This is a genomic window from Sphingobium sp. LF-16 (genome assembly GCF_003711185.1).
GTDB classification, from domain to species: Bacteria; Pseudomonadota; Alphaproteobacteria; order Sphingomonadales; family Sphingomonadaceae; genus Sphingobium; species Sphingobium yanoikuyae_A.
This window is the reverse complement of record NZ_CP029335.1, coordinates 2,438,753-2,550,028: the sequence shown is the minus strand read 5'-3', so window position 1 is coordinate 2,550,028 and position 111,276 is coordinate 2,438,753. Positions and strand designations below refer to the sequence as shown.

The 111,276-nt window shown below is 65.4% G+C and carries 110 protein-coding genes and 1 tRNA gene (2 of these 111 only partly in view); 73 read left to right on the top strand and 38 right to left on the bottom strand.

The genetic code is table 11. The features are described 5' to 3' along the window. The 6 genes from mdh to DIZ22_RS11900 form a co-directional block, all read left to right on the top strand. On the top strand, positions 1–802 hold the 3' portion of the coding sequence (gene mdh, locus DIZ22_RS11925; protein ID WP_010337480.1) for a malate dehydrogenase. 161 nt of this gene lie to the left of the window's left edge; 802 of the gene's 963 nt are visible here — the last part of the coding sequence; its start codon lies off the left edge, out of view; its stop codon occupies positions 800–802. 99 nt (positions 803–901) lie between these two features. Continuing rightward, positions 902–1,786 carry a succinate--CoA ligase subunit alpha gene (gene sucD / locus DIZ22_RS11920; RefSeq protein ID WP_004211155.1) on the top strand — a complete coding sequence of 295 codons (885 nt, stop codon included), beginning with the start codon at positions 902–904 and terminating at the stop codon, positions 1,784–1,786. Between the two features lie 98 nt (positions 1,787–1,884). Then, positions 1,885–4,680, top strand: a complete 2,796-nt coding sequence (locus DIZ22_RS11915; RefSeq protein WP_004211156.1) for a 2-oxoglutarate dehydrogenase E1 component — start codon at positions 1,885–1,887, stop codon at positions 4,678–4,680. 8 nt (positions 4,681–4,688) lie between these two features. Then, positions 4,689–5,933 carry a 2-oxoglutarate dehydrogenase complex dihydrolipoyllysine-residue succinyltransferase gene (odhB, locus tag DIZ22_RS11910; RefSeq protein ID WP_017501596.1) on the top strand — a complete coding sequence of 415 codons (1,245 nt, stop codon included), beginning with the start codon at positions 4,689–4,691 and terminating at the stop codon, positions 5,931–5,933. A 107-nt stretch (positions 5,934–6,040) separates the two neighbouring features. After that, positions 6,041–7,441 carry a dihydrolipoyl dehydrogenase gene (gene lpdA, locus DIZ22_RS11905; protein ID WP_010337479.1) on the top strand — a complete coding sequence of 467 codons (1,401 nt, stop codon included), beginning with the start codon at positions 6,041–6,043 and terminating at the stop codon, positions 7,439–7,441. Positions 7,442–7,535: 94 nt separating this feature from the next. After that, positions 7,536–7,811, top strand: a complete 276-nt coding sequence (locus tag DIZ22_RS11900; RefSeq protein ID WP_004211159.1) for a hypothetical protein — start codon at positions 7,536–7,538, stop codon at positions 7,809–7,811. Here DIZ22_RS11900 and DIZ22_RS11895 read toward each other — a convergent pair. From DIZ22_RS11895 to DIZ22_RS11885, 3 genes are all read right to left on the bottom strand, one after another. After that, entirely contained in the window at positions 7,787–8,938 is a 1,152-nt protein-coding gene (locus tag DIZ22_RS11895) for a GGDEF domain-containing protein (protein WP_048937831.1), read from the bottom strand. The two genes, DIZ22_RS11900 and DIZ22_RS11895, sit on opposite strands and share 25 nt — an antisense overlap. Positions 8,939–9,080: 142 nt before the next feature. Continuing rightward, positions 9,081–9,842, bottom strand: a complete 762-nt coding sequence (locus DIZ22_RS11890; RefSeq protein WP_048937832.1) for an enoyl-CoA hydratase-related protein — start codon at positions 9,840–9,842, stop codon at positions 9,081–9,083. A 7-nt stretch (positions 9,843–9,849) separates the two neighbouring features. Beyond that, positions 9,850–10,518, bottom strand: a complete 669-nt coding sequence (locus tag DIZ22_RS11885; protein WP_170978376.1) for an HAD family hydrolase — start codon at positions 10,516–10,518, stop codon at positions 9,850–9,852. 154 nt (positions 10,519–10,672) lie between these two features. Between DIZ22_RS11885 and glmU the strand changes: the two genes are divergently transcribed. From glmU to glmS, 3 genes are all read left to right on the top strand, one after another. Next, positions 10,673–11,965, top strand: a complete 1,293-nt coding sequence (gene glmU, locus DIZ22_RS11880) for a bifunctional UDP-N-acetylglucosamine diphosphorylase/glucosamine-1-phosphate N-acetyltransferase GlmU (RefSeq protein WP_048937834.1) — start codon at positions 10,673–10,675, stop codon at positions 11,963–11,965. After that, the gene (locus DIZ22_RS11875) at positions 11,962–12,825 is read left to right on the top strand and encodes a metallophosphoesterase (RefSeq protein WP_122928218.1); all 864 of its coding nucleotides are present in this window, start codon (positions 11,962–11,964) and stop codon (positions 12,823–12,825) included. Before glmU ends, DIZ22_RS11875 begins: the two co-directional genes overlap by 4 nt. A gap of 116 nt (positions 12,826–12,941) precedes the next feature. Beyond that, entirely contained in the window at positions 12,942–14,765 is a 1,824-nt protein-coding gene (gene glmS, locus DIZ22_RS11870) for a glutamine--fructose-6-phosphate transaminase (isomerizing) (protein ID WP_048937836.1), read from the top strand. A 54-nt stretch (positions 14,766–14,819) separates the two neighbouring features. Here the strand turns inward: glmS and DIZ22_RS11865 are convergent, their stop codons facing one another. After that, complete coding sequence (locus DIZ22_RS11865; protein ID WP_048937837.1) at positions 14,820–16,433, bottom strand: bifunctional GNAT family N-acetyltransferase/carbon-nitrogen hydrolase family protein; 1,614 nt, start codon at positions 16,431–16,433, stop codon at positions 14,820–14,822. 119 nt (positions 16,434–16,552) lie between these two features. Next, a complete protein-coding gene (locus DIZ22_RS11860; RefSeq protein WP_048937838.1) occupies positions 16,553–17,773 on the bottom strand; it encodes an NADP-dependent isocitrate dehydrogenase in 1,221 nt (406 codons plus the stop codon). 203 nt (positions 17,774–17,976) lie between these two features. Between DIZ22_RS11860 and DIZ22_RS11855 the strand changes: the two genes are divergently transcribed. Continuing rightward, positions 17,977–18,711: a phosphatidylserine decarboxylase gene (locus DIZ22_RS11855; RefSeq protein ID WP_029547694.1), complete on the top strand. Its 735-nt coding sequence runs from the start codon at positions 17,977–17,979 to the stop codon at positions 18,709–18,711. 50 nt (positions 18,712–18,761) lie between these two features. Beyond that, positions 18,762–19,475 (top strand): phosphatidylcholine/phosphatidylserine synthase, encoded by a 714-nt coding sequence (locus DIZ22_RS11850; protein WP_048937892.1) that lies wholly within the window; start codon positions 18,762–18,764, stop codon positions 19,473–19,475. Between the two features lie 14 nt (positions 19,476–19,489). Here DIZ22_RS11850 and DIZ22_RS11845 read toward each other — a convergent pair whose 3' ends face one another. After that, complete coding sequence (locus DIZ22_RS11845; RefSeq protein WP_048937839.1) at positions 19,490–19,726, bottom strand: hypothetical protein; 237 nt, start codon at positions 19,724–19,726, stop codon at positions 19,490–19,492. Between the two features lie 257 nt (positions 19,727–19,983). Between DIZ22_RS11845 and rpsB the strand changes: the two genes are divergently transcribed. The 12 genes from rpsB (at position 19,984) to rpmE (ending at position 31,356) form a co-directional block, all read left to right on the top strand. Further along, positions 19,984–20,742, top strand: coding sequence for a 30S ribosomal protein S2 (gene rpsB, locus DIZ22_RS11840; protein ID WP_010337471.1), 759 nt, complete (start codon positions 19,984–19,986; stop codon positions 20,740–20,742). A 105-nt stretch (positions 20,743–20,847) separates the two neighbouring features. Further along, positions 20,848–21,774 carry a translation elongation factor Ts gene (gene tsf / locus DIZ22_RS11835; protein ID WP_010337470.1) on the top strand — a complete coding sequence of 309 codons (927 nt, stop codon included), beginning with the start codon at positions 20,848–20,850 and terminating at the stop codon, positions 21,772–21,774. 227 nt (positions 21,775–22,001) lie between these two features. Then, complete coding sequence (gene pyrH, locus DIZ22_RS11830) at positions 22,002–22,727, top strand: UMP kinase (RefSeq protein ID WP_004211175.1); 726 nt, start codon at positions 22,002–22,004, stop codon at positions 22,725–22,727. 2 nt (positions 22,728–22,729) lie between these two features. Then, a complete protein-coding gene (frr, locus tag DIZ22_RS11825; protein ID WP_004211176.1) occupies positions 22,730–23,287 on the top strand; it encodes a ribosome recycling factor in 558 nt (185 codons plus the stop codon). 43 nt (positions 23,288–23,330) lie between these two features. After that, a complete protein-coding gene (locus tag DIZ22_RS11820; RefSeq protein WP_010337468.1) occupies positions 23,331–24,071 on the top strand; it encodes an isoprenyl transferase in 741 nt (246 codons plus the stop codon). 5 nt (positions 24,072–24,076) lie between these two features. Further along, the gene (locus tag DIZ22_RS11815) at positions 24,077–24,853 is read left to right on the top strand and encodes a phosphatidate cytidylyltransferase (protein WP_004211179.1); all 777 of its coding nucleotides are present in this window, start codon (positions 24,077–24,079) and stop codon (positions 24,851–24,853) included. Beyond that, entirely contained in the window at positions 24,853–26,010 is a 1,158-nt protein-coding gene (locus DIZ22_RS11810) for a 1-deoxy-D-xylulose-5-phosphate reductoisomerase (RefSeq protein WP_048937841.1), read from the top strand. The genes DIZ22_RS11815 and DIZ22_RS11810 overlap by 1 nt, the downstream gene beginning before the upstream one ends. Further along, positions 26,007–27,140, top strand: a complete 1,134-nt coding sequence (gene rseP, locus DIZ22_RS11805) for an RIP metalloprotease RseP (protein ID WP_048937842.1) — start codon at positions 26,007–26,009, stop codon at positions 27,138–27,140. The genes DIZ22_RS11810 and rseP overlap by 4 nt, the downstream gene beginning before the upstream one ends. Positions 27,141–27,228: 88 nt before the next feature. After that, positions 27,229–29,865 (top strand): outer membrane protein assembly factor BamA, encoded by a 2,637-nt coding sequence (gene bamA / locus DIZ22_RS11800; protein WP_048937843.1) that lies wholly within the window; start codon positions 27,229–27,231, stop codon positions 29,863–29,865. Beyond that, on the top strand, positions 29,865–30,533 hold the full coding sequence (locus DIZ22_RS11795; protein WP_004211184.1) for an OmpH family outer membrane protein: 669 nt from the start codon (positions 29,865–29,867) through the stop codon (positions 30,531–30,533). The genes bamA and DIZ22_RS11795 overlap by 1 nt, the downstream gene beginning before the upstream one ends. A gap of 4 nt (positions 30,534–30,537) precedes the next feature. After that, entirely contained in the window at positions 30,538–31,017 is a 480-nt protein-coding gene (gene fabZ / locus DIZ22_RS11790) for a 3-hydroxyacyl-ACP dehydratase FabZ (RefSeq protein ID WP_004211185.1), read from the top strand. Between the two features lie 114 nt (positions 31,018–31,131). Then, positions 31,132–31,356, top strand: coding sequence for a 50S ribosomal protein L31 (rpmE, locus tag DIZ22_RS11785; protein WP_004211187.1), 225 nt, complete (start codon positions 31,132–31,134; stop codon positions 31,354–31,356). A gap of 318 nt (positions 31,357–31,674) precedes the next feature. Here the strand turns inward: rpmE and aroB are convergent, their stop codons facing one another. Next, on the bottom strand, positions 31,675–32,784 hold the full coding sequence (gene aroB / locus DIZ22_RS11780; protein ID WP_048937844.1) for a 3-dehydroquinate synthase: 1,110 nt from the start codon (positions 32,782–32,784) through the stop codon (positions 31,675–31,677). After that, a complete protein-coding gene (locus tag DIZ22_RS11775; RefSeq protein ID WP_048937845.1) occupies positions 32,775–33,323 on the bottom strand; it encodes a shikimate kinase in 549 nt (182 codons plus the stop codon). The genes aroB and DIZ22_RS11775 overlap by 10 nt, the downstream gene beginning before the upstream one ends. 94 nt (positions 33,324–33,417) lie before the next feature. Between DIZ22_RS11775 and DIZ22_RS11770 the strand changes: the two genes are divergently transcribed. The 5 genes from DIZ22_RS11770 to DIZ22_RS11750 all read left to right on the top strand — a co-directional run bounded on the left by DIZ22_RS11770 (position 33,418) and on the right by DIZ22_RS11750 (position 38,898). Beyond that, positions 33,418–33,603: a hypothetical protein gene (locus DIZ22_RS11770; RefSeq protein WP_004211192.1), complete on the top strand. Its 186-nt coding sequence runs from the start codon at positions 33,418–33,420 to the stop codon at positions 33,601–33,603. Between the two features lie 5 nt (positions 33,604–33,608). Beyond that, a complete protein-coding gene (locus tag DIZ22_RS11765; protein WP_048937846.1) occupies positions 33,609–35,438 on the top strand; it encodes a hypothetical protein in 1,830 nt (609 codons plus the stop codon). 14 nt (positions 35,439–35,452) lie between these two features. Beyond that, on the top strand, positions 35,453–36,382 hold the full coding sequence (locus DIZ22_RS11760; RefSeq protein ID WP_122928217.1) for a tyrosine recombinase: 930 nt from the start codon (positions 35,453–35,455) through the stop codon (positions 36,380–36,382). Positions 36,383–36,393: 11 nt separating this feature from the next. Then, the gene (locus DIZ22_RS11755) at positions 36,394–37,338 is read left to right on the top strand and encodes an acetyl-CoA carboxylase carboxyltransferase subunit alpha (protein WP_010337461.1); all 945 of its coding nucleotides are present in this window, start codon (positions 36,394–36,396) and stop codon (positions 37,336–37,338) included. 81 nt (positions 37,339–37,419) lie between these two features. Further along, positions 37,420–38,898, top strand: a complete 1,479-nt coding sequence (locus DIZ22_RS11750) for a M48 family metalloprotease (protein ID WP_037510136.1) — start codon at positions 37,420–37,422, stop codon at positions 38,896–38,898. A gap of 76 nt (positions 38,899–38,974) precedes the next feature. Here the strand turns inward: DIZ22_RS11750 and DIZ22_RS11745 are convergent, their stop codons facing one another. Together DIZ22_RS11745 and DIZ22_RS11740 are read right to left on the bottom strand one after the other, a co-directional pair. Further along, entirely contained in the window at positions 38,975–39,136 is a 162-nt protein-coding gene (locus DIZ22_RS11745) for a Flp family type IVb pilin (RefSeq protein WP_004211201.1), read from the bottom strand. A gap of 133 nt (positions 39,137–39,269) precedes the next feature. Continuing rightward, positions 39,270–39,455: a Flp family type IVb pilin gene (locus tag DIZ22_RS11740; protein WP_048937848.1), complete on the bottom strand. Its 186-nt coding sequence runs from the start codon at positions 39,453–39,455 to the stop codon at positions 39,270–39,272. An 80-nt stretch (positions 39,456–39,535) separates the two neighbouring features. Here DIZ22_RS11740 and DIZ22_RS11735 point away from each other — a divergent pair, with 80 nt between their 5' ends. Then, positions 39,536–39,943, top strand: a complete 408-nt coding sequence (locus DIZ22_RS11735; RefSeq protein ID WP_048937849.1) for a (deoxy)nucleoside triphosphate pyrophosphohydrolase — start codon at positions 39,536–39,538, stop codon at positions 39,941–39,943. 130 nt (positions 39,944–40,073) lie between these two features. On the opposite strand, the gene bfr is transcribed toward DIZ22_RS11735, so the two are convergent. The 3 genes from bfr to DIZ22_RS11720 form a co-directional block, all read right to left on the bottom strand. Beyond that, positions 40,074–40,553, bottom strand: a complete 480-nt coding sequence (gene bfr, locus DIZ22_RS11730; protein ID WP_004211204.1) for a bacterioferritin — start codon at positions 40,551–40,553, stop codon at positions 40,074–40,076. Between the two features lie 160 nt (positions 40,554–40,713). Beyond that, positions 40,714–40,884: a (2Fe-2S)-binding protein gene (locus DIZ22_RS11725; protein ID WP_048937850.1), complete on the bottom strand. Its 171-nt coding sequence runs from the start codon at positions 40,882–40,884 to the stop codon at positions 40,714–40,716. Between the two features lie 52 nt (positions 40,885–40,936). After that, positions 40,937–42,184 (bottom strand): DUF418 domain-containing protein, encoded by a 1,248-nt coding sequence (locus DIZ22_RS11720; RefSeq protein WP_048937851.1) that lies wholly within the window; start codon positions 42,182–42,184, stop codon positions 40,937–40,939. A gap of 57 nt (positions 42,185–42,241) precedes the next feature. Between DIZ22_RS11720 and DIZ22_RS11715 the strand changes: the two genes are divergently transcribed. Next, entirely contained in the window at positions 42,242–43,015 is a 774-nt protein-coding gene (locus DIZ22_RS11715) for a methyltransferase domain-containing protein (RefSeq protein ID WP_048937852.1), read from the top strand. On the opposite strand, the gene DIZ22_RS11710 is transcribed toward DIZ22_RS11715, so the two are convergent. From DIZ22_RS11710 to DIZ22_RS11690, 5 genes are all read right to left on the bottom strand, one after another. Continuing rightward, positions 42,973–44,643 carry a glycoside hydrolase family 43 protein gene (locus DIZ22_RS11710; RefSeq protein ID WP_048937853.1) on the bottom strand — a complete coding sequence of 557 codons (1,671 nt, stop codon included), beginning with the start codon at positions 44,641–44,643 and terminating at the stop codon, positions 42,973–42,975. The genes DIZ22_RS11715 and DIZ22_RS11710 overlap by 43 nt on opposite strands. A 112-nt stretch (positions 44,644–44,755) precedes the next feature. Further along, a complete protein-coding gene (locus DIZ22_RS11705) occupies positions 44,756–45,229 on the bottom strand; it encodes a hypothetical protein (RefSeq protein WP_048937854.1) in 474 nt (157 codons plus the stop codon). A gap of 90 nt (positions 45,230–45,319) precedes the next feature. Beyond that, positions 45,320–47,497, bottom strand: a complete 2,178-nt coding sequence (gene purL, locus DIZ22_RS11700) for a phosphoribosylformylglycinamidine synthase subunit PurL (protein WP_048937855.1) — start codon at positions 47,495–47,497, stop codon at positions 45,320–45,322. A gap of 79 nt (positions 47,498–47,576) precedes the next feature. Further along, positions 47,577–47,912 (bottom strand): glycine zipper 2TM domain-containing protein, encoded by a 336-nt coding sequence (locus DIZ22_RS11695; RefSeq protein ID WP_004211212.1) that lies wholly within the window; start codon positions 47,910–47,912, stop codon positions 47,577–47,579. 178 nt (positions 47,913–48,090) lie between these two features. Then, positions 48,091–48,474 (bottom strand): hypothetical protein, encoded by a 384-nt coding sequence (locus DIZ22_RS11690; RefSeq protein ID WP_004211213.1) that lies wholly within the window; start codon positions 48,472–48,474, stop codon positions 48,091–48,093. A 190-nt stretch (positions 48,475–48,664) separates the two neighbouring features. Between DIZ22_RS11690 and DIZ22_RS11685 the strand changes: the two genes are divergently transcribed. The 5 genes from DIZ22_RS11685 (at position 48,665) to queA (ending at position 52,300) form a co-directional block, all read left to right on the top strand. Beyond that, entirely contained in the window at positions 48,665–48,922 is a 258-nt protein-coding gene (locus DIZ22_RS11685; RefSeq protein WP_004211214.1) for an exodeoxyribonuclease VII small subunit, read from the top strand. An 8-nt stretch (positions 48,923–48,930) separates the two neighbouring features. Further along, complete coding sequence (locus tag DIZ22_RS11680) at positions 48,931–49,836, top strand: farnesyl diphosphate synthase (protein WP_048937857.1); 906 nt, start codon at positions 48,931–48,933, stop codon at positions 49,834–49,836. 3 nt (positions 49,837–49,839) lie between these two features. After that, positions 49,840–50,352: a pantetheine-phosphate adenylyltransferase gene (coaD, locus tag DIZ22_RS11675; RefSeq protein WP_010337450.1), complete on the top strand. Its 513-nt coding sequence runs from the start codon at positions 49,840–49,842 to the stop codon at positions 50,350–50,352. 120 nt (positions 50,353–50,472) lie between these two features. Further along, the gene (locus DIZ22_RS11670) at positions 50,473–51,246 is read left to right on the top strand and encodes a peptidylprolyl isomerase (RefSeq protein ID WP_004211219.1); all 774 of its coding nucleotides are present in this window, start codon (positions 50,473–50,475) and stop codon (positions 51,244–51,246) included. Between the two features lie 25 nt (positions 51,247–51,271). Further along, a complete protein-coding gene (queA, locus tag DIZ22_RS11665) occupies positions 51,272–52,300 on the top strand; it encodes a tRNA preQ1(34) S-adenosylmethionine ribosyltransferase-isomerase QueA (protein WP_004211220.1) in 1,029 nt (342 codons plus the stop codon). A 13-nt stretch (positions 52,301–52,313) separates the two neighbouring features. On the opposite strand, the gene DIZ22_RS11660 is transcribed toward queA, so the two are convergent. Both DIZ22_RS11660 and DIZ22_RS11655 read right to left on the bottom strand, forming a co-directional pair. Continuing rightward, positions 52,314–53,810 (bottom strand): glycosyltransferase family 39 protein, encoded by a 1,497-nt coding sequence (locus DIZ22_RS11660; RefSeq protein WP_164488890.1) that lies wholly within the window; start codon positions 53,808–53,810, stop codon positions 52,314–52,316. Positions 53,811–54,029: 219 nt separating this feature from the next. Further along, positions 54,030–55,175, bottom strand: a complete 1,146-nt coding sequence (locus tag DIZ22_RS11655) for a BamA/TamA family outer membrane protein (RefSeq protein ID WP_048937859.1) — start codon at positions 55,173–55,175, stop codon at positions 54,030–54,032. A gap of 374 nt (positions 55,176–55,549) precedes the next feature. Here DIZ22_RS11655 and DIZ22_RS11650 point away from each other — a divergent pair, with 374 nt between their 5' ends. Further along, entirely contained in the window at positions 55,550–56,395 is an 846-nt protein-coding gene (locus DIZ22_RS11650; RefSeq protein WP_048937860.1) for a DUF4239 domain-containing protein, read from the top strand. Positions 56,396–56,547: 152 nt separating this feature from the next. Here the strand turns inward: DIZ22_RS11650 and DIZ22_RS11645 are convergent, their stop codons facing one another. Continuing rightward, positions 56,548–57,420 (bottom strand): LysR family transcriptional regulator, encoded by an 873-nt coding sequence (locus tag DIZ22_RS11645; protein WP_048937861.1) that lies wholly within the window; start codon positions 57,418–57,420, stop codon positions 56,548–56,550. 85 nt (positions 57,421–57,505) lie between these two features. On the opposite strand from DIZ22_RS11645, the gene DIZ22_RS11640 reads away from it, so the two are divergent. Further along, positions 57,506–58,651, top strand: coding sequence for an isovaleryl-CoA dehydrogenase (locus DIZ22_RS11640; protein ID WP_048937862.1), 1,146 nt, complete (start codon positions 57,506–57,508; stop codon positions 58,649–58,651). 154 nt (positions 58,652–58,805) lie between these two features. On the opposite strand, the gene DIZ22_RS11635 is transcribed toward DIZ22_RS11640, so the two are convergent. Continuing rightward, positions 58,806–59,144: a DMT family protein gene (locus DIZ22_RS11635; RefSeq protein WP_048937863.1), complete on the bottom strand. Its 339-nt coding sequence runs from the start codon at positions 59,142–59,144 to the stop codon at positions 58,806–58,808. 39 nt (positions 59,145–59,183) lie between these two features. On the opposite strand from DIZ22_RS11635, the gene DIZ22_RS11630 reads away from it, so the two are divergent. Then, on the top strand, positions 59,184–60,785 hold the full coding sequence (locus tag DIZ22_RS11630) for a carboxyl transferase domain-containing protein (RefSeq protein ID WP_048937893.1): 1,602 nt from the start codon (positions 59,184–59,186) through the stop codon (positions 60,783–60,785). Here the strand turns inward: DIZ22_RS11630 and DIZ22_RS11625 are convergent, their stop codons facing one another. Then, positions 60,786–61,142 (bottom strand): endonuclease domain-containing protein, encoded by a 357-nt coding sequence (locus DIZ22_RS11625; protein ID WP_313737313.1) that lies wholly within the window; start codon positions 61,140–61,142, stop codon positions 60,786–60,788. A 116-nt stretch (positions 61,143–61,258) separates the two neighbouring features. Between DIZ22_RS11625 and DIZ22_RS11620 the strand changes: the two genes are divergently transcribed. The 3 genes from DIZ22_RS11620 to DIZ22_RS11610 all read left to right on the top strand — a co-directional run bounded on the left by DIZ22_RS11620 (position 61,259) and on the right by DIZ22_RS11610 (position 64,445). Next, positions 61,259–63,100, top strand: coding sequence for an acetyl/propionyl/methylcrotonyl-CoA carboxylase subunit alpha (locus DIZ22_RS11620; RefSeq protein ID WP_048937865.1), 1,842 nt, complete (start codon positions 61,259–61,261; stop codon positions 63,098–63,100). Between the two features lie 62 nt (positions 63,101–63,162). Beyond that, positions 63,163–63,615, top strand: coding sequence for a MaoC family dehydratase (locus DIZ22_RS11615; protein WP_048937866.1), 453 nt, complete (start codon positions 63,163–63,165; stop codon positions 63,613–63,615). After that, on the top strand, positions 63,612–64,445 hold the full coding sequence (locus DIZ22_RS11610) for a CoA ester lyase (RefSeq protein ID WP_048937867.1): 834 nt from the start codon (positions 63,612–63,614) through the stop codon (positions 64,443–64,445). Before DIZ22_RS11615 ends, DIZ22_RS11610 begins: the two co-directional genes overlap by 4 nt. Positions 64,446–64,491: 46 nt before the next feature. On the opposite strand, the gene DIZ22_RS11605 is transcribed toward DIZ22_RS11610, so the two are convergent. Beyond that, complete coding sequence (locus tag DIZ22_RS11605) at positions 64,492–65,415, bottom strand: DUF2171 domain-containing protein (RefSeq protein ID WP_037517711.1); 924 nt, start codon at positions 65,413–65,415, stop codon at positions 64,492–64,494. Between the two features lie 257 nt (positions 65,416–65,672). Between DIZ22_RS11605 and DIZ22_RS11600 the strand changes: the two genes are divergently transcribed. Beyond that, positions 65,673–65,748: transfer RNA gene (locus DIZ22_RS11600), tRNA-Ala, on the top strand. 121 nt (positions 65,749–65,869) lie between these two features. Here DIZ22_RS11600 and DIZ22_RS11595 read toward each other — a convergent pair. The 6 genes from DIZ22_RS11595 to DIZ22_RS11570 form a co-directional block, all read right to left on the bottom strand. Then, on the bottom strand, positions 65,870–66,766 hold the full coding sequence (locus DIZ22_RS11595; RefSeq protein ID WP_048937869.1) for an aldo/keto reductase: 897 nt from the start codon (positions 66,764–66,766) through the stop codon (positions 65,870–65,872). Between the two features lie 93 nt (positions 66,767–66,859). After that, positions 66,860–67,414, bottom strand: a complete 555-nt coding sequence (locus DIZ22_RS11590) for a zinc/iron-chelating domain-containing protein (RefSeq protein WP_080993587.1) — start codon at positions 67,412–67,414, stop codon at positions 66,860–66,862. Between the two features lie 84 nt (positions 67,415–67,498). Continuing rightward, positions 67,499–68,251: a peroxide stress protein YaaA gene (yaaA, locus tag DIZ22_RS11585; RefSeq protein ID WP_048937871.1), complete on the bottom strand. Its 753-nt coding sequence runs from the start codon at positions 68,249–68,251 to the stop codon at positions 67,499–67,501. Positions 68,252–68,330: 79 nt separating this feature from the next. Further along, entirely contained in the window at positions 68,331–69,920 is a 1,590-nt protein-coding gene (locus DIZ22_RS11580; RefSeq protein ID WP_080993588.1) for an alpha/beta hydrolase-fold protein, read from the bottom strand. Beyond that, complete coding sequence (locus DIZ22_RS11575) at positions 69,920–70,405, bottom strand: hypothetical protein (protein ID WP_122928214.1); 486 nt, start codon at positions 70,403–70,405, stop codon at positions 69,920–69,922. Before DIZ22_RS11575 ends, DIZ22_RS11580 begins: the two co-directional genes overlap by 1 nt. A gap of 36 nt (positions 70,406–70,441) precedes the next feature. After that, the gene (locus DIZ22_RS11570; protein WP_048937873.1) at positions 70,442–71,287 is read right to left on the bottom strand and encodes an oxidoreductase; all 846 of its coding nucleotides are present in this window, start codon (positions 71,285–71,287) and stop codon (positions 70,442–70,444) included. 50 nt (positions 71,288–71,337) lie between these two features. Here DIZ22_RS11570 and DIZ22_RS11565 point away from each other — a divergent pair, with 50 nt between their 5' ends. Next, the gene (locus DIZ22_RS11565; RefSeq protein ID WP_048937874.1) at positions 71,338–71,931 is read left to right on the top strand and encodes a TetR/AcrR family transcriptional regulator; all 594 of its coding nucleotides are present in this window, start codon (positions 71,338–71,340) and stop codon (positions 71,929–71,931) included. Positions 71,932–71,959: 28 nt separating this feature from the next. On the opposite strand, the gene DIZ22_RS11560 is transcribed toward DIZ22_RS11565, so the two are convergent. Beyond that, entirely contained in the window at positions 71,960–72,841 is an 882-nt protein-coding gene (locus tag DIZ22_RS11560) for a helix-turn-helix domain-containing protein (RefSeq protein ID WP_048937875.1), read from the bottom strand. 151 nt (positions 72,842–72,992) lie between these two features. On the opposite strand from DIZ22_RS11560, the gene pobA reads away from it, so the two are divergent. Genes pobA through DIZ22_RS11545 form a run of 3 tightly spaced genes read left to right on the top strand, consistent with a single transcriptional unit; the run spans position 72,993 to position 75,733 of the window. Further along, entirely contained in the window at positions 72,993–74,174 is a 1,182-nt protein-coding gene (pobA, locus tag DIZ22_RS11555) for a 4-hydroxybenzoate 3-monooxygenase (RefSeq protein ID WP_048937876.1), read from the top strand. Between the two features lie 56 nt (positions 74,175–74,230). Continuing rightward, on the top strand, positions 74,231–75,001 hold the full coding sequence (locus DIZ22_RS11550) for an NUDIX domain-containing protein (RefSeq protein ID WP_048937877.1): 771 nt from the start codon (positions 74,231–74,233) through the stop codon (positions 74,999–75,001). Between the two features lie 3 nt (positions 75,002–75,004). Next, a complete protein-coding gene (locus DIZ22_RS11545) occupies positions 75,005–75,733 on the top strand; it encodes an extensin family protein (protein ID WP_048937878.1) in 729 nt (242 codons plus the stop codon). A 6-nt stretch (positions 75,734–75,739) separates the two neighbouring features. Here the strand turns inward: DIZ22_RS11545 and trpE are convergent, their stop codons facing one another. Both trpE and DIZ22_RS11535 read right to left on the bottom strand, forming a co-directional pair. Continuing rightward, on the bottom strand, positions 75,740–77,263 hold the full coding sequence (trpE, locus tag DIZ22_RS11540) for an anthranilate synthase component I (protein WP_080993589.1): 1,524 nt from the start codon (positions 77,261–77,263) through the stop codon (positions 75,740–75,742). Between the two features lies 1 nt (position 77,264). Beyond that, entirely contained in the window at positions 77,265–79,214 is a 1,950-nt protein-coding gene (locus tag DIZ22_RS11535) for a peptidylprolyl isomerase (RefSeq protein ID WP_037517726.1), read from the bottom strand. 211 nt (positions 79,215–79,425) lie between these two features. On the opposite strand from DIZ22_RS11535, the gene tpiA reads away from it, so the two are divergent. The 3 genes from tpiA (at position 79,426) to DIZ22_RS11520 (ending at position 82,645) form a co-directional block, all read left to right on the top strand. Continuing rightward, a complete protein-coding gene (gene tpiA / locus DIZ22_RS11530; RefSeq protein WP_048937879.1) occupies positions 79,426–80,169 on the top strand; it encodes a triose-phosphate isomerase in 744 nt (247 codons plus the stop codon). Positions 80,170–80,545: 376 nt separating this feature from the next. Next, positions 80,546–80,923: a preprotein translocase subunit SecG gene (gene secG, locus DIZ22_RS11525; RefSeq protein WP_004211256.1), complete on the top strand. Its 378-nt coding sequence runs from the start codon at positions 80,546–80,548 to the stop codon at positions 80,921–80,923. A gap of 90 nt (positions 80,924–81,013) precedes the next feature. After that, entirely contained in the window at positions 81,014–82,645 is a 1,632-nt protein-coding gene (locus DIZ22_RS11520; protein WP_048937880.1) for a CTP synthase, read from the top strand. Positions 82,646–82,776: 131 nt separating this feature from the next. On the opposite strand, the gene DIZ22_RS11515 is transcribed toward DIZ22_RS11520, so the two are convergent. After that, positions 82,777–83,889, bottom strand: a complete 1,113-nt coding sequence (locus DIZ22_RS11515) for an NADH:flavin oxidoreductase/NADH oxidase (RefSeq protein ID WP_048937881.1) — start codon at positions 83,887–83,889, stop codon at positions 82,777–82,779. A gap of 201 nt (positions 83,890–84,090) precedes the next feature. Between DIZ22_RS11515 and DIZ22_RS11510 the strand changes: the two genes are divergently transcribed. Both DIZ22_RS11510 and DIZ22_RS11505 read left to right on the top strand, forming a co-directional pair. After that, entirely contained in the window at positions 84,091–86,631 is a 2,541-nt protein-coding gene (locus tag DIZ22_RS11510) for a TonB-dependent receptor (protein ID WP_122928213.1), read from the top strand. Beyond that, entirely contained in the window at positions 86,625–87,446 is an 822-nt protein-coding gene (locus tag DIZ22_RS11505) for a hypothetical protein (RefSeq protein WP_048937883.1), read from the top strand. The genes DIZ22_RS11510 and DIZ22_RS11505 overlap by 7 nt, the downstream gene beginning before the upstream one ends. A gap of 6 nt (positions 87,447–87,452) precedes the next feature. On the opposite strand, the gene DIZ22_RS11500 is transcribed toward DIZ22_RS11505, so the two are convergent. Then, entirely contained in the window at positions 87,453–88,139 is a 687-nt protein-coding gene (locus DIZ22_RS11500) for a pentapeptide repeat-containing protein (RefSeq protein WP_122928212.1), read from the bottom strand. A gap of 8 nt (positions 88,140–88,147) precedes the next feature. After that, a complete protein-coding gene (locus DIZ22_RS11495) occupies positions 88,148–89,296 on the bottom strand; it encodes a PQQ-dependent sugar dehydrogenase (RefSeq protein ID WP_048937885.1) in 1,149 nt (382 codons plus the stop codon). A gap of 164 nt (positions 89,297–89,460) precedes the next feature. Here DIZ22_RS11495 and DIZ22_RS11490 point away from each other — a divergent pair, with 164 nt between their 5' ends. The 10 genes from DIZ22_RS11490 (at position 89,461) to rbfA (ending at position 98,449) form a co-directional block, all read left to right on the top strand. Further along, positions 89,461–90,576 carry a GNAT family N-acetyltransferase gene (locus DIZ22_RS11490; protein WP_048937886.1) on the top strand — a complete coding sequence of 372 codons (1,116 nt, stop codon included), beginning with the start codon at positions 89,461–89,463 and terminating at the stop codon, positions 90,574–90,576. Then, positions 90,573–91,418 carry a proline dehydrogenase family protein gene (locus DIZ22_RS11485; protein WP_122928811.1) on the top strand — a complete coding sequence of 282 codons (846 nt, stop codon included), beginning with the start codon at positions 90,573–90,575 and terminating at the stop codon, positions 91,416–91,418. Before DIZ22_RS11490 ends, DIZ22_RS11485 begins: the two co-directional genes overlap by 4 nt. Before the next feature lie 158 nt (positions 91,419–91,576). Further along, the gene (gene rimP, locus DIZ22_RS11480) at positions 91,577–92,101 is read left to right on the top strand and encodes a ribosome maturation protein RimP (protein ID WP_048937897.1); all 525 of its coding nucleotides are present in this window, start codon (positions 91,577–91,579) and stop codon (positions 92,099–92,101) included. Between the two features lie 13 nt (positions 92,102–92,114). Continuing rightward, positions 92,115–93,689: a transcription termination factor NusA gene (gene nusA, locus DIZ22_RS11475; RefSeq protein ID WP_048937887.1), complete on the top strand. Its 1,575-nt coding sequence runs from the start codon at positions 92,115–92,117 to the stop codon at positions 93,687–93,689. Positions 93,690–93,695: 6 nt separating this feature from the next. Continuing rightward, the gene (locus DIZ22_RS11470) at positions 93,696–93,929 is read left to right on the top strand and encodes a 4-oxalocrotonate tautomerase family protein (RefSeq protein ID WP_017499897.1); all 234 of its coding nucleotides are present in this window, start codon (positions 93,696–93,698) and stop codon (positions 93,927–93,929) included. A gap of 63 nt (positions 93,930–93,992) precedes the next feature. After that, the gene (locus DIZ22_RS11465) at positions 93,993–94,706 is read left to right on the top strand and encodes a DUF448 domain-containing protein (RefSeq protein ID WP_122928211.1); all 714 of its coding nucleotides are present in this window, start codon (positions 93,993–93,995) and stop codon (positions 94,704–94,706) included. Between the two features lie 9 nt (positions 94,707–94,715). After that, complete coding sequence (infB, locus tag DIZ22_RS11460; protein ID WP_107917572.1) at positions 94,716–97,343, top strand: translation initiation factor IF-2; 2,628 nt, start codon at positions 94,716–94,718, stop codon at positions 97,341–97,343. 79 nt (positions 97,344–97,422) lie between these two features. Beyond that, positions 97,423–97,674: a type II toxin-antitoxin system RelE/ParE family toxin gene (locus tag DIZ22_RS11455; protein WP_048939456.1), complete on the top strand. Its 252-nt coding sequence runs from the start codon at positions 97,423–97,425 to the stop codon at positions 97,672–97,674. Continuing rightward, complete coding sequence (locus tag DIZ22_RS11450) at positions 97,671–98,045, top strand: helix-turn-helix transcriptional regulator (protein WP_048939455.1); 375 nt, start codon at positions 97,671–97,673, stop codon at positions 98,043–98,045. Before DIZ22_RS11455 ends, DIZ22_RS11450 begins: the two co-directional genes overlap by 4 nt. A 2-nt stretch (positions 98,046–98,047) precedes the next feature. Then, positions 98,048–98,449 carry a 30S ribosome-binding factor RbfA gene (gene rbfA, locus DIZ22_RS11445; protein WP_048939454.1) on the top strand — a complete coding sequence of 134 codons (402 nt, stop codon included), beginning with the start codon at positions 98,048–98,050 and terminating at the stop codon, positions 98,447–98,449. A gap of 35 nt (positions 98,450–98,484) precedes the next feature. Here the strand turns inward: rbfA and DIZ22_RS11440 are convergent, their stop codons facing one another. Continuing rightward, entirely contained in the window at positions 98,485–98,772 is a 288-nt protein-coding gene (locus tag DIZ22_RS11440; protein WP_048939453.1) for a hypothetical protein, read from the bottom strand. A gap of 135 nt (positions 98,773–98,907) precedes the next feature. On the opposite strand from DIZ22_RS11440, the gene DIZ22_RS11435 reads away from it, so the two are divergent. From DIZ22_RS11435 to DIZ22_RS11425, 3 genes are read left to right on the top strand one after another with little or no spacing between them, the layout of a single operon-like run. Then, positions 98,908–99,804, top strand: a complete 897-nt coding sequence (locus tag DIZ22_RS11435; RefSeq protein ID WP_048939452.1) for an alpha/beta hydrolase — start codon at positions 98,908–98,910, stop codon at positions 99,802–99,804. Positions 99,805–99,813: 9 nt separating this feature from the next. Continuing rightward, positions 99,814–100,392: a thymidine kinase gene (locus tag DIZ22_RS11430; protein WP_048939451.1), complete on the top strand. Its 579-nt coding sequence runs from the start codon at positions 99,814–99,816 to the stop codon at positions 100,390–100,392. A gap of 5 nt (positions 100,393–100,397) precedes the next feature. After that, the gene (locus DIZ22_RS11425) at positions 100,398–100,940 is read left to right on the top strand and encodes a GNAT family protein (RefSeq protein ID WP_048939459.1); all 543 of its coding nucleotides are present in this window, start codon (positions 100,398–100,400) and stop codon (positions 100,938–100,940) included. Positions 100,941–100,943: 3 nt separating this feature from the next. Here DIZ22_RS11425 and DIZ22_RS11420 read toward each other — a convergent pair whose 3' ends face one another. After that, entirely contained in the window at positions 100,944–101,639 is a 696-nt protein-coding gene (locus tag DIZ22_RS11420; RefSeq protein WP_048939450.1) for an HAD family hydrolase, read from the bottom strand. A gap of 163 nt (positions 101,640–101,802) precedes the next feature. On the opposite strand from DIZ22_RS11420, the gene truB reads away from it, so the two are divergent. From truB to ligA, 9 genes are all read left to right on the top strand, one after another. Beyond that, positions 101,803–102,711: a tRNA pseudouridine(55) synthase TruB gene (gene truB, locus DIZ22_RS11415; protein WP_048939449.1), complete on the top strand. Its 909-nt coding sequence runs from the start codon at positions 101,803–101,805 to the stop codon at positions 102,709–102,711. A gap of 17 nt (positions 102,712–102,728) precedes the next feature. Next, a complete protein-coding gene (gene rpsO / locus DIZ22_RS11410) occupies positions 102,729–102,998 on the top strand; it encodes a 30S ribosomal protein S15 (protein WP_010337408.1) in 270 nt (89 codons plus the stop codon). A gap of 202 nt (positions 102,999–103,200) precedes the next feature. Continuing rightward, positions 103,201–105,516, top strand: a complete 2,316-nt coding sequence (pnp, locus tag DIZ22_RS11405; protein WP_004211287.1) for a polyribonucleotide nucleotidyltransferase — start codon at positions 103,201–103,203, stop codon at positions 105,514–105,516. A 146-nt stretch (positions 105,517–105,662) separates the two neighbouring features. After that, positions 105,663–106,682: a histidine kinase dimerization/phosphoacceptor domain -containing protein gene (locus tag DIZ22_RS11400; protein ID WP_048939458.1), complete on the top strand. Its 1,020-nt coding sequence runs from the start codon at positions 105,663–105,665 to the stop codon at positions 106,680–106,682. A gap of 67 nt (positions 106,683–106,749) precedes the next feature. After that, a complete protein-coding gene (locus tag DIZ22_RS11395; protein WP_037492082.1) occupies positions 106,750–107,538 on the top strand; it encodes an outer membrane protein assembly factor BamD in 789 nt (262 codons plus the stop codon). A 52-nt stretch (positions 107,539–107,590) separates the two neighbouring features. Beyond that, on the top strand, positions 107,591–109,252 hold the full coding sequence (recN, locus tag DIZ22_RS11390) for a DNA repair protein RecN (RefSeq protein ID WP_048939448.1): 1,662 nt from the start codon (positions 107,591–107,593) through the stop codon (positions 109,250–109,252). 141 nt (positions 109,253–109,393) lie between these two features. Continuing rightward, on the top strand, positions 109,394–109,768 hold the full coding sequence (locus DIZ22_RS11385; protein ID WP_037511323.1) for a putative quinol monooxygenase: 375 nt from the start codon (positions 109,394–109,396) through the stop codon (positions 109,766–109,768). 66 nt (positions 109,769–109,834) lie between these two features. After that, positions 109,835–110,026: a hypothetical protein gene (locus DIZ22_RS11380; protein ID WP_048939447.1), complete on the top strand. Its 192-nt coding sequence runs from the start codon at positions 109,835–109,837 to the stop codon at positions 110,024–110,026. Further along, positions 110,023–111,276, top strand: partial view of an NAD-dependent DNA ligase LigA gene (gene ligA, locus DIZ22_RS11375; protein WP_048939446.1) — the 5' portion only. The gene runs 858 nt beyond the window's last position; the window shows 1,254 of its 2,112 coding nt (coding positions 1–1,254); the start codon lies at positions 110,023–110,025; its stop codon lies beyond the right edge, outside the window. The genes DIZ22_RS11380 and ligA overlap by 4 nt, the downstream gene beginning before the upstream one ends.

The following is a 111,276-nucleotide window of genomic DNA, read 5'->3' as shown; positions in this document are numbered from 1 at the left end:
AGGCTTCGATGCGAAGATCACCGGTTCCAACGACTATGCCGATATCGCGGGCGCGGACGTCATCATCGTCACCGCCGGTGTCGCCCGCAAGCCGGGCATGAGCCGCGACGACCTGCTGGGCATCAACCTCAAGGTCATGAAGGCCGTGGGCGAGGGCATCGCCGCCAACGCCCCCGACGCCTTCGTCATCTGCATCACCAACCCCTTGGATGCCATGGTCTGGGCGCTGCGCGAATTTTCGGGCCTGCCCGCAAACAAGGTCGTCGGCATGGCCGGCGTTCTGGACAGCTCGCGCTTCAACCACTTCCTGGCGGAAGAATTCAACGTCTCGGCCAAGGACGTCACCAGCTTCGTGCTCGGCGGCCATGGCGACACCATGGTTCCGGTGATCGAATATTCGACCGTCGCCGGCATCCCGGTTCCCGACCTGATCAAGCAGGGCCGTTCGACCCAGGAGCGCATCGACGCCATCGTCAAGCGCACCCGTTCGGGCGGCGGCGAGATCGTCGCGCTGCTCAAGACCGGTTCGGCCTTCTATGCGCCCGCCACCAGCGCGATCGCCATGGCTGAAGCCTATCTGGGCGACAAGAAGCGCCTGCTGCCCTGTGCCGCGAACCTGACCGGCCAGTATGGCGTCGACAATCTCTATGTCGGCGTGCCGGTCATCATCGGCAAGGATGGCGTCGAGCAGGTCATCGAGATCGAGCTGAACGACGAAGCCAAGGCCAACCTCCAGGTGTCGGTCGACGCCGTCAAGGAACTGCTGGAAGCCTGCAAGGGTATCGATCCCTCGCTCGCCTGAGCCAACCAGCTTGCACCGTCCCGTTCCAGGTAAGTGCGCAGCCTGGGACGGGTCGCTTTAGACCCAAGTGCCACGTCCACAGAGAATAAAGGGACACATATGTCCATTCTGGTGAACAAGAACACCAAGGTCATCACCCAGGGTATGACCGGTGCCACCGGCACCTTCCACACCGAAACCGCTCTTGCCTATGGCACGCAGATGGTTGGCGGCGTGACCCCCGGCAAGGGCGGCACGACCCACATCGGTCTGCCGATGTTCGACACCGTTGCCGAAGCCAAGTCGAAGACCGGCGCCGACGCATCGGTCATCTATGTTCCGCCGCCGTTCGCGGCCGACTCGATCCTGGAAGCGATCGATGCCGAAATCCCGCTGATCGTCGCGATCACCGAAGGCATCCCGGTTCTGGACATGGTCAAGGTGAAGCGCGCCCTGTCGGGTTCGAAATCGCGCCTGATCGGCCCGAATTGCCCCGGCCTGCTGACGCCCGGCGAGTGCAAGATCGGCATCATGCCCGGCAACATCTTCTCGAAGGGTTCGGTCGGCGTCGTGTCGCGTTCGGGCACGCTGACCTATGAAGCCGTGTTCCAGACCACCAATGCGGGCCTGGGCCAGACCACGGCCGTCGGCATCGGCGGTGACCCGGTCAACGGCACCAACTTCATCGACGTGCTGGAACTGTTCCTGGCCGACGACGCCACCGAATCGATCATCATGATCGGTGAAATCGGCGGCGACGCGGAAGAGCAGGCTGCCCAGTTCCTGATCGACGAAGCCAAGAAGGGCCGCAAGAAGCCGATGGCCGGCTTCATCGCTGGTCGCACGGCGCCTCCGGGCCGTCGCATGGGCCACGCCGGCGCGATCGTGTCGGGCGGCAAGGGCGACGCGGAAAGCAAGATCGCGGCGATGGAAGCGGCCGGCATCAAGGTCGCTGCCAGCCCGAGCCTGCTGGGCGAGACCCTGCTGGAAGTGCTGAAGGGCTGATCCGCCTTTAAAATATGATATGGAAACGCGGCCGGGCTGCACCCCGGCCGCACTTTCCCGCTCCGCGACTGCACGCGGCATGCATGGGACACAAGACGATGGGTTACGAGAACCAGGATTTCGAGATCGAACAGGGGCCGAGCTGGGCACGCCCCAACTGGCCGTTGGCGGACACCGACGACCTGACCGGGGCGATGGACCCGACGCAGATGCAGGTGGCCGTGAAGGCTGCTGCAAAGGCGCAGGGTGCTGCTGTTTCCGAGGCCGATATCGCATCGGCTGCCGAGGACGCAATCCGCGCGCAGATGCTGATCCGCACATATCGCGTGCGCGGTCATCTGGCCGCCAATCTCGATCCGCTGGGCCTGGCCAAGCGTGACCTGCCGGCGGACCTGACCCCGGAATATCATGGCCTGACCGACGCGTCGAAGAAGGTCTTCCTGGGCGGCACGCTGGGCCTGCAGTACGCGACCGTCGCGGAGATCGTGACGATCCTGCGCCAGAATTACTGCGGTAATGTCGGCCTTGAATATATGCATATCGCGGACGTCGAAGAGCGCCGCTTCCTGCAGGAACGCCTGGAAGGCAAGGACAAGGAAATCCACTTCACGCCCGAGGGCAAGAAGGCGATCCTGGCCAAGGTCATCCAGGGCGAGCAGTATGAGAAGTTCCTGGGCCGCAAATATGTCGGCACCAAGCGCTTCGGCCTCGACGGTGGCGAGTCCATGATCCCCGCGCTCGAAGCGGTCATCAAATATGGTGGCGCATCGGGCGTGCGCGAGATCGTGTTCGGCATGGCCCATCGCGGCCGCCTGAACGTCCTTGCCAACGTCATGGCCAAGGGCTTCCGCGTCATTTTCCACGAATTCTCGGGCGGCACTGCCAACCCCGAAGACGTGGGTGGTTCGGGCGACGTGAAATATCACCTCGGCACCTCGACCGACCGTGAGTTCGACGGCGTCAAGGTCCACATGTCGCTGGTCCCCAACCCGTCGCACCTTGAAACCGTCGATCCGGTGGTGCTGGGCAAGGTCCGCGCGCAGCAGACCTTCCGCGATGACCTCACCAAGCATGAGCAGGTTCTGCCCGTGCTGATCCACGGCGACGCGGCCTTTGCCGGCCAGGGCATCGTCTGGGAATGCCTCGGCTTCTCGGGCGTCAGCGGCTACAACACCGGCGGCTGCGTCCACTTCATCATCAACAACCAGATCGGCTTCACCACCAGCCCGCAATTCTCGCGCGGCTCGCCCTATCCGTCGGACGTGGCGAAGGGTGTCCAGGCGCCGATCCTGCACGTCAATGGCGACGATCCCGAAGCCGTGACCTTCGCGACCAAGCTGGCCATGGAATATCGCCAGAAATTCCATCGCGACGTCGTCGTCGACATGTGGTGCTATCGCCGCTTCGGTCATAACGAAGGCGACGAGCCGGGCTTCACCCAGCCGCTGATGTACAAGGAAATCCGTCAGCATCCGCCGGTCAGCGACATTTATGCCGCGCGCCTGAAGGCGGAAGGCGTGGTGGACGACGCGTTCGTCTCCGGTTCGACCGACGAGTTCGTCGCCCATCTGGAAGACGAGTTCGAAGCTGCCAAGAGCTACAAGGCCAACAAGGCCGACTGGTTCGCCGGTCGCTGGTCGGGCCTGCACAAGCCGGCTGATGCCGAAACCGCGCGCCAGAGCGTGGAATCGGCGATCAACCAGAAGCTGTTCGACAGCCTGGGCCGCACGCTGACCACCGTTCCCGAAGGCCATAATGTCCACAAGACGCTGAAGCGCGTGCTGGATGCCAAGGCCGAGATGTTCAAGTCGGGTGCCAATTTCGACTGGGCAACCGGCGAGGCGCTGGCCTTCGGTTCGCTGCTGTCGGAAGGCTATGGCGTTCGCCTGTCGGGTCAGGACTCGGGTCGCGGCACCTTCAGCCAGCGTCACGCGGTCTGGACCGACCAGGACACCGAGGCCAAGTATATCCCGCTCTCGACCGTGCCACATGGCCGTTTCGAAGTGCTGGACTCGCCTTTGTCCGAATATGGCGTGCTGGGCTTTGAGTATGGTTTCGCCCTGGCGGACCCGAAGAGCCTGGTGATCTGGGAAGCGCAGTTCGGCGATTTCGCCAATGGTGCGCAGATCATCTTCGACCAGTATATCGCGTCGTCGGAAACCAAGTGGCTGCGGTCCAACGGCCTCGTCTGCCTGCTGCCGCACGGCTATGAAGGCCAGGGCCCCGAGCATAGCTCGGCGCGTCTGGAACGCTATCTGCAGCTCTGCGCCGAAGGCAATATCCAGGTCGCGAATATCACGACCCCGGCCAATTACTTCCACGCGCTGCGTCGCCAGATGCTGCGGCCCTTCCGCAAGCCGCTCATCATCATGGCGCCCAAGTCGCTGTTGCGTCACAAGGCCGCCGTCAGCAAGGCCGAGGACTTCCTGGGCGAAACGCACTTTAAGCGCATCCTGTCGGACCCCAATGGGTCGGCCGACAAGGATACCAAGCGCCTGGTGCTCTGCTCGGGCAAGGTCTTCTACGACCTGATGGAAGCCCGCGACGCCGCCGGCGACGCCAACACCCAGATCGTCCGTATCGAACAGATTTATCCGTTCGCCACCGACGCACTGGCCACGCGCATCGAGCGCATGACCAATCTGGAAGACGTCGTCTGGTGTCAGGAAGAACCGCGCAACAACGGCGCCTGGTCCTTCGTCGAACCCTACATCGAGGAAGCGCTGGCCAAGGCCGGCAAGGCGCCCAAGCGCGCTCGCTATGCCGGCCGCAAGGCATCGGCATCGCCTGCCACGGGCCTGGCCTCGCGCCATGTGTCCGAACAGGGCGCCCTCGTCGCCGATGCGCTGGGTCACAGCGTTCGTGAAGAAATCCGTCGCCAGAAGAAAGGCTGAGAAAGCACATGGCAACCGAAGTCAAAGTCCCCACGCTGGGCGAATCCGTTACCGAAGCAACCGTCGGTCAGTGGCTCAAGAAGCCGGGTGAAGCGGTCAAGGCCGACGAGCCGATCGTCAGCCTGGAAACCGACAAGGTCGCGGTCGACGTGCCCTCGCCGGTCGCCGGTGTCATGGGTGATCTGGTCGCCAAGGAAGGCGACACGGTCGAGGTCGGCGCGCTGCTGGCCTATGTGAACGAAGGCGGAGCCGCTGCTGCCGCTCCTGCTGCCGCTGCTCCCGCCGCCAAGGCGGAAGCCGCTGCGCCCGCGCCGGCCGCTTCGGCCCCGGCTGCATCGGACGACGAAGAGGGCGGCAGCCTGACCCTGTCGCCGGCGGTCCGCCGCCTGGTGCTGGAGCATGGTCTTGACCCGAGCAAGATCAAGGGCACCGGCAAGGACGGCCGTCTGACCAAGGACGACGTCATGGCCGCCGTCGCTGCCGGCACTGCCAAGGCTGCTGCTGCGACCCCTGCTTCGGCGCCTGCCGCCGATGCGCCGGCCGCTGGCCCCAGCCGCAAGCAGGAACGCGTCAAGATGACCCGCCTGCGCCAGACCGTCGCCAAGCGTCTGAAGGAAGCGCAGAACAACGCTGCCCTGCTGACCACGTACAACGACGTCGACATGACCAACGTCATCGAGGCGCGCGCCAAGTACAAGGATCTGTTCGAGAAGAAGCATGGCGTCCGTCTGGGCTTCATGGGCTTCTTCACCAAGGCCGTCTGCATGGCGCTGAAGGACATTCCGGGCGTCAACGCGCAGATCGAAGGCGACGAGATCGTCTATAACGACTTCGCCGACATCTCGGTCGCCGTCTCGGCCCCGACCGGCCTGGTCGTTCCGGTCATCCGCAATGCGGAAAGCCTGAGCGTCGCTGCCATTGAAAAGACCATCGGCGGCTTCGGCAAGAAGGCCAAGGAAGGCAAGCTGACGATGGAAGATATGAAGGGCGGCACCTTCACCATCTCCAACGGCGGCGTGTTCGGTTCGCTGCTGTCCAGCCCGATCATCAACCCGCCCCAGTCGGCGGTTCTGGGCCTGCACCGCATCGAGGACCGCCCGGTCGTCCGTAACGGTCAGATCGTGATCCGCCCGATGATGTATCTGGCGCTCAGCTATGACCATCGTCTGATCGACGGTCGTGAAGCGGTGACCTTCCTTGTCGCGGTCAAGAACGCGATCGAGGATCCGACCCGTCTGCTGATCGACCTGTAATAATCACCATTTATTGTTGCCCCGGCTTCGGCCGGGGCGCCTCTTGCCCTTGATTTGGGGCAGAGCGATGCCAGTTAGGCTGGCATGACTGGAGAAGGGAAAACCCCATGTCCGATTTCGATTATGACGTCCTGGTTATCGGTGCTGGCCCGGGTGGCTATGTCGCCGCGATCCGCGCTGCGCAGCTGGGCCTGAAGACCGCCTGCGCTGAAAGCCGCGAGACGCTTGGCGGCACCTGCCTCAATGTCGGCTGCATCCCGTCGAAGGCGCTGCTGCACGCCTCGGAACTTTATGACGAGGCCGCCAATGGCGCGCTCGCCAAGCTGGGCGTCAAGATCGACAAGATGAGCCTGGACCTGCCCACCATGCAGGGCCAGCGCGTCGATGCCATCAAGGGCCTGACCGGCGGCATCGAATATCTGTTCAAGAAGAACAAGGTGACCTGGCTCAAGGGCCTGGCCAGCTTCACCGGCGCCAACACCGTCGAAGTGAATGGCGAGAAGGTGACGGCGAAGAACATCGTCATCGCCACCGGTTCGTCGGTCGCCCCGCTGCCCGGCGTGGCCGTGGACAATGCAGGCGGCAAGATCGTCGATTCGACCGGCGCGCTGGAACTGGACAAGGTTCCGGGCCATCTGGTCGTCGTCGGCGGTGGCGTCATCGGTCTGGAACTGGGTTCGGTGTGGAAGCGCCTGGGCGCCAAGGTGACCGTGGTCGAATATCTCGACCAGATCCTGCCCGGCATGGACGGCGAAGTCCGCAAGGAAGCCAACAAGATCTTCAAGAAGCAGGGCTTCGAATATAAGCTCGGCACCAAGGTGACCGGCGCCGAAGTCGGCAAGTCGGGCGTGACCCTGACCGTCGAACCGGCCGCCGGTGGCGAAGCCGAAAAGATCGAGGCCGACGTTGTCCTGGTGTCGATCGGTCGTCGTCCCAACACCGAGGGCCTGGGCCTCGACAAGATCGGCCTGGAGCTGAACGCGCGCGGTCAGATCGAGACCGATCATGAGTTCGGCACCAAGGTTCCGGGCGTCTGGGCGATCGGCGACGTCATCCCCGGCCCGATGCTGGCGCACAAGGCCGAGGACGAGGGCATTGCCGTCGCCGAGAATATCGCGGGCCTGACCGGCATCGTGAACCATGACGTGATCCCCTCGGTGGTCTACACCAAGCCGGAAATCGCGGGCGTGGGCCTGACCGAGGAAGCCGCCAAGGAACGTGGCGCCGTCAAGGTCGGCAAGTTCCCGATGATGGCGAACAGCCGTGCCAAGACCAATCACGAGCCCGACGGCTTCGTGAAGATCATCGCCGACGCCGAAACCGATAAGGTGCTGGGCGTGTGGATCATCGCGACCGTCGCCGGCACGATGATCGCGCAGGCGGCGCAGGCCATGGAATTCGGCGCGTCGAGCGAAGACATCGCCTATACCTGTCATGCGCACCCGACGCACAGCGAAGCGATCAAGGAAGCGGCGATGGCCGTGACCGGCAAGCCGATCCACATGTGATCGACTGCGCTATCGCAGGATAAGGGAAGGGGCCTCCGCCAAGCGGGGGCCTTTTTCTTTTGGGGAAGGACGCGCGCTGTTCTATCGGACGCGCATGAACCAGTTCCCCTCCAGCCAGTCGGTGCCGTCGGCCAATCCTGAGCGGTTGTTCTTTGCGCTATGGATCATCTTTTCGGTGCTGACCGCGCTGGCCGACATCATCGCGATCGTTCGCCATCCCGAAATGACGCTGCAGATATTACCGCAGACGGCTCTGGGACTGGCGGTGTGCCTGCCCTTCGGCGCGGTCGCGATCCTGCTGCGACGCCGGCGGCTCAAGCGCCAGGCGGCGCGCGACGCCTTTCTTCAGGCGATGGCGCGGCTCGACTGAGCATCGCCGGCGGGCGCCAGCGCGGGCCGAATGGCGACGCGGTTGCGGCCCTTTTCCTTCGCTTCATAGAGCGCGCTGTCGGCGCGGGCGATCGCGTCATGGATCGAGCGGTCGGCGCGGTGCAGGCTGGTGAGGCCGAAGCTGGCGGTGAGCGGGCCGGGCAGGCCAAGCCGGCTTGCCGCCTGTTCGGCAAAGCGCAGCCGGATCGCGTCGGCTATGCCGGTCGCCATGGCGGGGTCTGCGCCGGGCAGGAAGAGGATGAACTCCTCGCCGCCGAAGCGGGCGATGACGGCATCGGCCGGGGCCAGCGCCCGCAGGGCATCGGCCAGCGCGACGATCACCCGGTCGCCCAGCCCATGGCCATGGGCGTCGTTGACCCGCTTGAAATGATCGATGTCGCAGGCGATCAGGCTGCCGCTGGCATCATGGCGCGCCACCGCTTCCTCGAACCCGCGGCGGTTGAGCAGGCCCGACAGCGGATCGACATGGGCATCATGGCGATAGCGGGTGAGCACGTCCTGCATGGCCGTCGCGAGTGCGGAGAGGGCCAGGAACAGGCCGAACATGCAGGCCAGCGCCTGCATCAGGAAGGCATATTGGCTGTCGCGGAACGCGACGCCGCCGGGCAGGGTGAAGGACACGCTGCTGCCGCGCAGCAGATTGTCGAGCGCGACCAGAGTGACGGCGGCATAGAGGGCGCGATCGGGCCAGCCGCGAAGCTGGCCGCGCCCGGCGATCAGCGGAATGGAAATCAGCAGGAAGCAGCCGAAGTCGGACGACACCAGTTCCAGCGGGACGATGTCCCGCATCACCGCAAAGCTGCAGATCAGGATCGATATCGCCCAGATGGCGATGCGCAGCCCCAGCACCCAATTGGGGCGCCAGCGCGTCAGCAGTGCCTGGCTGAACAGCAGGAAGCCGGTGGCAAAGGCGGTGTCGGCGACGATGCCCCACAGGTCGGTCGGCAGGAAGTCGAACGCGACCGGCACGGCAAAGCCCATGGCGACGCTGAAGAAGGCGCCGCTCCACCAGCCCGCTTCGCGCGCGCCCCAGCCCCAGACGATGAGGAAGGCGACGCCGAAGCTGGCCATCATGATGGGCAGGAAGAAGGCGAAATTCTCACCCACGAGGCGCGACCGATCCTTTGTGCAGCATGACGGCATGACGTCGCGTCATGCAGGAGCGCCATCCTGCATTTTCCGGTAAATGTCGATGGTTAAGAGAGCGTAACGGTTGCGGCGGGCCGAGCGGGAAACTGCCTAACCTGGATCAGAAACGCGGTTTCCGCTTCTCGCGGAACGCCGCGACGCCTTCGGCAAAGTCGGGATAGGTGAAGGCGTCGCGGAACATCTCCAGCGTCACCATATCGTCATCCGCCTGTCCGTCGAGGATGCGGCGGACCATCGCCTTCGACGCGCGCACGCTATGCTGGGCATTGGCGGCGATCTCGCCGGCCAGCCTTTCAGCGGCGGCCAGCGGATCGGCCGCGACCTCATCGATCAGACCGATGGCAAGGGCCGCGTCGGCATCGTGCAGCGCGCCGGTGAAGAGGATGCGCTTGGCCCGTGCCGCCCCGACCAGATCGACCAGCAGGCGGGTGTCGAACAGCGAATAGACGATGCCCAGCTTGGCGGGCGTGATGCCCATGCGCGCGGTGGGGGCCGCGATGCGCAGGTCGCAGGCGATCGCCAGGCCGCATCCGCCGCCAACGCAATCGCCGTCGATCGCCGCGATCACCGGCTTTTCGGCATGGGCCAGCGCATATTGGGTGGAGCGGATCGCGGCCTGATTGGCGGCACGCCAGCCGGCATCGCCCGAACAGGCGGCAAATTCATGGATGTCGGCGCCCGCGCAGAACAGGCCGGGCGTCGCCGAGGCCAGGATCAGCACGCGGATGTCCGCGTCGGCCATGGCATCGGCTACCAGATGGGGCAGCGCTTCCCACATCGCCTGGGTCATGGCGTTGCGGCGATCGGCTCGGTCGATCAGCAGCCGGGCGATCGCGCCGTCGCGCTCCAGCCGCAGGGTCATGGCCGCGTCATGCCGGCCAGGCTTCCAGCATCGGCACCAATTCGTCGAAATGGTGGATCACGCCGTCGGCCTCCAGATTTTCGACCGGGCCGTCGAGGAAGCCGAAGCTGACCGCGATGCTGGGAATGCCGGCATTGCGGGCGCCGGCAATGTCGTTGATCGTGTCGCCCAGGAAGATGGTGCGGCCGCCGCCGGCCCGCTCGATCATCGCATGGATCGGCGCCGGATCGGGCTTGGCAATGCCGACCGTGTCACCGGCCACGACCGAGGCGAAGCGGTCGAACAGGCCCAATTGGTGCAGCAAGGGAATCGTGAAGCGTTCCGCCTTGTTGGTGCAGATGGCGAGCCGCACGCCGCGCTCCGCCAGCGCATCCAGCATCGCCATCATGCCGGGATAGGGCAGGGAGTAGAGCGCCAGATTCTGCTCATAATAATCGAGCAGGATCGGCAGCGTCTGGTCGAGGATCGCTTCGTCATAGCCGCCCGACGCGTCGAGCGCGCGCTGCAGCATCACCTTGGCACCCTTGCCCACGAAGGGCCGGATGGAATCGACCGGGAAGGGGGCTCGGCCGATCGTGCCGATCGCATAATTGACCGCCGCGGCCAGATCGCCGCTGGTGTCGAGCAGGGTGCCGTCGAGGTCGAAGCCGACAATGTCGAAGGATAAGCGTGCCATGGCATCGCCATGCCGCGTCGGCGGTGGCAATGGCAAGGCAAACATGGCAGAGAGCCGTGATATTCCAGACCACTTGAACGAAAAGGACGCGCTCGCCGTGACCGCACCTCGCCCCCTAGCAGTCGTCATCCTTGCCGCCGGGCAGGGCACAAGGATGAAGTCCGGCACGCACAAGGTGCTGCACCCGATCGCCGGGCGGCCGATGCTGCTGCACCTGCTTGCCAGCGTCGCGGACCTGCTGCCCGAGCGGCAAGTGGTCGTGGTCGGCGCCGGCCGCGAGCAGGTGGAAAAGGCGGTCGAGGGCAGCGGCGTCGCCATCGCCGTGCAGGACCAGCAGCTTGGCACCGGTCATGCCGTGGCGCAGGCGCATGATGCGCTGGCGGGGTTCGCCGGTGACGTGCTGATCCTCTATGGCGACGTGCCGCTGGTCAGCGGCGCGACGATGAAGGCGATGCTCGATCGGTTGAGCCGGGGCGACGAGCCGCGCGCGGTGGTGCTGGGCTTCCGCCCGGATGATGCCGCCGCCTATGGCCGGATCATCGCCGATGGCCAGGGCATCATCGAGAAGATGGTCGAGTTTAAGGATGCGAGCGAGGCCGAGCGCGCCGTCACCTTGTGCAACAGCGGCCTGATGGCGGTGCGGGCGAGCGACCTGTTCGTGCTGCTCGACCAGATCGGCAACAACAATGCGGCCGGCGAATATTATCTGCCCGACATCATCATGCTGCCCGGTGCGAACAGCGCCGTGATCGAGACCGAAGCGTGGGAAGTGGCCGGCGTGAACAGCCGCGCCGAACTGGCCGGCGTCGAAGCCGTGTGGCAGGACCGCCGCCGGGCCGAGGCGATGCGCGAGGGCGTGACCCTGGTCGCGCCGCAGACCGTCTTCTTCTCGCACGACACGGTGCTGGGTCGCGACGTGACGGTCGAACCCAATGTCGTCTTCGGTCCGGGTGTCACCGTCGCTGACAATGTCGTCATCCACGCCTTCTCCCATCTGGAGGGCGCGACCGTGGCCAGCGGTGCCGATATCGGCCCCTATGCCCGGCTGCGTCCGGGCGCTGACATCGGCCCCAAGGCAAAGGTCGGCAATTTCGTCGAGATCAAGAAGGCGCGCCTCGACGAAGGGGCGAAGGTCAATCACCTCTCCTATATCGGCGACGCCAGCGTCGGCGCGGCCGCCAATATCGGCGCGGGCACCATCACCTGCAATTATGACGGCTTCTTCAAGTACAAGACGCAGATCGGTGCGGGCGCCTTCATCGGCTCCAACAGCGCGCTGGTCGCGCCGGCGACGATCGGCGATGGCGCGATCGTTGCGGCGGGCAGCGTCGTGACCAAGCCGGTTCCGGCCGACGCGCTGTGCCTCGTCCGCCCGCAACAGGAAAGCAAGCCGGGCTGGGCGGCGGCGTTCCGCACCCGCATGCGCGAGCGGAAGGCGAAGGCTTGAATTTCATCCGGCGCCGGCCGTTTCTGTCCGCCCTGCTGTTCCTGCTGCTGATCGCAGTGGCAGGGCCGCTCTGGCTGTTGATGAATGCGCGCGCCATGCCGGTCGTGCGGCGCGCCGATGTCGTGCTGCCTTTCCCGGCGGGCGCGTCGCAGCAGCCGATCCGGGTCGCGCTGCTGACCGACACCCATCTGTCTGGGCCGGACAACAGCCCGGCGCGGATGGCGCGGATCGTGGCCCGGATCAACGGCCTCAAGCCGGACCTGATCCTGCTGGGCGGCGACTATATCGGCGACAATAAATGGGGCGCGACCTATGATGCGCGCCACGCGATCGCGCCCTTCGCCGGGCTGCGCGCGCCGATGGGCGTGGTCGCGGTGCTGGGCAATCATGACAGCCGCAGCAGGAAGAACCGGGTGGCACTGAGCGCCGACGACTGGCAGCGCGCCTTTGCCGATCTGGGCATCACCCTGGTACAGGATGGCGCGGTGCGGCGCGGGCCGCTGGCGATCTGCGGGCTCAAGGATATCTATACCCGCAAGCCCGACATACCCGATACGCTGAAGGCGATGCAGGACATCGGTGGCGCGCCGGTGATCCTGTCGCACGGGCCCGATGTCTTTCCGCTGCTGCCCGATGCACCGTCGCTGACCCTGGTCGGCCATACCCATTGCGGTCAGGTGGCACTGCCCTTTGCCGGGATCGTCTATGTCCCCTCCCGCTATGGTACCCGCTATGCCTGCGGCCGCTATCAGGATGGGCGGAAGGCGATGATCGTGTCCGGAGGCGTGGGGACCAGCGGCCTGCCTTTCCGCATGCTGGCGCCGCCCGACATCTGGCTGATCACCATCCGGCCACGATGACATTCTTTTCATGGCTCGGCCATGGCGCTGTCGCCCGACCGGCATTAATGGCATGGCGACAAAGCTGTCCTATATGGACGCTATCTGACTAATCTGGTTCGGCGGGGCTTTCCACCATGTGCGGTATCATCGGAATTATTGGTAAGGATCAGGTCGCGGAACGACTGGTCGATGGCCTCAAGCGGCTGGAATATCGCGGCTATGACAGCGCCGGTGTCGCCACCGTGCATGACGGCCGGATCGATCGCCGCCGGGCCGAGGGCAAGCTCAACAATCTGGTCAAGGAACTTGGCCAGTCGCCGCTGGCCGGCACCACCGGCATCGCCCATACCCGCTGGGCCACCCATGGCGCGCCGACCACCAGCAATGCGCACCCCCATGCGACCGGCGAAGTGGCGCTGGTCCACAATGGCATCATCGAGAATTTCAAGCCTCTGCGCGATGAGCTGATTGCCCGCGGCCGCACCTTCGACAGCCAGACCGACACCGAAGTGGTCGCCCATCTGGTCAGCGAACTGGTGGAGCAGGGCGTGGCGCCGAAGGAGGCCGTGGCCCAGGTGCTGCCGCGCCTGCACGGCGCCTTCGCGCTCGCCATCCTGTTCAAGAGTCATCCCGACATGCTGATCGGTGCGCGTCTCGGTTCGCCGCTAGTCGTAGGCTATGGCGATGGCGAGACCTTCCTCGGCTCCGACGCGCTGGCGCTCGCCCCGCTGACCCAGCGCATCGCCTATCTGGACGAGGGCGACTGGGTCGTCATCACCAAGGATGGCGCCGAGATTTTCGACAAGGACAACAACCCGGTCGAGCGTCCGGTCACCATTTCCGGCGTGTCCGGCGCGATGATCGACAAGGGCAATCATCGCCACTTCATGCAGAAGGAAATTTATGAGCAGCCGGTCGTCGTGGCCCAGACGCTCAAGGCCTATCTGCAGCGGATGGATGATCGCGTATCGCTGCCGATCCCGGATTTCGACTTGTCGACCATCCGCCGCGTCACCATCGTCGCCTGCGGCACCAGCTTCTATGCCGGCATGGTCGCGCGCTACTGGTTCGAACAGTTCGCCCGCGTCCCGGTCGATTTGGATTTCGCCTCCGAGTTCCGCTACCGCGAGCCGGTGATGGAGGAGGGCGGCCTCGCCCTGTTCATCAGCCAGTCCGGCGAAACCGCCGATACGCTGGCCGCGCTGCGCTATGCCCGCGCCCAGGGGCAGAAGATCGCCGTCGTCGTCAATGTGCCGACCAGTTCGATGGCGCGCGAGGCCGACCTGCTGCTGCCGACCCATGCCGGCCCGGAAATCGGCGTCGCCTCGACCAAGGCCTTCACCTGCCAACTCGCCGTGCTGGCAGCCTTGGCCGCCAATCTGGCGCGGGCCAAGGGCAAGCTCAGCGCCAAGGATGAAAAGGAAATCGTCCGCCATCTCGCCGAAGCGCCCGCCGCGATCAACGGCGCGCTCGCCTATGACGAGGCGATCGAGGCGATGGCCCATCATATCGTGCCGGCGCGCGATGTCCTGTATCTCGGCCGCGGCACCGACTATCCGCTGGCGCTGGAAGGCGCTCTGAAGCTCAAGGAAATCAGCTATATCCATGCCGAGGGCTATGCCGCCGGCGAGATGAAGCACGGCCCGATCGCGCTGATCGACGAACTGGTGCCGGTGATCTGCATCGCGCCCAGCGGCCCCTTGTTCGAAAAGACCGTCAGCAACATGCAGGAAGTGCAGGCGCGCGGCGGCAAGGTGGTCCTGATTTCCGACTATGACGGGGTGCAGGCGGCAGGCGAAGGCTGCCTCGCCACCATCACCATGCCCAAAGTCCACCCGCTGATCGCGCCGATGGTCTATGCCGTGCCGGTGCAACTGCTCGCCTATCATGTCGCCGTACTCAAGGGCACCGACGTCGATCAGCCGCGCAACCTGGCAAAGAGCGTCACGGTGGAGTGAGCCGGGCCGCCCCTGCCATCATGATGGCAGGGGTCTTGGCTGCTCGCGCTTCGATCAGCCACCGCCCGGCGAATTATGGCCACCGGCCGGCACCGGGCCGCCGCTTGGCGCGTGGCTGTGGTCGGGATTGCTGTCCCAGTCGATATGATAAAGGTCGAAGCGGCGGTCGCGCAGGTTGCGGACCGTGCCTTCGGCCCGCGCCCAGCTGAGGTCGGCCAGGTTCACGTCCGCCATGGTCAGCGTTTCGACATTCTCGCTCGCCTCGGCTGCGATGCCGTCCCGCGCGAAGGGCAGGTCGCACGGCGTCAGGATCGCGCTCTGGGCATATTGGATGTCCATATTGTCGACGTTCGGCAGATTGCCGACATTGCCCGACATCACGACATAGCATTGATTCTCGATCGCGCGGGCCTGCGCGCAATAGCGCACGCGCATATAGCCCAGGCGCGAGTCGGTGCAGAAGGGGACGAAGATGATGCGCGCCCCCTGATCGACCAGGCGGCGGGCCAGTTCGGGAAATTCGCTGTCATAGCAGATCAGCACGCCGATCGGGCCGCAGTCGGTCTGGATCACGTCGAGCGCGTCGCCGCCCTTGATGTTCCACCAGAAGGCTTCGTTGGGGGTCGGGTGGATCTTTTCCTGGGTGTGGACCGATCCGTCGCGCAGCGCGACATAGGCGATATTCTGGATGTCGCCATCGTCGGCGCGGGTTGGGTGCGACCCGCCGATGATGTTGATATTATATTCCAGCGCCATCCGCGTCAGTTCCTTGGTCAGGCGCGGGGTATAGCCGGTCAGCCGGTCGATCGCTTCGATCGGCGACAGCTTCTTGGTCTCGAACGAGAGCAGGGGCAGGGTGAACAGCTCGGGGAAGACGATGAAGTCCGACCGGTAATCGGCCGCCACGTCGACGAAATATTCGATGTTACGGACGAACTCGTCGAAATCCTTCACCGCGCGCGCCTGGAGCTGGCAGGTGGCGAGGCGGACGCTTTCGACGCCGCGCGGCACCCGCATTTCCGGCGCCTCGTCCGGATCGACATAGGGGTTGCGCCAGACCAGATGCGCGGCATGTCCGTCCGACTGCTTGTCTTCGGGCAGGTAATTTTCCAGCACGCCCAGCGGCTCGAACTGGTTCTTCAACTGGAAGCTGATGACCTGGTCGCGCAGCTTGCCGCTGACCACCTTTTCCAGATAGTCGGCCGGGCTGCCGGCCCGGCGCTTGGCGCGGGCATAGCCGGGCATGCGGCCCGCAATGACGATGCCGTGCAGGTCGAGTTCCTCGGCCAGTTCCTTGCGCTCGTCATAGAGGCGCTGGCCGATGCGCAGTCCGCGCAGCTTGGGATCGACCGCCATTTCATAGCCATAGAGCCATTCGCCCGCGGCGCTGTGACGGGTGCCGAAACCGTTGGCGGTGATTTCCTCCCAGTCATGATGGGAAAAGGCCATCGCCTTGCTGACGCGCATGGTGGCGCAATAGCCCACCACCTTGCTGTCATAGAGGGCGACGAAGCAGCCATTGGGGAAGTTGTTGATCTGGCCGCGGATGGTGGCCAGCGAATAATTGGGCATGCCGGGATAGGCGCGGGCGATCAGCCGCTGGATGCCGCGCACATCGCCGGGCACCGCCGCCCGGACTTCCAGGCGCTTCTTGGCTGTCGTGGTCATTCTTTGCTCCCGTCGCATCAATCCGAAAAGGAAAAGGCGGCGCCGGGATGCGGCGCCGCCTCGTTCCGTTTCCGTATTGAAAGCTTCAGGAAGCGATCAGTTCCGGTAAAAAGCCTTTATCAGGCCCACTTGGCCATTTCGGCTTCCAGATTGACGCGGATCGCCTCGAAGAACTGCTCCGTGGTCATCCAGGCCTGATCCGGGCCGATCAGCAGGGCCAGATCCTTGGTCATCGCGCCGCCTTCGACGGTCTTGATGCAGACCCGCTCCAGCGTCTCGGCGAACTTCACGACGTCCGGCGTGTCGTCGAACTTGCCGCGGAACGACAGGCCCTGGGTCCAGGCGAAGATCGAGGCGATCGGGTTGGTCGAGGTCGCCTTGCCCTGCTGGTGCTGGCGATAGTGGCGGGTGACAGTGCCGTGCGCGGCTTCGGCTTCCACGGTCTTGCCGTCGGGCGACAGCAGGACGGAGGTCATCAGGCCGAGCGAGCCGAAGCCCTGGGCCACGGTGTCCGACTGGACGTCGCCGTCATAATTCTTGCAGGCCCAGACGAACTTGCCGCTCCACTTCAGCGCCGAAGCGACCATGTCGTCGATCAGGCGATGTTCGTAGACGATGCCGGCCGCCTTGAACTTGTCGGCGAATTCGGCGTCGAACACTTCCTGGAACAGATCCTTGAAGCGGCCGTCATAGGCCTTGAGGATGGTGTTCTTGGTCGACAGATAGACGGGCCAGCCGCGGTTCAGGCCATAGTTGAAGCTGGCCTTGGCGAAATCGCGGATCGATTCGTCGAGATTGTACATGCCCATGGCAACGCCGGCGCTGGGGAATTCGAACACTTCATATTCGAGTTCCTCGCCATTGGTGCCGACCCACTTCATGGTCAGCGTGCCGGCGCCGGGCACCTTGAAATCGGTGGCCTTATACTGGTCGCCAAAGGCGTGACGGCCGACGACGATCGGGTCGGTCCAGCCCGGAACCAGGCGGGGGACATTCTTGATGACGATCGGTTCGCGGAACACGACGCCGCCCAGGATGTTGCGGATGGTGCCGTTGGGCGACTTCCACATCTTCTTGAGGCCGAATTCCTCGACGCGCGCTTCGTCGGGGGTGATGGTGGCGCACTTCACGCCGACGCCATATTCCTTGATCGCGTTGGCCGCGTCGATCGTGATCTGGTCGCTGGTCTCGTCGCGCTTCTCGACCGACAGGTCATAATATTTCAGGTCGACGTCGAGATAGGGGAGAATGAGGCGCTCACGGATCCATTCCCAGATGATGCGGGTCATTTCGTCGCCGTCGATTTCCACGACGGGGTTTTTCACCTTGATCTTCGCCATAGCGCCTATTCGCCTTCTTCTCTTGGGTGGAATTATGGGGACGCCCTACGGCCTGCGCCGCCAATGTTCAACCGTCCAGCGCCGGATTTCCGGCCGATCATGCGATGCATGCGCAAGACTGTTGTGCGATGCGCGTTCATGCCGGCAGCCAAGGACGGGGATCGTCGTTGTCAGGATCAATGTCTCCCCCTAAAGACATGCCCATGGAAAATGACGAGATCACGATTGCCGCAGGCGGCAATGTCAAATGGCGCTTCCCCTCGGTCCATCCCGAAGGGGTGAAGTTCGGCGCGATCGCGGCTGCGATCACCGGCCTGTTCTTCGTGATGGGCTGGGAAATCATCGGCTGGCTGATGCTGATGGTCACCATCTGGGTGCTGGCCTTCTTCCGCGATCCGATCCGCGCCGTGCCGCAGGATGAGGGCGCGATCATCGCCCCGGCGGATGGCCTGGTGACCCTGATCCAGCGCGTGCCGCCGCCGCGCGAGATGGCTGGGCCCGATGGCCTGGGCGATCAGCCGCTGATCCGCGTGTCGATCTTCATGAGCGTGTTCGACGTCCATATCAACCGCACCCCGATCGGCGGCACGGTGAAGGCCGTCACCTATATTTCGGGCAAGTTCCTCAACGCCGATCTCGACAAGGCGAGCGAGGATAATGAGCGCCAGCATATCCTGGTCGAGCGTCATGACGGCCTGCGCGTCGGCTTCACCCAGATTGCCGGCCTTGTCGCGCGCCGCATCGTGCCCTTCGTCAAGCCGGGCGACATGGTCGCCGCCGGCCAGCGCATCGGCCTCATCCGCTTTGGCAGCCGTGTCGACGTCTATCTGCCCGCCGGCACCGCGCCGCGCGTGATCCTGGGCCAGCGCACCGTCGCGGGCGAGACGATCCTGGGCCAGATCGGCGATCGCCGCGTGATTGCGGGCATCCAGCAGTGAGGCGGCGTCGCGCCGTTCCGCGCGGGCTGCGGCGCGGCATCACGCTGCGCATGTTGGCGCCCAATGCGGTGACGGCGATGGCGCTGTGCTTCGGCCTCACCGGCGTGCGCTACGGCATTTCGGGCGAGTGGGAGCGGGCGGTATTGTCCATCCTGTTCGCCGGCGTGCTCGACGGACTGGACGGCCGGATCGCCCGGATGCTGCGGGGCGAGAGCCGTTTTGGCGCCGAACTGGATTCGCTTTCCGATTCGATTGCATTCGGCGTCGCGCCGGCGCTGATCCTCTATCTCTGGTCGCTGCATGCCATGCCGAAATTCGGCTGGATCTTCGCGCTTGCCCATGCGCTCTCCTGCGCACTGCGCCTGGCGCGCTTCAACGCCAATATCGATGTCGAGGAGCAGCCGCACAAATCGGCCGGCTTCCTGACCGGCGTGCCGGCGCCCGCGGGTGCTGGCCTCACCTTCGTGCCGCTCTATCTGTGGCTGGTGACGGGCGAAGAGATTTTCCGCGCCTGGTATGTGGTCGCGCCCTGGACCGCGTTCGTGGCCTTCCTGATGATCTCCAGCATCGCCACCTATAGCTGGTCGGCGCTGCGGTTGCGCAAGCGCATTCGGCTGGAACTCATCGCCTTTGTCGGCCTGCTGGCGGCGGCGCTGGCGACCCAACCCTGGTTCACTCTGCTGCTGATCTGCGGCGTCTATGTGCTGCTGATCCCGTTCGGCATCCTGTCCTACGCCAAAGTGCGCAAGCAGCCTGTCGGCTGAGCCGGATGTCCTGTTCAGGCAGCGAGCGCGCTGCCGGGCAAGGCGGGGGCGGACAGGGTAGTGGTGCGGCCCGGCTGGCGAACGCGGTTCCGCGTGATGCGGATATGATAGACGGGCGGGTTCTGGGGAATCGGCTCGAACAGCAAAGCTGCCGCCATCTTCTGATGATAGAGCGCAAACATCCAGGCAATGGTGCCGATCGCCAGCAGGAAGGCGGCGGAGAAAATGGTCGCTGCAACAATGGTGAACATGGCCGCTGACTTTCTATCTTGCCATTTGCACGCTTAGGCTCACTATGTCGGTGCAAACGGGCGTTTAGACTGTTTGTTCCATCTGTTCACTTTATGTTCTCATATTGAGAGCGAGTCAACCCCTTGCGCAACGGGGTTTTGGGCGTTAAAGGCGCGCCCATTCCACATGGGAATCGACATATCCGGTGCCGGACGGGTCTTTGAGACCATCCAAGGTTCCTGATTCCCAGAGGTAGCAACCGGAAGGAGAAATGATTATGGCGACCCCCGTCGTCACCATGCAGCAATTGATCGAGGCTGGCGCCCACTTCGGCCACCAGACCCACCGCTGGAACCCGCGGATGAAGCCGTACATCTTCGGCGACCGCAACGGCATCCACATCCTTGACCTGTCGCAGACCGTGCCGCTCTTCGCGCGCGCCCTCGACTTCGTGTCGGCCACCGTCGCCGGCGGCGGCAAGGTTCTGTTCGTCGGCACCAAGCGCCAGGCCCAGGATCCGATCGCCGAAGCCGCCCGCAAGTCGGGTCAGCACTTCGTCAACCATCGCTGGCTGGGCGGCATGCTCACCAACTGGAAGACCATCTCGGGCTCGATCAAGCGCCTGAAGACCCTCGAAGAGAAGCTGTCGGGCGATACCCACGGCTTCACCAAGAAGGAAGTCCTCCAGATGACCCGCGAGCGCGAGAAGCTGGAACTGTCGCTGGGCGGCATTCGCGACATGAACGGCATCCCCGATGTCATGTTCGTGATCGACGCCAACAAGGAAGAGCTGGCGATCAAGGAAGCCAACACCCTGGGTATCCCGGTTGTCGCCATCCTCGACTCGAACGTCTCGCCCGACGGCATCGCCTTCCCGGTTCCGGCGAACGATGACGCCAGCCGCGCCATCCGCCTCTACTGCGACGCCGTTGCCGCCGCCGCCACCAAGGGCAACCGTGGTGCGCAGCAGGCTTCGGGCATCGACCTGGGCGCTCTGGATGAGCCCGAGGCCGAAGAGGTCGTCGCGCAGGCCTGATCCGCGGTCTTCGAACTGCAAGAATGACAGGCTAGGGCGCGGTCCATTACGGAACGCGCCCTAGTGCTTATCTGATTAAACCCCTTTTGATTTAGGAGCCTCAACATGGCCGAGATTACCGCTGCCGCCGTCAAGGAACTGCGCGACCGTTCGGGCGCGGGCATGATGGATTGCAAGAAGGCCCTCACCGAAGCCAATGGCGACATCGAAGCGGCGACCGACTGGCTGCGCGCCAAGGGTCTGGCTGCTGCCCAGAAGAAGTCGAGCCGCACCGCTGCTGAAGGTCTGGTCGGCGTTGCCGTCGCCGGCACCAAGGGTGTTGCCGTCGAAGTGAACAGCGAAACCGACTTCGTTGCCAAGAACGACCAGTTCCAGGACTTCGTTCGCACCGTGTCGACCGTTGCGCTGGAATCGGGCGCGGCTGACGCCGAAGCCCTGTCGGCCCAGCCGCACCCCGCCGGCGGCACCATCGCCGAAAAGCTGGTCGCCAACATCGCCACCATCGGTGAAAACCAGAATCTGCGTCGCGTCGCCCATGTCGAAGTGACCGAAGGCGTCGTCGTGCCCTACGTGCACAACGCTGCTGCGCCGGGCCTCGGCAAGATCGGCGTGCTCGTCGCGCTCGAAGGCGATGCCCCCGCCGACGTTCTGGAGCCGCTGGGCAAGCAGCTGGCCATGCACATCGCCGCTGCCTTCCCGCTGGCCCTGTCGGCCGACGACATCGATCCGGCCCTGCTGGAGCGTGAGCGCGCGATCGCCGCTGAAAAGGCTGCCGAATCGGGCAAGCCCGCCGAAATCGTCGCCAAGATGGTCGACGGCGCGGTCGCCAAGTTCGCCAAGGAGCAGGCCCTGCTCTCGCAGCTGTTCGTGATGGACAACAAGACCCCGATCGCCGACGTCGTCGCCAAGGCGGCCAAGGATGCCGGCAAGTCGATCTCGCTCAAGTCCTATGTCCGCTTCCAGCTGGGCGAAGGCATCGAGAAGGAAGTCAGCGACTTCGCCGCCGAAGTGGCTGCTGCCGCCGGCGCCTGATCGCCGATCGAGCGACAAGCAAAGGGAAGAGGGCGTCCTGCGGGGCGCCCTTTTTCTATGAGAGCGTGGTGCGTTTGTCGGTCGGCGCCGGTCGGGCCGGGCGCCATCGGTGCCGCTTTCTCCATGAAGAGGCTGGAGCGCACGACAAACGCCCCTTGGCATCGCGCTTTACCGCCTCTAATGTCCCGGCCGCTTCCCCTGCCAACCATCAAGGATTCTTGCCCCACATGACCCGGCCAGCCTTCAAACGCATCCTGCTGAAATTGTCGGGCGAGGTGCTGATGGGGTCCGGCCAGTTCGGCATCGATCCCGAGACCGTCGATCGCGTTGCTGGCGAAATCGCCGCCGCGAAGGATGCGGGCTTCGAACTGTGCGTGGTCGTGGGTGGCGGCAACATTTTCCGCGGCCTTGCCGGCGCGGCCAAGGGCTTCGACCGCACCAGCGCCGACTATATGGGCATGCTGGCGACCGTGATGAACGCGCTGGCGGTGCAGAATGCGCTGGAAAAGATCGGCTGCGACACCCGCGTCCAGTCGGCCATTCCGATGGCGTCGGTGTGCGAACCCTATATCCGTCGCAAGGCCGTGCGCCATATGGAGAAGGGCCGGATCGTGATCTTCGCGGCGGGCACCGGCAATCCCTTCTTCACCACTGATACCACGGCGGCCCTGCGCGCAGCGGAAATGAACTGCGACGCGCTGTTCAAGGGCACCAGTGTCGATGGCATCTATGATGCCGATCCCAAGAAGGTGGCGGATGCCACCCGCTATGAGGCGATCAGCTTCGACCAGGTGCTGACCGACAATCTCAAGGTCATGGACGCCAGCGCGATCGCGCTGTGCCGTGAAAATCATATTCCCATCGTCGTCTTCAACATCCGCGAGGAAGGCAACCTGGCCAAGGTGCTGGCGGGTGAAGGCACCGCGACGATCGTGCAAAATCAGGAGCGCTAATAATGGCCCAGTATAACAAGTCCGACCTCGAACGCCGCATGGCCGGCGCAATCGAAGCGTTGAAGGGCGATCTCACCGGTCTGCGCACCGGCCGCGCCAATGTGCAACTGCTCGATCCCGTCATGGTCACCGTCTATGGCGCCAACATGCCACTGAACCAGGTCGCCACCGTGTCGGCGCCCGAGCCGCGCATGCTGTCGGTCCAGGTGTGGGACAAGGCCAATGTCGGCCCCTGCGACAAGGCGATCCGCTCGGCGGGCCTCGGCCTCAACCCGATCGTCGACGGCCAGACGCTGCGCCTGCCGATCCCGGACCTGACCGAGGAACGCCGCAAGGAACTGGCCAAGCTCGCCAGCAAATATGCCGAAGGCGCGCGCGTCGCCGTCCGCAACGTCCGTCGCGACGGTATGGACAGCCTGAAGACCGACGAGAAGAAGGGCGAGATCAGCGAAGACGAGCGCAAGCGTCTGGAAACCGAAGTCCAGAAGCTGACCGACGCCACCATCGTGGATATCGACGCGGCCGCTTCGGCCAAGGAAAAGGAAATCCTCGGCCAGTAAGCCGGGGCTTTTCTTTCGCGGCCAAAGCACGCATTCCTATCTGATGGCCACACAAGCCAAGCCCGATCTTACCAGCGCTGCGCCTGCCCATGGTGCGCGTCATGTCGCCATCATCATGGACGGCAATGGCCGCTGGGCGAAGAAGCGGCTGTTGCCGCGCATCGCCGGCCATCGCGCCGGGGTGGAGGCGGTGCGCCGCGTCGCCCGCGCGGCGCAGGATATGGGCCTTGAATGCCTGACGCTCTACGCTTTCTCCTCGGAGAACTGGAAGCGTCCGGCGACCGAGGTGTCCGACCTGATGGGCCTGCTGCGCCATTTCATCCAGTCGGATATCGACGAGTTTCATGCCAATGGCGTGCGGCTGCGGGTGATCGGCAACTACAAGGCGCTGGAGCCTGGCCTGGTCGAACTGATCGAAAGCGCGATGGCGCGCACCGCCGCCAATACTGGCCCGGTGATCGCGATCGCGCTCAACTATGGCGCGCAGGACGAGATGGTGCGCGCGGCGCAGCGTCTGGCGCAGCGGGTGGCGAGCGGTGAATTGTCGGCCGAGAATATCGGCATCGAGGCGATCGATGCCGAACTCTACACCGCCGATCTGCCGCCGCTCGACCTGCTGATCCGCACCTCGGGCGAACAGCGGCTCAGCAATTTCATGCTGTGGCAGGCGGCTTATGCCGAACTCTATTTTACCGATATGCTCTGGCCCGATTTCGATGGCCGGGCATTGGCGCAGGCGCTCGACGCCTTCCGCATGAGGGACCGCCGTTTCGGCGGACTGTGAGTAACATGTCGAGTGAATTGCGGACCCGCACGATCGTTGGCCTTGGCCTGATCGCCATGGCTGTGGGCGCGCTGGTCTTTGGCGGCTTCGTCTTCTGGATGCTGCTGTCGATCGCCGGTGTGCTGATGATGGGCGAATGGGGCATGCTGACCGGCGCCTCGTCCGATCAGCGCAAGATGGCGATGTATGCCGTCTCGGTGCCGCTGGCGATCCTTTGCCCGGTGGCGGCGGGCGTGTCCTGGCTCGGCTTCGGCCTGATGATGGCCTCCTTCTTCTTCGTGCTGATCACCAGCCGCGCGATCAAGCTGGCGCTCGGCATTCTCTATATCTGCCTGCCGGTGATGGCGCTGCTGTTCCTGCGCGGGCAGGCGCCCGACAGCCATGGCCTGCTGCTCGCCTTCTGGGCGCTGGGCCTTGTCTGGGCCACCGATATCGGCGCCTATTTTGCCGGCCGTTCGATCGGCGGGCCCAAGCTGGCGCCGCGGGTCAGCCCGTCCAAGACCTGGTCGGGCTTGGGTGGCGGCGTGCTGGCGGCCCTGCTCACCGGCTTCCTTCTCTATCGTTTTGCCGACCTGCCGATCCAGCTGGCGGCGGCAAGCGGCCTGCTCGCGGTTGCGGCACAGCTTGGCGATCTGCTCGAAAGCGCGATGAAGCGCCGCGCCGGCGTCAAGGACAGCAGCAATCTTCTGCCCGGTCATGGCGGGGTGATGGACCGGCTCGATGGCGTGGTGGCGGCCGCGCCGCTTGCCGCCTTGCTCTATCTGGTCCTGGCGGGCGCCTGATGCGGAGCGTTTCCGTCTTCGGCGCCACCGGATCGGTCGGCATGTCGACGCTGGACCTGATCCAGCGCGAGCCCGATGCCTATGAGGCCATTGCCCTGACCGCCAATCGCGATGTCGCTGGCCTCGCCGCCGCCGCGCGCGCGGTCGGTGCGAAGATCGCCGTGGTCGCGGACGAAGCCCAATATGGCGCGCTCAAGGATGCGCTCGCCGGATCGGGTGTCGAGGCGGCGGCGGGTGAGGGCGCGCTGGTCGATGCCGCGGCGGCGGGTGCCGACTGGACCATGGCCGCGATCGTCGGCTGCGCGGGCCTCAAGCCCACCATCGCTGCGCTGCAGGCTGGCGGCACGGTGGCGCTGGCCAACAAGGAGTCGCTGGTGTCGGCCGGCGCGCTGATGATGCAGGCGGCGACCGCTTCGGGCGCGACGCTGCTGCCGGTGGACAGCGAGCATAATGCGATTTTCCAGTGCCTGGCCGGCAGCAGCCTGGGCGATGTCGCCCGCATCATCCTGACCGCGAGCGGCGGGCCGTTCCGCGCCCTGGGTTATGAGGATATGCGCGCCATCACGCCGGCGCAGGCCGTGGCGCATCCCAACTGGTCGATGGGCGCGAAGATCAGCGTCGACAGCGCGACGATGATGAACAAGGGGCTGGAACTGATCGAGGCGGCCCATCTCTTCCCGGTCGGGCTCGACCGGATCGAGATATTGGTCCACCCGCAATCGGTCATCCATTCGATGGTCGAATATCGCGACCGGTCCACTTTGGCACAGCTCGGCTCGCCCGACATGCGCATCCCGATCGCCCATGCATTGGCCTGGCCGGCGCGGATCGCCACGCCTTGCCAGCCACTTGATCTGGCCCGGATCGGCCGTCTGGACTTTGAAGCGCCCGACGACCGGCGTTTCCCCGCGCTGCGCCTGGCGCGCGCGGCGGCGCAGGCCGGCGACGCATCGGCCGCCATCCTCAACGCCGCCAACGAGGTCGCCGTGGCGGCCTTTCTGGCCGGCCGCATCGGCTTCCTTGATATCGCCATGATTGTGGAGGATGTTCTCAACCGCTATAGCGCGCCGATGCCAGCCTGCATGGATGATGTCCTGCACGCCGACGCAACGGCACGGGTTATGGCGGGTGATGTGATGGAAAGATTGACGGTTTGATCCACAATCCCGGTTTCCTGTTGACCATCTTGGCTTTCGTGGCGGTCATCGGGCCGCTCGTCTTCGTGCATGAACTGGGTCATTATCTGGTCGGACGCTGGTGCGGGGTGAAGGCGGAGGCCTTCTCGATCGGCTTCGGCCCGGAAATCGCCGCCTGGGTGGACAGGCGCGGCACGCGCTGGCGGCTCGCGGCGCTGCCGCTGGGTGGCTATGTCCGCTTCAAGGGCGACATGAACGCGGCCAGCCAGATCGATCCCAAATGGCTGGAAATGTCGGCGCAGGATCGCGCCGAAAGCTTCCCGGCCAAGCCGTTGTGGCAACGCGCGGCGATCGTCGCCGCCGGCCCGGCGATCAATTTCCTCTTCGCCATCCTGATCCTGGCCGCCTTCGCCTTCCTGCACGGTGAAAGCCGGACCCCGGCGGTCGCCGGCATGGTCCAGCCCGGCAGCGCCGCTGCCATGGCCGGCATCCAGCCGGGCGATCGCATTGTCTCGCTCAACGGCCGGGCGATGAGCACCTTCGACGATATCCGCCTTTATGCCCAGATCCGTCCCGGCGAACCGGTGACGATCCTGCTCGACCGCAAGGGGCAGGTGATCGAGAAGCAGGGCCATGTCGGCGCGGTCAGCGAAGATGACGGCTTTGGCAACAAGTTCCGCATCGGACGTCTGGGCATCGCGCCGGGCGAACCGGTGATCGAACCGGTCAGCCTGCTGCGCGCCCCCGTGGTGGCGATCGAGCGCACCGGCCAGATCATCCGCACCATGGTGGAGACGCTGGGCCAGGTGATCGGCGGCGATCGTTCGGTCAAGGAACTGGGCGGGCCGCTCAAGATCGCGCAGGTATCGGGGCAGGCGGCGACGCTGGGGCTGGAGAGCTTCATCTTCTTCATCGCCCTCATCTCGATTAACTTGGGGTTCATCAACCTCTTGCCAATTCCCATACTGGATGGCGGTCATCTGCTTTTCTATGGGGTGGAGGCAGTGCAGCGGCGGCCGGTGAGCCCGCAGGTGCAGGATTGGGCCTATCGGTCGGGTCTGGCGCTGCTGATGACGGTCATGTTGCTGGTGACCTTCAACGATTTGTCGTCTTTCGGATTGTGGGAGCGGCTGTCCGGCTTGATCGGCTGAGCCGCATCGGGCAGGGAAGGCGCGGTTCGGCGCCGTCTATTTCTGGCGAAACAGTTTTTTACTTTTTTGAGGTGAGCGGGTGACAGCGATGAACAGCAGCAAGGGCCAGCGTCCGATCATCGCGGCCCTGTTGGCCACGACGATGATTGCGGGCCTGTCGGCCGTGCCGGCGATGGCCCAGAATGCGGCCCCGGCAGCACCGGCGGCTGCGCCGATCGCGGCGTCCACGGCCAATACGTCCGAAGGCACGATCCGCAGCATCACCGTGACCGGCACCCAGCGTCTGGAGCAGGACACGGTCATGTCCTACACCAAGCTGCGCGTGGGCCAGGCCTTCAGCCAGGAATCGCTCGATCAGGCGCTGCGCGACCTGTATGAGACCGAACTCTTCGCCGACGTCCAGATCCGCAACGATGGCGGCGCGCTGACCGTCGAGGTGAAGGAAAACCCCGTCATCAACCGTATCGTCCTTGAAGGTAATAAGCGCCTGAAGGACGACAAGATCCGTCCCGAAATAAAACTGGCGCCGCGCCAAATCTATACCCGCTCCAAGGTCCGCGCCGACGTCGCCCGCATCGTCGAGCTGTATCGCCGCCAGGGCCGCTTTGCCGCGACGATCGAGCCCAAGATGGTCCAGCTGGACCAGAACCGCGTCGACATCGTGTTCGAAATCTCGGAAGGGCCCAAGTCCAAGGTCCGCCAGATCAACATCATCGGCAACGAGAAGTTCAAGGACGGCGAACTGCGCGGCCAGATGGTGACCAAGCAGTCGCGTTGGTTCCGCATCTTCTCGTCGGGCACCAGCTATGACCCGGATCGCCTGGCCTATGACCAGCAGAAGCTGCGCCAATTCTACCTGACCGAAGGCTATGCCGATTTCCGCGTGATCTCGGCCGTCGCGGAACTGACGCCTGACAAGCAGGACTTCATCATCACTTATGTGGTCGAGGAAGGGGATCGCTACAAGTTCGGCGACGTGAAGGTCGAGAGCGACATTCGCGACCTGTCGGGCGATGCGCTGACCCGCCGCCTGCCGATGAAGAAGGGCGACTGGTACAACGCCAAGCAGGTCGAGGACACGGTCGACACGCTGAGCGAAACCGCCGGCCTGTTCGGCTATGCCTTCGCCCAGGTCGAACCCGACTTCAACCGGTCGAAGGACGACCTGACGATGGGGATCAATTTCCGCATCGCCAACGCCCCGCGCGTCTATGTCGAGCGCGTCGACATCAACGGCAACACGCTGACCCAGGACAAGGTCGTCCGCCGCGAGTTCCGCCTGGCCGAAGGCGACGCCTTCAACAGCTTCCTCGTCAAGCGCTCGAAGGACCGTATCAACTCGCTCGGCTTCTTCCAGGAGAAGCTGGACATCGAGCAGAAGCCCGGCTCGGCGCCCGACCGCATCGTGCTGGAAACCAACGTCCAGGAAAAGTCGACCGGCGAACTCTCGCTCTCGGCCGGCTACTCCTCGCTCGAACGCTTCATCATCTCGGCGTCGATCACCCAGCGCAACTTCCGCGGCAAGGGCCAGGAACTGCGCACCTCGGTCAATTATTCGGCTTATTCCAAGTCGGTCGAAGTGGGCTTCACCGAGCCTTACTTCATGGACAAGAATATCGCGCTGGGCGGCGACATCTATCGCCGCGACCTCAACAGCTTCCGTTATCTCAGCAATAACGACCGCGACACCACCTATGAACAGACCACGACCGGCTTCCAGCTGCGGGCCGGCGTGCCGATCACCGAATATGTGTCGCTGGCGCTGCGCTACACGCTGAACTTCGACGACGTGACGCTGGACAAGGACACCTATTATACCGACGGCGTCTGCGACCCGCTGCTGGCCGGCCGCTATCTCTGCGATGCCATCGGCAAGCGCACGACCTCGTCGATCGGCTACTCGCTGATCTATGATACCCGTGACAACCGCATCCGTCCGACCCGTGGCCAGACCGTCACGCTCAGCCAGGACTTTGCCGGCCTGGGCGGCGACGTCCGCTACATCCGCACCCGCGCCAATGCCGCCAAATATTGGGGCCTGGGCGGCGGCTTCATCTTCTCGCTGTCGGGCGAAGGCGGCTATATCCACAGCCTCCAGGGCACGCGCTATGACGCCACCGGCGCCGAAGTCGACCCGATCCGCCTGACCGACCGCTTCTTCCTGGGCGAACCGCAGATGCGCGGCTTCGACATTCGCGGCGTTGGTCCGCGCGTGAAGCGCTATTATCTGGTTTCGCAGACCAATGATGACGGTTCCACCAGCTATGTCCGCCAGACCGGCAACAATAATGTGTCGGATGACGCGCTGGGTGGCCGCGTCTATTATATGGCCCGCGCCGAAATGGAGATTCCGCTGGGTTCGGGTGCCCGTGAAATGGGCCTGCGTCCGTCGATCTTCGCGGATGTCGGCGCCGTTGCCGGCCTGAAGAATCCGGGCACCATCAACTTTGCGGGCTATTGCTCCGACTCCACCGGTTCGCTGAGCACCGTCCGTGCGACCGGCACGGCGGCCAGCCCGGTCTGCCCTGTTGGCTATGACACCAAGAGCGGCATGTTCGAGGAAGATTATCTGGGCGACACGCTGAAACCGCGTCTGTCCGTGGGCTTCGGTGTCAACTGGAACTCGCCCTTCGGGCCGTTCCGCATCGACATCGCCAAGGCCCTGCTCAAGGAACCAGGGGACGACAACAAACTCATCACCTTCAACGTAGGGACTCAATTCTGATGAAGACGTTTATCAAGGCTCTGGCGCTCGGTATCGCGCCTGTCACCGCCATCGCTCTGACCGCCGCGCCGGCCGCTGCCCAGTCGAAGCAGGGCATCGCCGTCGTCGATCTGCAGCGCGCGGTTGCCACCAGCGCGGCCTATTCGACCGCCCGCACCCAGATCCAGACGACCTACAAGGCGCAGATCGACAGCTTCACCGCGCGCAAGACCGCGATCGACACCGATCTCAAGACCAAGGGCGACGCCCTGCAGGCCGCGTTGAAGGCGGCCGGCGGCAAGCCGACCCCGGCGATCGAAACCCAGTATCAGCAGTTCCAGCAGTCGCAGCAGACCGCGCAGGCCGAACTGCAGCGCCTGGGTCAGCCGATCGCGCTCGCCAACGCCTATGTCGAGGAACAGATCACCGCGAAGCTGTCGGACGCGCTGAAGGCCGCCATGACCAAGGCGAAGGTCGACCTGGTCCTGTCGCCCGACGCGACCGTGTCCTATCAGCCGACCGTCGACATCACGGCCGCGGTCGTGACCGAACTCAACACGCTGGTGCCCAGCGTCGGCATCACCCCGCCCGCCGGCTGGCAGCCGGGCGGTCGTCAGGGCCAGGCTGCGGCCCCGGCCGCTGCCGCTCCGGCCCCCGCCAACCCGGCGCAGGCGCCCAAGTCGCGCTGATAAGATGACCGGAGAGGTTGATAACAAGGAAGCCCGTGGCCCGATGGATATCCGTCGGGTCATGGCTGCCCTGCCGCATCGCTACCCGATGCTGCTGGTTGACCGCGTGGCGTCGCTGGTGCCGAGCCAGTCGATCCACGCGATCAAGGCGGTGTCGATGAACGAGCCCTTCTTCCAGGGGCATTTCCCCGGCCGGCCGATCATGCCGGGCGTGCTGATCGTCGAGGCCATGGCCCAGGCGGCCGGCGTGCTGGTGGTCGATTCGCTGGGGCTCGCGGATTCGGGCAAGCTCGTCTATTTCATGAGCATCGACGGCGCGAAGTTCCGGACCCCTGTGGAGCCGGGCTGCCTGCTCGACCTGCATGTCGAAGTGACGCAGATGCGCGGCGCGGTCTGCAAGTTCGCCGGCCGTGCGCTGATCGACGGCAAGCTGGCGGCGGAAGCCAATTTCGTCGCGATGATCGCCGATCCGCCCAAGGACTGAGCGAAGGCACATCCTTTTCCTTGCTTTGGCGCGCCGAAAACGCTAACGGCGCGCCTTCGCATTTTATCGCATCCATAGCCGGTCGGAACCGGCACACACACGGAGCAAGACGCCATGAAGGCCGATACCCACCCCGATTACCACTTCATCACCGTCCAGATGACCGACGGCACCACCTTCCAGACCCGCTCGACCTGGGGCAAGGAAGGCGACACGATGGCGCTCGACATCGACCCCAAGTCGCACCCGGCCTGGACCGGTGGCAACCGCCAGCTGGACACCGGTGGCCAGGTTGCGCGCTTCAACAAGCGCTTTGGCGGCCTGACGCTGAAGAAGTAATCGGCCTTTCACAGGCACGATATCGAAAGGGCGCCCCACCGGGCGCCCTTTTTTTGTGCCTGGACGCGATGCGCACGGCACAAAAAAAGGGCCTCCAGCTAAAAGCTGGAGGCCGAGGTTCAGGGGAGGATCAGCGGCGACAGAGGGGGATCTGCAAGGGGATGCCGCTGACAAGGAATGATCTAGCCCGCAAATGCTGCGGGCGAATGTCCCAATTATTACCGAGGCCGATCGGTGCTGAAATGTCGGGGCAAGGCTATATTTCTCCCCTCCCTGGGAGGGCGGGGCGGTAATTGCCTGCTGTGTAATAGGCCCTCGTCAGGCGCCGGCGCGGTCCGCGTCGAGGAACGCCGCCACATCGTCCAGCACCACATCCTTCGACAGGAAGGTCTGGCCGATGCCGCGCGCCAGCAGGAAGGGCAGGGTGCCCGCCGCCATCTTCTTGTCGTGCAGCATATGCGCCACCAGCGCCGCGCCGTCGGCCTTTACATGGGCGCTGGCCAGGTCATGGGGCAGGCCGATCGCCTTCAGATGCGCGGTCACCCGTTCCGCATCCTGCGCACTGCACAGGCCAAGGCGCGCCGAATAGCGGAAGGCGAGCGCCATGCCGGCGGCCACACCCTCACCATGGAGCAGCGTGTCGGAAAAGCCGGTATCGGCCTCCAGTGCGTGGCCGAAAGTATGGCCAAGGTTCAGCAGTGCCCGGCGGCCGGTCGTCTCGCGCTCGTCATCGGCCACGATCGCCGCCTTTGCGCGCACGCTGCGCTCGATCGCATAGGTGCGGGCTTCCGCGTCGCCGGCCAGCAGCCGGTCGGCATTGGCCTCGCACCAGGTAAAGAAGTCGGAATCGTCGATCAGGCCATATTTGACCACCTCGGCATAGCCGGCGCGGGTTTCGCGCAGCGGCAGGCTGTCGAGCACCGACGGGTCGATCAGCACCAGGCTGGGCTGGTAGAAGCTGCCGATCAGATTCTTGCCGGCGCGCGCGTTGATCGCGGTCTTGCCGCCGACCGAGCTGTCGACCTGCGCCAGCAGGGTGGTGGGCAGCTGCACGAAATGGCAGCCGCGCTTCAGGATGGACGAGGCAAAGCCGACCAGGTCGCCGATCACGCCGCCGCCCAGCGCGATCACATGGTCGCCGCGCTCGATCTCCAGCGCCAGCAGCGCGTCGAGCAGTTCCTCCAGATGGCGCCAGCTCTTGGTCTGTTCGCCCGCCGGCAGGATGATCGGTTCGATGACGATATTGGCCCGGCGCAGGCTGGCGTCGAGCCGGGGGAGTTGTGCCGCGGCGACATGGGTGTCGGTGACCACGACCAGCCGCCCGCCACGGGCATAGCGCGCCAGATGGTCGGCCGCACGGTCGAGCGCGCCCTGTTCGATGACGATGTCATAGCTGCGTGTGCCCAGCGCGACGGGGACTAGTGCCATGCGGATAGCTGCTCCAGGATGCGGTCGACGGCGACCTCGTGCGGCGCGGCGATGCTCTTCACATGGATCGGCGCCAGCGCGTAGATGGGGTTGCGGACCGCCGCCAGCTCGGTCAGCACGATGCGCGGGTCGCGATCCTTCAGTAGCGGGCGCCCTTCACGGCGCGACACGCGATCGACCAGCACCTCGATATCGGCATCCAGCCAGATGGTGGTGGCATGGTCCAGGATCAGCGCACGGGTCTCGTCCTGCATGAAGGCGCCGCCGCCGGTCGCGATCACCTTGGGCACGCCGTCCATCAGCCGGGCGATCACCCGGCGCTCGCCATCGCGGAAATGGGCCTCGCCATAGCGGGCGAATATCTCGCTCACGCTCATGCCCGCAGCCCGCTCAATCTCTTCATCGGCATCGACGAAGCTCAGGCCCAGGCGCGCGGCAAGGCGCCGGCCGACGGTGGATTTGCCCACGCCCATCATGCCGATCAGCACGATCGGGCCGCGCTTGGCGTTGCTCTCCGGGAATTTGCTGTTTCGCTGCATGGCGAGGGGGGCTATACAGCCAGCCGTCGCTGAGGCAAACGCAACTTTCCCCTGTCGTCCGGCAAACATCGCCGGGCCAGCCGCAGAAGAGACCATGAAGAATAATCGTTCCCTGAGCAGTTTCGAAGGCGGTTCGCGCCGTCGCACCCGTCTGCCGATCCTTCCGATCGCGGCGGTGTTGGTTCTTGTCCTGCTGATCGGCGTGCTCTGGTCGCGCGGTGGCGAACAGCCGCAACAGCCCGTCGAGAAGGTCATCCCGGCCGAGAAACTGGGTCAGTAAGCCGCATGAGCCGCCTGCGGGGGAATGCGAAATGGGCGCTGGGCAGCTTTGCGCTCGCCCTGGCGCTGCCGGTCGTCGCGCAGCAGGCGCCCGAATCGCTGCTGCCGCCCGGCTTTGGTGATCCGGCCCCGGCGCCGACCCCCACGCCCGCGCAGCCGGCCCGTCCGGCATCGCCCGCACCGGTCGTCCCGACCGTGCCGGTCACGCCGTCGCCGTCTGGCGAAATCGTCCAGCCGCTCGACCTGTCGGTCGCCAATGCGGTGGACAATGCCGCCGAGGCGATGAGCGCGGACGAACTGGCCGCCGAAAAGGCCAAATATGACCTGCCGCAGAGCGCCCGCCGCTCACTCGACCGCATCGGCCCGCTGACGCCGGCCACGCGCGGCATGGAACCCGACGCCTTCGGCGCGGAATATGGCCCCTATCTCGCCACGCTGATGAAGCAGACCCATGCGCCGATCCTGTCGCGCTGGGCCTCCATCCTGCTGCGGCGCGCGCTGCTTAGCGCCACCGACACGCCGCGCGGCATCAATGGCGCCGACTGGGCGGCCGAGCGCGCCTGGCTGCTGCTGCGCATGGGCGAGGCGGACAGCGCCCGGCTGCTGGTGCAGAGCGTCGATCCCGACAAATATACGCCGCGTCTCTACGCGATCGCGATGCAGACCTATCTGGCGACTGCCGATCCGGCGGGCCTGTGCCCGCTGTCGGCGGGCGCGCTGCGCACCAGCAAGGAACCGGGCTGGGACATGACGCGGGCGATCTGCCCTGCGCTGTCGGGGGATCAGGGTTCGGCCAGCGCTGCACTCAATCAGGCCCAGCGCAAGGGCGTGGTGCGCGGCATCGATTATCGCTTGGCCGAAAAGATGGTCGGCGCGGGCTTCAATGCGCGTCGTTCGGTCAAGATCGAATGGGACGGCGTCGATGGCCTCACCGCTTGGCGCTATGGCCTGGCGACGGCGCTCAACGTGCCGATCCCCGACGACATGTTCGGTAGCGTCGGCCCGCACGTCCGCGCCTGGGAAGCCCGCGCGCCGGCCCTGACCGCCGTGCGTCGCCTGCCGGGCAGCGAAGTCGCGGCGCGACTGGGCGTCTTCTCCAGCGAGGCGCTGGTCAATTTCTATGCCGAGCTGGGTAGCGAAGGCGATCTTGCGTCCGATCTGGCCGATCGCGTCGATGCGCTGCGCAATGCCTATTCCGGCCCGACTGCGGGTGCCCGCATCCAGGCGATGCAGACGCTGTGGCGCGACAATGGCGCGCCCGACTATGTCGGCCTGATCGCCACGGCCCGCGCTGCCGCTGCGCTGCCCGTGTCGCAGGCCGATGCGCGCGATGCCGCCAATCTGGTCGCGGCGATGCTGACAGCCGGCTATGATCGCAATGCGGCCCGCTGGGCGCAGGCCATCGGCCAGATCGATGGCGATGGCGCGCAGGATTTCTGGGCCTTGCTCGCGGTCGGTGCCCCCAGCACGGTGGTCGACAGCGGCAGCAGCCGCATCTCCAGCTATGTCGGCGATGCCGGCCCTGAGAAGGGACGGATGCTGATCGCCGCACTGGCGGGCCTGTCGCGTCTGTCGGCCAATGATGCGGCCGCGCTGGCGCAGGATAATGGCTTCACCCTGGCCGCCAACAGCCGCTGGGCGCGGGCGATCGACGCCGCGTCGCAGCGGGGCGAGAAGGCGACCGTGGCGCTGCTCGCTGCCGTCGGCATGCAGGGGCGCGACTGGCATCGCCTGCCGGCCGGCCATCTCTATCATGTGGTGGCGGCGCTGCATCGCGTCGGGCTGGACCCGGAGGCGCGGATGATCGCGGCCGAGGCCCTGACCCGGCTGTCCTGACCCGGTCCGGGGCGATGAATGATGATGCCGTCCTGATCGACCGCTTCCTCGAAATGATGGCGGCGGAACGGGGCGCGTCGCGCAACACGCTGCTCGCCTATCGCACCGACCTTCAGGGCGCGGGCGAGATTGTCGGCGGGCTTGCCGCCGCCAACCAGGATGCGCTTGGCCGTCTTGCTGGCGAATGGGCGCCGCTCGCAGCCTCCACCGTGGCGCGCAAGGCATCCGCGATGCGTGCCTTCTACGCCTTTCTGGAGGAGGAGGGGCTGCGCGCCGACAATCCCGGTGCGGTGCTGCCGCGTCCGGTCACGCGAAGGCCACTGCCCAAGATCTTGTCGTCGCAGGAGGTCGATTCGCTCTTTGCCCTGATCGCGCAGCGGGTGGAGACGGACCATCCCGCGCCGCTCGACCTGCGGCTCTCGGCGCTGATCGAACTTCTCTATGGTTCGGGCCTGCGCGCGACCGAACTGGTCTCGCTGCCGCGCAAGGCACTGGCCGTCGATCGCCCCTTCCTCATCATCAGGGGCAAGGGTGCGCGCGAACGGCTGGTGCCGATCTCCGACCGCGCCCGTGCCGCCGTCGCGACCTGGCTCACCCATGTGCCGGCGGACAGCCCCTGGCTTTTCCCCTCGGGCAAGAGCCATGTCAGCCGCATCCGCCTCTATCAGCTGGTGAAGCAACTGGCCGCGGCGGCCGGCATCGCGCCCGAACGGGTCAGCCCCCATGTGCTGCGCCACGCCTTTGCCACCCATTTGCTGGAGGGCGGGGCGGATCTGCGCGCGCTGCAATCGATGCTGGGCCATGCCGATATCGGCACGACGCAAATCTACACCCATGTCGACAGCCGCCGGCTGGTCGAACTGGTCAACAGTCGGCACCCGCTGGCCGGCATGCAAGCCAGGATCGCGCATCCCCGCGTTGACGGCGACGCGTCCGCGCCTTAACGCCATCCGCCATGGTAAGCTTTCTCGAATTTGAAAAGCCGGTCGCAGAGCTGGAAGCCCGCATCATCGAACTGCGCCAGACGGCCTCCGTCGGCGACATCGACATCAGTGGCGAGATCAACACGCTGGAACAGCGTGCCGACAAGATGCTGTCGGACATCTATGCCAAGCTGACGCCCTGGCAGAAGACGCAGGTGGCCCGCCACCCGGAACGCCCGCACTTCAAGGATTATGTCGCGGGCATGTTCGACAATTTCATGCCGCTGGCCGGCGACCGCGCCTTTGCCGACGATCAGGCGATCATCGGCGGTTTCGCGACGCTGGGCGAGCGCAAGGTCATGGTCATCGGCCATGAAAAGGGCGACGACACCGCCAGCCGCGTCCGCCACAATTTCGGCATGGCCAAGCCCGAAGGCTATCGCAAGGCGATCCGCCTGATGGAACTGGCTGATCGTTTCGGCCTGCCGGTCGTCACGCTGGTCGACACCTCGGGCGCCTTTCCCGGCGTCCAGGCCGAAGAACGCGGCCAGGCCGAAGCCATTGCCCGTTCGACCGAAGCCTGTCTGGCGCTTGGCGTCCCCATGGTCGCGGCCGTGGTGGGTGAGGGTGGCTCGGGCGGCGCAGTGGCGCTGGCCGCGGCCAATCGCGTGCTGATGTTCGAACATGCCGTCTATTCGGTGATCTCGCCCGAAGGCTGCGCCTCGATCCTGTGGCGCACCGCCGACAAGGCCAGCGATGCGGCGACCGCGATGCAGGTCACGGCGCAGCATCTCAAGGGCCTTGGCGTGATCGACCGCATCGTGGCAGAGCCGGTGGGCGGGGCCCATCGCGAGCCGGTGCAGGCGATCGCCAACCTGGGCGCAGCCATTGGCGAGGAACTGGACGCGCTGTCCGGCCTCGAACCGCAGGCGCTGCGCACCGATCGCGCCGACAAGTTCCTGGCCATCGGTATCTGACGTCAATTTCCCGGAACAGCATCCTGTCCTCGCTCGTTACGGCACGGTAACAGGGGGCAGGGTGTCAAGGATGGGAATGGAATGAATCGGACATGGTTGTCGGCCGGCCTTGGCGTCGGCCTGATCGTCGCGGGCGTGGCGCCGGCGGTGCTGGGGCAGCAGCGGGCGATTCGCACCGTCTCCTCGATCAGCGCGCAGGACAAGGCATCGGGCGCCAAGCAGCATCCCGAACTGCTCAAGGAATTTGGCGGCGCCTATGTCGGGCCGCAGGCGCGCTATGTGGAAACGGTCGGACGCCGCATCGCGGTCCAGTCTGGCCTCTCCAATGCGCAGGGTGATTTCACCGTCACCCTGCTCAATTCTCCCGTCAACAACGCTTTCGCCATCCCCGGCGGCTATGTCTATGTCACGCGCCAGTTGATGGCGCTGATGAATGACGAGGCGCAACTGGCCGGCGTGCTGGGCCATGAAGTCGGCCATGTCGCCGCCCAGCATGGTCAGCGGCGCCAGCAGGCGGCGCAGCGCAACGCGATCGGCGGCGCGCTGCTGCAGGTGCTGACCGGCGCCTTGCTGGGCGATTCGGCGCTGGGCGGCGTGTTGCAGCAGGGGATCGGCACCGGCAGCCAGCTTCTGACCCTCAAATTCTCGCGCAGCCAGGAATATGAGGCGGATGACCTCGGCATCCGCTACCTCGCCTCGGCCGGCTATGATCCCCGTGCGCTGTCGGACATGCTCGCCTCGCTGGCGGCGCAGACCAGCCTGGACCAGCGTGTGTCGGGCGACGCGCGCTCCATGCCCGAATGGGCCAGCACCCATCCCGATCCGGGTGAGCGCGTCGATCGGGCGGCGCAGATGGCGTCACGCACCGGCGCGACCAGCACGTTGCGCAACCGCGATGCCTTCCTGACCGCGCTCAATGGCGTCCTCTATGGCGACGATCCCAAACAGGGCGTGATCGACGGCAGCCGTTTCCGCCATCCCGACCTGCGCCTGTCCTTCACTGCGCCCTCGGGCTTCGGCATGGAAAATGGCGCGGACGCGGTTAGCATCACCGGTTCGGGCGGTCAGGCGCAGTTCGGCGGCATGGCCTATAATGGCAATCTGTCGACTTATATCGATTCGGTGCTCAAGCGACTCGCGGGCAATGCCGGCGCCCCGCCTGCAGGCGAGGTGCAGCGCACGACGATCAACGGCCTGCCGGCCGCTTGGCGCACGGTGCGCGCCAACACCAAGTCGGGTCAGATCGACGCGACCGTCTTTGCCTATGATTTCGGCGGCGGAAAGGCCTATCATTTCCTGCTGCTGACCCCGGCGGGCAAGGGTATCGGTCCATTCGACTCGATGGTCCGTTCGGTCCAGCGCCTGTCGGCGCAGGAGGCGGCGGCGATCAAGCCGCGCCGGGTCAATCTGGTGACCGTCAAGGCGGGCGACACCGTCCAGTCGCTTGGCCGCCGCATGGCCTATAGCGATTATCCGCTGGAGCGCTTCCTGGTGCTGAACGCCCTCAACGAACGCTCCGTGTTGAAGCCAGGTGATCGGGTGAAGATCGTCACCTGGTAAGATTCGGCAGATTCCAGGCAAAGAAAAAGGGCGGCGGAATTGCTTCCGCCGCCCTTTTCTAACATCGGTTTCGAGCTTACTTCAGGTTGCCCGAAACGTTGTTGAAGGTGCTGCCCAGCTTCGAGCCCAGGCTGGTCATGGCGCCGATGGCGGCCACGGCGATCAGAGCGGCGATCAGGCCGTATTCGATGGCGGTCGCGCCCTTTTCGTTCTTCAGCATCTTGCGAATGAACTGCATGTGATGTCTCCTTGACAAACGTTACGTTAAACTACCCGGCCGCCCCGCTTTGGATTAGGTCAGCGAAGACCTGTCTAGTTTGGCTCGGTTGAGAAAAGTTTAATGCGGAAAGTGGCGTGTCAGAATTTGTTGGTTAATGCTTGGTAACTTCTTCGGCGACGTTGTTCCACATGCCGGTGGTTCGTGTCGCGACGTTGTTCAGTGCCGCGATCATGGCCAGCACGATCATCGCGATGATCAGGCCATATTCGACCGCGGTTGCCCCCCGCTCACATCGCGAAAGCGCGGATTTCGTGACGAATTCGATGATCGCGCGCATATGACCCCGCTTGGCTACAGACACTCCACGATCTGGGTGTAAAGCAGCCACGGTTAACAAAGCCCTTGCAAGGGAGCGTTATGCAGAGTTTTACCCCGTTTCTGGTCGTGGCCGTCGCCCTGATCGATGCCGATGGGCGCGTTTTGGTGCAGCAACGGCCGCCTGGAAAGCCGATGGCGGACCTGTGGGAATTTCCTGGTGGCAAGGTGGAGCCGGGCGAAACGCCCGAGGCGGCGCTTGTGCGCGAACTGGAGGAGGAACTGGGGATCCGCACCCATGAAAGCTGCCTCGCGCCCGCGACTTTCGCCAGCGCGCCGCTGGAGAACAAGCATCTGCTGTTGTTGCTCTATGTCTGCCGCAAATGGGAAGGGGGGCCTGAAGCGCGCCATGCCACCGCGCTGCAATGGGTGCGGCCCGCGCAAATGTATGCGCTCGACATGCCACCGGCCGACCTGCCGCTGATCGGCATTCTCGACGCGCTCATCTGATGGGAAATCCGGCTCTGCACCGATGGTGCAGGGGCAGGCCACAAAGGGCAGGGGAAGGGCGATGCGCACCTTCCCCTGCAGCCTGTAAGGATGGGGGCGACCGCCGGACAGCCGGCCCCGCGCGTCAGTCTCAGTCTTCCTTGGCCTTGCTCTGCAGCTGGACATAATTCTGGATGCCCATGCGCTCGATCATCTCGAACTGGGTCTCCAGCGTGTCGACATGCTCTTCCTCGCTTTCGAGGATGTACTGGAAAAGGTCGCGGCTGACGAAGTCCTTGATCGACTCGCAATAGGCGATGGCATCGCGCAGCACCGGCAGCGCCTCATATTCCAGCTCCAGATCCGCCTTGAGGATTTCCTCGACCGTCTCGCCGATCTTCAGGCGACCGAGCAGCTGGAAATTGGGCAGGCCGTCGAGGAACAGGATGCGCTCCGCCACCTTGTCGGCGTGCTTCATCTCGTCGATCGATTCCTCATATTCGAACTTGGCGAGCTTCTCGATGCCCCAGTGATTGAGGATGCGATAGTGGAGGAAATATTGGTTGATCGCGGTCAGCTCGTTCTTGAGGACCTCGTTCAGATAATCGATAACCTTCTGGTCGCCCTTCATGGCGCTATGCTCCGGCTGTTATTGGGAATGCCGGACATATAAAGGTTTCGCATCCGGTTGTTAAGCCGGAAAGGCGCAGAAAACCGCCGTTTTTCAGGCAGCTATTGCGTGGTGTTCGCTATTGTCAGGGGCATTTTACTGCGCCTGCTTCGCAATGATATCAGACCGTCGCGCGCTCCGCCGCGATGATCGTGCGGGCAAAGCCGACGCACTGGCCGCACTTGGGCCGGCGGCCGAAACGGGCATAGGCACTGCAAGGCGTATCGGCACCGTCACGCGCGGCTTCGCGCAGATCTTTTTCACGAATGGCATTACAAACACAGACGACCATCGGGCTCTCCTGAGCCCTTCAGATAGCCTAGATGCTAATAGGTCGCAATAGATCACTGTGTGCTTTTGCGAATCTTTTGCACTTTTCCGCGCTGCAGGCTGCGCCAGAGCCATTCGGCCGGGCCCATCGCGAATCGGTCGAGCCAGGGCTTGGACCATAGCAGCATGACCGCCCAGGCGCCCAGAATGAAGAGGGGAAAGGCCGCTGGGCGCACCTGCCCGAACAGCCCCAGGCCCCAGCCATAGAAGATCGCCGTCATGATGAGGCTGGTGCCGAGATAATTGCTCAGCGCGACTCGCCCCGCTGCCGCGATCCGACCGACCAGCCAGTGATCGCGATGCCGCGCCAGCAGCCACAGGATCAGCGCCGCCCAGCCGACCGCCAGCGGGATGCGGAAGGGGAAGGACCAGAGCAGCGCGGTGGAAAAGGCGGTCAGCGGCGCAAAGCCGCTCGCCACCACCCAGATGGTCAGGCCGATCATCGGCACCAGTCCGATCAGGAAGCAATGGCGCGCGGTCTGCCGATATTGCTCGGCGGGCCAGCGGCCGATCAGGAAGCCGCCCTTCAGCATCGCCATGCCCAGCAGCATGAAGCCCAGCGTGTCGAGCCCGGTGAAAAGGAAGGTCCACAGCCAGTCGCCGACAAAGCCGGTGAGATGATGGCGCACGATCCCGCTAAAGCTGCCGGTGTAGATGGCAATATCCTGCTGGATGATCGGGCTGCTGGGGTCGGTCAGGCCAGCGAGGAAGCTGTCCAGCCCCTCGCGCGTCGCGGCGGTGGCGCCGGGCGCGGCGGCGGCATGGGCCCAGCCATAGAGGCTGGCGATGAAGGCGCCACAGATCAGGAAATGAATGAGGAAGGCAAGGAACGCCCATTTGACCAGCGCCAGCGGCTCCTTCTGGGCAAAGAGCAGGGCGATGGTGCCGACCACAGCATAGGTCACCAATATGTCGCCCCACCACAGCAATATGTGATGCAGCAGGCCGATCGCCAGCAGCCAGCCGCCGCGCACCAGTTGCGCCCGTGTGCCGTCGCGCCCGGCCATTTCCTCCCGGTCGATCAGCAGCAGCATCGAGGCGCCGAACAGCAGCGAGAACAGGCCCCGCATCTTGCCATCGACCAGGATCAGGCTGCTCGCCCAGAAGGCGATATCACCCGCCGACATCGGCCCGGCCGCGACCGGATTGAAATAGGCGTTCTGCGGCAGCGCGAAGGCGGTGATGTTCATCCACAATATGCCCATCACCGCGCAGCCGCGCAGCACGTCCATGGCGGGGATACGGGTCGATGCGGCGGTCATGCGGGCAATCCTTGAAGATGCTGGCCAAGCGGCCATGGCTCTGCCATGCGCCTAGCCATGAATGATGGCCGCAAGCAACGGATAAGCGACTCCTTCGGCGCGGCGGCCGACCGGTATGACGAACATGCCGGGCCGCAGCGGACGGCCGCAGCCTTGGTCGCCGACATTGCCCAGCGGCAAAGCCCGGACGGCGTCGCGCGCATCCTGGAAATCGGTTGCGGCACCGGCCTGCTCACGCGCGATATCCAGGCCCGCTGGCCCGGTGCGGAACTGGTCGCCACGGACATCTCGCCAAAGATGCTCGACCGGGCGGCATCGGCCGGGCTGGTCGCCGGCACCTTCCTCGCGATGGATGGGGAGGCGCCCTCGTTCGAAGGCGAATGGTTCGACCTCATCCTCTCCAGCCTCGCCTTCCAATGGTTTGACGACCTGCCCGCCGCGATCGCGCGGCTGGTGGCGCTGCTCCGCCCCGGTGGCAGCCTCATCTTCTCGACCATGGGGCAGGGCAGCTTTGCCCAGTGGCGCACTGCCCATGCGGCCTGCGACCTGATGCCGGGCGTCCCCGCTTACCCCTCGCTCGACGCGCTGCGCGCAATGCTGGCGGCCTATGGCGACGCCTTCGCCTTTGACGAGACCGTCCTGCTCGAAGGGCAGGGCGCCCGTGCGCTGATCGGCCATCTCAAGGGCATCGGCGCGGTGGTGCCGGACGAAGGGCGCCGGCCGCTCTCCCCTGCTGCGCTGCGCCGGGTCATGACCGCCTATGACGAGGCAGGCGGCCGCGACGTCTATCAGTTGCTGATCGGCCGGGTAACGCGCGCGGACCAGGCATAGGGGCCGACCACCGTACCGACGAAGCCGCCAGCCTCATGGGTGCTGAGGAAGCGGATATCGACATCGCGCGCCAGCACTGTCTCTCGCCCATCGACGCCATAAGCGAAGCGCGCCGTGCCGCCATCAAGGGCGATGGTCAGGCGGAGGGGCTTGGCCGGATCGATCGGCGCGGCCGCGACCAGCCTGTCATGATCGCTGTCCTCGCGCACCATCAGGGCGAGCTGCGGTTTCCCGTCCTTCCGCGTCACGCCGAAGAACAGGAAGGATCGGTCGGACTGCACCGCCGCCAGCCCCGCACGATCCCCCTCCGTCTCCGGCCGATAGGTCAGGTCGGTGCTGATGGTCGCGACATGATGCTGTTGGCGCCGCCCGACAAAGGCCGGGGCGCCGCTGAGGTCACCCAGCGCCGTCGTGCCGTCCAGCACCAGCGCGCCCGCCTCCAGTCGGTAAAGCGGCGCCTTGGGCGTCCGCAGTCCGATCCAGTCCATGCTAAGGCGCGGTCCGTCGAACCGGTCGCGATAGGCAAAATCGCCGCTGGTCGGCGGCGCATCGATATCGCACACGGGCAGGGGCGGGCGTTTCGCCGCATAGGGAATGGTCTTGCCGGCCTCCAATATATGCGGCCAGCCATCTCGCCATGCGACCGGCAGCAGGAAGGTTTCGCGCCCGATATTGTAGAGATCGGGGCCATAGGGACGGGTGGCGAGGAAGGTCGCCCACCAGTCGCCCGCCTGCGTCTGCACCAGCTTGGCATGGCCGGCCGATGTCACCGGATGGGGGCGGGCCGGGTCCAGGCTGCGCTGGCTCAGGATCGGATTGCCGGCATAGGGAGTGAAGGGGCCGCGCAGGTCGCGGGCGCGGAACACCACTTCGCTATGCTGGTCGCCGGTGCCGCCCTCGGCCGCGATCAGATAATAGAAACCCTCGCGCTTCAGCAGATGCGGTCCCTCGATCCAGGCGGGCTTCTGGCGGATGTCGACGCCGCCATTGACGATCTGCGTGGACCCGCCGGTCATTGTGAGCGTGCGCCAGTCAAATTCCTGCACCCAGATCGCCCGATGCCCCTCATAGCGGGGCGGCTCGGCCGGCGCGCGATTATTGACGATGAAGGCGCGCTCGCCTTCCCAGTAGATCGACGGGTCGATCCCCTCGAATGGCAGCCAGTGCGGTTTGGACCACGGCCCGGCCGCGTCCTTTGCCGTCATCACGAAATTGCCGCCGCAATCGACGCAGGTGCCGACCAGGTAGAAGAGCTCGTCATGGAAGGAGATGTCGGGCGCGAACATGCCGCGCGAACTGCGCAGGCCGCTGAAATCAAACTGGTCGGGCCGGTCGATCGCATTGCCGATCTGGCGCCAATGGACCATGTCGCTCGACCGGAAGACCGGCAGCCCCGGATAATGGGCGAAGGAGGAGTTGACGAGATAATAGGTGTCGCCGACCCGCGTGATCGATGGGTCGGGATAATAGCCCGACAGGATCGGGTTGCGATAGTCGTCCGGGCCGGGCGTCACCTGTTCCTGGGCGCGGCCGTCATAGCGGAAATCGCTGAAGCGGGCGGGGCCTGCCAGGGCCGGGCCGGCAATGGCGGCCAGCAACAGCAAGGCGGCACGACGGGTCTTGCGCATATCCTCTCCTCCCATTTTTGCCGAGCATAGGAGAGAGAAATTGATAGCGCTATCAAAAATCCGGTACGGTGCATGCAAACCGGCCTGGATATGTCAATTTCGCTGTCACTATCTATCGTCGGCGCCCGGCGGCGATGAAGGCGATCGGCAGGCCGACCAGGATGCAGTGGGAGAAAAGCTGGTTGCCGATGTTCCAGGCGATCCGCCCGATCGGCAGCGCGCCATAGGCGGCGGGCAGCCACATGGCGGGCCAGCGCCACGGCCGCACGATCCAGTACATGATCGCCCAGAGCAGCAGGCCATAGAGCAGGCCGGCGACGACCGGATGGCGGCGCAGGGCAGGGCGCCGCTCCGCGATCAGCATATAGGCGCCCGCCATGCAGGCCATGATCGCGAAATGGACGGCCAGGCCGATGATTGCCCATAGCCAAACGGGATCGCCCCGCGCACGATCGCCCAGCGGGCCGCTCGCGACAAATTGCAGCACCGCATGCGGCGCCGTGCCTGCCATGCCGGCAAAGACGAAGGCGGAAAATATGTCGAGTGTGCCGGCAACCAAGGTTGCCCGGATGATCCTCTCGCGCATCGTGCGCTCCCCATTTTCTCGGGGCGGATCATGACAGATTGCGATGAACTTGTCCCGCCGGATGCGCTGCACCCGGCGGGACGGAAAGATTTAGAGTTCGCTGTCCATCAGCGCGGGGAAGAAGCCCTCATGCGCGGTGCACAGCGCGTCGATCGACACGCCCGCCACGCTGTCGCCGCCGACGGTGCCGATCTTGACCGCGCCAGCAATCTCGACGCCGGCCGGCGCCGTTACGACATAGCGGCTCTGGTCTTCGCCGAACGCCGAAGCGGTGGTCAGCGCCACGTCCAGCGTCGCGCCGATCTTGCCGGCCAGCGCCATTTCCGCGATCGTGACGATCAGGCCGCCGTCGGAAATATCATGCACGGCATTGACCGTGCCGGCCACCACCAGCGCGCGGACAGCGTCGCCATTGGCGCGCTCGACCACCAGGTCAACCTTGGGCGCATCACCCGCCTCGCGACCGGCAATCTCGCGCAGCCAGATCGACTGGCCCAGATGCGTGCCTTCGCCACCGACCAGCCAGATCGCGTCGCCTGCATTCTTGAACGCCACGGTCGCCATCGCATCGATATCGGCCAGCAGGCCGATGCCGCCGATCGCCGGGGTCGGCAGGATCGCCGAGCCACCGCCGGTCGCCTTGGATTCATTGTAGAGGCTGACATTGCCCGACACGATCGGGAAGTCGAACGCGCGGCAGGCGTCGCCCATGCCCTCCAGGCAGCCGGTCAGCTGCGCCATGATCTCGGGGCGCTGCGGATTGGCGAAGTTGAGGCAGTTGGTGACCGCCAGCGGGGTCGAGCCGACCGCGCTCAGGTTGCGATAGCATTCCGCGATCGCCTGCTTGCCGCCTTCATAGGGGTCGGCATAGCAATAGCGCGGGGTGCAGTCGGTGCTGATGGCGATGCCCTTGCTGCTGCCATGGACGCGCACCACCGCGGCGTCGCCGCCGGGACGCTGCACCGTGTCGGCGCCGACCATGTGATCATATTGCTCCCAGATCCAGCGACGGCTGGCGATGTCGGGGCTGCCCATCAGCGTGACGAGGTCCGCGCCGATATCGGCGCTCTCGGCGATCTCGCCCAGCGGTTCGACCTTCGACCAGATCTTATACTCATCCTTCGGCATCGAGGGACGGTCATAGAGCGGCGCATCGTCGGCCAGCGGCGCGAGCGGAATGTCGCAGACGATCTCGCCCTTATGCTCCAGCACCATGCGGCCGGTGTCGGTAACATGGCCGATGACGGCGAAGTCGAGTTCCCACTTCCGGAAGATCGCCTCGGCAAAGGCTTCGCGGCCGGGCTTGAGCACCATGAGCATGCGCTCCTGGCTTTCCGACAGCATCATCTCATAGGTGGTCATGCCGGTTTCGCGCTGCGGCACGTCATCCATCTTGAGGTGCAGGCCGACGCCGCCCTTCGACGCCATTTCGACGCTCGAGGAGGTGAGGCCGGCGGCGCCCATGTCCTGAATGGCGACGATCGCGTCCGATGCCATCAGTTCCAGGCACGCCTCGATCAGCAGCTTTTCGGTGAAGGGGTCGCCGACCTGGACGGTGGGGCGCTTCTCTTCGCTGTCCTCACCGAAATCGGCCGACGCCATGGTCGCGCCATGGATGCCGTCGCGGCCGGTCTTGGATCCGACATAGACGATCGGGTTGCCGACGCCGCTGGCGGCCGAATAGAAGATCTTGTCGGTGTCGGCGATGCCCACGGTCATCGCATTGACCAGGATATTGCCGTCATAGGCGGGGTGGAAGTTCACCTCGCCGCCCACGGTCGGCACGCCGACGCAATTGCCGTAGCCGCCAATGCCATGGACCACGCCGCTGATGAGATGCTTCATCTTGGGGTGGTCGGGGCGGCCGAAGCGGAGCGCGTTCATGTTGGCCACCGGGCGGGCGCCCATGGTGAACACGTCGCGCAGGATGCCGCCGACGCCGGTCGCGGCGCCCTGATAGGGTTCGATGTAGCTAGGGTGGTTATGGCTTTCCATCTTGAAGATGGCGGCCTGGCCATCACCGATGTCGACCACGCCGGCATTTTCGCCGGGGCCACAGATCACCTGCGGGCCCTTGGTGGGCAGCTTCATCAGGTGGATCTTGGAGGATTTGTAAGAGCAGTGCTCCGACCACATGACCGAAAAGATCCCGAGTTCCGTCAGGTTCGGCTCGCGGCCGATCGCCTTCAGGACGCGATCATATTCTTCGGGGGACAGACCGTGCTCGGCAACGATCTGCGGGGTGATCTGGGGGGCGCTGCTGGACATGAGCGCGCCTTTAGACGCGTGGCGCGGGATTCACAATGGGGAGGCGGCGGCCAAGTCATGGCCACCGCCCTTAAGTCGCTTAGCAGCTGCTGTTGCGGTCGATCGCGCGGCCAGCCAGGGCGCCGGCGCCAGCGCCGACGACGGTGCCGGTGGTGCGATCGCCGCGGGTGTCGACCGCGCGGCCCAGCAGGGCACCGGCAACGCCGCCCAGCAGCAGGCCGGTGGTGCCGCCCGACTTGCGGCAGCGATAATCACCGCGATAGCCGCGACGGTCGGAATAGCGACCATGGTCATAATGGCGGTCGCCACGGTGCCAGCCACGGTCATGGCCACGGGCGAAGGAGGTCGCCGGAACGGCGGTAGCGACGGTTGCGGTCGCCAGGGCCATGGCGATCAGGCTCTTCTTGAAGTTCATGGGTCATCTCCTCGACCTGTTTATCTCTGGTACGAGGCTGTTCTGCCACCGGCTGGCTGGCAACATCCTGAACCGGCACGTTATCTGTCGTTCAGGAAAAGCGCCGGGCATGAAAAAAGGGCCGGTTCCTAGGGAAGAACCGGCCCCTGTCAGAAAAAAGACTCAGGCAATGCTGCGATCAGACGTGGCAGGCCTGCGCCGACTTGCCGGGGACGGTGATCGTCACGTCATTGCCCGAGCCCTTGACCTCATAACCACCTTCGGCGGTGAAGGGCTGGCCGGCTTCGGCAGCCTTCAGCATGGTGGGTGCGCCATTCTTTTCGGTGCGCAGGATCGCGCTCTTGTCGTCGCTCATATAGTCGACGAAGAACAGGCTGTTGTCCTTGCAGCGGAACTGCTTGTTGGCCTTGACCGACGGCGGCAGCTCGACCGGCGCGGCGTTGGCAAGCTGGGCAGCCATCGGATCGGCGGGGCCGCCGACGACTTCGGGTTCGTCACTCTTGTTGCAGGCCGACAGCATGGTCAGGCCGGCAACGGCGATGAGGGGGAGATAATATTTCATAGCGATCCTTTTATGTGCGCTTGCAACATTGTGCGTCAACGCAAAACTGCCCGAATTCCGCCACGCCTGTGCAGCGACGTCATGACGTTTGCGTGACAGCGGCGCTATTGACCCACTATTGGGCGGCCTTGGGTCTGCTGCCATGTCATCCGCGCTTGACCCCGTGGACAGGGGCGGTCAATGCAGGCGCATGGCTGAGGAAAATACCCCGCAAAAGGATCTGTCCCAATTGTCGTTCGAGGATGCGCTGCGCGCGCTCGAATCGATCGTTCGCCGGCTGGAAAGCGGCGATGTCCCGCTCGATGAGTCGATCTCGCTCTATGCCCAGGGTGAAGAACTGCGCAAGCGCTGCACCGAGCGGTTGCAGGCGGCCGAGGCGCGCATCAGCAAGCTGACCGTCGATGCCGGCGGCGCCATCACCGGCGCCCAGCCGTTCGGCGCGGATTGACCCACTGCATGGAACGGAGCGCGGCAGGAGCGCTGGTCGCCGCCCGTGCGGCAACGGTCGCGGCCGATATCGACCGGGCGTTCGACGCGCTGCTGGCGATCCCCGACGATCCACGCCATCGCCTCTATGAAGCGATGCGCCATGCCGCGATCGGGGGCGGCAAGCGGCTGCGGCCGCTGCTGGTGCAGGCGACCTGCGACCTGTTCAACATTTCCCGCGAATCCGCGCTGCGCGTCGGTCTCGCGATCGAATGCATCCATGTCTATTCGCTGGTGCATGACGATCTGCCGGCGATGGACGATGACGATATGCGGCGCGGCAAGCCGACCGTCCACAAGGCGTTCGATGAAGCAACCGCGATCCTGGCCGGCGATTGCCTCCATGACCTTGCTTTCGAAATCCTCGCCGACGAACAGACCCATCCCGATGCCTTCGTGCGCATCGACCTCGTAAAGGCGCTCGCCGTCGCCAGCGGCCCGGCCGGGATGGCGGGCGGGCAGATGATGGACCTGGAGGCGGAAAAGACCCGTTTCGATCTCGCCACCGTCACCCGGCTGCAAAATCTCAAGACCGGCGCGCTGATCGGCTTCTGCGTCGATGCCGCTGCCATCATGGCGCGCATCCCGGTCGATGCGCGCACCGGCCTGCATGGCTATGCCCGCGACATCGGCCTCGCCTTCCAGATTGCCGACGACCTGCTCGATGTGGAGGGCGACGCGGCCGTGGCCGGCAAGGCGCTGGGCAAGGATGCCGCCGCCGGCAAGGAAACCTTCGTCTCGCTCCTGGGGGTAGACCGGGCGCGGGAACAGGGGCGTCTGCTCGTTGAACAGGCCAAGGCGCACCTGCACGGCCATGGCGCGGAGGCGGACCTGCTGCGCGCGATTGCCGACTATATTGTGGAGAGGGACCGCTAGATCATGAGCAAGTCGCGTATCGGTGTCTATCCCGGCACCTTCGACCCCATCACCCTTGGCCATATGGACATCATCCGCCGCGGCGCGAAGCTGGTCGACAAGCTGGTGATCGGCGTCACCACCAACATCAGCAAGTCGCCGATGTTTTCCGATGAGGAACGGCTGGACATGGTTCGCCGCGAATGTGCGGACATCGACACCGAAATCGTCGTCACCGGCTTCAATTCGCTGTTGATGGACTTTGCCGAATCGCAGGGGGCCAGCGTCATCATCCGGGGCCTGCGCGCCGTCGCCGATTTCGAATATGAATATCAGATGGCGGGCATGAACCAGCAGATCAACAGCCGGGTCGAAACCGTCTTCCTGATGGCCGACGTCTCGTTGCAGCCGATCGCGTCGCGTCTGGTCAAGGAAATCGCCCTCTATGGCGGGCCGATCCACAAGTTCGTCAGCCCCGCCGTGCGCGAGGAGGTGGAGGCGCGGGTTGCCGCGCTGGGCCTCAAGGGGCAGGGCTAGGAACGGGTTGCCTTCATTGTTGCCGTCTCGTTTCAGCCCGCGTTCAGTTGCCAATCCCGATCAGGGCGCTATCAGGACGGCTTGACCTTCCCGGGCAAGATCTAAGGAAAGCTTATTCGCATGCGTTTCACTTCCGCGCTCAAGACCGTGGCGATCGGTTTCGCCCTCACCGCGTCCAGCGTGGCCTTCGCCCAGGGCGGCGGTGGCGGCGGCGGCGGTGCCGAGGAAATGAAGAAGGCGGAGACCGCTGCGAAGGCGGAGCAGAATGCCAAGTCACTGGGCGCCCAGCTGACGCCGCAGCTGCCGCCGGCGACCATTCCGGCCGACCCGCAGAATATCTGGGATCTCGACCTGTCGAGCGGCGGCCGCGTGCGCATTCAGCTGCGCCCGGATATCGCCCCCAATCATGTCGAGCGGATCAAGGAACTGACCCGCCAGGGCTTCTACAATGGTCTGAAGTTCCACCGCGTCATCCCCGGCTTCATGGCCCAGGGCGGCGATCCCAAGGGGGACGGCACCGGCGGTTCGACGCTGCCCGACCTCAAGGCCGAGTTCAACCCGATGCCGCATCTGCGCGGCACCCTGTCCATGGCCCGCGCCCAGAGCGAGGACAGCGCCAACAGCCAGTTCTTCATCGTGCTGCTGCCGCGCATGCAGCTCGACAAGAAATATACCGTTTTCGGCCGCGTGATCGAAGGCATGCAATATGTCGACGCGATCCATGAGGGCGAGCCGCCGGCCGACCCGACCGTGATCCTGCAGGCCTCGATCGAGAGCGACGGCAAGCCGCCGGTGCTGGCACCGCCGCCCCCGCCGCCGGCGCCCGAACCCGCAGCGCTGCCGTCGAAGAAGCCGGCTGCCCCGGCCAAGAAGCCGGCCCCCAAGAAGAAGTGAGTTTGCGCCCGGAAGGGCCATCGTCATGCGTGTAGACCTGTTCGATTTCGATCTGCCGGCGGAGAATATCGCCCTCCGTCCGGCCAGCCCGCGCGATTCGGCGCGCCTCTTGCTCGTGCCCGGTGACGGCGCGATGGAGGATCGCATCGTGCGCGACCTGCCATCGCTGCTGCGCGCGGGCGATGTGCTGGTCTTCAACGACACCCGCGTCATTCCCGCCCAGCTGGAAGGGATGCGGGGCGAGGCGCGGATCGGCGCGACCCTGCACAAGCGGCTCGGCCTGCGCCAGTGGCAGGCCTTCCTGCGCAATGCCAAGCGGGTGCGTGATGGCGACCGGATCGATTTCGGCGCCGGTGTCACTGCGATCGCCGGCCCGCGCGACGAGGATGGCGGCGTCACCCTCGATTTCGAGGGCGAGGAACCAGTCGAGATCCTGCTGGAACGGGCCGGGCGCATGCCGCTGCCGCCCTATATCGCCAGCAAACGCGCCACCGACGAGCGTGACCGCAGCGATTACCAGACCATGTTCGCGCGCGAGGATGGCGCGGTCGCCGCCCCCACCGCCGCGCTGCACTTCACGCCCGACCTCACCGCTGCACTGGCGCAGGCCGGCGTGCTGACTGAAACGCTGACCCTGCATGTCGGCGCGGGCACCTTCCTGCCGGTCAAGGCGGACGATACCGACGACCATCGCATGCATGCCGAATGGGGGCGGATCGATCAGGACACGGCCGATCGCCTGAATGCCGCGCGCGCGGCCGGCGGCCGGATCATCGCGGTCGGCACCACCTCGCTTCGCCTGCTCGAAAGCGCGACGGGGGAGGATGGCGTGATCCGTCCCTTCGCCGACGAAACCCGCATCTTCATCACGCCCGGCTACCGCTTCCGCGCGATCGACGGGCTGATGACCAATTTTCACCTGCCCAAATCGACCCTGTTCATGCTGGTAAGCGCCTTGATGGGCCGCGATCGGATGCAACAGGTCTACGCCCATGCGATCGCCACCGGTTATCGCTTCTACAGCTATGGGGACTCTTCGCTGCTGCTGCCGTGACGGCGATCGGTCATTACTGCACTCGTTTGATGCAGGCGATGCTGCCGACGATGTCGGTACGGGTGCCGCGGTTGCAGTGCCAGGACGGGTCATCCTGCAATGTCGGCGGATGGTCCTTTGCGGCCGAACGATAATGGGCATTATATAGCCAGATCAGCGCGGGGCGGCCGCTTATGGCATGGGCGCGCAATATTGCGTTCGGGTCGGCCTTGCGGTCCACGACCAGCGGTTCCACGGGCACGTCCATTCCGGGCCGTGCCAGGAAATAGCCGCCGATGGCCGCAAGCGATGCGCGGTCCATGATCTTTGCCGAGGGGGAATCCCATAGGAACAGGACACGGTCGGGCCGTTCCGCGCGGATGAAGTCGCTGCCCTGTTCATAGCCGTAGATCGTTCGGTCGCCCAGTTCGGTTCGCATCAGCGCGGGGTTGAGGACCGGCGCCATGAAGGCGAAAGCCATGCCCAGTGCGGCATGATCGGGGCGCGGCGTGCGCTGGATCAACAGGGTCAGGCCCAGCATCGCGCTTGGCACCAGTGGCACCAGATAACGGTCGGTCAGGGACGGCTGGAACAGGCTGACCAGGATCGCAATGGCAAAGCCGATCACCGCCGTCAGTGCCGTCAGCGGCAACGGGTCGCTGCCGCTCGATAGGATATCGGATTGCTGGCGCCGCATATGGATCGTCGCGACGATGACAAGCGCGATGACCGCGAACAGGGCGACGATATTCTGCGCGCCCAGGACGAAGGCGAGGTTGAGCATCGCTCGGGACAGGCTGGTGGGATCATACCAGGCGACATCGTCGCGCGCATAGTCTGCCAGCCGGGGCAGATGATAGGCGAACCAGCCAAGGCCCGGTGTCGCCACGATCATCGCGGGCCACATCCGCGCCAGGTTCAGGCGATGTCGGTACAGCAGCACCAGTATCTGGCCCAGGATCAGGACGGCGGCATAATAATGGGTGAGGAACATCAGTGTTCCAAGCCCGACCCATAGCATCGCCCAGCGTAGCGTCAATCGCTCAAGCAGGTGCGCGACGGTCAGGCAGGATGCGGTCGACAGCAGCATCATCAGGCCATAGCCGCGTGCGTCCACCATGATGCTCAGATTGGGCGGCCACAGAAAGAGGAGGGCGGCCCATGTCCAGGCGCCGGTGCGACCGAGCGTGCGCGGGCGCCAGAGCAGCGGCAACAGGGCGGCGGCGAGGACGAACAGGATGGACGGGAGGCGCAGCATCAGATTGCTGTCGCCGAACAACGTCACCCAGCCTGTCAGCAGCAGATAATAGAGTGGCGGATTGCAATCGAGCCAGGCCTCGCGCCAGAAGGACGACCAGTCCGGCCGCGTCGCGATCATCCCGCTCCAGGTTTCATCGAGCCACAATGGGGTCGTGTCCGCCAAGCTTAAACGCATGCCGACCAGATAGAGGGCGCCAAGGAGGAAGAAACTGCCGGTCAGCAGGATGATCGGTGTCGCGGGCAACCGGCGCGCGGCGGGAGTCTCGGGCAAGATCGGATCCTTGGATGAATTGCGAGGACAGTGATTTGCCATGGTTAATATATGGATAAGTGAAGGCGGGCTTCGTGATTGGGTGCGGTGTCGCGGCCAGCGAGGCTGATGTGATCCGCCCTTTCGCCGAGGAAAGCCGCACATTGGTCGCGTGGCGCTATCGCTTCTACAGCTATGGGGATTCCTCGCTGCTGCTGCCGTGACGGCTGAACCTGGCGGCTAGAAGGCCTCCGCAATCCCGACATAGACGGCATGATCGTCTTTTCCTGCCGCAAGATCGACGCGCAACTGCACGTCATTGCTGCGGAAAGGACGATAGCGCAGGCCTATGCCGCCGGCCGGCAGCAGCTTGCCCTTGTCGATGATCGTGCCGGCCGATGGCGCGATGCCGCCCAGCCCGACAAAGGCGGTTGCGCCCCAGCGGCCGCTGACATGCTGGCGCCATTCGGCCTGCGCCGCCCAACTGGCCTTGTCGCGATAGCGACCGGTGACATAGCCGCGCAGATCGTTGTTCGCGCCGAACAGGCACAGATCATAATAAGGGGCGTTGCCCCCGGCGGCACATAGCGCGCCCCGCAGTGCGATCACCGTGCTAGAGCCGATCGGCAGATAGCTGTTGGCGGCCATCTGCAACTTGTCATGGCTATAGCTGTCGCCCAGGGCGCGCAGACCGAACAGCCAATTGGCGCTCAACATCATGCCGCGATGCGGTTGGGTCGCGCTGTCGCGCGTATCATAGGCAAAGCTGGGGCCGATCGCGGACAGGTTGCTGTTCATGGCGTCGAGCGGCGGCGCCGGCAAGGATTCTGCCTCCGCCTCTTTCAGCCGCGCGTCGGTGGTGCGCAGGCGATAGCGGATGCCGGCATAGCCGCGCGGGAAGACGCGCATCAACGCCTGGAGGTCGATGTTCAACTGCTTGCTGTCGATCTCGCGATGGATACCGTCATCGCCCGCAGCCGCGCCGATCCCATAATAGTCGTTGCGATCGTCGATATAGGAGAGGCTGGCGCTGAAGCGCAGCCGATCCTTGTCGAACGACATGGAATGAAAGGCGCCGACGCCCCTGGTCCCGCGCGAGGTGTAGATGACGCCGCCGGCACTGATCCACTGCTGGGGCGCGGCATTGGGATTGTAGAAGGCGATGGCACCTGCGGCGAGGCCTGTGCCGGTTGCCGGATTGGACAGCGGCACGGGCGCGAAGAGGATCTGAGGCTTGCGGGTAGGGGAGGCTGCGGTCCTGCCTTCGGCGGGCAGGGCGCGTGAGAGGCTGTTCGCGTCGGTCTCGCTCTGGGCTGTCGCCATGCCCGATGACAGGCAGGGGAAGGACACGAGCGCCAGCCACCCTAGACGATGGCGCCGGATCATGCGTGGGCCAGCAAAAAGGGCGGGGCGGATGGCCATATTCTCTCCATCCCCCATCGGCGACGGGGGAACCATCGGGACAAACACTGAAGCGTGGCGGGCGCCCCTGCGCGGCTCGATGGCGCGGCCGTCCAGATGCGCCATGATGTTCGGGGGACTATGCCCGGTCGGGCTGCGGAGCAGGGCAGGCGCAAGCGGTTGAAAGGGCGACGCCCTTGCGCGTGGGGCGCCTTGCTCGCGCGTCGGGCTATCGTCATGGAAACCCGGCGTCGACCGGTCACCACAAGGGGTAATCCCTGAGCCATGCCGGTGTTTCGCCCGATGGCTCCCGGCCCCGGAAACGGGACATGCTGCCTCCGATAGACTGAGGGGGTCATATGGCCAATCTGGCGGAATTTCTGGACAAGCTACCCATCCTGCTGGTCGGGCTGCTGATGCTGGCGACCATGACGCTGACGGCGACGGCCGGCTATGTCCTGCGGCAGCGGGTGCGCCGGCTGTTGACGCACAAGGGCGCCACGGAAGAAGGTGGGGCGGAAGGCTATATCGTCTCTGCCGTGATCGGTCTGGTTGCGCTGTTGCTGGGCTTCACCTTTGCGCTGGCGGTCGGCCGGTTCGAAACGCGCCGGGCGCTGGTGCTGCAGGAAGCCAACGCCATCGGCACCAGCTATTTGCGGGTCCAGGGCCTGCCCGAACCGCATCGCACGCGGATGTCGCAGATATTGGTCAACTACACCAATAATCGCGTCGAACTCGGCACGGCCAGCCCCGACAAGATGGCGCCCTTGATCGTCGCCAGCGATCGACTGCTGGTCGAGCTATGGGCCGGCACGCTGGCGGCGACCGACACGATCGGCAATTCCGCGCTGGCCTCCTCGCTCCATTCGACCGTCAACGAAGTGATCGACATGGACAGCGCGCGCAAGGCGGCGCGCAAGGTGCGGGTGCCGGGCGAGGTGTTCCTGGCGCTATGGGTCTATATCGCGGTGACTGCGGGGATGCTGGGCTATGCCCGGTCGGAAACGCAGGGGCGGATGCTGGCGGGCATATTGTTCCTGCTCTTCACCATGTCCTACATGCTGATCATCGACATCGACCGGCCGGCGGGCGGCAATATCGTCGAAAGCCAGGGGCCGATGATCGAACTGCGCGAGACGCTGAAGCAGCAGCCGCCCGGCACCTTCGACATCTGGCGCAAGCCGGTCGTGGCGCCAGCGCCTTAGAGTCTGTTTGAGAATGCGCCATCCGGCGCATTCCGGCACCAGCCCGCTCCCCCACCCGGCCACCCATAGAATACTGCCGTTGGGTGGCCGGGAGGGGGAGCGGGCTGGCACCGTATCGGAAATCGCGCTTTCGCGATGTCTCAACCACTCTCTTAGATGTTGCCAAACGCCATTGCCAACGCGCGCAGCATCGGCGGTGGCGTCTCGCGCAGGGTGGCGGCGCGCGGGCCATGGAGCAGGCCGATCGTCCGCCGTTCGCCAAAATCGCGTAATTTGGCGCGCGCCATGCCGGGCCATTGATAGCCCAGCGGCATCACCGTGACGCCCAGGCCGGCCGCCACCATCTGCATCACCCGCTCGTCATGGGTCGACCGATAGGCGAAATGCGGGCGGATGCCGCGATCGACGAAATAGCGGCTGGTCGCCGACAGCGCCTCGCAATGGCGGCGCACGATCATCGTCTCGCCCGCCAGTTCCTCCGCCGCGATCGTTTCGCGTCCGGCGAGGCGATGGTCGGCGGGCAGGGCCAGGCCATAGCCCTCCTCGGCCAATATCTGTGCGACATAGCGATCCTCGGCGCCCGGCCGCACCAGGGTCAGCGCCACGTCGATCCGCTCGGCATCCAGCCGCCCGAGCAGTTCGCGTTCCGATCCTGGAATGAATTCCACCCGGCCGCGCGCCTCGGCCGGGCAGGCTGCAACCGCCGCCGCCACCGGCGCGCCGGCGATGCTGGTCAGCAGGCCGATGCGCAGCGTCTGGATTTCGGCCGTCTGCGCGCCCGCCTGTTCGGCCAGGTTGAACTCGCGCTCGATCCGCCGCGCGTGGCTTAGCAGGCGACTGCCGGCCTCGGTCAGTTCGACCCGCTGGTTGCTACGCAGGAACAGTGGCGCGCCGACCGCCTGTTCCAGCTTGGCGACGCCGACCGACAGGGTCGGTTGCGACACCAGGCAATGCGCCGCCGCACGGGAGAAATTGCCCTGGTCCACGACCGCCAGGAAATAGCGCAGCAGATAGCGTTCGATCATAGATGGAAACTATATACTCCTGCCCGTGGTTTCAATTTTTCCCTTGCCGCGTTCAGGACTAGGGTGCGGCGCAGGAGAGATGCCAATGACCGACTTCGATTTCGCTCTGGGCGAGCATGCGGACATGATCCGCGAAAGCACCGCCCGTTTCGCCGCCGATCATATCGCCCCACTGGCGGCTGAGATCGACGCCAAGGACTGGTTCCCCCGCGACCTGTGGCCCGCCATGGGCGCGCTCGGCTTGCACGGCATCACCGTGGACGAGGCGGATGGCGGCCTGGGCCTGGGCTATCTGGAGCATGTGGTGGCGCAGGAGGAAGTGGCACGAGTCTCCGCCTCCATAGGTCTCAGCTATGGCGCGCACTCCAATCTCTGCGTCAACCAGATCCGCCGCTGGGGCAATGACGCGCAGAAGGCGCGCTATCTGCCCAAGCTGATTTCCGGCGAGCATGTGGGCAGCCTTGCCATGTCGGAGGCCGGCGCCGGGTCCGATGTCGTGTCGATGAAGCTGAAGGCCGAAAAGAAGGGCGATCGCTACGTCCTCAACGGCACGAAGTTCTGGATCACCAATGCGACCGAGGCGGACACGCTGGTCGTCTATGCCAAGACCGGCGAGGGCTCCAAGGGCATCACGACCTTCCTGATCGAGAAGGGCTTTGCCGGCTTCTCGATCGGCCAGAAGATCGACAAGGTTGGCATGCGCGGCAGCCCGACCGCCGAACTGGTGTTCGACGATTGCGAAGTGCCCGAAGAGAATATCATGGGGCCGCTGAACGGCGGCGCGGGCGTGCTGATGTCGGGCCTCGACTATGAGCGGACCGTGCTTGCCGGCATTCAGCTCGGCATCATGCAGGCCTGTCTCGACACGGTGCTGCCCTATGTTCGCGAGCGCAGGCAGTTCGGCAGGCCGATCGGCGCGTTCCAGCTGATGCAGGCGAAGGTCGCCGACATGTATGTCGCGCTCAACAGCGCGCGCGCCTATGTCTATGCGGTCGCCAAAGCCTGTGACGCGGGCAAGACCACCCGCTTCGACGCGGCCGGCGCCATCCTGCTCGCCAGCGAGAATGCGATGAAGGTCGCGCTGGAGGCGGTGCAGGCGCTGGGCGGCGCGGGCTATACGAAGGACTGGCCGGTCGAACGCTATATGCGCGACGCCAAGCTGCTCGATATTGGTGCCGGCACCAACGAGATCCGCCGGATGCTGATCGGCCGCGAACTGATCGGCGCGTGAGGAGTCTGTCTGCAAATGCGCGGAAGTGCGCATTTGGCCGCACCGGCCCGCACCCCCACCCGGCCACCCACGACAGTATCCTGGTTGGGTGGTCGGGTGGGGTTCAGACGAGTCCCGTGCCTCGTCTGAAGGGCCGGCACCGTTTTTCCTTAAATCAAGTCCGCCCCACGAACAGGAAGCCGACCGCCGCCATGATGCAGGCAAAGGCGGCCGCGTGGCGCCAGTGGAGCGGTTCGCCCAGCACCGTCACCATGAAGATGCCGAAGATCACGAGGGCGATGGCTTCCTGCGCGATCTTGAGTTGTCCGGCGGACCAGCCATGGGCAAAGCCGATGCGGTTGGCGGGCACCGCCAGGCAATATTCGACGAAGGCAATCGCCCAGCTGATCAGGATGACCAGCATCAGCGGTTTGTTCATGCCGCCCCTGAGGTGCCAGTACCAGGCGGTGGTCATGAACAGGTTGGAGAGGATGAGGAGAATGATGGTGGGCATATCTGCTCTGTGGCACGCGGACGCCGGGAAGGCGAGGGCATGAGCGCACCGGTTCTGGACAGCAAGCTGTCGCCCGATGGCGAGGGCTTCCGCGCCAATGCTGCGCATAATCGCGCGCTGGCGGAAGAATTGCGCACCAGGGTTGCCGACGCGGCGCTGGGCGGATCGCCGGCCGCGCGCGACAAGCATACCGGGCGCGGCAAGCTGCTGCCGCGTGATCGCGTCGAACGGCTGCTCGATCCCGGCTCGCCTTTCCTTGAGATCGGCCAGCTCGCCGCCAATGGCCAATATGGCGACGAGGTGCCGGGCGCCGGCATGATTGCCGGCATCGGCCGGGTGTCGGGGCGCCAGGTGATGATCGCCTGCAACGACGCCACGGTGAAGGGCGGCACTTACTATCCCGTCACGGTGAAGAAGCATCTGCGCGCGCAGGAAATCGCGCTCGAAAACCGGCTGCCCTGCGTCTATCTGGTCGACAGCGGCGGCGCGAACCTGCCCAACCAGGCGGAGGTCTTTCCCGACCGCGACCATTTCGGCCGCATCTTCTACAATCAGGCGAACCTGTCGGCGCGCGGCATCCCGCAGATCGCCTGCGTCATGGGCAGTTGCACTGCCGGTGGCGCCTATGTCCCGGCGATGTCGGACGAGACGGTGATCGTCCGCAACCAGGGCACCATCTTCCTCGCCGGCCCGCCGCTGGTGCAGGCGGCGACGGGCGAGGTCATCAGTGCCGAGGATCTGGGCGGCGGCGACCTGCATGGCCGCAAGTCGGGCGTGGTCGATCATGTCGCGGACAATGACGAACATGCGCTGTCCATCGTGCGCGACATCGTCTCGACCCTGCAGCCCGACCGCCAGAGCGACCTCAACCTGCGCGACCCGCGTCCGCCGAAATTCGATCCGGCCGATCTCTATGGCATCATCCCCCAGGATGTGCGCGCCCCCTATGATGTGCGCGAAGTGATCGCGCGGATCGTCGACGGCAGCGAATTTCACGAGTTCAAGCCGCTCTACGGCACCACGCTCGTCTGCGGCTTCGCCCATATCTGGGGCATGCCGGTGGCGATCCTGGCGAACAATGGCGTGCTGTTCAGCGAAAGCGCGCAGAAGGGCGCCCATTTCATCGAACTGGCCTGCCAGCGCCGCATTCCGCTGCTGTTCCTCCAGAATATCTCCGGCTTCATGGTTGGCGGCAAATATGAGGCGGAAGGGATCGCCAAACATGGCGCCAAGCTGGTGACGGCGGTGGCCACGGCACAGGTGCCTAAGGTCACCGTGCTGATCGGCGGCAGCTTCGGCGCGGGCAATTATGGCATGTGCGGCCGCGCCTATCAGCCGCGCTTCCTCTTCACCTGGCCCAATAGCCGCATCAGCGTGATGGGCGGCGAACAGGCGGCGAGCGTGCTGGCGACCGTTCACCGCGACGCCGCCAAATGGACGCCGGAAGAGGCCGAAGCCTTCAAGGCGCCGGTGCGCCAGAAATATGAGGATGAAGGCAATCCCTATTTCGCGACCTCGCGCCTGTGGGACGATGGCGTGATCGACCCGGCCCAGACACGGGATGTGCTGGGGTTGGCCTTCGCCGCCGCCTTGAACGCGCCGGTGGACGATCGCGCGCAATTTGGCGTGTTCCGGATGTGATCATTCCTCCCCGGCACGGGGAGGGGGACCGCTCGCCGGAGGCGAGTGGTGGAGGGGCAGGAGCCTTTGAGAGTGAGAGATGATATGATCGACCACAGCAGGCAAATCTCGCAGAATATCGGCGGCGGCTATGCGCAGCACCGTAACGCCTTGCGCCGTCAACCAATGGGTTCGGGCCGCATCATGGCGCAGGGCATCAGGCCCGTCATGGCTGCTGCCGTCCACTTCGATGGCCAGTCGAACGACCGCGCAGTAGAAATCCAGGATATAGATGCCGGCTGGATGCTGGCGACGGAATTTGAAGCCGTTCGGGCGCTGGCGCAGCGCCTGCCACAACAGCCCTTCCGGCAGGGTCATCTGGCGGCGCAATTCACGCGCGCGCTTCACCGTTCGGCCTGGTCCGGTCAACATGGCGCCTGCCCCTCCACCGTGCTTCGCACGGTCCCCCTCCCCGTGCCGGGGAGGAATGCACTATGATCCAATCCCTCCTCATCGCCAATCGGGGCGAGATTGCCTGTCGCATCATCCGCACCGCGCGGCGGCTGGGTATCCGCACGATCGCGGTCTATTCCGATGCCGACGCCGACGCGCTGCATGTGCGCGAGGCGGACGAGGCGGTGCATATCGGCCCGTCGCCGGTGCGCGAATCCTATCTGGTCGGCGACCGCATCATCGCGACAGCGAAAGCGACAGGGGCGCAGGCGATCCACCCTGGCTATGGCTTCCTGTCGGAAAATGCCGAATTTGCGCAGGCGGTGATCGATGCGGGGCTGATCTGGGTCGGCCCCAACCCGTCCTCCATCACCGCCATGGGCCTGAAAGACGCGGCCAAAAAGCTGATGCAGGATGCCGGCGTGCCCACCACGCCGGGCTATCTGGGCGAAGACCAGTCACCCGAGCGGCTGGCGGCGGAGGCCTACGCGGTCGGCTATCCTGTCCTCATCAAGGCGGTCGCCGGTGGCGGTGGCAAGGGCATGCGCAAGGTCGATGCCGCGGCCGACTTCGCCGATGCCCTATTGTCCTGCCGGCGCGAGGCGGCGTCCAGCTTCGGCAACGATCAGGTGCTGCTGGAAAAATGGATCACCAATCCGCGCCATATCGAGGTGCAGGTGTTCGGCGATAGCCAAGGCAATGTCGTCCATCTGTTCGAGCGCGACTGCTCGCTCCAGCGTCGCCATCAGAAGGTGATCGAGGAAGCGCCGGCACCGGGCATGGATGAAGCGACCCGTGCGGCCGTGTGCCAGGCGGCGGTCAATGCGGCCAAGGCGGTCGACTATGTCGGTGCCGGCACGATCGAGTTTATCGCCGACGGGTCTGACGGCCTGCGCGCGGACCGCATCTGGTTCATGGAAATGAACACCCGGCTTCAGGTCGAACATCCCGTGACCGAGGAGATTACCGGCCAGGATCTGGTCGAATGGCAGTTGCGGGTCGCATCGGGCGAGCCGTTGCCGCGGACGCAGGAGCAACTGTCGATCAATGGCTGGGCGATGGAGGCGCGCCTCTATGCCGAGGATCCGGCCAAGGGCTTCCTGCCCTCGATCGGCACGCTCGACACGTTCGAGCTGGGTGGCGGTGCGCGCATCGACACCGGCGTCGAGGAAGGCGCGACCATTTCGCCCTATTATGATCCGATGATCGCCAAGGTCATCGCCCATGGCGACACGCGCGACGCGGCGCGGCTGCGGCTGGCGGGGGCGCTCGACGAGACGGTGATTTGGCCGCTGCGCACCAATGCGGGCTTTCTGGTCAAGGCGCTGGAGAATGCGGATTTCGCGGCGGCCCGGCTCGACACCGGCCTGATCGCGCGGGAGGGCGACGCGCTGTTGCCGCCGGCTGATCCGTCCGACGCGGCACTGGCCGACGCGGCAGCGGCGCTGACGCCTGGCGGGGCGCTGGCGGGCTTCCGCCTCAATGCGCCGGTCCGGGCGGAGGCGAATTTCCTGCTGAACGGTCATCCCCATGCCGTGCGCTATGATCCGCGTCTGGGCGACGCCCGGCCGCTGGAGGATGTGCTGATTGCCGAGGGCGGGCAGGTCTGGGAAATGACACCCTGGCGCGTTGCCGGTGGCGCGGGCGGTGCCGCATCCGACGGCGCGATCCTGTCGCCCATGCCCGGCCGCATCATTGCCGTGGCGGTGACGGCGGGGCAGGCGGTGACCAAGGGGCAGAAGCTGCTGACGCTCGAAGCGATGAAGATGGAGCATAGCCTGGTCGCGCCGTTCGACGGCGTGGTCGCAGACCTGAACGCGGCCGAGGGCGGGCAGGTGAGCGAGGGCGTATTGCTGGCCCAGATCGATCATGGCGAAGGTTGAGCCGATCCGGCTGCATGGAATGATAATTGCACTATAGTGCATATTTATATAGAGGGCGAACTATGGCGGGCAGGCATTTTGACGAATGGCAGGTGGGCGACCGGATCGTGCATGAATTGCGCCGCACGGTGACCGAGACCGACAATCTGCTGTTCACCACCATGACCCATAATCCCCAGCCGCTGCATCTGGATGCCGAAGCGGCGAAGGCTTCGGAATTCGGCCAGATCCTGGTCAACGGCACCTTCAGCTTCGCGCTGATGATCGGCCTGTCGGTGGGGGATACCACCATGGGCACGCTGGTCGCGAACCTGGGCTATGACAAGCTCGTCATGCCCAAGCCGGTGTTCATCGGCGATACGCTGCGTTGCGAGACCGAGGTCACAGAGCTCAAGGAAAGCCGCTCGCGCCCCGAGGCCGGCATCGTCACCTTCACCCATCGCCTGCTCAACCAGCGGGACGAGATTGTCTGCCAGTGCCTGCGCATGGCGTTGCTCAAGAAGAGGTCTACATGAAACTCCGCTCGCTGCTCTTTGTACCGGGCGATCGTCCCGAACGGTTCGACAAGGCGGCGGCGAGCGGCGCGGATGCGATTATCCTCGACCTGGAGGATTCGGTCGCGCCCGAGCGCAAGGGCTATGCCCGTGATGCGATCGCTGCATGGCTGGGGGAGGCGCGCAATTGCACCGCCTTCGTCCGGGTCAATCCGCTGGAGGGCGGGCAGACCGCCGACGATCTGGCCATCATCCTGCCGGCGGCGCCCGACGGCATCATGCTGCCCAAGGCGGAAGGGGCGGCCAGCATCCTGGCGCTGGAGGAACTGGCCGGGGCAGGGCGGCTGCCGCCGATCCTGCCCATCGCCACGGAAACGCCCGCCGCCCTGTTCGAGCTTGGCAGCTATCGCGGCGTGCGTGATCGGCTGGCCGGCCTCACCTGGGGGGCGGAGGATCTGCCCGCCTCGATCGGCGCTACCAGCGCGCGGGAGGCCGATGGCCGTTATACCGCGCCGATCGAGATGGCGCGCAGCCTGACCCTGTTCGCGGCCCATGCCGCCGGTGTCGCGGCGATCGACACGGTCTTCCCGCGGATCGACGCGATGGATGATCTGGCCGCCTATGTCGGCCGGGCGCGGCGCGACGGCTTTACCGGCATGATGGCGATCCATCCGGTCCAGGTCGCGGCGATCAATGCCGGCTTTACTCCGACCCCGGCGGAGGTCGATCATGCTCGCGCCGTGGTCGATGCCTTTGCCGCCAATCCGGGTGCCGGGGTGCTGAAGCTGGACGGCAAGATGATCGATCGCCCGCATCTGGTGCAGGCGCAGCGGGTGCTGGCCGCCATATGAAAAAGGCCCGGCATCGCGGCCGGGCCTCTCATTTCACCGTCCCGCTTTAGCGGTAACGGCTCTTTTCATAATTGGTCGACGATCCGGCGCCATAGGTGCCACGGGTATCGTCGCGATCGCCGAACAGCGCCTGCTGCTCACGCTCGATGCGCCAGGCGTGCTGGGCCTCATCCGCGCTCTTCTCCAGCGTCACCTTGGTCGCATCGACCGACTTGATCCAGGAGGACGGGATGGAATGGTGGACCCCACCCGCATCGCTGTCGCTCTTGGTCAGGATGATGCGGTCGCCGCGCAGCTTGTCGACGGTGCCGACATGTTCGCCATCGCTGCCGACCACTTCCATATGCTCGCGCACCTGCGTCACCGCCTGGCGCTGCTCGCCGCGACGGGTGCGCCATGTACCGAACTCGCTGTTGAAGCGATCGCGATGTTCGCGCTGATATTCGGCATAGTCGCGGTCCAGTTCGTCGATCCGCTGCTGGCGCCAGCTATAATAGTTGCTGTCATGATGCGCGCCATAGTCCTGTTGCGGCCCGAAGGCGCGGTTGCGATAGCCATGGTCCTCGCTGCCATAGCCGCTGCGTTCGCCGGTATAGGGGGCAAAGCCACGGCCGGGCAGATAGTCGCTGCGTGCGGCCGAGGCATAGCCAAGCCGGCTCGACTGGTCGCGCGGGTCGCCATAGGGGCGGTTATAATATTCGTCATATTCGCGGCGGCGCTCCGCCTCGTCATCGCCGAACCAGCTGCGAATCTCGTCGCCGGCCCGGTCGAAGAAGCCGCGCTCGTCGGGGTCATAGCCCTGGGGGTAGGGGCGGGCACCCGGCCCGCTGAACTGGCCGCGCATGCCGTATCGATAGGCGCGCTCGTCGCGTGGCGCCCTGTACCGATCATTGTAACGGTCGTTGCCGCGATCCCAGTCGGTCGAATAGCGATCATCGCCGCCATAGCGGCGTCCGCCTTGATAACCCATGGTCCGTCTCCTTGTGCTTGTCGGAGTATCGCGCCCTCCGGTGGTGCGTGCTTGTTGCACCGACAGGCCATCAATGGGTGGCGCGGCCCATCGTTCCGGGCGTTACGGGCGGGTAACGTCGCGCCTTTCAACCGCCCTGCCGAAGGCGGAAAGGGCCGATTTCCGGGGCTCTTGATCGAGATCAGGAAAGGCCGTGATTTTTTGCGCAAAAGACCGTTGCAAGGCGAAAATCCCTCGCCTATAGGCAGCCCACCTTTGGGGCCTTAGCTCAGCTGGGAGAGCGCGTCGTTCGCAATGACGAGGTCAGGGGTTCGATCCCCCTAGGCTCCACCATTTCCCTTCGAAATGAATAACCTGTGCCGTGTGGCATTGGCGGCGCGGACCGGACGCCACTGGCCGGCGCACCCCATGATCATCGGACAGCTTGGCAAGATCGCGATCCTGCACCGGCGGATCAGGGCAGCCTTTCTCCCATCGACGCTTCGAGTACCGCATACCATTCGGCGCGGGTCCATTCGACCTTGAAGGCATCGATGCTGCGGGCAATGCGGGCAGCGGACTGGCTGCCGACAATGGGAATCGGGCGCGCGGGATGCGCCATGATCCAGGACAGGGCGGCGGCGGTGATATCGACGCCATAGCGCTCGCCCTGATCTGCAAGCATCACAGCGGCCGGGTGCAGCGCCTTGGCGAGGCGACCACCACCCAGCGGCGACCAGGCCAGAACCGCCATGTCGCGCGCCATCGCCTGATCGAGCGTACCGTCATGGAGCGGCGCCGTGCGCAGCGCGGAAAATTCGGGCTGGGTGCTGACGATCGGCAGGTCGAGAAAGGTCTGGAGCGCGTCGAGTTCATGAATCGCATAGTTGGATACGCCGATCGCGCGCACCTTGCCGGCTTCAACCATGCGGGTCAGGCTGGCGGCGACTTCCTGCGGATGGGTCAGGAAATCGCGGCGATGGATCTGGTAGAGATCGACCCGGTCGATGCCCATTCGAGTCAAGGACGCATCGATGGCCTCGGCCAGATAGGCTGCGCCGCTATTATAGGGGATGCCCGGCCGGATGCCGCCCTTGGTGGCGATGATCATGCGCTGCCGCAGTTCAGGGGCATCCGCCAATATCTGGCCGAACAGCGTTTCGGCCGATCCGAAACCGGCGGGTGTGTCGCAGCCATAGATGTCCGCCGTGTCGAGCAGGGTGATGCCGGCGTCCAGTGCCGCCTCCACCCTGGCGCGGGCCTGGGCGATATCCTCGCCGGCCAGGCGCCACATGCCCCAGGCGATCGGAAAGACGGAAATGCCGCTCTTGCCGAGCGGACGTGGTTCGGCGGAGAGGCGCAGCGTCGTCATGGATCGATCAATGGCACAAGCGATGTGCCGGCGGTAGGGGCCATCCGCGCCCCACATGACCGGCCGGGCGAGCGGCGCTTGCCGGGGCCGGTGTCACGCCCTGGATGAAAAGCTCATGTAACGCGCGCGCCAGGCGGCGACTTCGGCGCGCAGGTGGGCGGGGGCGGCATCCCCCGACAGGACGAGGGCCGCGACCTCATTGTCGGGATGCATCAACATCTTCCGCGATCCGTCGCTGAACCAGACGGGCACCAGCTGATCGCAAAGACTGTCGAGGATCGCGCCGGCCATGCCATTCTCGATCGCAGCGCTGCCGGGCAGCATGCGAACCATGATCGATACGCCTTCGAAGCAGTTGCGCGGTTCGCGGACGAAATCGATCGACGCCAGGATGCCGGACCGGTCCGGACGGGCTTCATCGGGCATGGCCTGGACCCGGCGCCATGCGCAAAACCATGTCCGGCAGATATGCGGGCGCACGGCATGGATGCTGCATCCCTGCTTGCCCAGATGCGCGCAGGGCGCGCCCGCCGCTTTCTTGAAGTCGGGCGTGTCGACGGTCAGAATGGTGCAGCACATGGTGCAATCGCCGCAGGACCGGTCAGGGATGACAGGGCCCAGCAGAGCGGTTTCCAGATCTGTATCCATGTGCATCCGGGCGGGGTGCCTTGGCCTTGTCGGGAATGCAAGCGGCATCATGCGCGCCGCCTCGCGGCAGATGCCCTGCGCCGGTCAGGCGCGCATGAAGCGCCAATGGTCGGCGTCGCTCTCGGCCGGATCGAGGCGATATCCGTCAGTGTCAAAGCCATGCATGGCCTCGACATCGGCGACATGATGTTCGCACATCCAGCGCGCCATCATGCCGCGTGCCCGCTTCGCGTTGAAGCTCACGAAGCGCGGGCCATTCGGCCCCGGCTCGCGAAAATCGACATGGATCACGCGCAGGCCGTCCAGCCTGTTCTCCACCGCCGCGAAATATTCCTGGCTGGCCAGATTGAGGACGACGCCGGATCCCTCTTCAGCGGCATGTGCGCGCAGCAGCGCGGCGATGCGATCGCCCCACCAGTCGGTCAGCTTCTTGTGCCGCGGCGCCCAGCGCGTGCCCATTTCCAGTCGATAGGGGCGGATCGCATCCAGCGGGCGCAGCAGCCCGTAAAGGCCCGACAGCATCCGCACATGATCCTGCGCAAAGGCCACCGCCGCATCGTCCAGCGTGTCCACCTCGAAACCGGAATAGACGTCGCCAGCAAAGGCATAGAGCGCCTGCCGCTCGGGTAGCTCGGAAAAGTCCCGGAACCGGTCGGCATTGAGCTTGGCCAGGCGCGGCGAGATATGCATCAGTTCTGCCAGCCGCTTCTGCGAAAGATTGGCGGCCGACTTGGCGAGCCCGCGCGCTTCCTCGGCGAAATGCGGCGTGGTGACGGCAAGGGGCGGCAGCGCGCGCTCGAAGTCGAGCGTCTTGGCGGGAGAGAGCAGAACGATCATGCCCCGCGCGGTAGCCGCGCCTCGTCCGGGCGTCAAACCGGACCGCGCCTCCCCCTCCCGCCCGCCGGCGGATTTCGCTTCAGCGCCCGCCTGTGGCCCCTGATGGCCGCGCCACCGCATACATGGCCTGCGCCATTTCCCGGTAATAGGCGTTGCGATCGCCGTCCCGTGCATAGACTTCGTTGATGCTGTGCGACGCGCCGGGGACATAGATGAACTCTGCCCGTCCACCCACCTTGCGGAACGCGGCCTCCAGATCATGGACGGCGCCGTCGAGATAATAGGAATCGGCGGTCCCGACCACGACATGGACCTTGCCCTCCAGGTCATGGCGCAGGCGTGGCCATTGGGTCTCGATCCGGTGGCCGATATCATAATTTTCCCGCCAATAGGCCGCGACCTGCGCATCGACTGCGCCCGTCACCCGATCGAAGAGCGGCGCCGGCGTCCCGTCCGCACGGCGCGGCGAGAAGGTCCAGTCGAAGGATCGCAACTGGCCGCCGTCCCGGCCCAGCACCGTCTCGATCCCCACCGCCTGCGCGATCGTCGTCTTCACCCCGCCATGGGCGCGCTCCAGCGGACGGGCCGTGCCCTGGGCATCGCGATACATGTTCGCGCCAGGCTGATAGAGGTCGACGCCGATGAAATGCCGGAAATCCAATGGATCGGGTGACGAGGCCCAGCTTCCACCGAAGATGGCGGGATAGCGCACCATCGCCCAGAGCGCGAACCAGCCGCCCGAACTATGGCCGGTCAGGAACCGGCCCGAGGGCCTGGCGTCCATCCGATAGCGGCTTTCGAGCGCCGGGATGATCTCGCGCGTCAGCGCTTCGCCCCAAGGACCATTATTGACGCTGTCGGCAAATTCGGTCGTGCCGGTGGGCGAGGCGAAGTCCAGCGTCACCCAGATCATCGGCGGAATGGCCTTTGTCTCCATCAGGTGCCAGATGCGCGACAATTGCTGCCCGTCCACCCGGTGATTGGTGCCGAACGCACCGGCCGTATAGACCGTGGGATAGGTGACGCCGCCATGGGGATCATAGCCCGGCGGGGTCAGCACCCAGGCGGCGACACTCTGCGGCGTGCCGCGAAAGCGGGTCAGCACTTTCGATACGACCTGTTCGTCGTGCAGATGCGGGCGCGACGCGGTGATCTGCTCGGCGGCGCGCGGCGGCAGGCCGGTGACGTCGAACTGCGCGGGCGCCGGCGGCAATTTGTGATCGAGCGCAATCGATGGCCTGGCGCCTAGCGGCAGACGCAACGTCACCACCTTCGAGACCAGGTCGCCCGGCCCCCGCCCGCCATAATTATAGTCGCCGTCGCGATCGAGCACGACCTGCACCCGATAGTCTCCGGGCGCCAGGGCCGCGAGCCCCTCGGGGAAGGCGCTTTCCCCGGCATCGATGCTGATCGTGCGATCGGACCCGAAACTGGTGATATCGCGGCCCGCCACGAAGATGCGGGCGTCGTCGGGGCCATAGATGTCGATATCCTCGCTCTTGCCATTGTCGGCGCTCAGCGGTGCAGCAAAGAGCAATAACCGTCCCGATGCGTCGTCGCCCAGCGCAGCCGGCAGGCTGATATCGAAACGCGTTTCGGGTGCCGCAGCGCCGATCAGCGCCAGCCCAGACAGGGGAAGTGCAAGCAAGCGGGCCATTGCGGTCATCATCAGGAGATCCTGCCATTTTGCCGGCGCAGGGCAATCAACTGGGCGGCAAGGCCCAGGATCAGCATTGCCAGAAGTACAGCCTGCGATCCCAGCAGCAAGGGCGACTTGAGGTCGGTGACGAACGGATGACCATCCGGCACGCGGCGCAGGATTTCGGTCACGGTCGGCACCATCAGCAGAAACGCCGTGAGGCTGAGGAAGACGGTTTCCAGATAGCGCCGCGCCCGCCCGAGAAAGCGGATATTGTCCACGCCATAGCCGGCGATCAGCAGCAGGATCGTCACCGTGCCGATGCCGTAGCTGACGGGCTGATGCGCCACCAGGAACACGGTGCCGGCACCGATCAGCATGAAGATGAGATAGGCGATGCCCGGTGCCGATCGCGGCATGATCCGGCCATGGCGCGCGAACATATAGGCGGCCAGCGGAATGGCGGGCAGGCTGCCGAGCGTATGGAGCCAGCCCAGAGGCGTTATTCCAAACATGGTCTATGTCTTTCTGTTGGCGGGGGATCGCCGCGCTTATGCGGCAAAGCTGGTGGAGCGGGACAATGCGCGCCATTGCGCGATCTCGGCTTCCATGGCGGCCATCTTGCCTTCGACCAGGCCCAGTGCATCGTCGCCCAGGAACAGGCGGGTCGGCGGTGCCGGCGCTTCCACCAAAGTCAGCAAGGCCTGCGCCGCGCGCGCGGGATCGCCCGGCTGCTGCCCGCTCTTGGCCTGACGCGCCGCCCTTATCGGGTCCATGACCGCGTCATAGTCGGCGATGCTGCGCGGCGTGCGGTCCATCGACCGCCCGGCCCAGTCGGTGCGAAACTGGCCGGGCGCCAGCGCCGTCACATGAATGCCGAACGGCGCCACTTCCTTGCCCAGCGCTTCGGAAATCCCTTCCAGCGCGAACTTGCTGCCGCAATAGAAGCTGATGCCGGGCATGGTGATGAACCCGCCCATGGAGGTGATGTTGACGATATGGCCGCGCCGCCGTTCGCGCATGCCGGGCAGCACCGCCTTCATCATCGCCACCGGGCCGAACACATTGGCCGCGAACTGGCGCTGCAGATCGTCGATCGACGATTCCTCCAGCACGCCCTCATGGCCATAGCCCGCATTGTTCACCAGCACGTCGACCGACCCGGCGCGCCGCTCGGCGTCCGCCACGGCCGCCGGAATCGCGTCCAGATGCGTCACGTCCAGCAGCAGCGGATGCGCGCGTCCGGGCGCCAGCGCCGCAAAGGCTTCGGCATCCTTGGGGTTCCGCACGGTCCCGACGACGGCGTGGCCGGCGTCCAGCGCGCCCTCGGCAAAGGCCCGGCCCAGGCCGGAACTGACGCCGGTAATCAGGAAAGTCTTGGGGATCAGCGCCGACATGGCCTACTCCATGATTTGAACATCAACTATATCATGATATAAATAGCAACATGACGTCCATCAAGCCCCCCTCGACCGGTTCGCGTGGTGAACCGGTGCGCAATCGTGTGATCGACGCGGCCGAACGCCTGCTGCGCGACGGCAAGGCGGAATTTTCGATGCGCGATCTGGCGACCGAAGCGGGCGTCAGTTTCGCCACGCCTTTCAACCAGTTCGGCAGCAAGGCCGCGATCATGCACGCCCTGTCGGCGCGGCGGATCGCCACCGCGACCCAACGCTTCGCGGACAAGCCGCGGCGCGATGATGCCGGCCAGCGCGTGCTGTTGGCGGTCGCCACGGTGGTCGAGCTGATGCTGGAAGAACCACGCGTGAACCGGGCGGTGATGGGGTGGCTCGGCACGCCGGGGCCGACCCATGGCGAAGTGCTGGCGCAGTCCACCGCGCTGTGGACCCTGGCGATCGGTGCTGGCGAGGGCCTGATCGACGGGCACCCAACGCTGCCTGCCCTGGCAAGGCATCTGGCCTTCGGCTTTCGCGGTGTGCTCTCCTTCTGGACCGCGGGCGAGCTACCGGACGAGGAACTTGCCGCTAATGCCCGCGATGTGGCGAACGCCTTGCTCAGCAGCGCAGCCAGGCAGGCCTGATCGCCAAGTCCAGAGCGGGCGGCGCGCCTTATCCGTTCGCGCCCTGCTGGGCCTCGCGATAGGCGCGGGCGGACAGGCCCATGTTGCGCTGGAAGAAGCGGCTGAAATAGGCCGGGTCGGCAAAGCCGATCGAAAAGCCGATCTCGGCAATCGACAGGTTGGAATAGAGCAGGGCCCGCTGCGCTTCGAGCAGGGCGCGCTGGTCCAGCATCTGCGCCGGCGATCGGCCCGCCATCCGCGCGCAGGCGACGCGCAGGGCGGTCTGGCTGACGCCCAGCGCGGCGGCATGGACCGACACCGGTTCGCGCAGGCGGAAGCGCTGCTCGATCCGTTCGCGCAGCCGCGCCACGATCGACGCATGTGGTCCGGCACGCGGGGCGGCGTGGACGGCGGCGCTGCGATGGCGCAGTGCCGTCACCAGCAGCGACAGCATCGCCGCATCGACCGCCGCCCGGTGGCCCGGCGCCGACCAGCTGAGTTCGCGCATCAGATCGGCCACCAGCCGTTCGACTGGCGGCAATTGCGCTGCGCTCATCTCGATCGCGTCGGGCCGCTCGAACAGGCCGGTCAGTTCCGGGCCATGGCGGCCCAGATCCTGCAGATAGGCGTCGGCCATGGTGATGACGAAGCCGGCGGTTTCCTCCAGCCATTTGAAGCCATGCACGGCGGTGGCCGGCACCAGCAGGAAGCTGGGCGCGACGAAGCGCAGCTCCGCGCCATCCGCCTCCATCGCGCCGCCGCCCGAGGTGATGAGGAAGATATGGCTCAGCTCGCTATGAGCATGCGGTTTGATCGTCCATTCGCTGGGACGTGAGCGATCGTCCAGCGTTTCGACATGGACGAAGCCCTCCGCCACCAGCCTGTGGGGCTCCCCATAGAGGTAGAAGGTCGGGAAGGACTGTTTCGACATTGGGCATGGTCCCGTCGGGATGCGCTGGGGCTGATGAATTGTCCAATTAATAGGCTGGTGCGCCCATGTCCATCGCCGGCCGTGCGGATAGGGTAGGCGCATCGGACAAACAGGGGCGCCGTCAGCGCGCCCGGATCATGAGAGGATGCGAATGCGCACCAGCATAGCCATTATCGGCGCCGGCCCGGCCGGCATGTTCCTGGCCCATCTGCTCGCGGCGGGGGGCATTGCCGCGGTCGTGCTGGAACGGCGCGACCGGGCCTATGTCGAGGGGCGGGTGCGTGCCGGCGTGCTGGAACAGGTGACGACCGACCTGATGCATCGGCTGGGCCTCGGCAGCCGGCTCGATCGCGAGGGGCTGGTCCATGGCGGCACCCAGATTTCGCTCGACGGTTCGCTGTTCCGCATCGACATGGCGGCGCTGACCGGCGGCAGCGCGGTCACCGTCTATGGCCAGCAGGAAGTGATGCACGACCTGTTCGAGGCGGCGCCGGAGCGCGGTGTCGAGATCGTCTGGAATGCGCAGGATGTGACGCTGGAGGGGCTGGACGGCGATCATCCCGTGGTCCGCTGGCGCCAGGATGGCGTCACGCAGGCATTGCAATGCGACTATGTCGTCGGCTGCGACGGCTATCATGGCGTCAGCCGCAACAGCATCCCCGCCCATGTGCTGCGCACGTTCGAGCGTGTCTATCCGTTCGGCTGGCTCGGCATATTGGCGGATGTGCCACCCGCCGACCATGAACTCATCTACGCCAATCATGAACGCGGCTTCGCGCTCGCCTCGATGCGCTCGCCCACGCGCAGCCGCTATTATATCCAGTGCGGCCTCGACGAGCAGGTCGAGGACTGGTCCGACGATCGTTTCTGGGACGAGCTTTGCCTGCGCCTTGGCCCCGACGCCGCATCGCGCGTCACCCGCGGGCCGAGCTTCGAGAAGTCGATCGCGCCGCTGCGCTCCTTCGTGTCGGAACCGATGCGCTGGGGCCGGCTGTTCCTGGCCGGCGATGCTGCCCATATCGTGCCGCCGACCGGCGCCAAGGGGCTCAACCTCGCCGCGTCGGACGTCATCATGCTGAGCGAGGCGCTGGTCGACCATTATCGCGGTGGATCGGATGCTGGGCTGGACGGCTATTCCGCCCGCGCTCTGGCGCGTGTCTGGAAGGCGGAGCGCTTTTCCTGGTGGTTCACCTCGATCACGCACCGCTTCCCCGACATGGACGGTTTTGCCCGCCGCATCCAGGCGGCCGAGATCGACTATATTCGCGGGTCGCAGGCGGCGCAGCGCACGCTGGCGGAAAATTATGTCGGCCTTCCGCTGATGGCTGCCTGACGCCTCTGGCCGGGGCAGGGCTTTACCGCCCCGCCGGATGCGGCCTAGACCGGGGCATGAGCGAAGAGAATGACGCGGGGCGCCCCGCAGCGACGATCGTGATCGTGCGCGACCGGCCGGGCGCCGCGCCCGAGCTGCTGATGATGGAACGGGCCGCGACCATGGCCTTTGCCGCCGGTGCGCTGGTCTTTCCGGGCGGCGGCGTCGATGATAGTGACCGGGCGCTGGCCGCCAGTATGTCCAGCGATCTGGCCAGTGACGAGGTCGCAGCACGGATCGCGGCCATTCGCGAGACGATCGAGGAAAGCGGCCTGGGCGTCGGTCTGGCGGGGTCTGTCGATGCCGCCACCGTGTCGGCGATTCGCGCGGGCCTGCTCGGCGGGGCGCCGCTCGGCGATCTTCTGGCGCCGCGTGGCATCGTCCTGGCGCTGGATGCGCTGGTGCCGTTCGCCCGCTGGCACCCGTCTGCACGGGAAAAGGCGATCCGCGTCTATGACACCCGCTTCTATCTCGCCCGCGCGCCGCTGGGGCAGGAGGCAAGCGTCGACGCGACCGAGAATGTTCGTTTGTTCTGGAGCAGCGCCGCCGCGACCATCGCCCGTGCCGATGGCGGCGACGGGCATGTCATCTTCCCGACCCGCCGCAATCTGGAACGGCTGGCGCAATATGACAGTTTCGACGCGCTCGCCGCCCATGCCCGCAGCATCCCGGTGGAAAAGGTGCGCCCCTGGTTCGAGGAGCGCGACGGCGAGCCGCATCTCTGCATCCCGGCGCATCTGGGCTATCCGGTCACGTCGGAACCAATGCGGCAGGTCCGGCGTGGTTAGGGCATGCGCCGCCTTCATCTGACCCTTCGTGCCCTTGTCATTGTCGCTGTCATCCTTGGCCTGCTCTGGGTCGGATACGCGCTGCTGCGCCAGCGACCGCAGGATCTGCCCTGGACCAGGCTGGACCTGTCGCAGCCGGTCGGCCTGTTCACCGGTCGCAAGCTCGCCGCCCTGACCGGCGACCGGGCGCAATGCCTGGCGCTGCTCGACCGGGCGGGCATTGCCTATACGGCGATGAAGCCGGGTGGGGGCGAGGGGCAGTGCGGCTATGCCGACGCGGTCCGGCTGAAGGCGGAAAAGGGCATGATCGCCTTGTCACCCGCCGGGGTGGCGCCGTCCTGCCCGGTGGTTGCCGCCCTGCGCGTCTGGGAATGGCAGGTGGTGCAGCCCGCCGCCCAGCGCCTGTTCGGCCAGCCGGTGCGCTCCATCACCCATTTCGGTTCCTATAGCTGCCGGCGCATGTACGGTCGCAGCCAGGGCGACTTCAGCGAACATGCCACGGCCGACGCGATTGATGTCGCGGGCTTCGTGCTGGCCGATGGCCACCGGATCAGCGTGGTCGGCGACTGGAAGGGGCAGGGCAAGGACGCCGCCTTCCTGCGTGACGTGCGCGATGGCGCCTGCGGCCTTTTCTCGACCGTGCTCTCGCCCGACTATAATGCCGCCCATCGCGACCATTTCCACCTCGATCAGGCGGAACGCGGTGCGACGGGCTGGCGGGCCTGTCGTTAAAGGCCTTTACTGCCCGTAGCCAGCCTGCTTGGCCAGGCTGACGGCTTCGCGCGCGGCGGCGAGCAGGGCGCCGCTCTTGGCCTCGCATTCGCGCTGCTCATATTCGGCGGTCGAATCGGCGACGATGCCAGCGCCGGCCTGGACGTGCATCACGCCATCCTTCAGCACGGCGGTGCGCAGCACGATGCAACTGTCCATATTGCCGTCCGGTCCGAAATAGCCGACGCCGCCGGCATAGGCGCCGCGCGTTTCCGGCTCCAGTTCGGCGATGATCTCGCAGGCGCGGACCTTGGGCGCGCCCGACACGGTGCCGGCGGGGAAGCCCGCGAACAGCGCGTCGATCGCATCCTTTTCGGGCGCCAGACGGCCGACCACGTTCGACACGATGTGCATTACATGGCTGTAGAATTCGACCGTATAGCTTTCCGTCACGGTAACGCTGCCGGCGCTGGCGACGCGGCCGACATCGTTACGGCCCAGGTCCAGCAGCATCAGATGCTCGGCCCGTTCCTTGGGATCGTCGAGCAGGCTGGCGCGGTTGGCGGCGTCCTCCACCGCATTCTTGCCGCGCGGGCGGGTGCCGGCGATCGGCCGGATCGTCACTTCGCCATCGCGGGCGCGGACCAGGATTTCCGGGCTCGACCCGATCAGCGCAAAGCCGGGCAGGTCGAGATAATAGAGGAAGGGCGACGGGTTGATCCGGCGCAGTGCGCGATAGAGCGCGATCGGCGGCAGGGTGAACGGGCTGGTGAAGCGCTGCGCCAGCACCACCTGGAAGATGTCGCCTGCGACGATATAGTCCTTGGCGCGGTCGACCATCTGCGCGTAGCGGCCCGGTTCCAACACCGGCGTCACGTCGATCTCGGCAATGTCGGCCGGGGCGGGCACGGCCGGCAGCGGCGCAGCCAGGCGCGCGGCGGTCGCGTCGATCCGCTCCAGCGCCTGCGCGATGGCCTTTTCCGCGTCGGCGGCCTGATCCTTCCATACCGGGGCGACCAGGAACAGGGCGTCGGCCAGGCGATCGAACACCAGGATGACGGTCGGCCGCACGAACAGCATGTCGGGCAGGGCGATGTCGTTGGCGGCCGGGCGGGGCAGCTTTTCGACCAGGCCTACCGTCTCATAGCCGAAATAGCCGACCAGACAGGCGAGTGCGGCTGGCAGGGCGGGGTCCAGATCGGCGCGGCATTCGGCCACGAGTGCGCGCAGCGCCTGCAACGCATCCTGTTCGGCCAGGACGAAGGCGTCGCGATCGGTCGCCCATTGGCGGTTGATCTCGCCCTTTGCCCCCTCGGCGCGATAGACGAGGTCGGGGGCCAGGCCGATCAGGCTGTAGCGGCCACGCACCGCGCCGCCCTCGACCGATTCCAGCAGGAAGTCGCCCCGGTCCGGCTCGAACAGCTTGAGCGCAGCGGAGATCGGCGTGTCGGTGTCGGCAATCTGCCGCCGCCACACCAGGCCCGAACGACCCTGTGCCAGTGCCGCGCGAGCGACGGCCGTGCCGTCCACCATTCCCCCCTGCGCCGCCATCTTACTGCTCGCCGCTGTTGGTGGCGGACAGCGCCTTCTGGGCTTCGGCCACGGCGTTCGCCTTGCGGGTCACGCCCATGTCCTTCTCGATCGCGCGCTCGAACTGGGCGCCATATTCCTCGCCCACGACGTCGCCGAGCTGGGTGCGGACCTGGTTCAGCAATTCGGGCTGACCGGCGGCGTCGCCACGCTTGATGGCGTTCAATTGCACCACGAAGGTGCCGCGATCCTGGCCGATCGGCAGGGTCTTCACGCTGTTGGCGGCCATCGAGAAGAGGATGGCGATTTCCGCCGGCGGGCGCTGCTGGCCGCGCATCAGGTCGGCGCGACGGCCACCCACGACCTGCGGGGCGGGCAGCTTGACGCCGGCCTGGGCCAGCGCATCGGCCAGCTTGGTGCCCTTGGCGACCTTGGCGCGGATGTCCTCGGCCACCTTCTGCGCCTTCTCATAGCCCTGGCTCAGCTTGTACTGCGCCACGACCAGCGGCTTGATCTTGGCGAGCGGCGGCGGGGCGGGGGCGACGATGTCGCCCGGCGCGGCCAGCGCATAGCGCTTGTCGGCGGTGATCGGCACCAGCTGGGCATCATCGTCGGCGCTCATCGCGAAGACGGGGGCCAGCAGCGGCTGCAGGTCGCTGTTGGGCTGATAGGTCTCGTCCTCGACCTGCTTGCCGCTCGACACCAGCAGCGGCGAGGTTTCCAGCTTCAGGCCATTATCCTTCGCGACTTCCTCGAAGGTGCCGCCATTGGCGATCTGATCCTCGATCTTGCCGGTGAAGTCGGTCAGCAGCTGCTTTTCCTTCTGGGTGCGCAGCGTCGCAATGATTTCATCACGCACCGACGCCAGCGCACGGGCCGGGACATTGTTGAGCGCGGTGACGCGCAGCACGATCCAGCCGAGCGAACCACGGACCGGGCCGACCAGTTCGCCCTGCTTGGCGGCAAAGGCGGCGTCGGCGACCGGCTTGGACGCGGTGGCGGCCAGCGCCTCGCGGCTCTGGTCGGTCAGGGTCGATACGGCCAGGCCCGCACCCTGGGCGGCGGCGGCCAGCGTCTTGCCGGCCTTCACCTGGTCGGCGATTGCCTTGGCGCCCGCCTGGGTCGGCAGCACCAGTTGCTCGACGCTGCGATTTTCCTTGGCGGCATAGGCCGCCTTGTTCTGGTTGTAGGCGGCGGTGATTTCCGCCTCGGTCGGCTGGGCCGCCTGGGCGAAACGCTCGCTGTCGATCACGGCATAGCGGATGCGGCGCTGTTCCGGGATGGTGTAGCGCGCGGCATTCTTCTTGTAGAAATCGGCGACCTGCGCGTCGGTCGGCTCCTTGGCGTCCAGGAAGGCGGCGGCCGGGATCGCGGCGATCGTGCCCTGGCGTTCTTCCAGCAGCAGCGATGCATAGGGCAGCGCCACGCTGTCGGGCAGCTTCACGCCCAGACCGACCGGGGCCAGCAGCTGGCGCTGCAGGATTTCACGGCTGATATCGTCGCGCAGCGACTGTTCGCTGATCCGCTCACGCTGCAGCAGGGCGCGAAAATTATCCTGGCTGAAATTGCCGGCCGCGTCCTGGAAGGCGGGGATCTGCGCGATCTGCGCATCGACCAGCCGCTTGCTGATATGGACGCCCTGATCGCTGGCGAACTGCTTGAGCGTCAGCGCGGCAACCAGCTGGTCGAACACCTGCTTGCCACCACCCTGGGCAAAGAAATCGCCGATCTGCATGCCCGGATTTTCGCGGCGCGCATTTTCGAACACGCGCTGGATGCGGTCCTGCAGCTCGCTCATGCGCAGCTTGGAACCGCCGGCCTTGGCGACGGTGTCGCCGCCGCCCAGGCCGGTCCCGAACTTGCCGCTGGAAATGTCGCCCAGGATGAACGCCGCCGCGATCAACCCCAGAAAGAGGATCGCGAAAAAGGCGCCGAATTTGGAACGGATGAAACTGCGGAAGACAGAGAGCATGAGAATGTCCGGTTTTTATGCGGCGATATGGCGGCCCGCTTTAGGGGCGGATCGACCCGGCGGCAAGTGCGGCCGTGGCGGACGGTCTGGACAAATGCTGCATCGCCGTCCATCGGCTTGATTGCCTGAAAGCGGAACCAGGAGACGCGGTGCATGCCGTGGGGACCCGCTGCGGGCACGTGCAGCAATAATCACAAGGGGACTTGGACCGATGAGCAGGCGCAAGCTGGTGGTCGGCAACTGGAAGATGAACGGGATGCGCGCGCATCTCGACGAGGTGGAGGCGATCGGCAAGCTCGCCGCGCAGCATCCGGCGGTGGAAGTCGGGCTTTGCCTGCCGGCCACGCTGATCATGGCCGGGTCGCAGCTGAGGGGCGCAGCCTTCATCGGCGCCCAGAACTGCCATATGGAACTGAGCGGCGCCTATACCGGCTCGCTGTCGGCCGAGATGCTGATCGAGGCGGGGGCTACCTGGGTCATCACTGGCCATAGCGAACGGCGCGAGACGCGCGGCGAGACAAACGCCGATGTTGCCGCCAAATCGGTCGCCGCCCATGCCGCGGGCATGAAGGTGATCCTGTGCGTGGGCGAAACGCTCGCCGTGCGCGATGCTGGCGATGCCGACGAAGTGGTCACCGCCCAGTTGCTCGCCTCTCTGCCCGAAGGCGCAAGCGCCGACTGGCTGGCCGTTGCCTATGAACCCATCTGGGCGATCGGCACCGGCCGCATCCCGACGCTGGAGGCGATCCAGTCGATGCACGCCACCCTGCGCGCCGCGCTTGCCAGCCGGATCGGCCAGGAACAGGCCGATGCCATGCGCATCCTCTATGGCGGATCGATGAACGGCGACAATGCCGCCGAGATCATCGCCCTGCCGGACGTCGACGGCGGTCTGGTCGGCGGCGCCAGCCTGTCGGCCGCCAAGTTCGAACCGGTGATCGCCGCCGCGGATTGATGCCGAACGCCCTCTCTTCGTGCGGAAGAGGGGGCATTCTGGCCTGATGCGAGTCGGGCTCGTTGCTGGCTGTGCGTTGAAGGGGCTGGCTATCTTCACTCCGTTCGCCCTGAGCGAAGTCGAAGGGCGCTGCTGAGCGAAGGCGAAGCTATTGCCTCGCTCCGCTCGGCCGAGGGCTTCGACTTCGCTCAGCCCGAACGGTTCTTTCACTGTTCAGACTTGATTATATGGGCCATTGCAAGCCATCCGCAGCACCCTCTGCACGCGCCCTCATCCATGCCTTCGTTCATATCGACAGGCTCGCCGGTTGCCCCGGCGGCCCATCATCGCTATGTGCGCGCCAACGCATTCCTTCATTGGACAGAAAAGAACCCGCATGTTCACCTTCCTTCTCGTCGTGCAGGCGATCGTCGCTGCCCTGCTGGTCACCGTCATTCTGATGCAGAAGTCGGAAGGTGGCGGTCTGGGCGTCGGTGGCAGCCCGGCCGGGCTGATGTCGGCGCGCGGCGCGGCGGATTTCCTGACGCGTTCGACCACGATCCTGGCGACCATCTTCGTCCTGCTGTCGATCACCCTGGCGGTCATCGCCTCGGTCCGTCATGCAGGCGGCGACATCGATACCTCGCTGGTCAAGTCGGCCCCCGCCACGCAGGCCCCCGCGCCCGCGACCGGCAACGCCGACCCGCTGGCCGGTGCGGCCAGTGCCGCCGGCAATGGTTCGGCAGCGAACGGCGCAGTTCCGCTCGCTAACTGACCTTTTCGTCGTTCATCGCCATATTTTTTGCGAGCGTGCGGATTCGCGCGCTTGCTCAACTCGTTTGTATAAGGCTAAGCCTCTTCTCCCATGACGCGGTATATTTTCATCACCGGCGGCGTGGTCTCCTCGCTTGGTAAGGGCCTCATGGCCGCATCCTTGGCAGCGCTGTTGCAGGCGCGGGGCTATCGCGTGCGAATCCGGAAATTCGACCCCTATCTCAACGTCGATCCGGGCACGATGTCGCCCTATCAGCATGGCGAAGTCTATGTGACCGACGACGGGGCGGAAACCGACCTCGATCTTGGCCATTATGAACGCTTTACCGGCGTGTCGGCGCGCCAGTCGGACAATGTCACCCAGGGCCGGGTCTATCAGACCATCATCCAGCGCGAACGGCGCGGCGACTATCTGGGCGCGACCGTCCAGGTCATCCCGCACGTCACCGACGAGATCAAGGCGTTCGCCACGGCGGAGACCGACGATCTCGACTTCGTGCTGTGCGAAATCGGCGGCACCGTCGGCGACATCGAATCGCTGCCCTTCATGGAAGCGATTCGCCAGCTCCATAATGATCTTGATCGCGGCCAGTCGATCTTCGTCCACGTGACCCTGGTGCCCTATCTTGCGGCAGCCGGCGAACTGAAGACCAAGCCGACCCAGCATAGCGTGCGCGAGCTGACCTCGCTCGGCATCCAGCCCGACATCCTGCTGTGCCGCGCCGAACATCCGCTGCCCGAAAGCGAGCGCAAGAAGATCGCCCTCTTCTGCAATGTCCGTCCCGAGGCGGTCATTCCGGCGCTCGACGCCAAGAGCATCTATGCCGTGCCCGAGCAATATCATGCCGAGGGTCTCGACAATGAAGTGCTGCGCGCCTTCGGCATCACCGATGCGCCCGCGCCGTCGATGGACCGCTGGACCGACATCATGGATCGTCAGCTCAACCCCGAGGGCGAAGTGACGATCGGCGTGGTCGGCAAATATGTCGGCCTGCTCGACGCCTACAAGTCGCTGCACGAAGCGCTGCACCATGGTGGCCTTGCCAACCGGGTGAAGGTCAACATCAAGTGGATCGACGCCGAACTGTTCGAGAAGGGCGACGACCTCGCCGCCAGCCTCGAACCGATGCACGGCATCCTCGTCCCCGGCGGCTTTGGCGTGCGCGGGTCGGAGGGCAAGATCGCATCGGTCAAGTTCGCGCGCGAACGCGACGTGCCCTTCTTTGGTATCTGTCTTGGCATGCAGATGGCCTGCATCGAAGGCGCGCGGAACACGGCGGGGATCGAGAATGCCTCGACCACCGAGTTCGGCGAAACCAGCGAGCCGGTCGTCGGCCTCATCACCGAATGGATGAGCAAGGAAGGCCTGCAGAAGCGCACCGCCGAGACCGATCTGGGCGGCACCATGCGTCTGGGCGCCTATCCGGCTAAGCTGGCGGGCAACAGCGTCGTCGCCGGCATCTATGGCAGCAAAGACATCAGCGAGCGTCACCGCCACCGCTATGAAGTCAATGCCGGCTATCGCGAACCGCTGGAAAAGGGTGGCCTGATTTTCTCGGGCATGTCGCCGGATGGCACGCTGCCCGAAATCGTCGAGCGGCCCGACCATCCCTGGTTCGTGGGCGTGCAGTTCCACCCGGAACTCAAGTCCAAGCCGTTCGACCCGCACCCGCTGTTCGCCAGCTTCATCGAAGCGGCGGTCAAGCAGAGCCGGTTGGTATAAAGCGTTTTCGAAGTAGGCGGGATCGCCTGCTGACTCGGAAAACGCGCAAAATAAGAACTGGAACAGTCGAACCGATACAATCGGATCGGCTGTTCCAGGATAAACGGGGCCGAAAGGCCCCGTTTATCGTTTCAGCCCTTCGGCGCGTCGAACAGATTGCGATATTGGCGCGGCTGGCAGCGCAGATATTGCGGCGCGGCCTTCACCGAAGCGCCCAAATGCGCGGCCGCGTGCCAGGGCCAGCGCGGATCATAGAGGATGGTGCGGGCGATCGCGATCAGATCGGCGTCGCCGGTGCCGATGATCGCTTCGGCCTGTTCGAAATCGGTGATCAGGCCGACGGCGATCACCGGCATGTCGATCGCCTGCTTGACCGCGCGGGCCAGCGGCACCTGATAGCTCGGCCCCACCGGAATATCCTGGCGCGGGTCTAGGCCGCCGCTCGACACATGGATGGCGCTGCAGCCGCGCGCTTCCAGCGCCTTGGCGAAGGCGATCGTCTGTTCGATGTCCCAGCCGCCATCGACCCAGTCGGTGCCCGACACGCGCATCGTCACCGGCTTGTGCGCGGGCAGGGCCGCGCGCACCGCGTCGAAAATCTCCAGCGGCAGGCGCATCCGCTTTTCCAGGCTGCCGCCATAATCATCGTCGCGCTGGTTGGAGAGCGGCGAGAGGAACTGGTGCAGCAGATAGCCATGGGCGCCATGGAGTTGCACCGCATCGATGCCGATCGCGTCAGCCCGCTTCGCTGCCGCGACGAAGGCATCTCGCAGCCGCTCGATCCCGGCCTGGTCCAGCGCCATCGGCGCGTTGGTGCCCGGCGTGAAGGGCAGGGCGGAGGGGGCGACCGTCTGCCAACCATTGACCGCGTCGGGCGCGATCTGCGCGCCGCCCTTCCATGGCACTTCGGTAGATGCCTTGCGCCCGGCATGGCCGAGCTGAATCGCGATGGGCATGTCGCTATGGCGCCGCACGCCGTCCAGCACACGCTGCATCGCCGCCTGCGTGGCATCATCCCACAGGCCGACATCGGCATGGCTGATCCGCCCCTCGGGCAGCACTGCGGTCGCCTCGATCGTCAGCAACGCCGCGCCCGACAGGGCAAGCTGGCCGAGATGAATGAGGTGCCAGTCGTTCATCTCGCCGTCGACGGCGGAATATTGGCACATCGGCGCGATCACGATGCGGTTGTCGAGGGCAAGGCCGCCGACATCGAAGGGCTGGAACAGCTTGGGAGCGCTCATGCAGGTCTCCAGAAGTGGGAGAGGGAGAGAAGGCCCGCAAGATAGGAAGCCGGCCGGGCGGCCGAAAGGGGGCGTCTCTCGCGGTCGCAAGATGGTCCGGTCTTCAAAATGTCATTAATCGGTCATCGCGGTGCAGCGCTTCGGAAACGCCGCTGTCGCGCAGCTTTCCTAATCGCGACCCCGACCAGAGGGGACTCGATCATGACCAGGATTTTTGCGGCATCCATCAGCCTGTTCGCACTCGCGATCGCCGGCACCGCCCATGCGCAGCAGCCGCTGCCCGAGGAGGATGGCGGCATCGTCGTCACCGGCCAGCGCGCGCAGTTGCAGCGTTCCATCGACCAGAAGCGGGCGGCGCTGGGCATCGTCGATGTGACTGCGTCCGACGATATGGGCCAGCTTCCCGACAAGAATGTGGCCGAAGCGGTCGAGCGCCTGCCCGGCGTCGGCGTCCAATATGACCAGGGCGAGGGACGCTATGTCGCGGTGCGCGGCGTGCCCTCCAGCCTCAACGGCTATACCATCAATGGCTTCGAGATCGGCAATCCCGACGGGCTCGACCGGCGCCTGCCGCTCGACATCCTGTCGGGCCAGCTTTTGAAGCAGGTGGAGGTCGCCAAGGTGAAAACCGCCGACCTGACCGGCCAGGGCATCGGCGCGACCATCAACCTCGTCACCCAGACCGCCTTCGACTTCGACGATCGCTTCATCTTCCAGGCGAACGGGCAGGTCGGCTATCAGGAACTGCGCAAGGGCGACCAGCCGATCAAGGGCGATGTCACCATCGGCACCCGCTTCGGCACGGACGAACAGTTTGGCATCCTGCTGGGCGCCAGCTATTCCGACCGCACCTATACCAGCTATGGCATCTATCCCGATGACTGGACGCCCGACGCCGATGCCGCGCGCGGCGCCGTACCGGTCAACATCAAATATAATGACTATCGCCTCAAGCGTGAGCGGATCGGCGCGGCCGGCTCGTTCGACTGGCGCGGCGAGCGCGTCCAACTCTATGTTCGCGGCATCTATTCCAAATTCTCCGAGGATGAGTATCGCCAGCGCTTCCGGCTCGATTTCTCCGACATCGACTGGGATGCCAATGGGCTGACCGGCATTGCCTCCACCAGCGAGCAGCGTTCCGACCTGCGTCTGGAATATAAGGAAAAGTCGGTCCTGTCCTTCATGGCCGGCGGCACGGCCGCGCTGGCTGACAACTGGTCGCTCGATTTCGGAGCGGCGCGCACCCGCAACGAAGTGATCGAACCCAATCAGCTCTGGCAGTTCCGGGGCAATCCCGGCGCGGTCGCGGTCGATTTTTCGGACAAGCTGTTTAGCGCCGTGCCGGTCGACGGTTATCTCGATCCGTCGGACCTGGGCTTCCGCCAATATTCGGCGCAGGATGAATATGGCCTGGAAAAGACATGGCAGGGCCGGCTCGACCTCACCGGCAAGCTGCCGACGATCGGCCAGAACAGCTTCGTCAAGTTCGGCGCCAATGGCCGCTGGACCGACAAGCGCTTTGATTCCTCCAATGACGTCTATGGGCGCGGCAGCAGCGCCAACCGCTTCACCCTGGATGGCCTGTCTGGCGACACCGTCATCGTGAAGCTGGGCGATGGCCGCAATTATTTCCTCGGCCCGGTGATCGATGCCGACCTTGTCGATGCCTATACCCAGGGCAAGCTGGGCGGCGCGCAGTTCGTGCTCAACGAAGCGACCAGCCTGGCCAATGAAACGCTGAGCGATTTCGACCTCAGCGAGAATGTCTATGCCGGCTATGCCATGGCCAATCTCGACTTTGGCGCGCTGTCGGTCACGGGCGGCCTGCGGGTCGAGCGGACCGAACTGGACATTGACGGCTATCTGCTGGAAGGCGACGTCGTCCGCCCGACGTCGGGCCGCACCCGCTATAGCAACTGGCTGCCCAGCCTGGTGGTGCGCGTGACCCCGTCGCACGACACCGTCTTCCGCCTTGCCTATTCGCGCAGCATCGGCCGGCCCAGCTATGCCGACCTGTCGCCGGGCGGCACCGTCACGGTGGAGGGCGCGGACGAGATCAGCGTGTCGAGCGGCAATCCGGCGCTCAAGCCCTATGTCGCGGACAATCTCGACATGTCGGCCGAATGGTATTTCGCGCCCGGCGGCCTGATCAGCGTCGGCGCCTTCGCCAAGTTCATCCGCAACCCGATCTTCACGCAAAGCTATACCATCAATGACGGCAGCTTTGGCGGCGTTGCCTATGACCGGATCAATTTCAGCCAGACGCTCAACGCCGACAAGGGCGATATCATCGGCCTGGAAGCCGCCTGGCAGCAGCAGTTCACCTTCCTGCCGGGCCTGCTCTCGGGTCTTGGCATGAACCTCAACCTCACCCTGATCGACTCCAGCCTGCGCATGCCCGACCGTGGCACCGTCGCCTTCCCCGAACAGTCCAAGCTGCTCTGGGGGGCGCAGCTCTTCTACCAGAAGGGCGTTGTCGAAGCGTCGGTCGCCTATCATCATACCGGCCGCGCCTTGCTGTCGGCGGGTGATATCCGCCTCAACGACCAGTATAATGACGATCTGCGTCGTCTGGACGCGAAGATCGGGGTGGATGTGACGAAGAATGTGCGCCTCTTTGCCGAAGGGCAGAATCTGACCGACGAGCCGACCCGCCAATATCAGGGCGGCGTGCGCGACTGGGTGATCCAGAATGAACGCTATGGTCGCACCTTCTACGTCGGGGCCTCGGTCAAATGGTAAGGGCGCTGCTTGTCGGAACCGCGCTGCTGGCACTGGCCGGCGCGGCGGTCGCGCAGCAGGCGACGGAGGCCCCGTCGCCGCCGCCATCTCCCGTCAGCATGCGGATCAAGGCATCGGAGGCGCATCAGGGCGCAGCCTCCGACGGCACTTATGTCTATGCGATCGATAATGACCGGATCGGCAAATATCGCATCGCCGACGGCCGGCGCGTGGCGCAGTGGCAGGGGGAGCGCCGCCTTTATCCGCACATGAACAGTTGCACCGTGGTCGGCGTCGAACTGGTCTGCGCCGCGTCCAACTATCCGGCCGTGCCGCAGACCAGCGCGGTCGAGATTTTCGATACGAAGACGCTGAAACATGTCCGCAGCGTCAGTCTGGGCTTTGGCCCCGGATCGCTGACCGTCATGGATCGGCATGCCGGCAAATGGTGGGCGGTCTTCGCCAATTATGAGGGCAAGGGCGGCGAGCCGGGGCGCGACTATCGCTATACGCTGCTGGTGCGGATGGACGACGCCTTCCGGGCGGAGGCAAGCTGGGCCTTCCCGGCCGATGTGCTGAGCCGCTTTGCGCCGAAAAGCTGCTCGGGCCTCAGCTGGGGCGCCGACGGGCTGATCTATGCCACCGGTCATGACCGGCCCGAAGTCTATGCGCTGAAACTGCTCGAGGCGGGATCGGTGCTGGAGCATGTCGGCACGATCGGCATTGCCACCCCCGGCCAGGCGATCGACTGGGATCCCAAGGCGCCCCGGCGCCTCTGGTCGATCGGCCGGGGTGCTGGCGAGATGGTGGCGAGCGAAATGCCGCCGGTCCGATAGGGCGGCTCAGCGCACCTTGAGCCCCAGTTCGGCGAGCAGTTCGCCGGCCTGGTCGCGCGAGATGGTGGCGCCGCGAAAGCGGCTGGCATCGCCCAGATGGACGCCGCCTATGTCCGCGCCGCGCAGGTCGGCGCCCTCGAACCGGGCACCGTCCAGCATCGCCTCGCGCAGGCTGCAGCCCTCGAAACTGGTCATGCGGAAATCGCATTTGCGCAGGTCTGCCTGCGAGAAATCGATGCGGCTCAGCCGTTGCTTGCGGAAGGACAGGCCGGGCAGGCGCGCGTCGATCAGCAGGCATTCCGCCATGTCGACCTCCAGCGCGCGCAGGTCCGACAGGTCGGCGCCGGTCAGCTTGCACTGGGCCAGCCGGGCGCCCTCCAGCCGCGCCCGCCGCAGCACGGCATTGTTGAAATCGCATCCGGTCAGCACCGCGTCGCTGAGGTCGCAGCCGGCGAAATTCGCGCCGCCGCCCCGGCAGCCCTGCCAGCGCGTGCGCTCCAGCATGGCGCCGGCCAGATCGGCATTGCGCAGGTTGCAGCGCTCGAACTGCCAGCCGGTAAGGTCGAGCTGCGTCAGTTCCGCCGCCTCCAGATCGCAGTCGATCAGGACGTGGGGCGTGCCCGCCAGGGCAATGATGTCGGCGCGCGCCAGTTGCTGCCCGGTACGCGCGGGCAGGGCATCCATGTCGGTCATGCCGCTATCTATGCCTTGGGCGTCAGCTTGAGCAGGCGGCCCTGCGACTTGCCGCCATCCTCCAGCAGCCACAGCGCGCCGTCCGGCCCCTGTTCGACCTCGCGGATGCGCGCGCCCATGTCCCACTGGTCGGCCTTTTCCGCATCCTCGCCGTCCAGCTTCACCCGCACCAGCGACTGGCTCGACAGGCCGCCGATGAACAGCGATCCCTTCCATTGCGGGAACAGGTCGCCCGAATAATAGATCAGGCCGCCCGGCGAGATCACCGGATTCCACCAGACCTTCGGCGCCTCATAGCCGTCGCCGGGCTTGTGATCGGGAATGTCGCGGCCGTCATAATGGCTGCCGTTCGACGCCTTGGGCCAGCCATAGTTGAGGCCGGGCTTGATCAGGTTGACCTCGTCGCCGCCCTGCGGTCCCATTTCCTGTTCCCACAGGCGCCCGTCCTTGTCGAAGGCGATGCCCAGCAGATTGCGATGGCCATAGGACCAGACCGCCGGGTTGAAGCCCTTGGCGCTGAGCGGATTGCCCGCCGCCGGCGTGCCGTCGAGGTTCAGGCGCAGCACCTTGCCCAGGGTCGATTTGGGGTCCTGTGCCGGGTCGAACTTCTGTCGCTCGCCATTGGTGAAGAAGAGATATTTGCCGTCCGGCGAGAAAGCGATGCGGCCCGAATAATGGCCATTGCCCTCGACATAGTCGCTGGCGCGGAAAATGACCTTCACGTCCGCCAGCCTGGTCGTGCCGTCGCTCGCCTGGTCGAAGATGCCGGTGGCGAGCGCCACGCCCTTGCCGCCGGCACGATCGCCTTGGCCGACCTCGGAAAAGCTGAAATAGACTTTCTTGTCCTGCGCGAATGTCGGGGAGGGGACGATGTCCATCAGCGCGCCCTGACCTGCGCTATCGACCTTGGGGATGCCGGCGACCGGGATCTTGGTGCCGTTCTTCGGATCGAACAGAATCATCTCACCGGCCTTTTCGGTGATCAGCATCCGCCCGTCGGGCAGGAAGGTCATCGCCCAGGGTGATTCGAAATCGGCAATCACCGATGTCTTGAACGGCTTTTCCCCAGCGGTCGCACCGGCATTCTGGCCGGTCGCATTGTCCGCCGAACAGGCCAGCAGGGCGAGGGGGAGAGTGACGGCCATCACGCGCAGCATGGGAAACTCCTGTTATAATATTCGCGGGGGGAAAGCCGATTTTTCGGCGGGGGGTTCCATGCCCGCATCCTCCACCGGATGCGGGCATGGATGCAAGCCTCATCGGCGATCAGCCGATTTCTTAAGCTTCTGCCGCTAGAGAACTGAGCGGCAAGAGGGGGAATATGGTGCTGCACGGCGTATCGGATTTCGATGCTGCGTGCGCGCAGGCAGGCGCCTTGCGCGTCGAGCCGCTATGCCTTGCCGACGCGCTGGAATCGACCGCGCTGGCCCGCGCCTGGGAAAGGCTGGAGGCGCGCGCCGACTGGCCGACCCAGACCCGCCTGTTCGCGGCCACGCTGAACGATCGGATTGCCGCCGGGCCGAGCCGCATCATGACGGTTTGGGCTGGCGCCGATCTGGTCGCGCTGCTGCCGCTGTGCCGCGATGGTGGCGCACTGGCCCGCTGGCGGATGATCGGCGCGCGCGAGACCTATGAACCTGGCGACTTGCTGTGCAACGGGACGGCGGCGGCAGATGCGCTGGCCGGCGCGATCGCGCGTTTGCCGCATCCCTTGCTGCTCGATCGCATTTCGGCCGGGTCGCCCTTGATCCCCGCACTGGCGCGGGCGGTGCGGCGGCGCGGGCGGCTGGTCGTGCGACCGGCCATGGCCTGTCCCCATATCGCGCTGGATGAGGGGTGGCGCGACCCGGAAAGCCGCTTCAACGCCGGTCGCCGCTCCGATTTCCGTCGTGCCCGGCGCAAGGCGGAAGGGTGTGGCATGCTCCAATGCGAGACGCTGGCGCCGGATGCCGACAATTTCGATGCCTTGTTCGACGAGGCCGTCGCGGTCGAGGCGCAGGGCTGGAAGAGCGAGGCCGGCACCGCCATCGCCACCGACCCGCGCCAGGCGGCGATCTTCCGCGCCTTCTTCCGCGCGGTGGCGCAGCGCGGCGACCTGCGCATCTCCTTCCTGCGGATTGATGGCCGCGCCATCTCGATGCAGATGGCGGTGCTGTGGAACGGCCGCTACTGGCTGTTCAAGATCGGCCATGACGCGGCCTTCAACGCCTGTTCGCCGGGCGGGCTGCTGATGCTCCATGCCATCGGCTGGGCGGCGCAGGCGCGGCTGCACAGTTTCGAATTTCTCGGCGTTGCCGAACCCTGGATTCGCAAGCTCTGGACCCAGACGGAGCATGACTGCGTCCAGTTGCGCACCTATCCCTATAATCTGCGCGGCGCGGCGGCCTTTGCGGCGGACGCTATTGTCTGGTCGCGGCAACGGCTGTGGCGGCGGTGAAAGGCGGGGCCGCCTGGCGCCTGTTGCGGGACACGCGTTATGCCCTGCCCGGCGCGCTGGGGCGGGTCATCCCGGCACCCGACGCCCCCCATGCGGTGGCGATCGCCCGGCAACAGGCCCGCGCCGGCGCTGCCACCACGATCGGCTATTTCGAAGGGGCGGGGGGGGATCCCTCGTCGATCATGGCCGCCTATGCGCGGGTGGCACAGCGGGCGCGCGGCCTTGACCTCAGCCTGTCGGTAAAGGCGCCGCCGCTGCGTTTCGATCCGGTCAGCCTGCGCGAACTGGCGCAGATTGCGCGCCAGTCCGGCCTGTCGCTGGTGTTCGACGCCCATGGCCCGCAGGATGCGGACGAGACGCTGGCGGCGGTCGAACGGCTGCTGCCCGACTTTCCCGATACCGGCATCGTCCTGCCCGCCCGCTGGCAGCGCAGCGTGGCCGATGCGGCCCGGCTGCGCGACAGCAGCGCGCCGGTCCGGCTCGTGCGCGGTGAATGGCCCGACCCGGCGGGCGATGCCGTCGATCCCGATGCCGCTTATCTGACGCTGGTCGAAGCGCTGGCCGGCCGCGCGGCACCGGTCGCGATCGCCACCCATCGCCCCGCGCTGGCCGACCGGGCGCTGGCCCTGCTGCGCAACGCCGGCACGCCGTGCAGCCTGGAGCAGTTGCGGGGCCTGCCGGGCCGTCGTTGCCGGGCGGTGGCGCGGGGGCAGGGGGTGCCGGTGCGCCTCTATGTGCCGTTCGGTCCCGGCTGGATTCCCTATGCGCTGGACCGGGCGCTGGCCCGGCCCTATCTGCTGGCGTGGCTGTGGCGCGACTGGACGGGCCGCGCAGACCCCTGAAATAGCGCATTTTACGAAAGATGTTGCAGGTCATTGGCAACCTGCCTATATGGATATTGCTTCCTTACATCGTCACACATGTCAGGGTCGCAGGCACCAAGCCTGCGGCGGCAACAAGCAGCTATATATTTCTGGCCTATCTGATTTCTGGAGTATCCATGGCGGACATCGCCGAACTGACCGCATTGATCGAGCCCGAGGTAAAGGCCCTGGGGTTCGACCTCGTGCGCATCAAGCTGTTCGGATCGGGCGACGAATATACGCTGCAGATCATGGCCGAAGACCCGAAGACCAAGCAGTTGGTCATCGAGGATTGCGCCGCGATCTCGCGCCGCCTGTCCGACGTGATGGATGAAGTCGACCCGATCGAGGAAGCCTATCGTCTGGAAGTCAGTTCGCCCGGTATCGACCGGCCGCTGACCCGCTTGCACGATTTTCTCGAATGGGCGGGCCATGAAGCGAAAATTTCCGCGACCGAAGTGGTCGAGGGGCGCAAGAGCTTCCGTGGCATCCTCAAGGGCGTCGAGGGTGAGGATATCCTGTTCCAGGATGCTAAGGCCGGCGACGTCACCATCCCGTTCGCGCTGGTCGGCGATGCCAAGCTGATGCTGACCGATGCACTGATTTCTGCTACCATGCCGCTCTCCTCCGATGGGGCGGACGAGTTCGAAACCGAGGAATAAGGGTTTTATCGTCATGGCCAACGCCATTTCCGCCAATAAGGCCGAGCTGATCGCGATCGCCAACAGCGTCGCCAGCGAGAAGATGATCGACAAGGCGATCGTCATCGAGGCGATGGAAGATGCGATCCAGCGCGCCGCCCGTGCCCGTTACGGCGCCGAGAATGACATCCGTGCCAAGCTGGACCCGGACAGCGGCGACCTGCGCCTGTGGCGCGTCGTCGAGGTCGTCGAGGTGGTCGAGGATTATTTCAAGCAGGTGGACCTCAAGCAGGCCGCCAAGCTGAAGAAGGACGCCGTGGTCGGCGACTTCATCGTCGATCCGCTGCCCGCGATCGATCTGGGCCGTATCGACGCCCAGTCGGCCAAGCAGGTGATCTTCCAGAAGGTCCGCGACGCCGAGCGCGAGCGCCAGTTCGACGAGTTCAAGGACCGCGTGGGTGAAATCATCACCGGCGTCGTCAAGTCGGTCGAATTCGGCCATGTCGTCGTCAATCTGGGCCGCGCCGAAGGCGTGATCCGCCGCGACCAGCAGATCCCGCGCGAAGTGGTTCGCGTCGGCGACCGCATCCGGTCGGTCGTGCTGAACGTGCGCCGCGAAAATCGCGGTCCGCAGATCTTCCTCAGCCGCGCGCACCCCGAATTCATGAAGAAGCTGTTCGCGCAGGAAGTGCCCGAAATCTATGATGGCGTCATCACCATCATGGCCGCCGCCCGCGATCCGGGCTCGCGCGCCAAGATCGGCGTCATCAGCCGTGACAGCAGCATCGATCCGGTCGGCGCCTGCGTCGGCATGAAGGGTAGCCGCGTCCAGGCCGTCGTGCAGGAAATGCAGGGCGAAAAGATCGACATCATCCCCTGGTCGGAAGATACCGCGACTTTCGTCGTCAACGCGCTGCAGCCGGCCCAGGTCGCCCGCGTCGTCATCGACGAGGAAGAAGAGCGCATCGAAGTCGTCGTTCCCGACGATCAGCTGTCGCTCGCCATCGGTCGCCGCGGCCAGAATGTCCGCCTCGCTAGCCAGCTGACCGGCAAGGCGATCGACATCATGACCGAGGCCGACGCCAGCGAGAAGCGCCAGAAGGAATTCGTCAGCCGTTCGGAAATGTTCCAGAACGAACTGGACGTCGACGAGACGCTGTCGCAGCTGCTGGTCGCCGAAGGCTTTGGCGAGCTGGAAGAAGTCGCCTATGTCAGCGTCGAGGAACTGGCCGGGATCGAAGGTTTCGACGAGGACCTGGCTGCCGAGCTGCAGAGCCGTGCGCAGGAAGCGCTCGACCGTCGCGAACAGGCCGCCCGTGAAGAGCGTCAGGCGCTGGGCGTCGAGGACGCGCTGGCCGACATGCCGCACCTCACCGAAGCGATGCTGGTCACGCTCGGCAAGGCCGGCGTCAAGACGCTCGACGATCTCGCCGATCTGGCCACCGATGAACTGGTGCAGAAGAAGCGCGTCGACCAGCGTCGTCGCAAGTCGGACAGCGGCAATGAGGACAAGGGCGGCATCCTGGCCGCCTATGGTCTGACCGATGAGCAGGGCAATGAGATCATCATGGCCGCCCGCGCCCACTGGTTCGAAGGCGAGGAAGCGTAAGCCAAGATGCCTTTCGTCGACATCCGCCTGGCCGGTAGCGCGACTCGCGAGCAGAAAGCCGCGATCGTTGCTGACGTCACCCAGTCGCTCGTGGAGCGGCTGGGAAAGCCGGCGGCTGCCGTCCAGATCGTGATCTCGGAAGTCTCGACCGAAAATTATGCGGCCGGCGGTCAGTTGATCGCCGACCGCGCAATTTCTCCAAACAGGGAGGACGCCAATGCTGCGGACACTCCCCGATGAGAGAATAAGCCTACTCGACAGCGTTGGTCTTGCCCTTTTGTCCGTTTTGGCGGAGGGGCGCGCATGACCGAACGCAAATGCATATTGAGCGGCGACCGCGCCGATCCCGAAATGCTGATCCGCCTGGCCATCGGCCCTGAAGGGCAGGTGATGCCCGACGTCCGCGCCAAGGCGCCGGGCCGGGGCGCCTGGATCGGCGTGTCGCGGGCCGAACTGGAAACGGCGCTGGCCAAGGGCAAGCTCAAGGGGGCGCTCGCCCGCGCCTTCAAGGAAGGCGCTCTTGAAATTCCCGACAATCTTCCCGATCTGGTGGAGGCCGGGCTGCGGCAGGATCTGCTCAGCCGCCTGGGGCTGGAGGCTCGCGCCTCCATGCTGCTGACCGGATCGGAAAAGATCGACGTCGCATGCCGCAAGGGCATGGTGAAAATGCTGCTCCATGCCGCCGATGCGGGCACGGACGGCAATCGAAAACTGGACCAGGCCTTGCGCGTGGGACAGGAAGCGGAAGGCACGGATCTTGCGGGCATCGTCTTGCCTGTGGACCGGCACGCCCTATCTATGGCAATGGGGCGCGACAATGTCGTCCATATCGCGGTGACCGACTCGCGGGCGACAGTGCGCCTGCGTGCGGCTCTGGGCCGCTTGGAAAGCTATCTGGGATGCGCTACCGGGGCGCCGGTGCATGGGGAGCAGGACTCCGCCGATGCGCAGGCGCATGAGGCTGCATGGAATGATGCGTCGGCGGCTGCGCCGGCTGATGATGATGTGAAGGGTTAAACATAGTCGATGAGTGACAGCAACGAAGACAAGCCGGTTCTGGGCCGCAAGCCGCTGGGGATCAAGCGCACGGTCGAGTCCGGTCAGGTGCAGCAGCAGTTCAGCCATGGCCGCAAGAACACGGTCGTGGTTGAGGTGAAGCGGCGCCGCGTCCCCATGGGCAAGCCGGGTGAAAGCACCGGCGCTGCGCCCGCTGCTGCGCCCCAGGCTGATCCGACGCCGGCCGCGCCCGCAGCGCCGGCCGCACCCCGTCCCGCCGCGCCTGCGCCGCAGCAGCGCGCGCCGCAACCCGCCCCCGTGCGCCAGGCGCCGCCGCAGAGCCTGATGTCGCGTCAGGAACTGCAGGCCAAGCTGCTGCGCGAGGCCGAGGAAGCCCGCATGGCCGCGCTGGAAGATGCGCGCCGCCGTGAGGATGCCGCGCGCCTTGCCGCGAGCGAAGAAGAAAAGCGCCGCGCCGAGGAAAATCGCCAGGCTGCCGAAAATGCCGAGGTCGAGGCCGCCAAGGCTGCCGAAGCCGCCGAGCAGGCCAAGGCTGCCGAAGCCGCCAAGCCGGCTGCGCCGGTCGAGGCCCCGGCCGCGCCGGCTGCTGCAGCCGAGCCTGCCGCTGCTGCCCCGGCTGCGCCCGCCGCACCGGCCACCACCAGCTCGACCATGCCGCCGCCGCGCCGCTTCACCCCGGTCGCGCCGGTCAAACGCCCCGAACCGGCGAAGCCCGATCGTGCCAAGCGCAACGATGACAATCGCCGCCAGTCCGGCAAGCTGACCGTCACCCGCGCGCTTGCGGACGACGACAGCGCCCGTGCCCGCAGCCTCGCCGCGCTCAAGCGCGCTCGCGAGAAGGAACGTCGTGCCCATTATTCGGGCGGCAGCCAGCCGCGCGAGAAGCAGAGCCGCGACGTCGTGGTGCCCGAAAGCATCACCGTGCAGGAACTGGCCAACCGTATGGCCGAAAAGGGCGCGGACCTGGTCAAGGCCCTGTTCAAGATGGGCACCGCCGTCACGCTCAACCAGCCGATCGATCAGGATACGGCGGAGCTGCTGGTCGAGGAATTCGGCCACCGCATCCAGCGCGTGTCGGATGCCGACGTCGAAATCGGCATGGAAGGCGAGGCTGACGCACCCGAAACGCTCAAGCCGCGTGCCCCGGTCGTGACCATCATGGGCCATGTCGACCATGGCAAGACCTCGCTGCTCGACGCGCTGCGCGGCACCGACGTGGTGGCCGGCGAAAGCGGCGGCATCACCCAGCATATCGGCGCCTATCAGGTGAAGACGAAGAGCGGTGACCTCATCACCTTCCTCGATACGCCGGGTCACGAAGCCTTCTCGGAAATGCGTGCCCGTGGCGCGAACGTCACCGACATCGTCATCCTCGTGGTGGCGGCCGATGACGGCCTGATGCCGCAGACGATCGAAGCCATCAACCACACCAAGGCTGCTGGCGTGCCGATGATCGTCGCGATCAACAAGTGCGATAAGCCCGACGCCAACCCGCAGAAGGTGCGTGAGCGCCTGCTGAGCGAGGAAATCGTGGTCGAGGACATGGGCGGTGACGTCCAGGACGTGGAAGTGTCGGCGCTCAAGAAGACCGGCCTTGACGAACTGATCACCAAGATCCTGCTCCAGGCCGAGGTCATGGAACTGACCGCCAACCCCGATCGCGACGCCGAAGGCAATGTGATCGAGGCACAGCTCGACAAGGGCCGTGGTGCGGTTGCGACCGTGCTGGTCCGCAAGGGCACGCTGAAGATCGGCGACACCTTCGTCATCGGTTCGGAAAGCGGCAAGGTCCGCGCGATGATCAACGACAAGGGCCAGCAGGTTAAGGTCGCTGGTCCCTCGACCCCGGTCGAGGTTCTGGGTCTGTCGGGCGTGCCGATGGCCGGTGACCAGCTCACCGTCGTCGAGAATGAAGCCCGCGCCCGCGAAGTCGCTGCCTATCGTCAGGAACAGGCGACCAAGAAGCGCACCACGGCTGCCCCGACCAGCTTCGAGCATATGTTCTCGGCGCTGAACACCAAGGTCATCGAATATCCGGTGGTGGTGAAGGGCGACGTGCAGGGTTCGGTCGAAGCGATCGTGTCCTCGCTCAACCGCATCTCGACCGACGAGATCAAGGTTCGCATCCTGCATTCGGGCGTCGGTGCGATCACCGAGAGCGACGTCACGCTGGCCGCTGCCAGCCGCGCGCCGCTGATCGGCTTCAACGTCCGTCCCAATGCCAAGGCCCGTCAGCTCGCCGAGCGCGAGAAGATCAGCCTGCGCTACTATGACGTGATCTACGACCTGCTTGAGGAAGTTCGCGGCGAAATGGCTGGCCAGCTCGCCCCCGAACGGATCGAGACGATCGTCGGCCGCGCCGAGGTGCTGCAGGTCTTCCCGGCCGGCAAGAAGGACAAGGCCGCTGGTCTGCTCGTCCTCGACGGCATCATCCGCAAGGGTCTGGCCGCGCGCCTCACCCGCGACGATGTCATCGTATCGCGCACCAACATCGCGTCGCTGCGTCGCTTCAAGGACGATGTCTCCGAAGTCCGCGCCGGCATGGAGTGTGGTGCGGTCCTGCAGGACACCAACGACATCAAGCCGGGCGATACGCTCGAACTGTTCGAAGTCGAAGAGCGCGCACGCACGCTGTGAGTTACAGAAGGCCGGTCGAGGAATTTAGCTGTGAGCTAAATTTCTTGACCGGCCTTTGCCGTGCCTATAATTTGCGGATGTGGATATCCGCTTCTCGAAGACGGCGATGAGAGCGCTGCTGCGATCGAACAAGCGAACGCTTATTCGGCAGAAGATTGACGAGTTGGCGAACGATCCCGCATCGCTGGAAGCCAATGTGAAGCGTCTTCAGGGGCGCCCGGAATATCGCTTGCGGGTTCAGGACTGGCGCGTGATTTTCCGTTTTGATCAGGATATTCTGTGGATTGACGATATAGCGCCGCGCGGATCGGCTTATGAGGTGAACCCATGACCGTTCAGATTGTCGAGATCGCGGGCCAGAAGATCGCGATGCTGCCGATTGAGGATTATCAGCGGCTTGTCGAGATCGCGGAGGATAAGGCTGACATGATAGCAGCTGCAGAGGCTGAGGCGCGCCGCGATGAGGGCGAGGAATATCTTCCCGCGAAAGTGGTCGATGGAATGATGGCCGGGGAAAGCCCTTTACGCGCATGGCGAAAACATCGGGGCTTAACGCTGAAAGTTTTGGCGGAACGGGTGGGCTCGACGCATGCCCATCTCAGTAATGTAGAACGCAATAAGAGAAGCGCGAATGTGGAACTCTGGCGCAAGCTGGCCATGGAGTTGAATGTTTCGCTCGACGATATGTTTTTTAAGGTCTGACTATGGCTCAACAACAATCCGAAGGCCCCTCTGTCCGCCTGCTGCGCGTCGGCGAACAGGTGCGCCATGTCCTTTCCGACATTCTCCAGCGCGGCGACGTGCATGACGATGTGCTGAGCCAGCATGTGGTCAGCGTCACCGAAGTGCGCATGTCGCCCGACCTGCGCCACGCCACCGTCTTCATCAAGTCGCTGCTCGGCAAGGATGAGGAAGCGGTGCTCAAGGCGCTGCGCACCAACACCGCCTATCTCCAGCGCGAAGTCGCGCACCGCATCCGCCTCAAATATGCGGCGAAGCTCAAATTCCTGTCGGACGAGAGCTTCGACGAGGGCAGCCATATCGACAAGCTGCTCCGCGACCCCAAGGTTGCCCGCGACCTGGAGCAGGATGAGAGCGAAGATTGAAAGGCTGGCCCCCGGAGCGCTGTTCCGGGGGAGGGCTACGCCATGGCTGCGATGGAATTTTGAGAGCGTAAACGCGCGATCGCCTCGTCGGGCGTTTTACCTGTAGCAATCCAGGCTGGATGAGCCTGCCAAAACGCAGCTGCCTCCAGGTCATTGCCGCTGGGACCGTGGCTCATGATCCAGCCTATCCGCGAAGCCTCCTCGTAGGAGCGATCGCCCTCCGCCAGTGCAAGCCATGCCCCGCCACTATAGGCACCGCTATATCGGTCCTGCACGAGGACGATGGGATCGAGACAGGCTTCACGGGCTTGCGCGGTCGCCATGTGTTTGCTCCAGCAATTGTGTGGCGCGTCTTGCCATATCTTGTCCGGTCGCGGAATGTTTCCAGCGTCGACGCGACGGTGCGGCAGCGCTAACAGCGTCTTTCCCGGAACCGGAAGATCAAGAGGGGCAGACGCATGAAGATGAGCGGGATAATCAGTATGGCCGCCTTGGCATTGGCTACGCCCGCCATCGCCCGCGAACCCGCCACCCATCCCGCCGTCATCACCGATCCCGCGCCCGACGCCGCCAATCCCGCGCGGATGGACGCGTTCGTCCTTCCCTCGGGCGAGGGGGCGATGAATGCGGTCATGTATGTCGCGGCGGGCAGCGGCGTGCATCCGACCCTGCTGCTGCTGCACGGTTTTCCGGGCAATGAGCAGAATCTGGATCTGGCTCAGGCCGCGCGCCGCGCCGGCTGGAATGTTCTAACCCTCCATTATCGCGGATCGTGGGGCAGCCCCGGCATCTTTTCCTTCACCAACGCGGCGGAGGATGCGTTCAACGCGCTGCTGTTCCTGGAGGAAGCCTCGACCGTCGCCAAATATCGTATCGACACCAGCGCGATCGTGGTCGCCGGCCACAGCATGGGCGGCTTCATGGCGGCGGAGGCGGCGGCCGCAGAACCGCGCGTCGCCGGGCTGTTCCTGATCGATCCCTGGGATCCGGCCCAGACCGTTGCCGCGCTCGCCACGCCACAGGGGGAGGCCGGCTGGAAAGCGGAGGTGGCGGGCGACCTGCCGCCGCTGTCGGGCGCCAGCTATGAAAGCCTGACCGCCGAGATCAAGGGCGATGCGCAGAAGTTCGACCTTGGCCGCAAGCTGGTCGGCTATGGCCGCCGGCCGCTGACCATCATCGGCGCGGACCGGGGGATTGGCGCGATGGCGCGCAAGGTCGGGGCGGACGCCCAGTCGGCCAATCCCAATACCCGCCTGATGGTCTGGCCGACCGATCACAGCTTCTCCGACAAGCGGATCGCGCTCGCCGACGCGCTGGTGCGTTTCCTGGCTGGCGTTGCGCCCACGCTGCGCTAAAGCGCGGCCATGGCGAAGCTCTATTTCTATTATAGCTCGATGAATGCGGGCAAATCGACGACCCTGCTGCAGTCGAGCTTCAACTATCAGGAACGCGGCATGGCGACGATGCTGTGGACCGCGGCTGTCGACGATCGCTTCGGCCATGGCCGGATCGCCTCGCGCATCGGGCTGGAGGCGCAGGCGCATCTGTTCGAGCCGGGCGTCGACATGCTCGCCGCCATCGCCGCCCAGCATGACACGACACCACTGTCCTGTGTGCTGGTGGACGAGGCGCAGTTCCTGACCCGCGATCAGGTCTGGCAACTCGCCGCGGTCAGCGACAGCCTGGGCATTCCCGTCCTCTGCTATGGCCTGCGCACCGATTTCCAGGGGGAATTGTTCGAGGGCAGCGCCCATTTGCTCGGCCTCGCCGATGCGCTGACCGAGATCAAGACGGTGTGCGATTGCGGCCGCAAGGCGACGATGAACCTGCGTGTCGATGCGTCGGGACGCGCGATCCGCCAGGGCGCCCAGACCGAGATTGGCGGCAATGACCGTTATGTGGCGCTGTGCCGTCGCCATTTCGTCGAGCAGATGCGCGGATGAGCCGGATGGACGATCTGCTGGCGCCGATCGACGCGCCCGGCCTTCATCTGGAGCAGTTGGCCGACCATCATCGCGAGGCGTTGCGCGGGATTTGTCCGGTCGACGATCCGGTATGGGAGATTTATCCCGTGCGCTTTGCTGGACCGGATTTCGATGCCGCCTTCGACGCGACGCTGACCAGCGCAGACCGCAATGCCTTCCTGATCTTGGCGGATGGCCAGCCGGTCGGCATGTCAGGCTACCTCAATGTCCATCCCGCCGACAATGCGCTGGAAATCGGCCTCACCTATATGACGCCGGCCACCCGCGGCACCGGTCTCAATAGCCGGATCAAGCCCTTGCTGATCGGCCGGGCGCTGGCCTGCGGTTTCCATCGCATCGAACTTCGGGTCGACGCCCGCAACATACGCTCGCAAAGGGCGGTGGAGAAGCTGGGCGCCGTGCGCGAGGGCATATTGCGCAAGCAGCGCATCACCTGGACCGGCCATGTCCGCGACACGGTGATCTATTCGATCCTCGCCGACGAATGGGCCGCGCGCGCCGCCTGAACTTCAGTTGATGCCGGCAATCCAGTCAGGCAGTTCGCCCAGCCGTTCCAACTGGGTATAGCGGGCCGCGCCGATCGGCGGCTGTGCCCGCTCATGCGACCAGGCGCCCTCCTGCGGGATGAACGCGGCCCAGGCGCCGGCCTCCAGCGCCGGCAATATGTCCGACCGCATCGAATCGCCGGCCATCACCGCCTGTTCGGGGGCGATGCCATGGCGGGCGAACAGGGTGCGGAAAGTGTCGACCTTCTTGTCGCTGACGATCTCGATCCCGGAAAACAGGTCGCCCAGGCCCGATGCTGCCAGCTTGCTTTCCTGGTGCAGCAGGTCGCCCTTGGTCACCAGCACCAGCGGGCCTATGTCCGCCAGCCGCTCCAGCGTCTCCTCCACCCCGTCGAACAGCTCGACCGGATGGGCCAGCAGCACGCGGCCCGCCGCCAATATGTCCTGGATCATCGCGGTCGACAGCTGATCGCCGGCCAGTTCCACCGCCGCCTCGATCATCGATAGGGTGAAGCCCTTGGCGCCATAGCCATAGAGCGGCAGGTTGCGGATCTCGCAGGCGATCAGCCGCTCGCGCGTCACATCGACATCGGCAAAGGGCTGCAACATGTCGGTCAGCGCGTCCTGGGTCGCGTTGAAATGGCGCATATTGTGCCACAGCGTATCGTCGGCATCGAGGCAGATGAGCTTGATCGTCATGGGGCCGGAATAGCCGAGCGCGGGGCAGGGGGAAATGGCTGATCGGCAAGGCGTTTCATCCTTCCTTCCATTGGCCTCCGTTTCTCGACAGGCGCGAAACGAACGGACGTAAGGATGCGATAAGGGCTGACAGGGCAGGGCGGGCGCTATAGAGCGCGCCGCCATGCACGGCTGGATCATCCTCGACAAACCCCATGGCCTTGGCTCGACCCAGGCGGTCAGCGCAGTGAAGCGCGCGCTGCGGACCCAGCGCGAGGTGCTGGGCGGGACGGAGAAATGGAAGGTCGGCCATGGCGGCACGCTCGATCCGCTGGCGACCGGCGTGCTGCCGATCGCGATCGGCGAGGCGACCAAGCTGGCCGGCCGGATGCTCGACAGCGACAAGATCTATGATTTCACCATCGCCTTCGGCGCACAGACCGACACGCTCGATCTGGAGGGGAAGGTCATCGCGGAAAGCGAGGTGCGCCCGACGCTGACGCAGCTGGAAGCCATCCTGCCGCGCTTCACCGGCCCGATCGAGCAGGCGCCGCCCGCCTATAGCGCGATCCTGATCGACGGACAGCGCGCCTATGACCTCGCCCGCAAGGGGGAGGAAGTGGAGATGAAGACGCGATCGGTGACGATCCATGCGCTGGCGATCGCGGGGCAGGAACAGGAAGAGGGCGCACTCGCCTCCGTCACCCTGCGTGCCCATGTCTCCAAGGGCACCTATATCCGCTCCCTTGCCCGCGACATCGCGCTGGCGCTCGGCACGGTCGGCCATGTCACCATGTTGCGGCGGATCAAGGCCGGGCCCTTCACCCTGGAAACCGCGATTTCGCTGGACAAACTGGACGAAGCTGCTAGGGGCGGCGACATCGGCGAGCTTATGCTCCCGTTGACGGCAGGGCTGGACGATATCCCGGCTCTTGCAGTCTCTCCCGATGAAGCATTGGCACTCCGACAGGGGAAGATGCTCATGGGGAAACCGCACACCGGTCTCCTGCTGGCGATGTTGGGCGATACGCCCGTCGCGCTGGTGGAGTCCAGTGGCCCGGAGATCCGGGTGGTGCGCGGCTTCAATCTCTAGATACGAAAGGAAGCCCGATGTCGATCACTGCAGAGCGCAAGGAAGCGCTGATCAAGGAACATGCCCGCGTCGAAGGCGACACCGGTTCGCCGGAAGTCCAGGTTGCGATCCTGTCGGAGCGCATCTCGAACCTGACCGAGCATTTCAAGGGTCACCACAAGGATAACCACAGCCGTCGCGGCCTGCTGATGCTGGTCAACAAGCGTCGTTCGCTGCTGGACTATCTGAAGAAGAAGGATGCGGCTCGCTACACCGACCTCATCACCAAGCTGGGCCTGCGTAAGTAAGCCTGCTAATAAGGGACGGCCCCATTCGGGGCCGTTTCCGATTCTAACGGACGTCCTTTTGGGGATGTCATTCGGGACGGGCGCAATCCGGCGCCCCGTTTCGTTTCAGGGGCCACACGATGCTCCACAACCGCCGCGGACCGGTTTCGTCCGCATATGAGGCCCCGCCCGGCAATAGGGCCAGGTGGGCAAAGGAACATATATGTTCGATGTAAAGAAAGTTTCGATCGAGCTGGCCGGCAAGACGCTGACCCTCGAAACCGGCCGGATCGCGCGTCAGGCCGACGCCGCCGTGCTGGCAACCTATGGCGAAACCGTGGTGCTGTGCGCCGTGACCGCCGCCAAGTCGGTGAAGGACGGCCAGGACTTCTTCCCGCTGACCGTTCACTATCAGGAAAAATATTCGGCCGCCGGCCGCATTCCGGGTGGTTTCTTCAAGCGTGAGCGTGGCGCCACCGAGAAGGAAACCCTGGTTTCGCGCCTGATCGACCGTCCGATCCGCCCGCTCTTCCCCGAAGGCTTCTACAACGAAATCAACGTCATTGCCCAGGTGATGTCGTTCGATGGCGAGAGCGAGCCCGACATCGTCGCGATGATCGCTGCTTCCGCTGCCCTGACCCTGTCGGGCGTGCCCTTCATGGGTCCGATCGGCGCTGCCCGCGTCGGTTACAAGGATGGCGAATATCAGCTGAACCCGTCGCTGGACGAAGTGAAGACCGGCGAACTCGACCTGGTCGTCGCTGCCACCAGCAACGCCGTGATGATGGTCGAATCCGAAGCCAAGGAACTGTCGGAAGACGTCATGCTCGGCGCCGTCCTGTTCGCCCATGAAGCGAGCAAGAAGGTCGTCGACGCGATCATCCAGCTGGCCGAAAAGGCCGCCAAGGATCCGTGGGAAATGGCCAAGGGCGACGATCTCGGCGCGCTGAAGACCAAGCTCAAGGATCTGATCGGTGGCGACATCGCCGCCGCCTACAAGCTGACCGACAAGTCGGCCCGCTCGAACGCCCTGAACGAAGCCCGCGCCAAGGCGAAGGCGATGTTCACGGAAGACGGCCTCGACGCCCAGACCGTGATGGCCGGCATCAAGCTGACCAAGAAGCTGGAAGCCGAGATCGTCCGTGGCGCCATCCTGAAGGACGGCCAGCGCATCGACGGCCGCACCACCACCCAGATCCGTCCGATCGAGGCGATGGTCGGCTTCCTGCCGCGCACCCATGGTTCGGCCCTGTTCACCCGTGGCGAGACGCAGGCGATCTGCACCACCACGCTGGGCACCAAGGACGCCGAGCAGATGATCGACGGCCTCACTGGCCTGCACTATGAAAACTTCATGCTGCACTACAACTTCCCGCCCTATTCGGTCGGTGAAGTGGGCCGCTTCGGTGCGCCGGGTCGTCGTGAAGTCGGCCATGGCAAGCTCGCCTGGCGTGCGCTGCACCCGGTGCTGCCGACCAAGGACGAATTCCCCTACACCATCCGCGTTCTCTCGGACATCACCGAGTCGAACGGTTCCTCGTCGATGGCCACCGTCTGCGGTGGTTCGCTCTCGATGATGGATGCGGGCGTTCCGCTGAAGCGTCCGGTGTCGGGCATCGCCATGGGCCTGATCCTGGAAGGCAGCGACTTCGCCGTCATCTCGGACATCCTGGGCGACGAAGATCACCTTGGCGACATGGACTTCAAGGTCGCTGGCACCGAAGCCGGCATCACCACCATGCAGATGGACATCAAGGTTGCCGGCATCACGCAGGAAATCTTCGAGACCGCCCTGCGCCAGGCCAAGGAAGGTCGCGCCCACATCCTGGGTGAGATGAACAAGGCCCTGTCCTCGACCCGCACCGAACTGTCGGCGCACGCCCCGCGCATCGAGACGATCCAGATCGACAAGTCGAAGATCCGTGACGTCATCGGCACCGGCGGCAAGGTCATCCGCGAGATCGTCGCCGAAACCGGCGCCAAGGTCGACATCGACGACGAAGGCATCATCAAGATTTCGTCGTCCGACACCGCCCAGATCGAAGCTGCCAAGAAGTGGATTCTCGGCATCGTCGAGGAAGCGGAAGTCGGCAAGATCTACACCGGCAAGGTCGTCAACATCGTCGACTTCGGTGCGTTCGTGAACTTCATGGGTGGCAAGGACGGCCTCGTCCACGTCAGCGAAATGAAGAACGAGCGCGTCGAAAAGCCGACCGACGTCGTGTCGGAAGGCCAGGAAGTGAAGGTCAAGGTTCTCGAGATCGATCCGCGCGGCAAGGTTCGCCTGTCGATGCGCGTCGTCGACCAGGAAACCGGCGAGGAACTGGAAGATACCCGTCCGGCCCGCGAACCGCGTGAACCGCGCGGCGACCGTGGTGATCGCGGCGATCGTGGTCGCGGCCCGCGCCGTGACGGCGGCGACCGTGGCGGTCGTGGTGGCGATCGTGGCCCGCGCCGCGACCGTGGCCCGCGCAGCGAAGGCAAGGGCGACGATGACGGCTCCAACGCCGGTCTGCCCGACTTCCTGACCCAGGACTGATCGGCAGCATCATCGCTGACAGGAAAAGGGGGCGTTCGGCTTGGCCGGGCGCCCTTTTTCGTGACGAATCCCGTCAGGGCTGATTTCGATCAAGGCGCGGGGGGCGACATCTGATACGGTCGCGTCACGGTTCCGGGGGAATGTCCATGCAACGCAGCAATGAGCGGTTTGTCGAGCGCCTGCCGCTCGTGCTTCCAAGACCGGTCTATGGCTATGCGCTGAGCCTGTTGCTCTGCCTGCTCGCCTGGCTGGTGCGGGTTGCAGCGGAAACGCTGCTGCCGGTCGGCTATCCCTTCGTCACCTTCTTCCCGGCGGTCATCCTCTCCTCCTTCCTGTTCGGGGTGCGGCCGGGCATCTTCGCCGCCATCATCGGCGGGCTGCTGTCCTGGTATTGCTTCATCCCGCCCTTCTATGCGCTGGCCTTCAACCCCGGCGTCGCGATGGCGCTGATCTTCTACACGATGGTCGTGGCCGTCGACATATTGCTCATCCACTTCATGCAGCGCGCCAATTTCAACCTGGCGGTGGAGCGGGAGCGCAGCCGCGCCCTGGCCGAGAATCGCGAATTATTGTTCCGCGAACTCCAGCACCGCGTGTCGAACAATCTTCAGGTGGTGGCCGCCATGCTCTCGCTCCAGCGGCGCCAGATCGACAATGATGTCGCCCGTCGCGCGCTGGACGATGCCGCCGCCCGCCTCGCCCTGATTGGCAAGATCAGCCGCGCCCTCTATGATCCCTCGGGGCAGGGGCAGGAACTGCGCGCCTTCATGGTCATGCTCTGCGCCGATATCGTCGATGCGTCCGGCCGCACCGATATTGATTGCACCATCTGCGCGCCCGATGGCCTGTCGCTCGAACCCGATGTCATCGTGCCGCTGGCGCTGATCGTGGCGGAATCGGTCAGCAACGCGATCGAACATGGCCTGCCCGATCGCGCCGGCCGCGTCGCGGTGACGCTGGAACAGCAGACGGGCGGCGCGCTCCAACTGCGCATCGTCGACGACGGGCGCGGCCTGCCGGACGGGACCATGCCCGACGGACCGACCAGCATCGGCCTGCGCATTGCCGTCGCGCTGGCGCAGCAGCTTGGCGGCCGCTTCCGGCTGGAACCTGCGCCGGATGGCGGCGCCATGGCTTGCCTCGACCTGCCGCAACAGACGCGCTGACACGGCTTAACGTTCTGCAACATTCTGGCGCTTGGCGACGGCGATCCGCTCGGCTATGACCCGGCGCATGCTGACGAAAACCCTGACGCGCATCGGCGCGGCCACCACTCTGGTCCTGATCGCCTCGCCTGTGCTGACCGGCTGCTCCACATCGAAGAACAAGGCCGACACCCTCTACGTCGCCCGCGACGTGTCGACCCTCTACAACAGCGGCAAGGCCCGCCTCGATCGCGGCCAGTACAAGCTCGCCGCCGCACTGTTCGATGAGGTCGAGCGCCAGCATCCCTATTCGCCCTGGGCGCGCCGTGCGCAGCTCATGTCGGCGTTCAGCTATTATATGAACCGCGACTATCCGGAATCGATCGCGGCCTCGCAGCGCTTCCTGTCGATCCACACCGGCAACAAGGACGCGCCCTACGCTTATTATCTGATCGCGCTGTGCTATTATGAGCAGATTGCCGACGTCACCCGCGACCAGAAGATCACGCAGCAGGCGATGGATGCGCTGGGCGAACTGATCCGCCGCTATCCCGACACCCGCTATGCCGCCGACGCCCGTCTGAAGGTCGACCTGGTCAATGACCACCTCGCCGGCAAGGAAATGGAGCTGGGCCGCTTCTACCAGCGCCGGGGCCAGTGGCTCGCCGCCACGCTGCGCTTCCGCACCGTGATCGACAAGTTCCAGACCACCACCCACACGCCCGAAGCGCTGGAGCGTCTGGTCGAATCCTATCTCTCGCTCGGCATCCCGGCCGAAGCGCAGAAGGCCGCCGCCGTGCTGGGCCGCAACTATCCCGGCACCAAATGGTATGAGCGCAGCTACAAGCTGATGCAGCAGCATCCGGTCAAGAGCTGAGGCGCACGCTTTATTTGTTCCCCTTTTGTGCGATGGCAGGTAGACAGGCGCCATGCTGACCTCGCTTGCCATCCGCAATGTCGTGCTGATCGAGGCGCTGGACCTGGAGTTCGGCGCCGGCCTGTCCGTCCTCACCGGTGAAACCGGCGCGGGCAAGTCGATCCTGCTCGATTCGCTGGGGCTGGCATTGGGCGCCCGCGCCGACAGCGGCCTTGTCCGGGCAGGGGAGGCGCAGGCCAGCGTCACCGCCAGCTTCGATCCGCCGCCCGCCGGACATCGCGCCGCGCTGCTGCTGGCCGACAATGGCATCGAGATCGAAGCCGGTGAACCGCTGCTGATCCGCCGCACGGTGAAGGCCGATGGCGGCAGCCGCGCCTTCATCAACGACCAGGCCTGTTCTGCCGCGCTGCTGCGCGACCTGGGCGGCGCGCTGGTCGAGATCCACGGCCAGCATGACGATCGCGGCCTGCTCAACGCCCGCGGCCACCGCGCCCTGCTCGACACCTATGGCCGCTGCGAGGCGGAGGCGGTCGCCACCGCTTACACCGCTTGGCGCGCCGCCGCCGCCGATCTGGCGCAGGCGCGCGACACCGTCGCCAATGCCGCGCGCGATCGCGACTATCTCGACCATGCCGTCGCCGAACTGTCGAAATTCGCGCCCGAAGCCGGCGAGGAAGCGACTTTGGCGGAGGAGCGCGCGACCATGCAGAAGGGCGCGCGCCTGTCCGATGACCTGTCCGCCGTCACCGATTGCCTGACCGGCTCCGACGGTGGCCTTGCCCAGTTGCGGCAGGCCGCCCGCCGGCTCGACCGGATCGCGGGCGAATATGAACCGCTCTCCGCCGTGCTGGAGGCGCTGGACCGCGCCGTGATCGAAGCGGGCGAGGCGGAGGACAAGCTGGCCGAGGCGGCCGAGGCGCTGAGCTTCGACCCCGCCCGGCTGGACGCGATCGAGACCCGGCTGTTCGACCTGCGCGGCCTGGCCCGCAAGCATCAGGTCGCGCCCGACGATCTCGCCGCGCTGCGCGACGAGATGGCCGCCCGCCTCGCCGCGATCGAGGGTGGGGAGGAGCATATCGCCGCGCTCGAAGCCGATGTCGCGCAAAAGGCCGCAACCTATCGCGCCGCTGCCCAGGCGCTGTCGGCCGAACGCCAACTCGCCGCAGGCCGGCTCGATGCGGCGGTCGCGGGCGAACTGGCGCCGCTGAAGCTCGACGCCGCCCGCTTCCGCACCGTCGTAGCCCCGCTCGAAGAAGGGCAATGGAGCGGCGCCGGCATGGACCGGGTCGAGTTCGAGATTTCGACCAATCCCGGTGCCCCCTTCGCGCCGCTCGCCAAGATCGCCTCGGGCGGGGAACTGTCCCGCTTCATCCTCGCGCTCAAGGTTGCGCTGGCGGAGCGGGGCGGGGCCGACACGCTGATCTTCGACGAGATTGACCGGGGCGTCGGCGGCGCGGTGGCCGATGCGATCGGCGAGCGCCTGTCGCGCCTGGCACAGAGCAACCAGATCCTGGTCGTCACCCACAGCCCGCAGGTCGCGGCGCGCGGCGCCGGCCATATGCTGATCGCGAAATCGAGCGACGGCACGGTGACGCGCACCGGCGTCCATGCGCTGAGCGATGGCGAACGCCGCGAGGAAATCGCCCGCATGCTCTCCGGCGCGGAAATCACCGCTGAAGCCCGCGCACAGGCGGAACGGCTGCTGGAAGCTTGAGGCTTGCCAATTCGCGCGTTTCACATACCGTTCGGGCTGAGCGAAGTCGAAGCCTTCACCTGAGCGAAGCGAAGGCGCCTCGCTCCGCTCGGCGCGTCCTTCGACTTCGCTCAGGACGAACGGAGGGGATAGGATAGCCGCATGACCCATAATCGCAGAGACATGCTCGGCCTCACCGCCGCGACGCTGGCCGCAACGGCCATCCCCGCCGCTGCGCAGGAGGCAAAGCCGCGCTACGGCCTGATCGGCCAGATGCTCAGCACGCCGGGCAAGCGCGACGAACTGGTCGGTTATCTCAAGGATGCGATCGGCGCGATGCCCGGCTGCCTCTCCTATGTCGTCGCGCTCGACACCGCCAATCCCGATGCGCTCTGGATCACCGAGGTCTGGGACAGCCGCGAAAGCCACGCCGCCTCGCTGAAACTCCCCGCCGTCCGCGCTGCCATCGCCAAGGCGCGCCCGATCATCGCCGGCTTTCCCCAGCATTTCGAGACGGTGCCGGTGGCAGGAATCTGAATTCTGATATCATAGTTTCAACCGGGTGCCCGCCTTTGCAGGGCGCTCTCGACGAGGGCGTAGCGCATGCCACTTACGTTGGCGCAATTCCTATTTTCGATCCCTGTTACGCTGGGTGTGTTGTTTCTGCCGTTTTTCGTTGGAGGAATGTTGAAGAACCGTTCTTTGAAGCCACTTTTGATAGCTTATGTGATCGTCAGCGCGCTATTGGTGGCTTTTTTCTCTATCCTCGCCTTGTTTGAGCATCTGAATAAATGACTGATCCTACGCAAATTACCGAAGCCGAAGCCGCCAACCGCCTGATGCGCCTTGCCAGGGAGGTGGCGAAGCATAACCGCCTCTATCATGACCAGGACGCGCCGGAGATCAGCGACGCGGACTATGACGCGCTGATCCGCGAGAATAACGCGCTCGAGGCGGCCTTCCCGCACCTGATCCGCGCCGACTCGCCCAACGCACAGGTCGGCGCTGCCGCCACCTCGGCACTGAAGAAGGTGCCGCACGCGGTCCGCATGATGAGCCTCGACAATGGCTTTGCCGACGAGGATATCGCCGAGTTCGCCGCGCGCGTCCGCCGCTTCCTGGCACTGGCCGAGGATGCGCCGGTGGCGATGACCGCCGAACCGAAGATCGATGGCCTGTCCTGTTCGCTGCGCTATGAGCAGGGCAAACTGGTGCTGGCCGCGACCCGCGGCGACGGCACCACGGGTGAGGATGTCACCGCCAATGTCCGCACCATCGCCGACATCCCTGAGCGCCTGACCGGCGAAGCCATCCCCGACCTGTTCGAGGTGCGGGGCGAGGTCTATATGGCCAAGGCGGATTTCGTCGCCCTCAACCAGCGGCTGCTGGACGAGGCGGAGGATGCCGACAAGGCGCGCCAGTTCGCCAATCCGCGCAACGCGGCCGCCGGATCGCTGCGCCAGAAGGACGCCAGCGTCACTGCCAGCCGTCCCTTACGTTTCCTCGCCCATGGCTGGGGCGCCCATAGCGCGCTGCCCGCCGACACCCAGTTGGGCGTGATGCAGGCGATTGCGAGTTGGGGTCTGCCCGTGTCCGACATGCTGGTCTGCGTCGATAGCATCGACGCGATCCTGGCCCATTATCGCGCGATCGAACGCGCCCGCGCCGACCTGCCCTTCGACATTGACGGCGTCGTTTACAAGGTCGACCGGCTCGACTGGCAGCAGCGGCTCGGCTTCGTGGCCAAGGCGCCGCGCTGGGCGATCGCCCATAAATTCCCGGCCGAACGCGCCCAGACCACGCTGGAGGCGATCGACATCCAGGTCGGCCGCACCGGCAAGCTGACCCCGGTCGGGCGCCTGACCCCGGTGACGGTCGGCGGCGTCGTCGTCTCCAACGTCACGCTCCACAATGCCGACGAGATCGAACGGCTGGGCGTGCGGCCGGGCGACCGCATCGTCGTCCAGCGCGCCGGCGACGTCATCCCGCAGGTGGTCGACAATCTGACCCGCGACGAAGTACGCGAACCCTTTCCCTTCCCCACT

Excerpts from the sequence above, each read along its gene's own strand:
- DIZ22_RS11655 (WP_048937859.1), bottom strand. The coding sequence starts at position 55,175 with ATGATCCGGCGCCATCGTCTAGGGTGGCTGGCGCTCGTGTCCTTCCCC.
- coaD (WP_010337450.1), top strand. The coding sequence starts at position 49,840 with ATGAGCAAGTCGCGTATCGGTGTCTATCCCGGCACCTTCGACCCCATC.
- DIZ22_RS11545 (WP_048937878.1), top strand. The coding sequence starts at position 75,005 with ATGCGCCGCCTTCATCTGACCCTTCGTGCCCTTGTCATTGTCGCTGTC.
- DIZ22_RS11650 (WP_048937860.1), top strand. The coding sequence starts at position 55,550 with ATGGCCAATCTGGCGGAATTTCTGGACAAGCTACCCATCCTGCTGGTC.
- DIZ22_RS11615 (WP_048937866.1), top strand. The coding sequence starts at position 63,163 with ATGGCGGGCAGGCATTTTGACGAATGGCAGGTGGGCGACCGGATCGTG.
- DIZ22_RS11605 (WP_037517711.1), bottom strand. The coding sequence starts at position 65,415 with ATGGGTTATCAAGGCGGACGCCGCTATGGCGGCGATGATCGCTATTCG.
- DIZ22_RS11740 (WP_048937848.1), bottom strand. The coding sequence starts at position 39,455 with ATGCGCGCGATCATCGAATTCGTCACGAAATCCGCGCTTTCGCGATGT.
- DIZ22_RS11465 (WP_122928211.1), top strand. The coding sequence starts at position 93,993 with ATGACCGAACGCAAATGCATATTGAGCGGCGACCGCGCCGATCCCGAA.
- DIZ22_RS11855 (WP_029547694.1), top strand. The coding sequence starts at position 17,977 with ATGGAAAATGACGAGATCACGATTGCCGCAGGCGGCAATGTCAAATGG.
- DIZ22_RS11635 (WP_048937863.1), bottom strand. The coding sequence starts at position 59,144 with ATGCCCACCATCATTCTCCTCATCCTCTCCAACCTGTTCATGACCACC.
- DIZ22_RS11430 (WP_048939451.1), top strand. The coding sequence starts at position 99,814 with ATGGCGAAGCTCTATTTCTATTATAGCTCGATGAATGCGGGCAAATCG.
- DIZ22_RS11515 (WP_048937881.1), bottom strand. The coding sequence starts at position 83,889 with ATGAGCGCTCCCAAGCTGTTCCAGCCCTTCGATGTCGGCGGCCTTGCC.
- truB (WP_048939449.1), top strand. The coding sequence starts at position 101,803 with ATGCACGGCTGGATCATCCTCGACAAACCCCATGGCCTTGGCTCGACC.
- purL (WP_048937855.1), bottom strand. The coding sequence starts at position 47,497 with ATGTCCAGCAGCGCCCCCCAGATCACCCCGCAGATCGTTGCCGAGCAC.
- DIZ22_RS11570 (WP_048937873.1), bottom strand. The coding sequence starts at position 71,287 with ATGTCGGCGCTGATCCCCAAGACTTTCCTGATTACCGGCGTCAGTTCC.
- queA (WP_004211220.1), top strand. The coding sequence starts at position 51,272 with ATGCGTGTAGACCTGTTCGATTTCGATCTGCCGGCGGAGAATATCGCC.
- DIZ22_RS11900 (WP_004211159.1), top strand. The coding sequence starts at position 7,536 with ATGAACCAGTTCCCCTCCAGCCAGTCGGTGCCGTCGGCCAATCCTGAG.
- DIZ22_RS11490 (WP_048937886.1), top strand. The coding sequence starts at position 89,461 with ATGGTGCTGCACGGCGTATCGGATTTCGATGCTGCGTGCGCGCAGGCA.
- DIZ22_RS11575 (WP_122928214.1), bottom strand. The coding sequence starts at position 70,405 with ATGTTTGGAATAACGCCTCTGGGCTGGCTCCATACGCTCGGCAGCCTG.
- DIZ22_RS11775 (WP_048937845.1), bottom strand. The coding sequence starts at position 33,323 with ATGCAGCGAAACAGCAAATTCCCGGAGAGCAACGCCAAGCGCGGCCCG.
- DIZ22_RS11695 (WP_004211212.1), bottom strand. The coding sequence starts at position 47,912 with ATGAACTTCAAGAAGAGCCTGATCGCCATGGCCCTGGCGACCGCAACC.
- DIZ22_RS11680 (WP_048937857.1), top strand. The coding sequence starts at position 48,931 with ATGGAACGGAGCGCGGCAGGAGCGCTGGTCGCCGCCCGTGCGGCAACG.
- DIZ22_RS11850 (WP_048937892.1), top strand. The coding sequence starts at position 18,762 with ATGTTGGCGCCCAATGCGGTGACGGCGATGGCGCTGTGCTTCGGCCTC.
- DIZ22_RS11670 (WP_004211219.1), top strand. The coding sequence starts at position 50,473 with ATGCGTTTCACTTCCGCGCTCAAGACCGTGGCGATCGGTTTCGCCCTC.
- pyrH (WP_004211175.1), top strand. The coding sequence starts at position 22,002 with ATGACCCGGCCAGCCTTCAAACGCATCCTGCTGAAATTGTCGGGCGAG.
- DIZ22_RS11550 (WP_048937877.1), top strand. The coding sequence starts at position 74,231 with ATGAGCGAAGAGAATGACGCGGGGCGCCCCGCAGCGACGATCGTGATC.
- DIZ22_RS11580 (WP_080993588.1), bottom strand. The coding sequence starts at position 69,920 with ATGATGACCGCAATGGCCCGCTTGCTTGCACTTCCCCTGTCTGGGCTG.
- aroB (WP_048937844.1), bottom strand. The coding sequence starts at position 32,784 with ATGGCACTAGTCCCCGTCGCGCTGGGCACACGCAGCTATGACATCGTC.
- DIZ22_RS11450 (WP_048939455.1), top strand. The coding sequence starts at position 97,671 with ATGACCGTTCAGATTGTCGAGATCGCGGGCCAGAAGATCGCGATGCTG.
- DIZ22_RS11435 (WP_048939452.1), top strand. The coding sequence starts at position 98,908 with ATGAAGATGAGCGGGATAATCAGTATGGCCGCCTTGGCATTGGCTACG.
- DIZ22_RS11735 (WP_048937849.1), top strand. The coding sequence starts at position 39,536 with ATGCAGAGTTTTACCCCGTTTCTGGTCGTGGCCGTCGCCCTGATCGAT.
- DIZ22_RS11755 (WP_010337461.1), top strand. The coding sequence starts at position 36,394 with ATGGTAAGCTTTCTCGAATTTGAAAAGCCGGTCGCAGAGCTGGAAGCC.
- DIZ22_RS11690 (WP_004211213.1), bottom strand. The coding sequence starts at position 48,474 with ATGAAATATTATCTCCCCCTCATCGCCGTTGCCGGCCTGACCATGCTG.
- DIZ22_RS11715 (WP_048937852.1), top strand. The coding sequence starts at position 42,242 with ATGAATGATGGCCGCAAGCAACGGATAAGCGACTCCTTCGGCGCGGCG.
- DIZ22_RS11820 (WP_010337468.1), top strand. The coding sequence starts at position 23,331 with ATGGCCACACAAGCCAAGCCCGATCTTACCAGCGCTGCGCCTGCCCAT.
- secG (WP_004211256.1), top strand. The coding sequence starts at position 80,546 with ATGTTCACCTTCCTTCTCGTCGTGCAGGCGATCGTCGCTGCCCTGCTG.
- DIZ22_RS11710 (WP_048937853.1), bottom strand. The coding sequence starts at position 44,643 with ATGCGCAAGACCCGTCGTGCCGCCTTGCTGTTGCTGGCCGCCATTGCC.
- glmU (WP_048937834.1), top strand. The coding sequence starts at position 10,673 with ATGAAGTCCGGCACGCACAAGGTGCTGCACCCGATCGCCGGGCGGCCG.
- DIZ22_RS11385 (WP_037511323.1), top strand. The coding sequence starts at position 109,394 with ATGACCCATAATCGCAGAGACATGCTCGGCCTCACCGCCGCGACGCTG.
- DIZ22_RS11625 (WP_313737313.1), bottom strand. The coding sequence starts at position 61,142 with ATGACCCTGCCGGAAGGGCTGTTGTGGCAGGCGCTGCGCCAGCGCCCG.
- bamA (WP_048937843.1), top strand. The coding sequence starts at position 27,229 with ATGAACAGCAGCAAGGGCCAGCGTCCGATCATCGCGGCCCTGTTGGCC.
- DIZ22_RS11745 (WP_004211201.1), bottom strand. The coding sequence starts at position 39,136 with ATGCAGTTCATTCGCAAGATGCTGAAGAACGAAAAGGGCGCGACCGCC.
- DIZ22_RS11470 (WP_017499897.1), top strand. The coding sequence starts at position 93,696 with ATGCCTTTCGTCGACATCCGCCTGGCCGGTAGCGCGACTCGCGAGCAG.
- DIZ22_RS11750 (WP_037510136.1), top strand. The coding sequence starts at position 37,420 with ATGAATCGGACATGGTTGTCGGCCGGCCTTGGCGTCGGCCTGATCGTC.
- DIZ22_RS11860 (WP_048937838.1), bottom strand. The coding sequence starts at position 17,773 with ATGGCGAAGATCAAGGTGAAAAACCCCGTCGTGGAAATCGACGGCGAC.
- DIZ22_RS11520 (WP_048937880.1), top strand. The coding sequence starts at position 81,014 with ATGACGCGGTATATTTTCATCACCGGCGGCGTGGTCTCCTCGCTTGGT.
- DIZ22_RS11915 (WP_004211156.1), top strand. The coding sequence starts at position 1,885 with ATGGGTTACGAGAACCAGGATTTCGAGATCGAACAGGGGCCGAGCTGG.
- infB (WP_107917572.1), top strand. The coding sequence starts at position 94,716 with ATGAGTGACAGCAACGAAGACAAGCCGGTTCTGGGCCGCAAGCCGCTG.
- DIZ22_RS11420 (WP_048939450.1), bottom strand. The coding sequence starts at position 101,639 with ATGACGATCAAGCTCATCTGCCTCGATGCCGACGATACGCTGTGGCAC.
- DIZ22_RS11560 (WP_048937875.1), bottom strand. The coding sequence starts at position 72,841 with ATGTCGAAACAGTCCTTCCCGACCTTCTACCTCTATGGGGAGCCCCAC.
- DIZ22_RS11705 (WP_048937854.1), bottom strand. The coding sequence starts at position 45,229 with ATGCGCGAGAGGATCATCCGGGCAACCTTGGTTGCCGGCACACTCGAC.
- rpsO (WP_010337408.1), top strand. The coding sequence starts at position 102,729 with ATGTCGATCACTGCAGAGCGCAAGGAAGCGCTGATCAAGGAACATGCC.
- DIZ22_RS11505 (WP_048937883.1), top strand. The coding sequence starts at position 86,625 with ATGGTAAGGGCGCTGCTTGTCGGAACCGCGCTGCTGGCACTGGCCGGC.
- DIZ22_RS11620 (WP_048937865.1), top strand. The coding sequence starts at position 61,259 with ATGATCCAATCCCTCCTCATCGCCAATCGGGGCGAGATTGCCTGTCGC.
- DIZ22_RS11565 (WP_048937874.1), top strand. The coding sequence starts at position 71,338 with ATGACGTCCATCAAGCCCCCCTCGACCGGTTCGCGTGGTGAACCGGTG.
- DIZ22_RS11610 (WP_048937867.1), top strand. The coding sequence starts at position 63,612 with ATGAAACTCCGCTCGCTGCTCTTTGTACCGGGCGATCGTCCCGAACGG.
- DIZ22_RS11640 (WP_048937862.1), top strand. The coding sequence starts at position 57,506 with ATGACCGACTTCGATTTCGCTCTGGGCGAGCATGCGGACATGATCCGC.
- DIZ22_RS11595 (WP_048937869.1), bottom strand. The coding sequence starts at position 66,766 with ATGACGACGCTGCGCCTCTCCGCCGAACCACGTCCGCTCGGCAAGAGC.
- odhB (WP_017501596.1), top strand. The coding sequence starts at position 4,689 with ATGGCAACCGAAGTCAAAGTCCCCACGCTGGGCGAATCCGTTACCGAA.
- DIZ22_RS11685 (WP_004211214.1), top strand. The coding sequence starts at position 48,665 with ATGGCTGAGGAAAATACCCCGCAAAAGGATCTGTCCCAATTGTCGTTC.
- glmS (WP_048937836.1), top strand. The coding sequence starts at position 12,942 with ATGTGCGGTATCATCGGAATTATTGGTAAGGATCAGGTCGCGGAACGA.
- tpiA (WP_048937879.1), top strand. The coding sequence starts at position 79,426 with ATGAGCAGGCGCAAGCTGGTGGTCGGCAACTGGAAGATGAACGGGATG.
- DIZ22_RS11590 (WP_080993587.1), bottom strand. The coding sequence starts at position 67,414 with ATGGATACAGATCTGGAAACCGCTCTGCTGGGCCCTGTCATCCCTGAC.
- fabZ (WP_004211185.1), top strand. The coding sequence starts at position 30,538 with ATGACCGGAGAGGTTGATAACAAGGAAGCCCGTGGCCCGATGGATATC.
- DIZ22_RS11380 (WP_048939447.1), top strand. The coding sequence starts at position 109,835 with ATGCCACTTACGTTGGCGCAATTCCTATTTTCGATCCCTGTTACGCTG.
- DIZ22_RS11810 (WP_048937841.1), top strand. The coding sequence starts at position 24,853 with ATGCGGAGCGTTTCCGTCTTCGGCGCCACCGGATCGGTCGGCATGTCG.
- sucD (WP_004211155.1), top strand. The coding sequence starts at position 902 with ATGTCCATTCTGGTGAACAAGAACACCAAGGTCATCACCCAGGGTATG.
- lpdA (WP_010337479.1), top strand. The coding sequence starts at position 6,041 with ATGTCCGATTTCGATTATGACGTCCTGGTTATCGGTGCTGGCCCGGGT.
- pobA (WP_048937876.1), top strand. The coding sequence starts at position 72,993 with ATGCGCACCAGCATAGCCATTATCGGCGCCGGCCCGGCCGGCATGTTC.
- DIZ22_RS11890 (WP_048937832.1), bottom strand. The coding sequence starts at position 9,842 with ATGACCCTGCGGCTGGAGCGCGACGGCGCGATCGCCCGGCTGCTGATC.
- pnp (WP_004211287.1), top strand. The coding sequence starts at position 103,201 with ATGTTCGATGTAAAGAAAGTTTCGATCGAGCTGGCCGGCAAGACGCTG.
- DIZ22_RS11400 (WP_048939458.1), top strand. The coding sequence starts at position 105,663 with ATGCAACGCAGCAATGAGCGGTTTGTCGAGCGCCTGCCGCTCGTGCTT.
- tsf (WP_010337470.1), top strand. The coding sequence starts at position 20,848 with ATGGCCGAGATTACCGCTGCCGCCGTCAAGGAACTGCGCGACCGTTCG.
- DIZ22_RS11845 (WP_048937839.1), bottom strand. The coding sequence starts at position 19,726 with ATGTTCACCATTGTTGCAGCGACCATTTTCTCCGCCGCCTTCCTGCTG.
- DIZ22_RS11885 (WP_170978376.1), bottom strand. The coding sequence starts at position 10,518 with ATGGCACGCTTATCCTTCGACATTGTCGGCTTCGACCTCGACGGCACC.
- rimP (WP_048937897.1), top strand. The coding sequence starts at position 91,577 with ATGGCGGACATCGCCGAACTGACCGCATTGATCGAGCCCGAGGTAAAG.
- DIZ22_RS11535 (WP_037517726.1), bottom strand. The coding sequence starts at position 79,214 with ATGCTCTCTGTCTTCCGCAGTTTCATCCGTTCCAAATTCGGCGCCTTT.
- DIZ22_RS11645 (WP_048937861.1), bottom strand. The coding sequence starts at position 57,420 with ATGATCGAACGCTATCTGCTGCGCTATTTCCTGGCGGTCGTGGACCAG.
- rpmE (WP_004211187.1), top strand. The coding sequence starts at position 31,132 with ATGAAGGCCGATACCCACCCCGATTACCACTTCATCACCGTCCAGATG.
- trpE (WP_080993589.1), bottom strand. The coding sequence starts at position 77,263 with ATGGCGGCGCAGGGGGGAATGGTGGACGGCACGGCCGTCGCTCGCGCG.
- DIZ22_RS11395 (WP_037492082.1), top strand. The coding sequence starts at position 106,750 with ATGCTGACGAAAACCCTGACGCGCATCGGCGCGGCCACCACTCTGGTC.
- DIZ22_RS11765 (WP_048937846.1), top strand. The coding sequence starts at position 33,609 with ATGAGCCGCCTGCGGGGGAATGCGAAATGGGCGCTGGGCAGCTTTGCG.
- DIZ22_RS11725 (WP_048937850.1), bottom strand. The coding sequence starts at position 40,884 with ATGGTCGTCTGTGTTTGTAATGCCATTCGTGAAAAAGATCTGCGCGAA.
- DIZ22_RS11630 (WP_048937893.1), top strand. The coding sequence starts at position 59,184 with ATGAGCGCACCGGTTCTGGACAGCAAGCTGTCGCCCGATGGCGAGGGC.
- DIZ22_RS11865 (WP_048937837.1), bottom strand. The coding sequence starts at position 16,433 with ATGACCACGACAGCCAAGAAGCGCCTGGAAGTCCGGGCGGCGGTGCCC.
- frr (WP_004211176.1), top strand. The coding sequence starts at position 22,730 with ATGGCCCAGTATAACAAGTCCGACCTCGAACGCCGCATGGCCGGCGCA.
- recN (WP_048939448.1), top strand. The coding sequence starts at position 107,591 with ATGCTGACCTCGCTTGCCATCCGCAATGTCGTGCTGATCGAGGCGCTG.
- DIZ22_RS11770 (WP_004211192.1), top strand. The coding sequence starts at position 33,418 with ATGAAGAATAATCGTTCCCTGAGCAGTTTCGAAGGCGGTTCGCGCCGT.
- yaaA (WP_048937871.1), bottom strand. The coding sequence starts at position 68,251 with ATGATCGTTCTGCTCTCTCCCGCCAAGACGCTCGACTTCGAGCGCGCG.
- DIZ22_RS11720 (WP_048937851.1), bottom strand. The coding sequence starts at position 42,184 with ATGACCGCCGCATCGACCCGTATCCCCGCCATGGACGTGCTGCGCGGC.
- DIZ22_RS11795 (WP_004211184.1), top strand. The coding sequence starts at position 29,865 with ATGAAGACGTTTATCAAGGCTCTGGCGCTCGGTATCGCGCCTGTCACC.
- DIZ22_RS11425 (WP_048939459.1), top strand. The coding sequence starts at position 100,398 with ATGGACGATCTGCTGGCGCCGATCGACGCGCCCGGCCTTCATCTGGAG.
- nusA (WP_048937887.1), top strand. The coding sequence starts at position 92,115 with ATGGCCAACGCCATTTCCGCCAATAAGGCCGAGCTGATCGCGATCGCC.
- DIZ22_RS11500 (WP_122928212.1), bottom strand. The coding sequence starts at position 88,139 with ATGACCGACATGGATGCCCTGCCCGCGCGTACCGGGCAGCAACTGGCG.
- DIZ22_RS11510 (WP_122928213.1), top strand. The coding sequence starts at position 84,091 with ATGACCAGGATTTTTGCGGCATCCATCAGCCTGTTCGCACTCGCGATC.
- DIZ22_RS11815 (WP_004211179.1), top strand. The coding sequence starts at position 24,077 with ATGTCGAGTGAATTGCGGACCCGCACGATCGTTGGCCTTGGCCTGATC.
- DIZ22_RS11760 (WP_122928217.1), top strand. The coding sequence starts at position 35,453 with ATGAATGATGATGCCGTCCTGATCGACCGCTTCCTCGAAATGATGGCG.
- bfr (WP_004211204.1), bottom strand. The coding sequence starts at position 40,553 with ATGAAGGGCGACCAGAAGGTTATCGATTATCTGAACGAGGTCCTCAAG.
- DIZ22_RS11495 (WP_048937885.1), bottom strand. The coding sequence starts at position 89,296 with ATGCTGCGCGTGATGGCCGTCACTCTCCCCCTCGCCCTGCTGGCCTGT.
- rbfA (WP_048939454.1), top strand. The coding sequence starts at position 98,048 with ATGGCTCAACAACAATCCGAAGGCCCCTCTGTCCGCCTGCTGCGCGTC.
- DIZ22_RS11440 (WP_048939453.1), bottom strand. The coding sequence starts at position 98,772 with ATGGCGACCGCGCAAGCCCGTGAAGCCTGTCTCGATCCCATCGTCCTC.
- rpsB (WP_010337471.1), top strand. The coding sequence starts at position 19,984 with ATGGCGACCCCCGTCGTCACCATGCAGCAATTGATCGAGGCTGGCGCC.